The following is a 93,263-nucleotide window of genomic DNA, read 5'->3' as shown; positions in this document are numbered from 1 at the left end:
CCGCTTCCTTACCGGCCACGACGTCACCGGCCGCCTTCCCCCGGCTACCCTTCCCGGCCGCCCTCTTGCCGGCCGCTTCCTTACCGACCGCTTCCTTACCGGCCACGACGTCACCGGCCGCCTTCCCCCGGCTACCCTTCCCGGCCGCCCTCTTGCCGGCCGCTTCCTTACCGACCGCTTCCTTGCCGGCCACGACCTGGCTGGCCACCTTCCGGGCGCCCTCCTCAGCCGCCTCCAGTTCATGAGCGGCTTTCTTGCCGGCCGCCTTCGCACCGACCGCTCCCAGACGGGGAGCTTCCTGACCGGCCGTCCCTGAGCCAGCCACCTCCGTGCCGGCGCCTACCTGACCGGCCACCTTCTTGCCGGCCGACGCCTTGCCGGCCGCCTTCTTCCCGACCGCCTTGTCGCCAGCCGCTACGCGCTCGGTCACCCTCTTACTGGCCGACGCCTTGCCGGCCGATTCCTTCCCACCCGCCTTGTCGCCGCCCGCAACCCGGGCAGTCGTCCCTTTACCGGCCGACGCCTCGCGGGCCGATTCCTTCCCAGACTCAGCCGCCTTCGCACCAACCGTGACCTGGGCAGTCGCCCCCTTACCGGCGGACGCCGTCCCGGCAGATGCCCCCTGAGCCGCCGTCTTGCCGGGCGCGGCCTTCCCGCCCGATGTCTTTCCGCCCGCTACCTGGCTGATCGCCTTCTTCGCAGCCTTCTGCCGACCGGCTGCCTTCCCGCCAGCGGCCGCCCTGCCGGCTGCCACGCGCCCAGCCGCCCTCTTGGTCGCCGACTCCTCAGCCGCTTCTTCCTCGACGGTCGCTCTCACCGCCACCTTCCTGGCGGCGCCTTCCTTGGCCACAGCCTTCTTGGACGTACTCGCCCTGGCCGCGCCCTTCTCGGCCGCGCTCTTCAGGGCCGCCGCTACCTTCTTGGCTCCAGTGCCCTCGGCTGCCGCTTCCATGGCGACCGCCTTCTTTCCCGACGCCTCGTCCGCCGCCGATTCCTCGGCCGCCTTGCCCCCGGACACGGCCTTCTTGGACCGCGCCTTCTTGGCCCCCGCCGCTCTACCGGCAGCCGCCCCGACCACCGCCGCCCCAGTCACCGCCGCCCCGGTCACCGCCTCCTGAGCGGCCAGCCGCTCGGACCCCGCAGCCTTACCCACAGAGTCCCTGTTCGCCGCCGTCCCGGTCGCCGCCCGCTGAGCCGCCGGCCCTCTGCTCCCTGGCGCCGTCACTGCGGCTCTCTTGGCCTCCGCCTCTTGAGCCGCAGTCCCCGTAGGTGTCCCTGACTTCGCCCCCGCCGCCCCTTTAGCCACCACCTTCGCAACCGCCTTCTCAGCAGCCGCCCTGACCGCCCCCACCTTCTTGGTCGCCTTCGAGCCCCTCCCCTTCCCGCCCTTCCCCGCCGTCGGCCCACCGGCCCCCTCCGACGCACCCTTCTTCGAAGCACCCGCCTTCGAACCACTCCCGCTGTCAGCCGAGCCCGACTCCCCCGCCCCGCCCCGGGCGACCTCCCGCACCGTCCTCTTGACCGCCTTCCCGCCCCGCGCCCCCGCGGCCCCACCCCGCGCGCTCTTCTTCCCATCCACATCCTTGGCCGCACCGCCGGAGGCCATCACCCCGCCGGAAGCACCCACCCCACCGGCGACACCCGCACCGCCCGAAGCCATCACCCCGCCGGAGGCCATCGCATAGGTGGACCTGCCCGACGCCGACTGCTGTACGGCGGTCTTCTTCGCCACCATGCCGCGGCCCCTTCACATATTGTGATCTTGCTCGCGAATCGTGCTGGGACGATAAATCGACTTGAGTCCCGCGGCAACGGGGCACACCGCCCGATTCGCCCGCCTCGCGCATGCAGCGCGCCGGACCTGCATCCGTTGTGCCCAGCTCCCCGCCGGGTATGCAGACGAGCTGGACGTCCCAGAATCCGAACAGACGTACCGCGCCATTCGGGTCATCCGGGCCCGAACACGATCCCCGCCCCGGGGACCGGGAAATCCGGTCGGCCGGTGTCCCCGCGGCGCCGTACACTGGGCGGAGCGAAAAGCATGGATGGGGACGAGTAGCGGCGTACGCGGCCCAGAGCGACCCGGGGACGGTGGAAGCCCGGGGGCAGGCGCGACGTGAAGATCACCCCGGAGCCGTCGGAAGAAAGCCGCAGCCGAACAGCAGCGGCCAGTAGAACCGGCATCGCGACCCCAATGAGGGGGCTCACCGACGCACACCCCGCGCCGGAGAGCCAAGGAGGGTGGTACCGCGGGAGCGCGCCGAAACCGGCGTAAGGAAAGACATGGCTCTCGTCCCTCCGGACGGAAGGCAGCAAGTCCGCCGGAGGAAGCTCGCTGATGACAACGCCGACGTACCGCCAGGTACCCGCCCAGGTCGACCTGCCCGCCCTCGAGCACGCCGTGCTCGACTTCTGGCGCGAGCAGAAGATCTTCGCCAAGAGCCTGGACCAGTCCGAGGGCCGCCCCGAGTGGGTGTTCTACGAGGGCCCGCCCACCGCCAACGGCATGCCCGGCGCCCACCACATCGAGGCCCGCGTCTTCAAGGACGTCTTCCCCCGCTTCCGCACCATGCGCGGCTACCACGTGGCCCGCAAGGCCGGCTGGGACTGCCACGGCCTGCCGGTGGAGCTGGCGGTCGAGAAGGAGCTCGGCTTCAGCGGCAAGAAGGACATCGAGGCGTTCGGCATCGCCGAGTTCAACGCCAAGTGCCGCGACTCCGTGCTGCGCCACACCGACGCCTTCGCCGACCTGACGACCCGCATGGGCTACTGGGTCGACCTCGACGACGCGTACGTCACGATGGAGCCCGAGTACATCGAGTCCGTCTGGTGGTCCCTCAAGGAGATCTTCAACAAGGGCCTCCTCGTCCAGGACCACCGCGTCGCCCCCTGGTGCCCCCGCTGCGGCACCGGCCTGTCCGACCACGAGCTGGCGCAGGGCTACGAGACGGTTGTGGACCCGTCCGTGTACGTCCGCTTCCCGCTCGCCTCCGGCCCGCTCGCCGGCGAGGCCGCGCTCCTGGTATGGACGACCACGCCCTGGACTCTCGTCTCCAACACGGCCGTCGCCGCCCACCCCGAGGTGACCTACGTCGTCGCGACGAACGGCGAGGAGAAGCTCGTCGTCGCCGAGCCGCTGGTCGCCAAGGCCCTCGGCGAGGGCTGGGAGACCACTGGTCAGGCCTTCACGGGCGCGGAGATGGAGCGCTGGACCTATCAGCGCCCGTTCGAGCTGGTCGAGTTCCCGGAGACCGAGGGCGGCACCCACTACGTGGTGAACGCCGAGTACGTCACGACCGAGGACGGTACGGGCCTGGTCCACCAGTCCCCCGCCTTCGGTGAGGACGACCTCAAGGTCTGCCGGTCGTACGGCCTGCCCGTCGTGAACCCGGTCCGCCCGGACGGCACCTTCGAGGAGGACGTCCCCCTGGTCGGCGGCGTCTTCTTCAAGAAGGCGGACGAAAAGCTCACCGAGGACCTCCAGCAGCGCGGTCTGCTCTTCAAGCACATCCCGTACGAGCACAGCTACCCGCACTGCTGGCGCTGCCACACCGCGCTGCTCTACTACGCGCAGCCGTCCTGGTACATCCGCACGACCGCCATCAAGGACCGCCTCCTCGAGGAGAACGAGAAGACCAACTGGTTCCCGGACACGGTCAAGCACGGCCGGTACGGCGACTGGCTGAACAACAACATCGACTGGGCGCTGTCCCGCAACCGCTACTGGGGCACCCCGCTGCCGATCTGGCGCTGCGAGGACGACCACCTCACGGTCGTCGGCTCCCGCGCGGAGCTCAGCGAGCTCACGGGCACCGACCAGTCCGAGCTTGACCCGCACCGTCCGTTCATCGACGACGTGACCTTCGCCTGCCCGCAGTGCCGGCAGACGGCCACGCGCGTGCCGGAGGTCATCGACGCCTGGTACGACTCGGGTTCGATGCCGTTCGCGCAGTGGGGCTACCCGTACAAGAACAAGGAGCTGTTCGAGAGCCGGTATCCGGCGCAGTTCATCTCCGAGGCGATCGACCAGACCCGCGGCTGGTTCTACACGCTGATGGCGGTCGGCACCCTGGTCTTCGACAAGTCGTCGTACGAGAACGTCGTGTGCCTCGGCCACATCCTCGCCGAGGACGGCCGCAAGATGTCCAAGCACCTGGGCAACATCCTGCAGCCGATCCCGCTGATGGACCAGCACGGCGCGGACGCGGTGCGCTGGTTCATGGCGGCAGGCGGCTCCCCGTGGGCGGCACGCCGCGTGGGCCACGGCACGATCCAGGAGGTCGTCCGCAAGACGCTCCTGACGTACTGGAACACGGTCGCCTTCCAGGCCCTGTACGCCCGTACGTCCAACTGGGCGCCGTCCGCGGCCGACCCGGCCCCCGCCGACCGTCCGGTCCTGGACCGCTGGCTGCTGTCCGAACTGCACGCGCTGACCGACCAGGTGACCCAGTCCCTGGAGGCGTACGACACCCAGCGCGCCGGCAAGCTGCTCTCGGCGTTCGTCGACGACCTGTCGAACTGGTACGTCCGCCGCTCGCGTCGCCGCTTCTGGCAGGGCGACAAGGCGGCGCTGCGCACCCTGCACGAGGTCGTCGAGACGATCACCAAGCTGATGGCCCCGCTGACCCCGTTCATCACCGAGCGGGTCTGGCAGGACCTGATCGTGCCGGTGTACCCGGACGCGCCGGAGTCGGTGCATCTGGCGTCCTGGCCGGAGGCGGATCTGTCGGCGATCGACCCGGAGCTGTCGAAGCAGATGGTCCTGGTCCGCCGGCTGGTGGAGCTGGGCCGCGCCACGCGCGCGGAGTCGGGCGTGAAGACCCGCCAGCCGCTGTCGCGTGCGCTCATCGCCGCGACCGGCTTCGACGCGCTCGACCGCGAGCTGCACGCGCAGATCACGGAGGAGCTGAACGTCACATCCCTCGCGTCCCTCTCGGAGGTCGGCGGCTCCCTCGTCGACACGACCGCGAAGGCCAACTTCCGCGCCCTGGGCAAGCGTTTCGGCAAGCGCGTCCAGGACGTGGCCAAGGCCGTCGCGAACGCCGACGCGGCGGCGCTGTCGTTGGCCCTGCGCGAGGGCACGGCGTCGGTGGAGGTCGACGGCGAGACGGTCACGCTCGCACCCGACGAGGTGATCATCACGGAGACCCCGCGCGAGGGCTGGTCCGTGGCGTCCGACTCGGGCGCGACGGTGGCCCTGGACCTTGAGATCACTGAGGAGTTGCGCCGCGCGGGCCTGGCCCGTGACGCGATCCGCCTGATCCAGGAGGCCCGTAAGAACAGCGGCCTGGACGTGGCCGACCGCATCGCGCTCCGCTGGACGGCGACGGACGCGGCGACGATCGCGGCGCTCGGCGACCACGCCGAGCTCATCGCCGACGAGGTCCTGGCGACGGACTTCGCCCAGGGTGAGGCGGACGACACCTACGGGGAGCCGTTCACGGACGAGGGCCTGACCCTCACGTTCCGCCTGCGCAAGGCGTAGCGCTCCGCCGGAGAGCACGCCGAAGGCCCGGGCCGCCAAAGAATCTTGGCCGGCCCGGGCCTTCGGCGTTGTGTACGTCGGACACCCCGCCCAACCCCGAACAAACACCGCAGAGGCCGTAAACACGCGTAGCAAAAGGGCGGGGCCCCGGATCGGAATCCGGGGCCCCGCCCTGAACGCTGCCAGCGTCTACGGCGTACTACCAACCGTCAGTTGTCGTCCTCGTCGATGAGGAACCCGCGCATCGGCGACGGGGCCTGGCCCATCGGGCCGGGACCCTGCGGCCGGACCGGAGCCATCGGCTGGGTCATCGCCGGGGACATCTGCTGCTGACCGCCGTAGGACGGAGCAGCCGGGGATGGGGCGCCGCCCATCGTCTGGTTGCCGCCGTACGACGGGGCACTCGCGCCGGCCGGAGCCATGGAAGGCGCCGGGGACGGCGGGAGAGAAGCCGTGGCCGGAGTGCGCGGCGGGGCGAGCGAGTCGTCCGCCTGGGTCTCCAGCTGGCGCAGCTGGGACTCAAGGTAGGACTTCAGCCGCGTGCGGTACTCGCGCTCGAAGCCACGCAGGTCCTCGACCTTGCGCTCCAGCGTGGCGCGGGCGGACTCCAGGGAGCCCATCGCGACACGGTGCTTCTCCTGCGCGTCCCGCTCCAGGGCGTCAGCCTTGGCACGGGCGTCACGCTCGAGACCCTCGGCACGCGAACGCGCCTCGCCGACGATCTTGTTGGCCTCGGAACGGGCCTCGGCGATCGCCTGGTCGGCGGTCTGCTGGGCAAGCGACAGAACGCGCGCGGCGCTGTCGCCACCGGGGCCGCCCTGACCGGGACCGCCCATCGGGCCACCCATAGGACCGCCCATGGGGCCGCCCATCTGCTGCATGGGGGGCTGGCCCATCGGCCCCGGACCCTGGCCCATCGGACCGGGACCCTGAGGGCCACCCTGACCGCCGGGACCGGCGGGCAGCTGCGGGGCACCGCTCGGCAGCTGGGGCGGACCACCCATGGGGCCACCCATCTGCTGCTGCGGCGGGCCCGATATCCCAGCGGGGACGGGAGCCCCGGGACCGCGCATGCCCTGCTGGGGCATACCGCCCTGCGGCATGCCGCCCTGCTGCTGGTCCTGAGGGCCACCGGGACCCTCCGGGGGCTTGCGCATGTTCTGCTGGTTCTGGGCAGCAGCACGCGTGGCCGCGGCCAGCTTGGCGCGCAGGTCCTCGTTCTCGCGGAGCAGGCGGGTCAGTTCGGCTTCGACCTCATCGAGGAAGGCATCGACCTCGTCCTCGTCATAGCCTTCTCGGAGGCGGACGGTCGTGAACTGCTTGTTCCGCACGTCCTCGGGGGTCAACGGCATCTCTTCACCTCAACGTAGTCGTCGGCAGTCGGCAAGACCGTATCTCTCACATCGCTCACATCGCGCTCCGCACGAGCGTGATCAGGATGTAGACGATGATCATCAATACGAAGAAGGACAGGTCGAGCGCCACGCCCCCGAGACGCAGCGGCGGGATGACCCGCCGCAGAAGCTTGAGCGGTGGATCAGTGACAGTGTAGGTGGCCTCCAGAACGACCACCATCGCCTTGCCGGGTTGCCACGAGCGGGCGAACTGGAAGACATAGTCCATGACCAACCGGAAGATGAGCACGATGAGGAGAACCATCAGCGCGATGTAGAGAACCTGCAGAACCACGCTCATGACTGGTGCTTCCCTCTCCCCTGTTCCCTGATCCGTGCGTTTGTTTCCGGTGGTGCGTCTCAGCTCTGGTTGAAGAACCCGCCCTCTGCGATACGGGCCTTGTCCTCCGCCGTGACATCGACGTTAGCAGGCGACAACAGGAACACCTTCTGCGTCACCCGCTCGATGCTGCCGTGAAGACCAAACACCAAACCTGCCGCAAAGTCGACAAGTCGCTTCGCGTCTGTGTCATCCATCTCAGTCAGATTCATGATCACCGGGGTGCCTTCACGGAAGTGTTCCCCGATGGTACGGGCCTCGTTGTAGGTCCGCGGGTGAAGTGTGGTGATCCGGTACGGCTCTCGTTCAGACACGACCTTGGGCATGATCACCGGTGCGTTCTTCTCCAGGCTTGCGCGTTCTTGTGTGATAGACGCCACGGGCGCAATGCGCGCGGGACGGCCGGATTCCGCGGGGAGCGAAGTCGATCGGGCCACGGGTTCACGCGGCGCGGGCGGCTGCACGATTCGCACCTCTTCGTCCCTTTGGGGCGAATGTGCATTGTGGGACTGGTGGGACGGCTCGTGCCGTCGATGGTCCCGCTCGGGCTCCGGGTCCAGTTCGGGCTCGAAGTCGTCGTCGGGGTCGAACCCCCGGCCGTCGTACCCATCGTCCTCCACGAGGCCGAGGTAGACCGCCATCTTGCGCATCGCGCCGGCCATGCTCTGAGTCCTCCGCTCTGTGGTGGATCGGCTGACGACTGCCAAATGCCCGCGATCCACACGGTCGTTACGCCCGCCTTTCGGCGACATTGACCATATTTTCTGCTGTGGTCCGACTTCTTGGCGACGTTACCCGAGCCTGGGGCGGACTCCGAGTACCGAGGTGCCGACGCGCACATGTGTCGCTCCGGCCGCCACGGCGTCCTCGAGATCCGCACTCATCCCTGCCGACACCATGTTCGCAGTCGGATGGGCGCGGCGCAGGTCAGTCGACAAATCCATCAAGCGCTCGAACGCCGCCTGTTGGCGCCCCTCGTACTCCCCGCTGAGCGGCGCGACGGTCATGAGCCCGTCCATCCGCAGCCCCGGAGCGTTCGCGACGAGGTCGGCCAACTCTGCGACCCCGCCGGGCGCCACACCACCCCTCTCGCCTCGCGCGCTCTCTCCCGCATCCAGCGCCACCTGGATGAGGCAGCCCACCTCCCGCTCCTGCCGTACGGCCTCCTTCGACAGGGCCGTCACCAGCTTGGAACGATCGACGGACTGCACGAGATCCGCGTAACCGACCACGGATCGCACCTTGTTGGTCTGCAACTGACCGACAAAGTGCCACGCGAGGGGAAGATCCGAGCACGCGGCGGCCTTCGGGGCCGCGTCCTGATCGCGGTTCTCGGCGACATGACGCACGCCGAGCTCCGACAGCATCCGCACATCGCTCGCGGGGTAGGTCTTGGTGACCACGATCAGGGTCACCTCCTCGCGCCCGCGCCCGGCTGCCGCGCAGGCGGCGGCGATCCGCTCCTCCACCTTCGCGAGGTTCGCGGCCAGTTCGCCCTTACGGTCCGTCATGCTCTCTCAGTCCAACCAGACATATCCCGCGAGTCTCCCGGTGGTGCGGTCGCGGCGGTACGAGAAGTGGTCCTGCGACTCCAGCGTGCAGACCGGCGACTGCTCCCGGTCGCGCACCCCGAGTCGCGCGAGCTGGGCGTGCACTCCGGCGGCCACGTCGACCGCGGGTGTGCCCCAGCTCGTCTCCGCGTACGCCGTCGGCTCCCCGGCGGCCACCTCGGCGCGCATCGCCTCCGGCACCTCGTAGCACCGTCCGCAGACGGCCGGGCCGGTGCGGGCGACGATCCGGGACGGCTCGGCACCCAGGTCGGTCATCGCGCGTAGCGCGGCCGGGACGATCCCGGCGATCATGCCGGGCCGCCCCGCATGCGCCGCGGCGACGATCCCCGCGACCGGGTCGGCCAGCAGGACCGGCACGCAGTCGGCGGTGAGGACGGCGAGGGCGAGACCCCGCTGTGCCGTGACGACCCCGTCGACATCGGGCACCGGACGATCACGCCATGGTCCGTCGGCCACCGCCACGTCCGTGCCGTGCACCTGGTTCATCCAGACGACCCGGCCCGGATCGAGCCCGAGCGACTTGGCGGCGAGATCGCGGTTGGTCAGTACGGCGTCGGTGTCGTCCCCGACCGCCCCACCGAGGTTGAGCTCCTCATACGGAGCGGCGCTCACCCCGCCCCACCGGTCGGTGAAGGCGAAGTGCGCGCCGCTCACGATGTCGCGCTGTGCTATCACGTCAGAAGGATCACTTAAGGAAGTCCGGAACGTCCAGCTCCTCCGCCGCGCTGTCGGCGTAGGTCCGGGACGGCGGGACCGGCGGGGCGGCCGGCACGTCGGCCACCGGCTCCGGCTCGGGCTCGGCCTCCTCCTTCGGCGTGACGCTGCCGAGGGAGCCGAACGACGGGCGGCTCTCGGTCTGCCGTGCCGGAGCGGGCTCCTCGCGGCGGGCCGAGGACGAAGAGGAGGAGGTCGAGCCGAGGACGTTGTCCCGGCGGGCCGGCGGCTGGCCGCCGTCGAAGCCGGCCGCGATCACGGTGACCCGGACCTCGTCGCCGAGGGCGTCGTCGATGACCGCGCCGAAGATGATGTTGGCCTCGGGGTGGGCGGCCTCGCTGACGAGCTGGGCCGCTTCGTTGATCTCGAACAGGCCGAGGTCGGAGCCGCCGGAGATGGAGAGCAGCACGCCCCGGGCGCCGTCGATGGACGCCTCCAGGAGCGGCGAGGAGATCGCCATCTCGGCTGCGGCCACCGCGCGGTCGTCGCCACGGGCCGAGCCGATGCCCATGAGGGCCGAACCGGCCTCGGACATGACCGACTTGACGTCGGCGAAGTCGAGGTTGATGAGGCCGGGGGTGGTGATGAGGTCGGTGATGCCCTGGACACCGGAGAGGAGGACCTGGTCGGCCGACTTGAAGGCGTCGAGTACCGAGACCTGGCGGTCCGAGATGGACAGCAGCCGGTCGTTCGGGATGACGATGAGGGTGTCGACCTCTTCGCGGAGTTCGGCGATGCCGTCCTCGGCCTGGTTGGCGCGACGCCGTCCCTCGAAGGTGAACGGGCGCGTGACCACGCCGATGGTGAGGGCGCCCAGCGAGCGTGCGATGTTGGCCACGACGGGCGCGCCGCCGGTGCCGGTGCCGCCGCCTTCACCGGCCGTCACGAAGACCATGTCGGCCCCCTTGAGGACCTCCTCGATCTCCTCGCGGTGGTCCTCGGCGGCCTTGCGGCCGACGGCCGGGTTGGCTCCGGCGCCGAGTCCGCGGGTGAGTTCACGGCCGACGTCGAGCTTGACGTCGGCGTCGCTCATCAACAGAGCTTGCGCGTCGGTGTTGATAGCGATGAACTCGACGCCCTTGAGACCGACCTCGATCATCCGGTTGATGGCATTGACACCACCGCCGCCGACACCGATGACTTTGATGACTGCGAGGTAGTTCTGCGGTGCTGCCACGTCGAAGGCCTCTCGCCTCGAGTTACGGGTCGTCGGATCACGGGAAGCTCTCTGCTTCGTGAACCGCGACTGATGCCGAATGGGACGGTCCGTAGCGCCGACCCGAACCCTAACCCTGAAGTTTAGGGTTACCAGTGTGTCTGTTCCTTGAAGTCTTCTGAACAGGACACTAAGTCGACAAGTGGCGCACGTTCAACGAACACGCCGAACCTCCCGTTTTTCTTTTCACCCTATGTGATCAGCCATGTCGCTGCCCAACCAGGGTGCTGGCCTGCGCGAATGTGCGTCAACTCCCTGATGACGCAGGGGCGGTGGGAACGCTGACGTCGAAGTACCGCGCATCCGGCGAGGCTTTCATGAGAGCGGTGAGTGTGCGAGCCTTCGCGGCCCCCTTCTCGCCACTCCCCCATGCGACGGTCGTGCCGCCGCTCAACACGAGTGAGATGTCGTCGTAGGAACGGACCTTGACGACCTGGGTACCGCGCGCCACGGCGTCCGGCAGGGCGTCGGCCACGCGCACCGCCTCCCGCATCAGACGGGCCTCGCCGAAGCGGCGCAGACTCGCGGCGGCGGAGCTCGACCGGGACACCGTCAATTCCAGTGCGGGAACGCCTTTCGGAGCCACAGAAACCGTGGCGAATCGGACGCCTTCCTTGTCCACTTCGACGAACTTTCCGTCCTTTTGGACAATCAGAACCGGAGTACGCTCCGCCACTTTGAGGCTGATTCCGCGGGGCCAGGAGCGGTCCACCTCAACCACGTCAATTCGGGGCAATTTCCGGCGCAGCCGCGCCTCAATCGCATCGGTCTCGACGGAAATCAGCGGCGCCCCGACGGGGACGTCGGCGGCCTCAAGAACCTGTGCGGGCGTCAGCACCCGGGTCCCGGAGACGGATACGCGCTCCACGCGCAGCCATTTGGAGCCGTACAGCAGCCAGACGGAACCTGCGCCGAGGAGTACGAGCACGACGAGAAGAATGATCATCGTACGAAGTCTCCGCACCCTCAACCGCCGGGCGAGGGGCGGGTCGGACGACTCCTGCTGGCGTTCACCGCGCTCGGCGGTCGTCGGTCCGGCCACGCTCCCTGCCCTCCGTCATACGGTTACTGGCGGCGGTGCGAGGCGATCGCCTCGTACACCATGCCGACGAGCAGGTCGTCGGCGTCCCGGCGGCCGAACTCGCTTGCGGCGCGGGACATCTCGTACAGCCGGTGCGGGTCGGCGAGCACGGGCAGGACGTTCTGCTGCACCCACTCGGGCGTCAGTTCCGCGTCGTCGACCAGCAGTCCACCGCCGGCCTTGACCACCGGCTGGGCGTTCAGCCGCTGTTCGCCGTTGCCGATGGGCAGCGGGACATAGGCGGCCGGGAGTCCGACGGCGGAGAGTTCGGCGACGGTCATCGCACCCGCACGGCAGAGCATCAGGTCGGCCGCGGCGTACGCGAGGTCCATCCGGTCCAGGTAACTTACCGGGATGTAGGGCGGCATTCCCGGCATCTGGTGCACTTGCGGCAGTTCGTTCTTCGGGCCGACCGCGTGCAGGATCTGGATTCCGGCCTGCTGGAGCCAGGGCGCGACCTGCTGGACGACCTCGTTGAGGCGGCGGGCGCCCTGCGAGCCGCCGGAGACCAGCAGCGTCGGCAGGTTCGGGTCGAGCCCGAACGCGGCGCGGGCCTGCGGGCGCATCGCGGCGCGGTCGAGGGTGGCGATGGTCCGGCGCAGCGGGATGCCGATGTAGCGCGAGTTGCGCAGCTTGCTGTCCGGAGTGGAGACGGCGACCTGGGCGGCGTAGCGCGAGCCGATCTTGTTGGCGAGACCCGGGCGGGCGTTGGCCTCGTGGATGATGATCGGCACCCCGAGGCGCTTGGCGGCGAGGTAGCCGGGCAGGGCGACATAGCCGCCGAAGCCGACGACCGCGTCCGCCTTGGTGCGCTCCAGGATCTGCTCGGTCGCCTTGATCGTGCCGCGCAGCCGGCCCGGGACGGTGATCAGCTCGGGCGTGGGCTTGCGAGGCAGCGGCACGGCGGGGATCAGCGCGAGCTCGTAGCCCCGCTGTGGAACGAGTGTGGTCTCAAGCCCCCGCTCCGTGCCCAGGGCCGTGATCCCCACGGTCGGGTCCTGCCTGCGCAGGGCGTCCGCGAGGGCGAGCGCGGGCTCGATGTGGCCGGCGGTCCCCCCACCGGCGAGTACGACATGCACCGAAATTCACCGCTCTCCGGACGAGCGCGCCGCCGAGGCACGCCGTCTCATCGTGTTCCATCTCCGAGGCGCCCGGCCTGAGCCGGCGCCTCCCGCACGCTTTCTACCAAAGCGGGGTTGCCGCACGGAAAGCGCTGCCCGCGCAGCGGGCTCGTCGCGCGCGAACGCGATCAGCAGCCCGATGGCGAACATGGTCGGCAGCAGGGCGGACCCTCCGTACGAGAACAGCGGAAGGGGGACGCCGGCGATCGGCAGCAGGCCGAGCACCGCACCGATGTTGATCACGGCTTGCGCGGTGATCCAGGTCGTCACGCCTCCCGCGGCATACCTCACGAAGCGGTCCTCCGTGCGTCCGGCCACGCGGATACCCGCATAGCCTAGAGCCGCGAAGAGGGCGAGCACCGACAGCGTCCCCGCCAGGCCCAGTTCCTCACCGGTGACGGCGAAGATGAAGTCGGTGTGGGCTTCGGGGAGTTGGCCCCATTTCTCCACACTCGCACCGAGCCCGGAGCCGAAGATTCCGCCAGAGGCCAGCGCATAGATGCCGTGCACGGCCTGCCAGCAGTCGACGGCTCCGCTGCGCGGCTCGGTGGCGCCAAGACACTGCAGGCGGGCCATGCGGTTCGCGCTGGTCTTGATGAGGACCAGCCCGATCAGGCCGGCGACCGACAGGACCCCCACGAACAGCCGGGTCGGCGCCCCCGCCAGCCACAGCAGGCCGAACAGGATCGCCGACAGGATGATCGCCGTACCCATGTCGCCACCCAGCATGATCAGCCCGAGCAGCATGAAGGCGACCGGCACGAGCGGCACCAGCATGTGCTTCCACTGCGCCAGCAGCTTCCGGTCCTCCTTGCGGGCGATCAGGTCCGCGCCCCACAGCACCAGCGCGAGCTTGCCGAACTCGCTGGGCTGAATCTGGAAGGAGCCGCCAAGGGCGATCCAGTTCTGGTTGCCGTTGACCGCGACTCCTATCCCGGGGACCTGGACCAGCGCCATCATGAAGACGGCTCCGGCGAGGATCGGGTAGGCCAGCGCCCGGTGCAGCTTCACAGGCATGCGCGAGGCGGCGAACAGCAGCCCCGTGCCGATCACCGCGGCCAGCAGCTGCTTGCGGAAGAAGTACGACCCGGGCAGCGACATCTGCAGCGCGGTGATCTGCGAGGCCGAGTAGACCATCACCAGACCGAGCACGGTGATCAGCAGGCTGCCGCCGAGGATCAGGTAGTACGCGGTCAGCGGCCGGTCCCACGCCCTGTTCAGGCGGACGTAGAGCCGCCGTACGCCGTTGTCGCTCGGCGGCCGGGGAACGAGGGGGCGCCGGACGGCCCGCTGGACGGGAGGCCGTCCCGTACGGCTACCGGGCATCGGCGCTCACCGCCCCGCCGTGAGGGTACCTACCGTCCGGCCACATCCGAGTCACGCGTCCCTCCAAGGGTCCCGAAGCACCCGCAGTGGCCGAGACCCGCGTCAGGCGCCCGCGCCGAGTTCGCGAACCGCCTCCGCGAACGCGTCACCGCGCTGGTTGTAGTTGGCGAACATGTCCATCGAGGCACAAGCAGGTGCCAAGAGCACCGTGTCTCCGGCAACAGCGAGTCGCCGGGCTTCCTGGACTGCCGCGAGCATCGCCCCAGTGTCGGTCCGGTCGAGGTCGACGACGGGTACTTCCGGCGCGTGTCGCGCCAGGGCTTCCCGGATCAGGCCGCGATCGGCGCCGATGAGCACGACCCCGCGCAGCCGCTTTGCCGACTTGGCGACCAGCTCCTCGAAGACGGCGCCCTTGGCGAGCCCGCCCGCGATCCACACGATGGACTGGTACGCCGCCAACGAGGCCTCCGCCGCGTGGGTGTTGGTGGCCTTGGAGTCGTCGACGTACGCGACTCCTTCCACGTCCGCCACGTGCGCGATGCGGTGGGCGTCCGGGGTGAAGGCCCGAAGGCCGTCCCGTACGGCCTTGGGGGGCACCCCGTAGGCCCGGGCGAGGGCCGCCGCCGCAAGGGCGTTGGCGACGTTGTGCGGGGCCGGCGGGTTCACGTCGGAGACCTCGGCGAGCTCCTGGGCGTTCTTGTGCCGGTCCTCGACGAAGGCACGGTCGACCAGGATGCCCTCCACGATGCCGAGTTGGGAGGGGGCCGGGGTGCCCAGCGTGAAGCCGATGGCCCGGCAGCCCTCCTCGACGTCGGCCTCGCGGACCAGGTCCTCGGTGGCCTTGTCGGCGACGTTGTAGACACAGGCGACGCGATTGCCGTCGTAGACATGGCCCTTGTCGGCGGCGTACGCCTCCATGGAGCCGTGCCAGTCGAGGTGGTCGGGGGCGAGGTTCAGGACGGCAGCGGAGTGGGCGCGCAGGGAGGGCGCCCAGTGCAGCTGGTAGCTGGACAACTCCACCGCCAGGACGTCGTACTGCTCCTCGCCGAGCACCGCGTCGAGCAGCGAGACGCCGATGTTGCCGACGGCGGCCGTGCGCAGGCCCGCCGCCTGGAGGATGGAGGCGAGCATCTGGACGGTCGTGGTCTTGCCGTTGGTGCCGGTGACGGCGAGCCAGGGCGCGGCGTCCGGGCCCCGCAGCCGCCAGGCGAGCTCGACGTCGCCCCAGACCGGGACGCCCGCTTCCTGAGCCGCCGCGAACAGCGGCTTGTCCGGCTTCCAGCCGGGCGCGGTGACGATCAGCTCGGTGCCCTCGGGCAGGGTGTCTCCGTCACCGAGGCGTACGGCGATGCCGAGCGCCTCCAGGTCGGCGGCCTGGGCACGCGCGCGTGCGTCGTCGCCGTCGTTGACGACGGTGACCTTCGCGCCGAGGCCGTGCAGCACCTTGGCCGCCGGGACCCCGGAGACGCCGAGTCCCGCGACGGTGACGTTCTTCCCCTGCCAGTCGGTCACTTGTCCGCTGCCCATCCCGCATAGAAGAGGCCCAGTCCGACAATCACACAGATGCCCTGGATGATCCAGAAGCGGACCACCACAAGGACTTCGGACCAGCCCTTGAGTTCGAAGTGGTGCTGGAGTGGCGCCATCCGGAAGACGCGCTTGCCGGTGAGGCGGAAGGAGCCCACCTGGATGACCACCGACATGGTGATCAGCACGAACAGGCCGCCGAGGATGGCGAGCAGGAACTCGGTGCGCGAGCAGATGGCGAGACCCGCGAGCGCGCCGCCGAGGGCCAGCGAACCGGTGTCACCCATGAAGATCTTGGCGGGCGAGGTGTTCCACCACAGGAAGCCGAGGCAGGCGCCCATCAGCGCCGAGGAGACGACGGCGAGGTCGAGTGGATCTCGCACTTCGTAACAGGCACCCGGGTTGCTGAGGGTCTGCGCGTTGGCGCAGGACTCCTGGAACTGCCACACACCGATGAAGGTGTAGGCACCGAAGACCAGTACGGAGGCGCCGGTGGCGAGGCCGTCCAGACCGTCCGTCAGGTTCACGCCGTTGGACATGGCGAGGATCATGAACAGCGCCCAGACGACGAACAGCACCGGGCCGATGGACCAGCCGAAGTCCTGCACGAAGGAGAGCTTCGTGGACGCCGGGGTGTTGCCGCGGTTGTCCGCGAACTGGAGCGAGAGCACCGCGAAGGCGATACCGCCGAACAGCTGGCCGGCCATCTTGGCCTTGGCCCGCAGACCCAGCGAACGACGCTTGACGATCTTGATGTAGTCGTCCAGGAAGCCGACCAGACCCATGCCGGCCATCAGACCGATCACCAGGATTCCGGAGAACGTCGGCGGCTTGCCGGTGATCAGCTTGGACAGGAAGTACGCGGCGATCGTCGCCAGGATGAAGGCGATACCACCCATGGTCGGCGTACCGCGCTTGGCGTGGTGCTCACGCGGGCCGTCGTCCCGGATGTACTGGCCGTAGCCCTTGCGGGCCAGCAGCTTGATCAGCAGCGGAGTGCCGATCAGGGTCAGGAAGAGGCCAATGACTCCTGAGAACAGGATCTGATTCATCATCGGGCGGCAACCTCACCCTCGGTGCCGCCCGCGAGCAGCGCCTCGGCGATGCTCTCCAGACCGATCGAACGGGACGCCTTCACGAGCACGACGTCCCCCGGGCGCAACTCGCTGCGCAACAGGTCGACCGCCGCCTGTGCGTCGGACACGTGCACCGACTCCTCACCCCACGAACCCTCGTTATATGCGCCCAGTTGCAGCCAGGACGCTTCCCTGCCCCCGACCGCGACGAGCTTGCTGACGTTGAGCCGGACGGCGAGCCGTCCGACCGCGTCGTGCTCGGCGAGCGCCTCGTCCCCGAGCTCGGCCATCTTGCCGAGCACCGCCCAGGTCCGCCGCCCCTTGCCCATCGCCGCGAGCGCGCGCAGGGCGGCTCGCATGGACTCGGGGTTCGCGTTGTAGGCGTCGTTGACGACCGTCACGCCGTCCGGGCGCTCGGTGACCTCCATCCGCCAGCGGGAGAGGGAGCCCGCCTCGGAGAGCGCGGTGGCGATCTCTTCCGCGGACATGCCCAGCTCATGGGCGACGGCGGCCGCGGCGAGCGCGTTCGACACGTGGTGCTCACCGTACAGGCGCATGGTCACATCGCTGCACCCGGAGGGTGTGTGAAGCATGAAGGAGGGCTGTCCGCTGTCCGTGAGTCGCACGTTCTCGGCGCGTACGTCCGCTTCGCCGGACTCTCCGAAAAGGATCACCTTCGCCTTCGTACGGGATGCCATGGCCCGTACGAGGGGGTCGTCCGCGTTGAGGATGGCGGCGCCGCCCTCACTCGCGGCCGGGAGGTTCTCGACGATCTCGCCCTTGGCCTGCGCGATCTGCTCGCGGCCGCCGAACTCGCCGATGTGGGCGGTGCCGACGTTGAGCACGAGGCCGATCTTCGGGGGCGTCAGACCGGTGAGGTAGCGGATGTGGCCGATGCCGCGGGCGCCCATCTCCAGGACGAGAAACCTGGTCTCCTCGGTGGCGCTCAGCGCGGTCAGCGGCAGCCCGATCTCGTTGTTGAACGAGCCCGGCGTCCACACGGTCGGCGCCTTGCGCTGGAGAACCTGGGCGATCAGGTCCTTGGTGCTGGTCTTGCCGGCCGAGCCGGTCAGGGCCACGAGGGTCGCGCCGAGCCGTCGTACGACATGACGGGCGAGGGCGCCGATGGCCTTCTGGACGTCGTCCACGACGATCGCGGGCACCCCGACGGGACGTGAGGCGAGGACGGCGACGGCACCTGCCGCCACGACCGCCGACGCGTAGTCGTGGCCGTCCACGCGCTCGCCGACGAAGGCGGCGAAGAGGCTGCCGGGCTCCACTTCACGGGAGTCCCGGACGACGGATCCGGTGACCTGGACGGACGGATCCGGTATGTCGTACGTCTGCCCGCCGACGACTTCTGCGATCTCGGCGAGAGAGAGGGCGATCACAAGTTCATCCCTGGGTCTTCTGGATAGCTTCGCGAAGCACCTGGCGGTCGTCGAAGGGACGGACCACTCCGGCGATGTCCTGGCCCTGCTCATGGCCCTTGCCCGCGACCAGCACGGTGTCGCCCGGCTCGGCGCGCGCCACGGCCGCGGCGATCGCGGCGGCCCGGTCCTCGAAGACCTGGACCTCGCCACGCTCGTGTACCGGCACGGACGCCGCGCCCTGGAGCATGGTTGCGAGGATCGCCAGGGGGTCCTCGGAACGGGGGTTGTCGGAGGTCAGTACGGCGGTGTCGGCGAGCCGGGCGGCGGCGGCGCCCATCGGCTCGCGCTTGGTCGTGTCGCGGTCCCCGCCGCAGCCGAGCACGACGTGCAGGCTGCCCTCGGTGACCTTGCGCAGCGCCTTGAGCACCGATTCGACGGCGTCGGTCTTGTGGGCGTAGTCCACGACCGCGAGATACGGCTGCCCGGCGTCCACCCGCTCCAGCCGGCCCGGCACGCCCGGCACGGCGGCGATGCCGTCGGCGGCGGCCTGTACGTCGAGGCCGGCGGCGGCCAGGGCGGTGATGGCGGCGAGGGTGTTCGCCACGTTGAAGGGGCCGGCGATCGGCGATCTGGCGGCGATCCGCTCGCCCTGGGGGCCGATCACGGTGAACGTCGAGTCCATGGGGCCGATCGCCACGTCGTCGGCGCGCCAGTCGGCGTCCGGGTGGCCCTCGGCGGAGAAGGTGACGACCGGAACGGTGGCTTCCTTGATGAGCCTGCGGCCGTACTCGTCATCGAGGTTGACGACGCCGAGTTTGCTGCGTTTCGGGGTGAACAGCTGCGCCTTGGCCTGGAAGTAGTCCTCCATGTCGGAGTGGAACTCCATGTGCTCCGGGCTGAGGTTGGTGAACACGGCGATGTCGAAGACGCAGGCGTCGACCCGGCCGAGGACCAGCGCGTGGCTGGAGACCTCCATGGCGACCGCCTCGACGCCACGCTCGCGCATGACGGCGAACAGGGCCTGGAGGTCGGTGGCTTCGGGGGTGGTGCGCTCCGACTTGATGCGCTCGTCGCCGATGCGCATCTCGACCGTGCCGATGAGTCCGGTGGCACGGGTGGTCTTGAGGGCGCCTTCGACGAGATACGCCGTGGTGGTCTTGCCCGAGGTGCCGGTGATGCCGATCTGGAGGAGGTCGCGGCCGGGGTGGCCGTAGATCGTGGCCGCCAGTTCACCCATCTGCCCGCGCGGGTTCTCGACGACCAGGGCCGGCAGGCCCGTCGCGGCGACGCGCTCGGCCCCGGTCGGGTCGGTCAGCACGGCGACCGCGCCGAGGCTCGCGGCCTGCGTCACGAAGTCGGCGCCGTGCAGGCGGGCGCCCGGGAGGGCGGCGTACAGATCGCCGGGGCGCACGGCGCGCGAGTCATGGGTGATGCCCGTGACCTCGACGGCGTCCGCGCGGTCCGGCGCGGTGGCATCCAGCTGATCGGCAAGTTCCGCAAGGGGTGTGGCGGAGACCTGCGCCGGCCTGGGCGGCCCCGGATACGTCACGGGTTGCCCCTTCTGGGTGGTTTGGGACTGATCAGCGTGTGGCACGGCGGTGAGCGTACCGGGCGTACCCGCCTGGGAGCGAAGTGAGGGGCCGGGGGCGCCCTGGTTCCCTGAGTCGGGAGTGATCGTTGTCACGAGGTGGTTCCTGGCTGCTCGGTGCTGATCAGAGTGGTCGGGGTGGTGGTCAGGGCCGGTAGGAGACCGGGAGCTTCGCGGCCTTGGCCCCGGTCGGCGGGACCTGGAGGGTCTTCAGGGCGAACTCCATGACCTGCTTGTAGATGGGTCCGCAGATCTGACCGCCGAAGTAGTTGCCCTGGGTGGCGTTCTGGATGGCGCAGTAGACCGTGATCCGGGGCTTGTCGGCGGGCGCGAACCCGGCGAACGACGACGTGTAGCCGCGGTACTTGCCGGTGGCCGGATCCACTCGGTTCGCCGTACCCGTCTTGCCCGCGACCCGGTAGCCGGGGATACGCGCCTTGGTGCCGGTGCCCTCCCTGTCGTCCACGACCGACTCCAGCATCTGCGCGAGGGTCTTCGCCGTCTTCGCGCTGATGACCCTGGTCTTCTTGGGTGTCTTGGCGGACGTGAACTGCCCGTCGGGGCCCTTGGTGCCGCGCACGATGCTGGGTTCGACGCGTACGCCGCCGTTGGCGATGGTCGAGTAGACGGAGGCCGCCTGCATCGCGTTGATGGACACGCCCTGGCCGAAAGGAATCGTGTACTGCTGCGAGGTCGACCACTTGTCCGGGGCGGCGAGGATGCCCGGGGTCTCGCCGGGGAAGCCGAGCCCGGTGTAGCTGCCGAGGCCGAACTTGCGCAGGTAGTCGTAGAGGACCTTGTTGGACTGCGGCTGGGTCTTGCCGAGCTGGCCGGTGGCGAGGATGGTGCCGATGTTGCTGGACTTGGCGAGCACGCCGTTGAGCGTGAGGTACCAGGTGTCGTGGTCGATGTCGTCCTTGAAGAGCCGGTCGCCGCGGTGCAGCCGGTTGGGCACGATGACGTGCGTGCCGGGCGTGGCCACGCCCTCCTCCAGTACGGCGGCCATCGACATGACCTTCGCTGTGGAGCCGGGCTCGAAGGCGTCCTGGAGGGCCGCGTTGCCCATGTTCGCGCTGCTGGCCTCGGAGAGGTCGTTCGGGTCGAAGCCGGGCGAGTTGGCCATGGCGAGGATCTCGCCCGTGCGGGTGTCCTGGACGATCACATAACCACGGTCCGCCTTGGACTCCTGCACCTGCTTGGTGATCGCGTTCTGCGCGGCCCACTGGATGTCGCGGTCGATGGTGAGCTCGACGTCGCTGCCGGGCACGGCGGGCGTCTCGGTGGAGCCCACGGTGGGGACCTGCCTGCCGCCGGACTGGGCGTAGCGGATCTCGCCGTCCTTGCCGGACAGCTGCTTGTTCAGCTGCTGCTCGACACCGCCGCCGCCCTTGCCGTCGGAGTTGACCCAGCCCAGTATCCCGGCGGCGAGGTCGCCGTTCGGGTACACGCGCTTGCTGCTGGCGACCGACAGGACGCCCGCGAGGACGTTGACGGTGCTCTTGTCGCTCTCGGACTTGGTGGCCAGGGCGGTCTTCAGGTCCTTGATCTGCTTCCAGACCTGCGGGGTCTGACGGCTCGCCAGCAGGGTGTAGCGCAGGTTCTTGTTCGCGGGCCGCAGCTTGTGGACGATCTTCTCCGGCTCCTGGCCGAGGATCGGCGCGAGGAGCGCGGCCGCCTGCTCGGGGCCGTCGTCGATCTTCAGCTGCTCGGGGGCGAACAGGGTGGGGTCGGCCGTGATGTCGTACGCGTCCACGCTGGCCGCCAGGGCCACGCCGTTGCGGTCGGTGATACCGCCGCGCTCGGCGGCCAGGGTGTAGCCGACGTACCGGTTCTTCTCCGCCTTGGCGGCGTAGGTGCTCGCGTCGACGCCCTGCACCTGGAGGAGCCGTACGACGAAGGCGATCAGGACGAGGGTGAGGGCCAGGCCGACCATACGCAGCCGGGGGCGTGGGCTGCCGAGCCGGATGACGCCGGTGACCGGCGGACGGGGGCGTGCCGGGCGGCGGGCCGGGCGGGCGCCGGGGCCGGGGCGTCGCTGGGCGCCTGCGGAGCGCGCGGGCTTCGCGGGTCCGGGCACGCGGCGGCGCGGCGGTTCCCTGTCGGACACTTCCGTCACCTGCCGGGGGTCGAGTACGGGGTGGTGGACTGGGCGGACGGGGCGGGCTGCTGGGCGGAGGGCGCGTCCTGGGGTTCGGCGTACGAGGGCGCGGGCTGCGGCACGGCGGGGGTGGCCTCGGGTGCGGACGTCGTGGGCGTCGCACTGGCCGCCGCGGGCACCCCGGGCTCACTGACCAGGGCCTCGGGGGGAAGGACGAGGGTGTTGTACGCCGCGGTCCGACCGGCGGGCGCGGGGCTGGGGACGCCCTTGACGGTGCCGTCGGGATTGAGGAAAGCGGGGTCCCCGCCGGGGACCATGCCGAGTTCGCGGGCGCGGCGCTGGAGGGCCTCGGGAGCGGAGTAGGCGTCGATGTCCCGCTGGAGCGACTGCTCCTCGTCGGTGAGGGACTTCGTCTCCTTCTGCAGGTCGTCGAGTCTGAATGCGCCTTCGCTGAGGGCGGAGTTCAGCACGAGGAGCCCGATGAGGCCGCCGCCGAGAAGGAGGACGACCAGGAGGACGAAGGGGGCGCGGGCGGCATGCGCCACCCCCGTGGGGAAGAGCCGCGCGAGCCGGGCGGCCCGGCCCCTCAGCTCGGGTTTCCTACTCACTCACCCTCCCCCGAGTCCGGTTCTCCCGCTCGTGGGTTTGAATTCTGGACCCTGACATCCGTCCCCGCCCCCATCCCCGCGTTGCGCCCCTCATTCGATGGACTCCCTGATGCGTTCGGCGCCCCGCAGGCGCGCCGGTGCCGCGCGCCGGTTCTCGGCGACCTCTTCCTCGGTGGGAAGTTCGGCACCGCGCGTCAGCAGCTTGAGCCGGGGCTGGTACTGCTCGGGGACGACCGGCAGCCCGGGCGGAGCGGTGTTGGCGGCGCCGGCCGCGAACACCTGCTTGACCAGCCGGTCCTCCAGCGAGTGGTACGACAGCACGGCGATCCGCCCGCCGACGCCGAGGGCCGCCACGGCGGCCGGGATCGCCCGCTCCAGGACGGAGAGCTCGCCGTTGACCTCGATGCGCAGCGCCTGGAAGGTGCGCTTGGCCGGGTTGCCGCCGGTGCGCTTCGCGGCCTGTGGCAGCGCGTCCCGGATGAGCTCCACCAGCCGGGCGCTGTTCGTGAACGGCTCCTTGTCCCGCTCGCGCACCACGGCGGCCACGATCCGCTTGGCCTGCTTCTCCTCGCCGTACGCGCGCAGGATCCGTACGAGTTCGCCGGCCGGGTAGGTGTTGAGGACCTCGGCGGCGCTGATGCCGCTCGTCTGGTCCATGCGCATGTCGAGCGGGGCGTCCTGGGCGTAGGCGAAGCCGCGGTCGGCCTCGTCGAGCTGCATGGAGGAGACGCCGAGGTCGAACAGGACGCCCTGCACGCGCGCGATGCCGAGCCTGGCCAGGACGTCCGGCAGCTCGTCGTAGACGGCGTGCACGAGGTTGGCGCGCTCGCCGTACGGTGCGAGCCGCTCGCCGGACAGGCGCAGGGCCTCCTTGTCCCGGTCGAGGGCGACGAGCCGGGCCTCGGGGAACCGCTCGAGGAGAGCCTCGCTGTGGCCGCCGAGCCCGAGCGTGCAGTCGACGACCACGGCTCCCGGCCGCTGCAGCGCGGGGGCCAACAGGTCCAGGCACCGCTGGAGCATCACCGGGACATGTCGACTCTGGCTCAAAGGGGCCCTCTCAGATCCGGCGGGCGTGCACGCACCGCCGGGTCCCCGCCCTCCCCCGACAAACTGGGGGGACCCCCAGTGAAGGGGAGGCCTGCCGGCGCCGGAAGCGTCAGCCGACCGGGAGCGGGAGGAGGCCGAGCCGTACGTACGCGCCGCGCACGCGGGGAGATCTCCGGAAAGTCGCCGGGGTCTCCGGGGAATTCAGTCCAGCAGGGAGTCTCGCCTCCCGCTTCGCGTCACTTTAGTCCACCGTGTGTCGCGGTCAATCAACCGGCCTGCGCGTCGCCGCTTCGGGTTCCGCCGACGCCGCGCTGCGGTCGAATTCGCTCGTACGGGCGCACTCACGACACCCCTGTGGGTTAGCTCACAACAAGGCTCGATGGCGTTCTTTGTCCCCTCTCACAACGGGACCGTTCGCGTCGTGACCAGTACCGTCATGGGTATGACGACTTCTGCATCGGTTCCCACTGGCCCCCAGGGTGCGATAGCCGACCGCGGCACGGTCACCGACCGTCTCGTCGAGGCGAACGAACGCTATGCCGCCGCCTTCACCGACCCGGGCATGGACGCCCGGCCCGTGCTCCACGTCGCCATCGTCGCCTGCATGGACGCCCGTCTCGACCTGCACGCCGCGCTCGGCCTGGAGCTCGGCGACTGCCACACCATCCGCAACGCGGGGGGCGTCGTCACCGACGACGTGATCCGCTCGCTCACCATCAGCCAGCGCAAGCTCGGCACACGCAGCATCGTGCTGATCCACCACACGGGCTGCGGCCTGGAGTCCCTGACCGAGGACTTCCGCACCGAGCTGGAGCTGGAGGTCGGCCAGCGCCCCGCCTGGGCGGTGGAGTCCTTCCGCGACGTCGACCAGGACGTGCGGCAGTCCATGCAGCGCGTGCGCACCTCGCCGTTCCTGGTGCACACCGACGACGTGCGCGGCTTCGTGTTCGACGTGAAGACGGGTCTGCTGCGCGAGATCGACCCCGCGTAACCCTCCGCGGCACCTGTCGTTTCGCTGTCAATTCGGCCTCGGGAGCGCACAAAAGGCCCTAAGCCCTGACATATCGCGGACAGTTGTCCACAGTCGAGTGACACGAATCGGTAACGGCAGCAAGAATGCGAGGGTGGCAGTACGCGGAACGTTTCACGCGTGGTGTCCGTGTTCAAGGGGTGGGCCGGTCCGCATCGCGTCGGCCCGGAAAGAACGGGCCGAGGAGGGCCGGGTGACGACCTATGACGATCGAGCGAGCCTCACTGATCTGACCGCCACTGCGGAGCGTGTTCGCAGTTCGGTGGAGGGTGTGATCGAGGGCAAGCCCGAGGTCGTACGGCTTTCGCTGACCGTACTGCTCGCCGAGGGACATCTTCTGATCGAGGATGTCCCCGGCGTGGGCAAGACAATGCTGGCCAAGGCGCTGGCGCGATCCATCGACTGTTCGGTCCGGCGTATCCAGTTCACGCCCGACCTGCTGCCGTCCGACATCACCGGTGTGTCCATCTGGGACCAGCAGCGCAAGGACTTCGAGTTCAAGCCCGGCGCGATCTTCGCCCAGATCGTGATCGGCGACGAGATCAACCGTGCCTCGCCGAAGACCCAGTCCGCGCTGCTGGAGTCCATGGAGGAGCGCCAGGTCACCATCGACGGGCAGACCTACGAGCTGCCGAGCCCCTTCATGGTGGTGGCCACGCAGAACCCGGTCGAGATGGAGGGCACCTATCCGCTGCCCGAGGCCCAGCGCGACCGCTTCATGGCCCGCGTCTCCGTCGGCTACCCCAGCGTGGAGGCCGAGCTGCAGATGCTGGACGTGCACGGCGGTGTCTCGCCGCTGGAGGACCTCCAGCCGGTGGCGCACGCCCACGACATCGTGAAGCTGATCGACGCCGTCCGCGGCGTCCATGTGGCCGAGCCGGTCCGCCGGTACGCGGTGGAGCTGGTCGCCGCCACGCGCACGCACCCCGACCTCAGACTCGGCGCCTCGCCGCGCGCGACGCTGCATCTGCTGCGCGCGGCGAAGGCATCAGCAGCCCTGAGCGGCCGGGAGTACGCGCTGCCGGACGACGTGCAGGCCCTCGCCGTGGCCGTGCTGGCCCACCGCCTGCTGCCCACCGCGCAGGCCCAGCTGAACCGGCGTACGTCCGAGCAGGTCGTCCAGGAGATCATGCAGCGCACCCCGGTGCCTGCCGCGCCCCAGCAGCAGACCGGCTTCGGAGGCCTCGGCCGGGGCACTCCGACGTACGGCCAGCAGCCGCCACGGAGGCTCGGATGACCTCCGGTGGGACCGGCCAGGCGGAGGCGGACCGCGGTGAGAAGAGCGGGGTCCGCACCGCACTGGCCGGTCTGACCACGCGTGGCCGGTCCTTCCTGGCCGCCGGCATCGCGGCCGCGATCTGCTCCTACGTCCTCGGGCAGAGCGACCTGCTGCGCGTCGGGCTGCTGCTCGCGGTGCTCCCGCTGGTCTGCGCGACGGTGCTGTACCGCACGCGCTACCGGGTCGCGGGCAGCCGCAGGCTCTCCCCCGCGCGCGTGCCCGCCGGCAGCGAGGCCCGTGTCCATCTGCGGATGGACAACGTCTCCCGGCTGCCCACGGGCCTGCTGATGCTCCAGGACCGGGTGCCCTACGTCCTCGGACCCCGCCCCCGCTTCGTCCTGGACCGGGTGGAGGCGGGCGGCCGCCGCGAGGTGTCCTACCGCGTGCGCTCCGACCTGCGCGGCCGCTATCCGCTGGGCCCGCTGCAGCTGCGCCTGAGCGACCCGTTCGGCATGTGCGAGCTGACCCGCTCCTTCTCGACGCACGACACCCTGACGGTCATCCCGCGCGTGGAGCCGCTGCCGTCGGTGCGCTTCAGCGGGGAGGCGAAGGGCTACGGCGACGGGCGGCAGCGCTCGCTCGCGCTGGCCGGCGAGGACGACGTGATCCCGCGCGGGTACCGCTACGGCGACGATCTGCGCCGCGTCCACTGGCGCTCCACCGCCCGGTACGGCGAGCTGATGGTGCGTCGCGAGGAGCAGCCGCAGCGCGCCCGGTGCACGGTGCTGCTGGACACCCGGGGCCCGGCCTTCCAGGGCGCGGGCCCGGACTCGGCCTTCGAGTGGGCCGTGTCGGGCACGGCTTCCGTGCTGGTCCACATGCTCGAACGGGGCTTCTCGGTCCGGCTCCTGACGGACACCGGCAGCTCGGTGCCCGCCGAGGGCGCCGACGGGTTCGCGGGCGCGAGCCAGGAGTCGGCGGACGCGGCCGGGCTGATGATGGACACCCTCGCGGTGATCGACCACTCGGACGGTACGGGTCTGTCGCGGGCGTACGACGTCATGCGCGGCGGCAACGAAGGGCTGCTGGTCGCCTTCTTCGGCGACCTCGACGAGGAGCAGGCGGCGGTGGCCGCCAAGATGCGGCAACGCAGCGGGGGCGCGGTGGCCTTCGTGCTGGACAGCGGGTCCTGGGTGCGGGAACCCACCGATGTGCCCGGCGCGTTGGACAGGGGCGAGGAGCGGCTGCGGATGCTGCGGGAGGCGGGCTGGACGGCCCTGAGCGTGCCGCGGGGGGCTTCGCTGGACGAGCTGTGGCGCCAGGCGGACCGTGCGCGCACGGACGCCGCCGCGATCAGTGGCGCGTTTGGCGAGGGGGGACGGGTATGAGCGGGCGGACACGGATGGCGCTGAGCGCCGCGGCGGCCACACTGATGGCGTCCTGTGCCCTGCTGCCCCTGGTCTCCCCGGTCACCTGGCTGTTGCAGGCGGTCTTCCTGCTGGCGATCCAGACGGGCGTGGGCATGGCGACCCGGCGGGTGCCGCTGGCCCGGCCCCTGACGGTGGCGGCGCAGGCCCTCACCGCCCTGATGCTGCTGACCCTGACCTTCGCCAACCAGCAGGCGATCGTCGGGGTGCTCCCGGGGCCGGAGGCGTTCGCCCACTTCGGCGAGCTGCTGCAGACGGGCGCGGACGACGTCAGCCGGTACTCGATTCCGGCGCCGCTGTCGGACGGCATCCGGCTGATGCTCATCGGCGGTGTCCTGATCATCGGCCTGGCGGTGGACACCCTGGCGGTGACGTTCCGCAGCGCCGCCCCGGCCGGGCTGCCGCTGCTGGCGCTGTACTCCGTCGCCGCAGGGCTGTCCGAGGGCGGCGCGGACTGGCTGTGGTTCCTGGTCGCCGCCGTGGGCTATCTGATGCTGCTCCTGGCCGAGGGGCGCGACCGGCTCTCGCAGTGGGGCCGGGTCTTCGGCGGGGCACCGCGGACGCCGGGCGGGGAGCCGACCGGCGCGGTGGCGCCGGTCCGTACCGGCCGGCGCATCGGCGTGGTCGCGCTGGGCATCGCCCTGGCGGTGCCGCTGGCCCTGCCCGCGATGAACGGCGGTCTGCTGGACGCCGCAGGCACGGGAGTCGGCTCCGGCAGCGGGAGCGGCGGCACGATCTCCGCGGTGAACCCGCTGGTGTCGCTTCGCGACAGTCTGAACGTGGACGAGGACCGCGAGGTCCTGTCCCTGAAGACCGACACGGCCGACCTCTCGAACATGTACCTGCGGATCGTCTCCCTGGACGACTTCGACGGCACCACCTGGCAGCCGGCCAAGCGCAACATCCAGGCCGTGCCGAACGAGTTCCCCACGCCCTTCGGCCTCGGCCCGGACGTCCAGCGCTCACAGGTCGAGACGACCATCTCGGCCGCGGACTGGTACGCGCAGAACTGGCTGCCGATGCCGTACCCGCCCAGCGGCGTGGACATCGCGGGCAACTGGCGGTACGAACCGCTGGGCATGACGGTCGTGGGCGACCGCCGCCAGACCACACGCGGGGCGACGTACACCGTGCGCAGCCTCGACGTGCAGCCGACGGCGAAGCAGCTCGCGGACGCGCCGGAGCCGCCCGCGGCCCTGAAGCGTGAGTTCACCGAGCTGCCCGACACTCTGCCCGCGGTGGTCGCCCGGACCGCGCGCGAGGTCACCGAGGGAGCGGCCAACCCCTACGAGCAGGCCGTCAAGCTCCAGGAGTACTTCGCCGTCACGGGCGGCTTCCAGTACGACACGAACGTCAAGGTGGGCAGCGGCCGGCAGGCGATCGCCCGCTTCCTGAAGGACAAGCAGGGCTTCTGCGTCCACTTCTCCTTCGCGATGGCGGCGATGGCCCGCTCGCTGGACATACCGGCACGGGTGGCGGTGGGCTTCGCGCCCGGAACCCCGCAGGGCGACAACTCCGTCTCGGTGGGGCTGAAGGACGCGCACGCCTGGCCGGAGCTCTACTTCGAGGGCGTGGGCTGGACCCGCTTCGAGCCGACGCCGACCCGTGGTTCGGTGCCGTCGTACACCCAGTCGGACACGACCGGCTCGACACTGCCGGACGTGGCGCGCCCCTCGCAGTCGACCAGCACGGGGCCCTCGGCCTCCCCCTCGACGAGCGAGAGCTGCGCGGGGCGGAACCCGGATCTGTGCGCCAGCGAGTCCCCGGAGGCCGCGCTGGTCACGGACGACGACGGCCCGAAGTGGTACGTCATCCTGGCATGGGCCCTCGGAGGGGCCGCGGCGCTCCTGATCCCCTTGGCGCCGATGCTGTGGCGGCTGCGGACAAGAGCGGTCAGACTGGGAGGGCACGGTCGCACCGAGGCGGACGTGTCGCTCCACACCCTGGCGGTCTGGCAGGAACTCACGGACACCGCCTGGGACTTCGGCATTTCCCCGGACGATTCCCAGACCCCCCGGAAGACCGCCGCCCGCATTGTGCGCCTGGGCCATCTCGACCCACCGGCCGCGGCCTCCGTGCACCGGGTGGCCGACGCGGTGGAGCAGGTCCTGTACGCCCCCGCGCCACGCCCGCCGGCCGGCCTCGCGGAGGATGTCCGCGGCGTCCTGTCGGACCTCGAGTCCAAGTCCGCCTGGACGACGAGCCTGCGCGCCCGTCTGGCCCCACGCTCCAGCGCGCGGGTCGCCTGGGCCCTGTCGGACTGGTGGACCAACGTCAAACGGCGCGCCGCAGCGGTCCGCCCGACGTGGCGCAGGCCCTCAACGCCGGGTCAGCGGGGATGACTGGTCGGCCCACAGTCGGGTGAGGCGGGGCCGGGCCCCGGCTCACCCGGCCGGACGCAGGCGCACGTCACCGGGCGTAGGCATACGTCAGGGGGTGACCACCAACCGGTGGTCACCCCCTGCGTCTGTTCGGGAGCTGCTCGTCGAGCTAATGGCCGCCCTGTTCGTCGCGGCGGCGCTGCCAGCGCTGTTCGATACGGTCCATCATGGAGCGCTTCTGACGTGGCTGGCGGCGTGTCTGCTGGCCGCCCGCGGGCTGTTCGCCCGGCTTGGGGGCCTTGCGCCAGCCGGTGACGGCGAGTACCGCACAGCCCAGCATGACGAGGAAGCCCACCACGCTCAGCCACACCTGCTTGGCGACCATTCCAGCCATGAGGAGCGCGATACCTACGAGGAAGCCCGCGACCGCCTGGTAGACCCGTCGCCGGGTGTACGTACGCAGCCCGCTTCCCTCAAGCGCTGTCGCGAACTTGGGATCTTCGGCGTACAGCGCTCGCTCCATCTGCTCGAGCATTCGCTGCTCGTGCTCCGAGAGCGGCACGGAGTCCTCCTCATCGTGCAGTCGCCGGGGCGACCCGGGGGGTCCCTTCAGGATAGGCAGGGAATCGCCCCCGTGAAACCCGCCCCTCTACGCCAATTGGCCAACCGGGCTCCGTCATGGACGTCCCGACTCGCTGAGATCTGCATTCCCCAGCGGCCGACACGTCATGCCGGAACGGTCTCCCTCGATCATACGGCGCCGCGCGCCCGATCGGGGGGCCTGTGGCGTACTCCATGTGCAGCCAAGCCCCTGATCAACGGCGCGCGCCCGGGGTCCGCTCAGGGAAAGCGGCTCAGGCCTCGGTGGTCTCCCTCGTCTCGCCCAGCACGTGGAGCTGCGTGGCCACGGAGTGGAAGGCGGACAGCTCTGCCGCGGCCTCCTCCAGCTTCAGCAGCGCCTCCAGAGCGCCCGGCTCGGTGTCCACCAGCACGCCCGGGACCAAGTCGGCGAAAACCCGTACGCCGTGCACGGCACCCACCCGGAGGCCGGCACCCTCGACCAGCCCGGTGAGCTGCTCGGCGGTGAAACGGCGCGGCACGGGGTCACCCTGGCCCCAGCGGCCGTCCGGGTCCTCAAGGGCCTGCTTGGCCTCCTTGAAGTGACCGGCGAGGGCCCGCGCCAGCACGGCGCCGCCCAGACCGGCCGCGAGCAGGCTGAGGACACCCTCGGCGCGCAGGGCGGCCACGGCGTTGCGGACGCCCTCGGCGGGGTCGTCGACGTACTCCAGGACGCCGTGGCACAGCACGACGTCGTACCCGCCGCGCTCGACCACGTCGAAGAGGCCGTGGGCGTCGCCCTGGACGCCCTGCACCCGGTCGGCGACCTCGGCCTCGGCGACGCGCCGCTCCAGGGCGAAGAGCGCGTTCGGGCTGGGGTCGACGACGGTGACGCGGTGGCCGAGGCGGGCGAGGGGCACGGCGAAGTTGCCGCTGCCGCCCCCGGTGTCCAGGACGTCCAGTGACTGCCGCCCCGTGGCCTTGACCCGGCGGTCCAGGGCGTCCTGGAGAACCTCCCAGACTACGGCGGTACGGAGGGAGGCGCGGGGTTGAGAGGGGCCGGAGCGCAGCGACGTCCGTTGAGAGTGGTGGGGGGAGACGGGCGGGCGCATCGGGTCCGACACGGCGATTGACTCCTCGGCGCGGCGCCGCCGACTGCACGGCGGAGCGAACGGGCTGCCTCCCGACCGCCCGGGGTCACGGGAGGTGGAAGGCTTCAGGCGCCCTCCACCCTATTGCCTACGACGGCCCACCCGGCCATCGCGGTGCCGCGTGACGCCGACGCCGGAGCCCTGGCAAGGCGGCCGGTGCACCCCCCGATCCACGGAACCTCCCTCAGCCCGCGTCCGGCATGTCGTCCCGCGCGTGACGGGAGCCGTCAGCCTCCTCCCCGTCCGTCCCGTCCGTCCCGTCCATGTCCGGCCGCGGCTGGGGCAGGATCGGCTGGAGCACCAGCATTCGCTCGACGAGGCGCAGGAACATCGCCACGTCGCGTATCAGGTCGTCGGCGTCCCGGCGGCTGGCCGCGCCCTGGATGCCCGCCTCGGCCCGGGCGCGGCGCCGGGCACCGGAGGCGAACAGCGCGCTCCACTCGGTGAGTTCGGGTGCGATCTCGGGGAGCACTTCCCATGCGCTCCTGATGCGGGCCCGGCGCCTGGGACTTGGCTCCGGGCGTCCCCGCGCGGCGAGCACGGCTGCGGCGATGCGCAGGGCGGCGAGGTGGGCTGTGGCGTAGCGCTCGTTCGACGTTTCCAGGACGGCGGTTTCGTCCAGGGCGGCACGGGCCTGGGCGAGCAGGTCGAGGGCCGCGGGCGGGGCCGTGGTCCGGCGGAGGACGGGGTGCACGTCGCTCGCCGGGCCGGTCAGTGAGGGGGCAGGGCCGGTGGCGCGGCGCCGGCGGGCGGCGGCTGCGTGATAGCTGGCCATGACGAACCTCCTGTCGTCAGTGTGACGGCACGCCCTGATACGGGATGCCGTATGTGCCCATCGTGAGGTATGGCACTGACAATCCGTTCTGACCTGGGATTTTGCTTCGATCGAGAGTTCGGGCTAACTTTTGCACTGACCAGTCAGTTCAAATGAAGAGGGGGCAGGGATGGGGGGAACCGTGGCCACGGCCGGCGTCACGGCCCAAGGTCTCGGCCTCGAAGGGCCCCGCGGATGGGCGTTCCGCGGGGTCTCCTTCGAGGCGGAGGCCGGCTCGCTGATCACGATCGAGGGGCCGTCCGGCACGGGCCGTACGTGCCTGTTGCTCGCGCTCACCGGGCGGATGAAGCCCACCGAGGGTTCCGCCACCGTGGACGGGGCCGAAGTGCCCAAGCGGATGGCGGCGGTACGGCGCGTCAGCGCCCTGGCCCATGTCCCGGGTGTGACCGACCTGGACCCGGCCCTGACCGTCGCCGAGCACCTCCGCGAACGTGCGCTGCTGCAGCGGCGGTTCGGCGACTCGTTGCGCGGGCTGCTGCGGCACCGTGGCGAGCGCAGGACCGAGGAGCGGCAGCGGATCGACGCCGCGCTGACGGCGGCGGGGTTCGACCTGGACTCCCTGCCCAAGGGTTCGCGTACGGCCGTGCGGGATCTGGAGCGGCTGGAGGCGCTGCGGCTGTCCGTCGCGCTGGCCCTCATCGCGCGCCCGCGCGTGCTCGGTGTCGACGACACCGACCTCAAGCTCTCGGACGCCGAACGGGCCGAGGCCTGGGCGCTGTTGAAGTCGATCGCCGAGGCCGGGACCACGGTCGTGGCGGTGTGCAGCGAGGCCCCCGACGGGACGGTCAAGGTGTCGACCCAGGCGGCCGACGAGGCATCCGAGCCCGAGGAAACCGACGGAAAGGAGGCCGCCGATGCGCTCGCCGAGGCTGGCCGCGCTTGAGCTCCGGCGCTTCGGCCGGGGGAAGCTGCCGCGTGCCGCCCTGGTCGCGCTGCTGGTGCTGCCCCTGCTGTACGGCGCCCTGTACCTGTGGTCGTTCTGGGACCCGTACGGCCGTCTGGACCGCATCCCCGTGGCGCTCGTGAACGACGACAAGGGGGCGAGCGTCGAGGGCAAGAAGCTCGCCGCCGGCGACGACATCACCAAGGGGCTGCGCGAGAGCGACGTGTTCGACTGGCGGGAGGTAAGTGCCGCCGAGGCCCAGAAGGGCGTCGAGAACGGCACCTACTACCTGTCGCTGACCATGCCCGACGACTTCAGTGAGCGGATCGCCTCCAGTTCGGGCGACTCCCCGGAGACGGGCGCTCTTCAGGTGCGTACGAACGACGCGAACAACTACATCGTCGGGCAGATCTCGCGGACGGTCTTCAGCGAGGTGCGTGAGGCCGCGTCGACGAAGGCGTCGCGGTCGTTCCTTGACAAGATCTTTGTCTCGTTCTCCGACATCCACGGCAAGACGGTCAAGGCCGCGAACGGCGCCGACAAGCTCGAAGGCGGCATCGGTAAGGCGGAGAAGGGCTCCAAGGACCTCGCCGACGGGCTGAAGGACGCCAAGAAGGGCAGCGGCAAGCTGTCCACGGGCCTGAAGAAGCTCAACACGGGCGCGGGCGATCTGGAGGACGGCTCCAGGCGGGTCGCGGAGGGGACGCAGACGCTGGCCGACCGGGTCAACGGGGTCGACAAGAAGATCGGGCCGTTCCTGAAGGACAACGAGAAGACCATCGGGGACACCGCCCAGCTGGTCGCCGACACCTCGGGTGCGATCCGCAACAACCTCGACGACCTGGTGGAGCGCGCTCCAGGCGCCGCCAAGGGCGCCCATACGGCGTCCGACGCGCTGAACCTCATCCACCAGACGCGCTGTGAGGACCCGGTCCTGCCCGACCCGGCCTGCTCCGACCTGAAGAAGGCGAAGCAGTCGGCCGCGGACGTGGCGGTGATCGCCGACGACCTCAACACGCTGATCGCCGACCAGGACGGCGACCTGAAGAAGCTCGACAAGCACCTCGCCACCCTCCAGAAGCAGTCCCAGGCGCTCGCCGACCGCGCGCCCCGCCTCTCCGAGGACCTCGACGACGCCGTCGCGAGGATCAACAAGCTGAACCAGGGGGCCGGCAAGGTCGCCGCGGGCGCCAAGAAGCTGCACTCTGGCCTCGGCTCGGCCAAGTCCGGCGCGGCGGACCTGGACAGCGGCGTGGGCGAGCTCAAGTCCGGCGCGGTCGACCTCAACGGCGGCATCTACAAGCTCGTCGACGGCTCCGGGAAGCTCTCGGACGGGCTGCACGACGGTGCCGAGAAGATCCCCGACTACGACAAGACGGCCCGCGAACAGCGCACCGAGGTCATGTCCGACCCGGTCCAGCTCGTCTCCCGGGACATGCACAAGGCGCCCAACTACGGCACCGGATTCGCCCCGTACTTCATCCCGCTGTCCCTGTGGGTGGGCGCGATGGTGGCGTACATGGTGATCACGCCGATGAACCGGCGTGCGCTCGCCGCGGGCGCCTCGGCTTGGCGGATCGCGCTGGCCGGCTGGCTGCCCGTGGTGGCGATCGGGGCGCTGCAGACGATGGCCCTGATGTCGGTGCTGCACTGGGCCGTCGGGCTGCAGATGGTGCGGGCGGCCGGGACGGTGGGCTTCCTGTTCCTCGTGACGGCATGCTTCGCGGCGATCGTGCAGTGGCTGAACGCGCGCTTCGGCGCGGCGGGCCGGATTCTCGTCCTGGCCTTCCTCATGCTGCAGTTGACGTCCGCGGGCGGTACCTATCCCGTGCAGACCAGCCCGGGCTTCTTCAACGCGCTGCACCCCTTCTTGCCGATGAGCTATGTCGTGGAGGCGCTCAGGAGGCTCATCACGGGCGGCGGGCTTGAACCGGTGTGGCACGCGTGCGTGGTGCTCGTCGCCTTCACCGCGGGCGCCCTCGCGCTGACCGCCCTGTCGGCCCGTCGCCGGCAGGTGTGGACGCTCGACCGGCTGCACCCGGAGCTGACCCTGTGAGAGCGCGCGGCACAATCAGGCCCATGGAAAGCAGCAACGCCGCGTCGGGCGGCAGCACGCGCCGTGAGGCCACCCGGCAGAAGCTCTACGAGGCGGCCGTCACACTCATCGCCGAACAGGGCTTCTCCGCCACCACCGTTGACGAGATCGCCGAACGGGCCGGGGTGGCGAAAGGCACGGTCTACTACAACTTCGCCAGCAAGTCGGTCCTCTTCGAGGAGCTTCTGCGCCACGGAGTCGAACTCCTCACCGCGTCCCTGCGGGAGGCGGCGGAGAAGACCGCGCGGGACGGCGGCAGCAAGGTGGCCGCCCTGGACGCGATGATCCGCGCGGGGCTGGTCTTCATCGACCGCTACCCGTCCTTCACCCAGCTCTACGTCGCCGAGTTGTGGCGGACGAACCGGGCCTGGCAGTCCACGCTGATGGTGGTCCGGCAGCAGGCCGTGGCGGTCGTCGAGGGCGTGCTGCGCGAGGGCGTGGACAATGGCGAGTTCAGCGAGGAGATCGACGTCCAGCTGACTGCCGCCGCCCTGGTCGGCATGGTCCTGGTGGCGGCGCTGGACTGGAAGTCGTTCCAGCCGGAGCGCTCCCTGGACGACGTGCACTCGGCGCTGTCCCGGCTGTTGCAGGGCCGGGTGAGCGGGCGCCACTGACGCGACAGGCGTCGTACGCACACGAAAGCGCCGGTTCGACGGTGGCCGCGTCCCCCGCGGGCCACTGCCGAACCGGCGCCCTCTCGTGCTCCCCCGTTTCCCCCGTACTCCCCCGTGTCCCCCGCTGGACCCCCGTCCGGCCGTTCCCCCGGGTCCCCCGTCTCGCTCCCGCCGACGCCGGGCCGGCGGAAGGAGCGGATCCGGGGCCCGCTCCGATTCCGGCGCCCCGTGTCGCCGGTGCCGGAGCCGATCCCCTTCTCCGTGCCCCCACTCTCTCGTTCCGGCAGGCCGGGCCCCATCCGCGCGCGTACTCAACTCACCGACTAGGTACGCGTACTCAGAACTGCGCACTCATCCCCAAGCCCCGCCGTTGCCGACTGGTTACGATCGCGTCCGTGTCCATACTTCCCTTGATCTTCACCAGCGGCTGGGCCAGCGGCGTCAACTCCTACGCCGTGGTCCTGCTGCTCGGCGTGTTCGGCGCGACAGGGCTGAGCGACGAGGTGCCCGAGGCGCTGCAACGTCCCGACGTACTGATCGCGGCCGGCGTGCTGTTCCTCTGCGAGGCCGTCGCCGACAAGATCCCGTACGTGGACTCGGCCTGGGACTCGGTGCACACCGTGATCCGGCCGGTGGCGGGCGCGGTCGTGGCCGCGCTGCTCGCCGGGCAGAGCGGGTCGCTGCCCGAGCTGGCGGCCGGCGCGGTCGGCGGTTCCACGGCGCTGCTGAGCCACCTGGTCAAGGCGGGCACGCGGATGGCGGTCAACACCTCGCCGGAGCCGTTCAGCAACATCGTGGTGAGCATCGCCGAGGACCTCGGGGTCGGCGCCCTCATCACCCTCGCGATCTTCTACCCCGTCGCCGCGGCGGTCATCGCGGGCGTTCTGCTGCTCGCCGGGCTGCTGCTGCTCCTCTTCCTGGTCTCACGGATCCGTCGCTTCCTGCGCCGCAGGGCGGAGCGCCGGGAGGAGAAGCGGCTCACCCAGGCGGTGGGGCAACGGCCCGGCTGAGGCGTCCGCACAGGACCTCGGGTGTGCTTGCGCCCGAGGTCAGGGAGCCGTTGTCAGTGACGGCCGATAAAGTCCCACGCATGGCAAGGATTGCGGTGATCGGCGCCGGGATGGGCGCGATGGCGGCCGCTGCCCGGCTCGCCGTCGCGGGCCACCGGGTGGCGGTGTACGAGCGTACGGAGACGTACGGCGGAGCGGTGCGCCGCTTCGAGCGTGACGGCTTCGGGTTCGACACGGGCCCGGGGCTGCTCCCCCTCCCCGCCGTGTACCGCGATCTGTTCGTCAAGACCGGCAAGGAGCCCCTGGAGGCGTGCGTCGAGCTGGTCCAGGTCGACCCGTCCGCGCGGCATGTCTTCGCGGACGGCACCGAGGTCAATCTGCCGAACGCGTCGCGCGCGGGCATCGTGACAGCCCTCGACGAAGCGCTGGGCGCCGGTACGGGCGGCCGGTGGGGCGACTTCCTGGTCCGCGCCCGCGAGGCCTGGGACCGCACGCGCAGACCGCTGCTGGAGGAGCCCCTGTGGCCGAACTGGCAGGTGCTGGCCGAGCGCGAGCCCTACCCTGCGGTCCCCCACAAGCGGTTCCTGCGCACCCGCCGGGCCGGCACCCTCGCCGAGGTCGGCGCCTGGGAGCTGCGCGACCCCCGGCTCGTCGCCTTGCTGGAGAGCCACGCGCTCGCGTACGGCCTGGATCCGCGCGAGACCCCGGCGAGCGCGGCGGTGCTGCCGTACCTGGAGCACGCGTTCGGGATCTGGTATGTGCGCGGCGGCATACGGGAGTTGGCGCGGGCGGTGTACGAGCGGTGCGTGGCCCGGAAGGTCGAGTTCAGCTTCGGCGCGGAGGTCGCCGGGGTGCTGGAGAAGGACGGCCGGGCGGCGGGGCTGGAGTTGGCCGACGGTTCGGTGGTGGAGGCCGACTTCGTGGTCTCCGGGGTCACCCCCGGGGTGCTGGACCGCCTCGTCCGGGGCACGGCGCCACGCGGCGAGGATGAGGTCGCGCCCCAGCGCGGGGCGGCGAGCCGTCTGACGGTGCTGCTGGCGCTGCGCGGGGCCCGGCCGGAAGGAGTGGCGCACCGAACTGTGGTGCACGCAGAGGACCGTGAGGCCGAGTTGGACGCCTTGTTCGGGACGGCGGGGGGCATGGCCGCCCGGGCCACGGTCACCGTCCTGCGGCCCGACGACCCGGAGCTGGTTCCGGACCCCGGGCATGAGGCGATCACGCTCACTTCGACGGTGCCGGCACAGCCTGACTGGAGCGGGGCGGAATCGGAGGCCTTCGCCCGGCACTCCGAGGACCTGATCACGGTCGCGGAGCGTGCCGTCCCGGACCTGCGTGACCGGCTCCTCTGGCACGAGGTGCGTACGCCGGCCGCCATCGCGGCGGAGACCGGCGCGGAGGGCGGAGCGGTTCCGGCACCCTCGCTGGCCGCGGCGGAGGGGCGTCTGCTGCACGCGTCCAACAGCACGGCCGTGTCCGGCCTGTTCACGGTCGGCGGCTGGTCCCACCCGGGCGGCGGGCTCCCCCACGCCGGCATGTCGGGCGCGCTGGTGGCGGGACTGATCGTGGAGGGGCCCGAGTTCCGGGGCTCTCAGTGACCCGGGCGTGAGCCGCGCCGGGCGTGGCCGTCAGAAGCGGTACTGCTCGTCGTACCCCTGCCCGTGCCCCTGCTGCTGGCCCTCGCCCTGGTACGGGTACTGCTGCTCGGGCGGGAGTTCGCCGCCGTAGGCCTCGTCGGTGCGTTGCTGCGGGACCCAGACGCCGCCGGCCGGCGTCTCGCCGCCGTAGGTGCCGGTGGCGTACTGGTCCTGGGTGTAGCCCTGCTGGCCGTACTGCTGCTGGCCATAGGCGTCGTAGGAGGCGCCGCCGTAGGTCTGGGTGCCGATGTACGGGTCGGAGTACGCGGCGTACTGCTGCTGGCCGGTGGCGTCGTAGCCGTACTGCTGCTGGTCGTAGCCGGTGTAGCCGTCGTACGCGTAGGTCTGGTCGGCCGTCGCGTACTGGTCCTGGTGCTGGCCGGTGGCCGCGTAGTTCTGCTCGGCGGCGGCGTAGGCGGGGTCGCCGCCGTATATGCCGTAGGAGCCCGTGTCGTCCGGCAGGGGCTGCGGTTCATAGACGGAGGTCGTCTCCGCGGCGGTGGGCTGAGCTGTGCGTGACGGGGTGAACACGTCGTCGCGGTCGTAGTCGTCGCCGTAACCGACGCCGTCGTGGCCGTACTTGGCGTCATTGTCCGCGTAGCCGCCCTCGGCCGCCTCCAGGTCGGAGACCTCGAGGGTCGGTTCCTGGCGGTCGGGCTCACCGCGGCGGCGCTTGGCGGCGGCCAGCGGGCCCAGGGCCGGCGCGGAGACCGCCCAGCCGGCCGAGAAGCCGCGGCGGAACGACAGCGTGACGTAGGTCTGGCCGACCGCGAACGCTGCCGCGCCCAGACCGATGACGATGACGGAAGGAATCAGCACCCCGACCACGACGCCGAGGAACCCGACGAAGGCGAGCAGCCGCCAGCGCAGCCGCGCCTTGTACTGCAGAAGCACCTCGCCCAGCAGCCACAGCGCGACGACGCCGAATGCGATGTAGAGGACCGTCCAGCCCATGTACGCCCCTCTCCCAGTGGCCGCCTACGCAGTGTGACGTATATCAGGACGGCCGGTCTAGGCCTGCGGTGGGTGGTGCAGGCCCAGGCTTTCGTAGATTTCCAAGGTAGCTGTGGAGTTGTTGAGCGTGATGAAGTGCAGTCCGGGCACTCCCTCGGCCAGCAGCCGCGCGCAGAACTCCGTGGCGAACTCGATGCCAATGGAGCGTACAGCCGCGGGATCGTCCTTGGCTGTGAGGATCCGCTCTTTCAGGGCGGCCGGGAAGGCGGCGTTGGTGAGGGAGGGAATGCGTTCCAGCGTCTTTACGCTGGCGATCGGCATGATCTCCGGGATGATCGGGGTGTCGCAGCCCGCGGCCGCCACCCGGTCGCGCAAACGCAGGTAGTCCTCCGGATCGAAGAACATCTGCGTGATCGCGTAGTCCGCGCCCGCGCGGCACTTGTCGACGAAGTGACCGACGTCCGCCTCCCAGTCGGCGGAGCGCGGGTGCATCGCGGGGAAGGCCGCCACGCCCACGCAGAAGTCTCCGGAGGCCTTGATCAGTTCGACGAGTTCGGCGGCGTAGGCAAGGCCCTGCGGATGCCGCACCCAGTCGCCCAGCGGGTCACCGGGCGGGTCGCCGCGCAGGGCCAGCATGTTGCGGATCCCGGCGTCGGCGTACTGCCCGATGATGTTGCGCAGGTCCGCCACCGAGTGGTCGACGGCGGTGAGGTGGGCGATCGGGGTGAGCGTGGTGTCCGAGGCGATCGCCTCGGTCGCCTTGACCGTGCCCGCGCGGGTGGAACCGCCCGCGCCATAGGTCACGGAGACGAAGTCGGGTCCTACGGCCTCGACCCGGCGCAGCGCGTTCCACAGGTTCCGCTCGCCCTTCGGGGTCTTGGGCGCGTAGAACTCGAAGGAGTACGTCGTCTTTCCGGTCGCGAGCATCTCGCGCACGGTACGAGCGTGGTCCGATCTGATGGATGCGGTGCCGAGGGCCATACTCGCAGGTTAGTCAGGGGGCCCCGGTCCCCCAACCGGACGCAGGACATTTGCCCGATTTGCCGGGTTGTTGTCCACGCCTTGGACAAACGTCAGGAAATCCGGGGCCGGGTGCCCACCAGGGCGGGCGGGGCACTACCCCTGCCGCAGCCGCTTGGCGAACTCCGCCGCCGCCGCGCCCGGGTCGTCCGCCTCCGTGATCGCCCGTACGACGACGACACGGCGGGCGCCCGCCTCCAGCACCTGGTCGAGGTTGGCGAGGTCGATGCCGCCGATGGCGAACCAGGGGCGGTCGGTGCCGAGGGCGGCTGTGTGCCGGACCAGGTCGAGACCGGGGGCGTGGCGGCCGGGCTTGGTGGGGGTCGGCCAGCAGGGGCCGGTGCAGAAGTAGTCGACGTCCTCCTGGACGGCGGCCGCGGAGGCCTCGGACTCGGAGTGCGTGGAGCGGCCGATGAGGACGTCGCCGCCGAGGATCGCGCGGGCCGCGGGTACGGGGAGGTCGCCCTGGCCCAGGTGCAGGACGTCGGCGCCGGCGGCATGGGCCACGTCGGCACGGTCGTTGACCGCGAGGAGCTTGCCGTGCCGGGCGCAGGCGTCGGCGAAGACCTTCAGGTGCTCGAGTTCCTCGGCCGCCTCCATGCCCTTGTCCCGCAACTGCACGATGTCGACGCCCCCCGCCAGCACGGCGTCCAGGAACTCCGCGAGGTCGCCCTGCTGCTTGCGGGCGCCGGTGCAGAGGTAGAGCCGGGCATCGGCGAGCTGGGCGCGGGCGGTGCCTGCGGTGACGGTGTCGGACATACGGTGCCCCCTGTGGTCGGGTTGCCGGACGGGTGACGTCGGGCGGGTGCCGGACGGTGGCACGGTAGCCGGAGCGGGGCGCGACGTCGCGGAGCGGTGGGGTGTGGTGGGCCGGGGCGGGGTGGCAGCGGACCCGGCCGCCGGTGCGGGCGAGCCCTGCTTCGTGCCCCGGGACGCCTTACTTCGCGCCCGGGGACGCCCTGCTTCGAGCCCGGGGACGGCGCCCCTCCGGCGGCGGCCTCGACCTCGATCCGGCACCGGCCGACGGGGCACGCCCGGCCGACCCATGCCGGCCGGACGGCCGAAGCCTCCTCGCTTACGGAGACGCCGTCGCGCCGGTGGCCCATGAGCCCGGCCCCGGCCCCGAGCGGGAACGGTAGCGGCAGGTTCTCCCCACCGCTCCCCGCCACTTCCCACCGTGCGGTCACTCCACCGTGCGCCACGCGCGTCCCGCTCCCGGCTCCCGGCTCCGGGCCGCAACGGGACGCGGCCGTGGCCCTTGGGGCGGCCCCGGCCCGGGCGCCGGACGGTGTTCGGATCGGTGGGTTCGGACTCAGACGGCGAGCGCCTGGGCTCGGCGCTTCACCTCCGTGCCGCGATTCTCACTGAGGGCTTGCGCGGGGGTGCCGGGCAGGCTGTCGTCGGGGGTGAAGAGCCACTCCAGCATCTCTTCGTCCGTGAAGCCGTCGTCCCGCAGGAGCGTCAGGGTCCCGGACAGACCCTTGACGACCTTGTCCCCGTCGATGAAGGCGGCGGGGACGTGCAGTGCGCGGTTCTCACCACGGCGTACGGCGATGAGCTGGCCGTCCTTGACCAGCTGCCGGACGCGGGTCACCTCGACGCCGAACATTTCGGCGATGTCGGGGAGGGTGAGCCAGGCGGGGACGAGAGCATCGGTTTTTGCGTCAATCTCGGTCACGGAACAAGCCTGCCATCTGCCACTGACAGTCGGAAGCCAGGCCGGTCCGCCCGGAGGACCTGTTGGGGTGACGTGCTACGCCACCGCGGCTTTCATCGGCCGTCCCGGATCCTTCAGCAGCTCCGCGTTCACCGGCGTGCCCGCCTCGATCAGCCGTCGGCCCTGCGCCAGATCCCTCGGCCGGCCCACCGCCAGCAGGGCGACGAGCCGGTCCCCCCGCAGCCAGCAGACGGTCCAGGCGGGGCCCGACGGATCGCCGCGCCACAGAAGCGTGTCGGCGGCGGCGTGATGGCCGGCGTACTGGACGAAGCGGCCGAACTGCTCGGACCAGAAGTACGGCACGGGGTCGTAGATCGCGGAGCTCTCGCCGAGGATGTTCGCGGCGACCGTGCGCGGGCCCTGGAGGGCGTTGTCCCAGTGGTGGACCAGGAGGCGCGCGCCGTACCGCCCCGACGGGAAGGAGGCGCAGTCGCCGACCGCGTAGACGTCCGGCACGGACGTGCGCAGGCGCTCGTCGGCCACGACGTCGCCCTGTGCTCCGAGCTCGATGCCCGAGCCCGCCAGCCAGGCCGTGGCGGGCCGCGCCCCGATGCCGACCACGACCGCGTCGGCGGGCACCCACGAGCCGTCGTCGAGGATCACCTCGCCGGGCTCGACGCGCTCCACGCGCGCGTGCGTACGCAGCACCGTCCCGCTGTCCTCGTACCAGGCGGTCATCGGCGCCGCCACCTCCGCGGGCAGGGCACCCGCGAGCGGCCGCTCGGCCGCCTCCACGACCGTCACCGCGCAGCCCGCCTCGCGCGCGGCCGTGGCGAACTCCGCGCCGATCCAGCCCGCGCCGACGACCACGATGTCGTGCTGCCGGGCCAGCACCGGCCGCAGCCGCTCGGCGTCGTCCAGGGTGCGCAGCAGATGCACGCCGGGCACACCCTCCGCGCCCGGCAGCCGGATCGGTTCGGCGCCGGTGGCGAGGACGAGGACGTCGTACGGGACGGGCCCGGCCTCGGTGTCCAGCTGGTGCTCGGCGGGGCGCACGCCCAGCACCTCGCGCCCCAGCTGGAGTTCGACCCCGAGCGCCTCGAAGTCGACGTCGAAGGCGGAGCCCTCGGCCTTGCCGAGCAGCACGGCCTTGGACAGGGGCGGCCTGTCGTACGGCTGGTGGGGCTCGGCGCCGATCAGTGTGACGGTGCCGGTGAAACCCTGTTCCCGCAGGGCGACCGCCGTTTGTACGCCGGCCATGCCCGCGCCGGCCACGACCACACGGCGTGCCGCTGACGTGCCCCGTTGCTGCGTCTGCTCGCTCACCTGATCACCATAGACAACTGACTATTCGTCAGTCAGGGGGCGTGCTCAGTGACCTGCTGCACAACCTCGACCGGAAGCTGCTCCACCACGCTGGTCCCGCTGCCCGTCTGCGACTCCCATTCCCAGGTCTCCTCCAGCCGCACCCGCCCGTCGGGCAGCTCGACCACCATCGACACACAGTGCCCCGACGACGTCGTGCCGTCCCGCTTGAGCTGCACGTACCGGAAGTCCAGCCGGTCGTCTTCCCTGGTGCCCACGAGATGGCCGCGTACGACGTCGCCGCCCGCGTACTCGGCCCAGATCTCGCCGTCCTTCTCGTGGTACGCGAACCGGGTGCGTGTACCCACCTGACCTGGGGCCTGGTCCGCGACCGGGGCGAGGACGAGACCGTCGAGCGAGCGGGGCACGGGCGCGGGCTCCCTTACTGAGACTTCGGGCGGCGGGCTAGGGTGGCCAACGTAGAGCACTCGCGGGAGCCCGGACGCACCGGGCTGAGAGGGAGGCTGGCGGCCTCCGACCGTACGAACCTGATCCGGGTCATGCCGGCGAAGGGAGGGGCTGGACGCCCATGTCGCGTACGCGAACCTCAGACGTCCTCGTCATCGGGGGCGGCATCATCGGCCTGGTCACGGCGTGGCGGGCCGCGCAGCGCGGGTTCACGACGGTTGTCGTGGACCCCGAGCCGGGTGGCGGAGCCGCCCAGGTGGCGGCCGGGATGCTGGCCGCCGTCACGGAACTGCACTACGGCGAGCAGACCCTGCTCGGCCTGAACCTGGCCTCGGCCCGCCGCTATCCGGACTTCGCGGCCGAGCTGACCGACCTGACCGGCCATGACCTCGGCTACCGCCGGTGCGGCACGCTCGCCGTCGCGCTGGACGCGGACGACCGTGCCCATCTGCGCGACCTGCACGCCCTGCAACGCCAGTCCGGCCTGGACTCCGAGTGGCTGTCCGGGCGGGAGTGCAGGCGCCTGGAGCCGATGCTCGCGCCGGGCGTGCGCGGCGGGCTGCGGGTGGACGGCGACCACCAGATCGACCCGCGGCGGCTGTCCGGGGCGCTGGTGGCCGCGTGCGAGCGGGCCGGGGTGGTCTTCCACCGGGCCTGGGCCGAGCGCTTCGACGTCGTCCGGGACCGGGCCGCCGGAGTCACCACGGCGGACGGCACCGAGCTGCGCGCGGGCCACGTCGTCCTCGCGGCCGGGAGCCTCAGCGGGCGTCTGCCCGGGGTCCCGGACGACGTACTGCCGCCCGTGCGCCCCGTGAAGGGACAAGTGCTGCGGCTGACGGTGCCGCAGCGGTACGCGCCGTTCCTGAGCCGGACCGTGCGGGCCGTGGTGCGGGGCAGCCAGGTGTATCTGGTGCCGCGCGAGAGCGGGGAGCTGGTCGTGGGGGCGACGAGCGAGGAGCTGGGCTGGGACACCACGGTGACCGCGGGCGGCGTGTACGAGCTGCTGCGCGACGCGCACGAGCTGGTGCCGGGCATCACCGAACTGCCGCTCACCGAGACGCGGGCCGGCCTGCGCCCGGGCTCCCCCGACAACGCGCCGCTGCTCGGCCCGACCGAGCTGGACGGGCTGTCGCTGGCCACCGGGCACTACCGCAACGGCGTGCTGCTCACGCCGGTCACCGGCGACGTCATGGCGCATGTCCTGGCCACCGGTGAGCTCCCGGACGAGGCCCGCGCCTTCACCCCCAGGCGCTTCACCGCCGCCGCACTCACGGAGCAGCCCGCATGAGCGTCCCGGTCACCATCTCGGTCAACGGCGAGCGTCGGCAGATCGAGCCGGGCACGGCTCTCGACACGCTCGTGAAGTCCCTCACCGCGGCGCCCTCCGGAGTGGCCGCCGCCCTCAACGAAACCGTCGTCCCGCGCACGCAGTGGCCATCGACGTCCCTCTCCGAGGGGGACCGTGTCGAGGTCCTGACCGCCGTCCAAGGAGGCTGAACCATGGCCGACGATCCCTTTGTCATCGGGGGCAACTCCTTCTCGTCCCGTCTGATCATGGGCACGGGCGGAGCGCCCAGCCTGGACGTGCTGGAACGGGCGCTGGTGGCGTCCGGGACGGAGCTGACGACGGTCGCGATGCGGCGGGTGAACGCGTCGGTGCACGGCTCGGTGCTCTCGGTGCTGGAGAAGCTCGGGATCCGGGTGCTGCCGAACACGGCGGGATGCTTCACGGCGGGAGAGGCCGTGCTGACGGCCCGCCTCGCGCGCGAGGCACTCGGTACGGATCTGATCAAGCTGGAGGTCATCGCGGACGAGCGGACGCTGCTGCCGGACCCGATCGAGCTCCTTGACGCTGCCGAGACGCTGGTGGACGACGGGTTCACCGTGCTGCCGTACACCAATGACGATCCCGTGCTGGCGCGGAAGCTGGAGGACGTCGGCTGTGCGGCGATCATGCCGTTGGGGTCGCCGATCGGTTCGGGCCTCGGCATCCGCAATCCGCACAACTTCCAGCTGATCACGGAGCACGCGCGCGTGCCGGTGATTCTGGACGCGGGAGCCGGTACGGCGTCGGACGCGGCGCTCGCGATGGAACTGGGGTGCGCGGGTGTGATGCTCGCCTCAGCGGTGACGCGGGCCCAGGAGCCGGTGCTGATGGCCGATGCGATGCGGCATGCGGTGGAGGCGGGGAGGCTGGCCCACCGGGCGGGGAGGATTCCGATGCGGCACTTCGCGGAGGCGTCGTCGCCGGTCGAGGGCCTGGCGAGGCTGGACCCGGAGCGGCCCGCGTTCTGAAAGCGTTCCGAAAGCAGTTCTGAACGCACGTTCGATGGAAAGTCTTCGGCCAGTGAGGCGTCCGTCACAGGTCAGCTTCAGTCCCGCCCCGATCCCGGCCGAACCGGGAGGCGTGTCGGTGTCGGCTCGTACACTCACCTGCGTGGATACGACCCTTCAAGACCCTCTGGTCGGGCAGGTGCTCGACGGCCGGTATCGCGTGGACGCGAGGATCGCGGTCGGCGGGATGGCCACGGTCTACCGGGCCGTGGACACCCGCCTCGACCGCGTGCTCGCGCTCAAGGTGATGCATCCCGCCCTGGCGGTCGACGGGGTGTTCGTCGACCGGTTCATCCGGGAGGCGAAGTCCGTCGCCCGGTTGGCCCACCCGAACGTGGTGCAGGTCTTCGACCAGGGCACCGACGGGTCGTACGTCTATCTCGCCATGGAGTACGTCGCGGGCTGCACCCTGCGCGACGTGCTGCGCGAGCGCGGGGCACTGCAGCCGCGCGCCGCCCTCGACATCCTTGAGCCGGTGCTGGCCGCGCTCGGCGCCGCGCACCGCGCCGGGTTCGTGCACCGGGACATGAAGCCGGAGAACGTCCTCATAGGGGACGACGGCCGGGTCAAGGTCGCCGACTTCGGGCTCGTGCGGTCCGTGGACACCGTGACCAGCACCACCGGTGCCGTGCTGGGCACCGTCTCCTATCTCGCGCCCGAGCAGATAGAGCAGCCGGGCGCCGCCGACGCCCGTGTCGACGTGTACGCGTGCGGCGTCGTGCTCTACGAGATGCTCACCGGTGACAAGCCGCACGACGGGGACTCCCCCGCCGTGGTGCTCTACAAGCACCTGCACGAGGACGTCCCGCCGCCCTCGGCGATAGCGCCGGGGCTGGCGTACGAGCTCGACGAGTTGGTCGCGTCGGCCACCGCGCGCAATCCGGACATCCGTCCGTTCGACGCCGTGGCGCTGCTCGCGCTGGCCCGGGACACGCGCGCCGCGCTGAGCGCGGAGCAACTGGACGCGGTGCCGCCGCAGGCGCTCACGGCGGAGCACAGCAACGCCGACGACCGTACGAGCGTGATCCCGCGCGCGCTGAACATCCAGCGGCCGCTGCCCGTGAACGAGGACGAGCCGGAGCACGAGGCCGTCTTCAACAGGACGAGCCGGCTGGAGTCGCCGCCCCCGCCGCCCCGGCGCCGGTCACGGACGTCGCGCGCTCCGCGCGGGCCGCTCGTCGTCGTCGCCGCCGTACTGCTGGCCCTGGGCCTCGGTGTCGGCATCTGGTACATCAACTCCGGCCAGTTCACCGAGGTCCCGCCGCTGCTGTCCAAGACCGAGGCGCAGGCCCGGGACCGGCTGGAGGACTCCGGGCTCGACCTCGGCAAGGTCGAGCGCGCGTTCAGCGACACCGTCAAGCGCGGCACCGTCATCAGCACGGACCCGGACACGGGCGCCCGCATCCGGCACAACGACTCCGTGAGTCTGGTCATCTCGCTGGGACCGCAGACCGTGAAGGTGCCCGACCTCCAGGGCTACCCGCTGGACAAGGCGAAGAGCGAGCTGAAGGAGAGCGGCCTGGAGCCGGGCAGGGTGATCCGGGAGTTCAACGACGACGTCACCAGCGGCTCCGTGATCTCCTCGACCCCCGAGACCGGCACCAAGGTCCGCTCCGGCGCCGCGATCGAGCTCACCGTCAGCAAGGGCAGCCCGGTGGACGTCCCCGACGTCACCGGCTCGACCCCGGCCGACGCGCGGGCCGAGCTGGAGGAGGCCGGCCTGAAGGTGAGGATCGCCCCCGCGCGGGTCAACTCCGAGTTCGCCGCGGGCCAGGTCGCCCAGCAGTCGCCGACGGAGGGCAAGCAGGCCGCCGAGGGCGACACCGTGACGCTGACGCTGTCCAAGGGCCCCGAGATGATCGAGGTCCCGGACGTGGTCGGTGACAGCGTCGACGACGCCACGACCGCGCTGGAGTCGGCCGGCTTCCAGGTCGACGAGGACCGCGGCCTGCTCGGACTGTTCGGCGACACGGTCAAGAAGCAGTCCGTGAAGGGCGGGAAGACGGCACCGAAGGGGTCGACGATCACGATCACCATCCGGTGACGGGGCACTCTCCACATCCGGCTCGTCACCGGCCGGTCATCGGGCGGGCAGGGCCGCATGACACCCTGAACGGGTGAGAAGTCAGCAGTCCGGCACCGCCCCGTCGGGCCCCTCCCGCAACCCCGTCGGCGGCCACGTCCCCGTGGCCGGCGGGCTCAGTTCCGTCGGGCTCACCTACGCCCACGACCTCAAGGCCGAGACGGTCCAGGTCTTCGTCGCCAACCCGCGCGGCTGGGCCACGCCGGCGGGGAACCCGCGGCAGGACGAGGAGTTCCGCGCGGTGTGCGAGGCCGAGTCGATCCCGGCGTATGTGCATGCGCCGTATCTGATCAACTTCGGCTCTCACACCGAGGCGACGGTCGAGAAGTCGGTCGAGTCGCTGCGGCACTCGCTGCGGCGCGGGCGGGAGATCGGGGCGCTGGGCGTGGTCGTGCACACGGGCAGCGCGACCGGCGGCCGGGAGCGGACCGTGGCACTCAAGCAGGTACGCGAGCACATGCTGCCGCTCCTCGACGAGCTGACCCACGACGACGACCCTTTCCTGCTGCTGGAGTCCACCGCCGGGCAGGGTTCCTCACTCTGCTCGCGGACCTGGGACTTCGGGCCGTACTTCGAGGCGCTGGACGCCCATCCGAAGCTGGGCGTGTGCCTGGACACCTGCCACATCTTCGCCGCCGGCCATGACCTGACCGGCCCGTCCGGCATGCACCAGACGCTCGACCTGCTGGTGGACACCGTCGGCGAGGGCCGCCTGAAGCTGATCCACGCCAATGACTCCAAGGACGTCGTCGGCGCCCACAAGGACCGGCACGAGAACATCGGCGCAGGTCACATCGGCGAGGACCCGTTCCGGGCACTGATGACGCACCCGGCCACCGAGGGCGTACCGCTGATCATCGAGACACCGGGCGGGAAGGAAGGGCACGCGGCGGACGTGGAGCGGCTGAAGAAGCTTCGCGACGCGTAACCCGGCCCGGCAGGAGCAGGAGCAGGAGCAGGACACGAAAGGACAGGACAGGACAGGGTTGGGAATACCCCTGGGGGGTATATGGTTCCTGCTCGGTACGGGAACCGTGACCTGGCATCGGGGGCACTCATGCAGCACGAGGCGCACGCGGCACACGCTCACCACGAGGTGGCCGCCACCAGCACGTGGGCGATGGCGATTCGGGCCACCCTGCACTGCCTCACAGGCTGCGCCATCGGCGAAGTGCTGGGCATGGTGATCGGCACGGCGCTCGGCTGGAGCACCGTACCGACGCTGATCCTGGCGATCGCCCTCGCCTTCTTCTTCGGCTACGCACTCACCCTGCGCGGGGTGCTGAAGGCGGGCGTCGACCTGCGTGCCGCGCTCAAGGTGGCGCTGGCCGCGGACACCCTGTCCATCGCCGTGATGGAACTGGTCGACAACGGTGTGATCGTGCTGTGGCCCGGCGCCATGGACGCCGAGCTCGCCGACCCGCTGTTCTGGTGGGTGCTGGCGATCGCGCTGACCGTCGCCTTCGTTCTGACGACTCCGGTCAACAAGTGGATGATCGGGCGCGGCAAGGGGCATGCGGTGGTGCACCAGTACCACCACTGAAGGCCTCGGTACGACCGCCGAAGGTCACAGCTCAGGCCCGTCCCCGGGCTCCTCCTGGTACGAGTACCGCTGTTCCTTCCACGGGTCCCCGAGGTTGTGGTACCCGCGCTCCTCCCAGAACCCGCGCCGGTCGGCGGTCATGTACTCCACGCCCCGGACCCACTTCGGCCCCTTCCAGGCGTACAGATGGGGGACGACCAGACGGAGGGGGAATCCGTGCTCCGCCGTGAGCAGTTCGCCATCCTTGTGGGTCGCGAAGATCGCGAGATCGGAGGCGAAGTCGGCAAGGCGCAGGTTGGAGCTGAAGCCGTACTCGGCCCACACCATCACATGCGTGACGGCCGGGGCGGGCGGGGCGATGTCGAGGATCGTACGGGCCGGGATGCCGCCCCACTCCGCGCCGAGCATGCTGAACTTCGTGACGCAGTGCAGATCGGCGACGACGGTCTTGTACGGCAGAGCCGTGAACTCCTCGTGGGTCCAGCAGTGCTTCTCGCCGTCGGCGGTGGCCCCGAACACCCTGAACTCCCAGCGTTCGGGACGGAACTTGGGGACCGGGCCGTAGTGCGTGACCGGCCAGCCGCGCTGCACTCGCTGTCCCGGCGGAAGCTCGGCGTGTGCTGCTGCTCCACCTTCGCGCTCTGCCGGCTGACCCATGTCTCCATCCTGACAGACCGGGGGCAGTGCACCTGACCACACCCCTCCGCAATCCACCGCAAACTGGACTAAGCATGCACTTACTTACTAAGTGAAGACTTACTGGACGATCTTCTTCAGCGGTGGAATCATGCGGCGCAACCCGCCAGTTACCACGCGTGGAAGGAGCCTCTGCGATGCAGGGCGACCCCGAGGTCCTCGAATTCCTCAACGAGCAGCTGACCGGCGAGCTCACGGCGATCAACCAGTACTGGCTGCACTACCGGATCCAGGACAACAAAGGCTGGACCAAGCTCGCCAAGTACACGCGTGAAGAGTCCATCGATGAGATGAAGCACGCGGACAAGCTCACCGAGCGCATCCTCATGCTGGACGGCCTGCCCAATTACCAGCGGCTGTTCCACGTGCGGGTCGGCCAGACGGTCACCGAGATGTTCCAGGCCGACCGTCAGGTCGAGGTCGAGGCGATCGACCGCCTCAAGCGCGGCATCGAGGTGATGCGCACCAAGGGCGACATCACATCCGCGAACATCTTCGAGTCGATCCTCGAGGACGAGGAGCACCACATCGACTACCTGGACACCCAGCTGGAACTCATCGAGAAGCTCGGTGAGGCCCTCTACCTCGCGCAGCAGATCGAGCAGCCGAGCTAGGCCGCGTCCTCAAGATCGGCGAGCAAGGGCTCACCCTGGTCGGCCAGCTCCCGGCGCGGGCAGGCACCCCTGCCCAGGAGCGCTTGGATACGGCGCACACACGAGCCGCAGTCCGTGCCGGCCTTGCAGGCCGAAGCTATCTGGCGGGGAGTGCAGGCACCGCCCTCCGCGTGCTTCTTGACCTGCTGCTCGGTGATGCCGAAGCAGCTGCAGACGTACACGCGGTTCACCTCCCGGCGGGATCGATGCGCCATCCCCTTGATCGGTGAGGCTAACCTAACCTTACCCGTCACACAGGAACCGTAAAAGTGGGGTGGGGCGCGGATCGTATGTGATCCGCGCCCCACCTCTTTGCGTGTAACAACCGAACCGGCTACTGGTCCCTGTACATCTCCGCGACGAGGAACGCCAGGTCAAGCGACTGGCTGCGGTTGAGCCGCGGGTCGCAGGCCGTCTCGTATCGCTGGTGCAGATCGTCGACGAAGATCTCGTCGCCGCCGCCCACGCACTCGGTGACATCGTCGCCGGTGAGCTCCACGTGGATGCCGCCCGGGTGGGTGCCGAGGGCCTTGTGGACCTCGAAGAAGCCCTTGACCTCGTCGAGCACGTCGTCGAAGCGGCGGGTCTTGTGACCGGAGGCCGCCTCGAAGGTGTTGCCGTGCATCGGGTCGGTCACCCAGGCCACGGTGGCGCCCGAGGCGGTGACCTTCTCGACCAGCTCGGGGAGCTTGTCGCGGACCTTGTCGGCGCCCATCCGGACGATGAAGGTCAGCCGGCCCGGCTCGCGCTCGGGGTCCAGGCGCTCGATGTACTGCAGCGCCTCCTCGGCCGTCGTGGTCGGGCCGAGCTTGATGCCGATCGGGTTGCGGATCTTGGAGGCGAACTCCACGTGCGCGTGATCCAGCTGCCGGGTGCGCTCACCGATCCACACCATGTGGGCGGAGACGTCGTACAGCTGCCCGGTGCGCGAGTCGACCCTGGTCAGCGCGGATTCGTAGTCGAGCAGCAGCGCCTCGTGCGAGGAGTAGAACTCGACCGTCTTGAACTCCTCCGGGTCGGCCCCGCAGGCGTGCATGAAGTTCAGCGCCTGGTCGATCTCGCGGGCGAGCTGCTCGTAGCGCTGGCCGGACGGGGACGACTTCACGAAGTCCTGGTTCCAGGCGTGCACCTGGCGCAGGTCGGCGTAACCGCCGGTGGTGAAGGCGCGCACCAGGTTGAGCGTGGAGGCGGACGCGTTGTACATCCGCTTCAGGCGCTCGGGGTCCGGGATGCGGGCGGCCTCGTTGAAGTCGAAGCCGTTGACCGAGTCGCCGCGGTACGTCGGCAGGGTCACACCGTCGCGGGTCTCGGTGCCCTTGGAGCGCGGCTTGGAGTACTGGCCGGCGATACGGCCGACCTTCACCACGGGGACGGACGCGGCGTACGTCAGCACGGCGCCCATCTGGAGCAGCGTCTTGAGCTTGTTGCGGATCTGGTCTGCGGACACCGCGTCGAAGGCCTCGGCGCAGTCGCCGCCCTGGAGGAGGAACGCCTCTCCCTTGGCGACGGCCGCCATCCGGGCGCGCAGCTGATCGCACTCGCCCGCAAAGACGAGCGGCGGATACGACTCGAGGTCCGCAACGACTGCGCGCAGAGCCTCGGTGTCGGGGTACTCGGGCTGCTGCGCCGCGGGCAGGTTTCGCCAGGTGTTGCCAGCGCTCGCGCTGGTCTTAGCGTTCACGGTCACGACCTCAACATTACGGGGTCGGGTAGGGCGTCCTGCCCCATGCCCAGCAATTGAGACACGGGGTACACGACTCGGACACCCGGCATGGGATAAGGTGCCTCGCATGTTCGCGCACTCGACCCAGAACTGGTGGTGGACCGCTCATCCGGCGGCCCACTGACTGCGCGTACGCAGACTTCGCGAAGGCCGCCCGAGGGGCGGCCTTCGGCGTTTTCCGGGTCGTTCCTCTCCACCGAATCCACTGATCAACTGATCCACGGAGAAGGAGCACGGACCCATGAACCTGCTCGGCTTGCCGGACGACCCCCGCCCGTTCGCCCTGCTGCGCCGCCGCACCCCGGGTCACGATCACGAGACCGTCGAGGTCATGATCGGCCCGGTCAGCACCTACGACAGACTGGCCGACCTCCCCGCCGAGGGCCTGGCGCTGGTCCCCTTCCGGCAGATCCGCGAGCGCGGCTTCGACGTCCGTGACGACGGCACGCCGCTGTCGGTGCTGATCCCCGAGGAGACGTACGAGATCCCGCTCACCGACGCCCTGGCGCAGCTCCCCGCGCACGACGTGCGGGTCGAGGGCGGCGGTTTCGACGTCGGCGACGAGGAGTACGGCGAGATCGTCGGGCGGGTGCTGCGCGAGGAGATCGGGCAGGGCGAGGGCGCGAACTTCGTGATCCGGCGGACGTACGAGGGTGAGATCCCGGGGTTCGGACGCGCCGACGCGCTCGCGCTGTTCCGGCGGCTGCTGGAGGGCGAGCGGGGCGCGTACTGGACGTTCGTCGTGCACACCGGAAGTCAAAAGGGGCCCGTAGGGCCTTCCTCGGAAGGGCGGGGGCGGGAGACGGGTGGGCGCACGCTGGTGGGGGCGAGCCCCGAGGTGCACGTCCGGATGTCCGGCGGGACCGTGATCATGAACCCGATCAGCGGGACGTACCGCTACCCCGCCGAGGGGCCGACGCCCGGGCATCTGCTGGACTTCCTCGCCGACGGCAAGGAGATCGAGGAGCTGTCGATGGTCGTCGACGAGGAGCTCAAGATGATGTGCACCGTCGGTGACATGGGCGGCGTGGTCGTCGGGCCCCGCCTGAAGGAGATGGCGCACCTCGCGCACACCGAGTACGAGCTGCGCGGGAAGTCCTCCCTGGATGTGCGGGAGGTCCTCAAGGAGACCATGTTCGCGGCCACCGTCACCGGCTCGCCCGTGCAGAACGCCTGCCGGGTCATCGAGCGGCACGAGGTCGGCGGGCGCGGCTACTACGCCGGCGCGCTGGCCCTCCTCGGCCAGGACTCCGGCGGAGCCCAGACCCTCGACTCCCCCATCCTGATCCGCACCGCCGACATCGACGCGGCCGGACGGCTGCGGGTGCCGGTCGGCGCCACGCTGGTGCGGGGGTCGGACCCGGTGAGCGAGGTCGCGGAGACCCACGCCAAGGCGGCGGGCGTACTGGCGGCTCTGGGCGTACGGCCGGGAAGGCCGCGCGGGGAGTCCGTACGACCCCGCCTGGCCGACGATCTACGCGTGCGTGCCGCGCTCGACGGGCGCCGGGCGTCGCTCGCGCCCTTCTGGCTGCGGATGCAGGAGCCGTCCGCCGAGCTGAGCGGTCACGCCCTGGTCGTCGACGGGGAGGACACCTTCACGGCGATGCTCGCGCATGTGCTGCGGTCGAGCGGCCTGGAGGTGACCGTGCGGCGCTACGACGGGCCCGGTCTGCGGGAGGGGGTACTCGCGCACGAGGGACCGGTCGTGCTCGGCCCCGGGCCCGGCGACCCCTCGGATCTCGCCGACCCGAAGATGCGGTTCCTGCGGGAGCTGACCGCCGAGGTCATCCGGAATCACCGGCACGGTGTGCTCGGCGTCTGTCTCGGGCACGAGCTGATCGCGGCCGAGCTGGGGCTGGAGATCGTACGCAAGGAAGTGCCGTACCAGGGCGCGCAGACGACGATCGAGCTGTTCGGGCGGCCGGAGACGGTCGGTTTCTACAACAGCTTCGTGGCGCGCTGCGACGACGAGGCCCTCCAGGAGCTCACCGCGCACGGCGTCGAGGTCAGCCGGGCCGGCAACGGGGAGGTGCATGCGGTGCGCGGGCCCGGCTTCGCGGGCGTGCAGTTCCACCCGGAGTCGGTCCTGACGCTGAACGGCGCCGCCGTCGTGCGGGAGCTGGTGGGTCAGCTGCGCGGGACCAGCACGTTCTCGGAGCGTCGGCCCGCCGTGTAGTCGAGGACGTTGTTCAGCGTGGTCTCGACGATCTGGCCGACGGCGTCCTGGGTGTAGTACGCCTGATGGGAGGTGACCAGGACGTTCGGGAAGGTGACGAGGCGGGCCAGGGTGTCGTCCTCGATCGCCTGGAGGGACTTGTCGAGGAAGAACAGCCCGGCCTCGGCCTCGTACACGTCGAGGCCGACGCCCGTGAAGCGGCCCTCGCGCAGTTCGGCGACGAGGGCCGCGGTGTCGATGAGGCCGCCACGGCTGGAGTTGACGAGGACGGCGTCGTCCTTCATCGCCTTCAGGGCGTCCGCGTCGATCAGGTGCAAGGTCTCCGGCATCAGCGGGACGTGCAGGCTGACCAGGTCGGACTCGGCCAGGAGCTGGTCCTTGGAGACGTAGCGCATGCCGAGCTGCATGCAGGCGGGGTTCTCGGCGACGTCCCAGCCGAGGAGGTTCATGCCGAAGCCGTGGGCGATCCGCGTGAACGCCTCGCCGATCTTTCCGGTACCGAGGACGCCGGCGGTGCGGCCGTGCATGTCGCGGCCCATCAGACCGTCGAGGCGGAAGTCGAAGTCACGCGTGCGCGTGGAGGCACGGACGATGCGGCGGTTGACCGCCAGGGCGAGGGTCCAGGCGAACTCGGCCACGGCGTGGGGCGAGTAGTACGAGACCCGCGCGACCGTCATGCCGAGGCGCTCGGCGACCTTGAGGTCGATGTTGTTGAAGCCGGTGGAGCGCTGGGCGACCATCCGGGTCCCGCCGGCCGCGAGGGTCTCCAGGACGCGGTCGCCGAGGTCGCAGTTGACGCTGGTGCAGACGACCTCGTGACCGGTGGCGATGGGTGCGGTGTCCCCGTTGAGGAAGACGTCCAGGCAGCGGACCTCGTGGTGACCCCGGAAAGCCTGCTCGATCAGGGGCTTCTCGTCGGCCTGGACACCGAAGGCCATGATCTCCAAGACGGCTCCCTTTCGTGGGGTTGTGGGCCGAATATACGGCCCGCAACCCCACCCGAAGGCCGGTCAGCCGAAGAAGACGCCGACCTCTTCGTACAGCTTCGGATCGACCGTCTTCAGCTTGGCCGTGGCGTCCGCGATCGGGACGCGGACGATGTCGGTGCCGCGCAGGGCGACCATCTTGCCGAAGTCGCCGTCACGGACCGCCTCGATGGCGTGCAGTCCGAAGCGGGTGGCGAGCCAGCGGTCGAAGGCGCTGGGGGTGCCGCCGCGCTGGATGTGCCCGAGGACGGTCGTACGGGCCTCCTTGCCCGTCCGCCGCTCGATCTCCTTGGCCAGCCACTCGCCGACGCCGGACAGCCGGACGTGCCCGAAGGAGTCCAGCGACTGGTCTTTCAGCACCATGTCGCCGTCCTTGGGCATGGCGCCCTCGGCGACGACCACGATCGGGGCGTACGACGCCTTGAAGCGCGAGGTGATCCAGGCGCAGACCTTGTCGACGTCGAAGCGCTGCTCGGGGATGAGGATGACGTTGGCCCCGCCGGCCAGCCCCGAGTGGATGGCGATCCAGCCGGCGTGACGGCCCATCACCTCGCAGACGAGGACGCGCATATGGGACTCAGCGGTGGTGTGCAGCCGGTCGATCGCTTCCGTGGCGATGCCGACCGCGGTGTCGAAGCCGAAGGTGTAGTCGGTGGCGGACAGGTCGTTGTCGATCGTCTTCGGTACGCCGACGCAGGGCACGCCGTACTCGTCGGACAGCTGTGTGGCGACGCCCAGGGTGTCCTCGCCGCCGATGACGATGAGCGCCTCGACCTCCTGCTTGGCGAGGTTCTCCTTGATACGGCGGATGCCGTCCTCCTGCTTCAGCGGGTTGGTGCGCGAGGAGCCGAGGATGGTGCCGCCGCGGGGCAGGATGCCGCGCACGGCGGGGATGTCGAGACGGATGGTGTCGTTCTCGAGCGGACCTCGCCAGCCGTCCCGGAAGCCGACGAAGTCGTAGCCGTACTCCTGTACGCCCTTGCGGACGACGGCCCGGATGACGGCGTTGAGACCGGGGCAGTCGCCGCCTCCGGTCAGTACTCCGACCCGCATGGAAATGTCCCTTCGCCGCGGTTGCCTGATGAGGCCACGCTAATGGTGATACAGGTCACACAGGGATGGGCGGGAAGGGCAATTCCGGTGAAGTGTCAGGCGGTTGGTTTACGCACCGGTTCGTTCATCGGGTCAGCGGATCGCGATCACTCGTCGTCCAGGCCGCGCTCGATGGCGTATCGGACCAGCTCCACCCGGTTGTGCAACTGGAGCTTGCCGAGGGTGTTCTGGACGTGATTCTGGACCGTGCGGTGGGAGATGACGAGGCGTTCGGCGATCTGCTTGTAGCTCAGACCCTTGGCGACGAGCCGCAGCACCTCGGTCTCGCGCTCGGTGAGCTGCGGGGCCCCCGGCTGGTCGGTGTCCTGCGCGGCCGGCGCCGGCTCCGAGGCCAGGCGGCGGTACTCGCCGAGGACCAGCCCGGCCAGGCCCGGCGTGAACACCGGGTCGCCGACGGCGGTTCGGCGCACCGCGTCCAGCAGCTCCTCCGTGGAGGCGGACTTCAGCAGGTACCCGGTCGCGCCGGACTTCACGGCCTCCAGGACGTCGGCGTGCTCGCCGCTCGCGGACAGGACGAGGACGCGCAGGGCCGGGTTGTGGCCGACGAGTTCCTTGCAGACCTGGACGCCGGGCTTGGCGGGCAGGTTGAGGTCGAGCACCAGGACATCGGGGGCGGCGGCCTTGGCACGGCGTACCGCCTGGTCGCCGTCGCCGGCCGTGGCGACCACGTCGAGGCCGGACTCGGCCAGGTCGCGGGCGACCGCGTCGCGCCACATGGGGTGGTCGTCGACCACCATGACCCTGATCGTGCCCTGCCGTTCGTCCGGTCCGCTCGCGGTGTCCGTCATCGCTGCTCCGCCTTCCCCCGTGAAGCGCTGCTGTCCTTCGGCACTTTCAGTTCCACTTCGGTGCCCTGCCCCGGCACCGAGATCAGCTCGGCGGTGCCGCCGAGGTCCCGCAGCCTGCCGCGGATCGACAGGGCGACCCCGAGCCGCCCCTCACCCTCGGCCTGGGCGAGCCGGCCCTCGGGGATGCCGGGTCCGTCGTCGCGTACGGTGACGATCACCTCGTCGGGTTCGTCCTCGACGAGGATCCACGCACGGGCGTGCTCCCCCGCGTGCCGGCGGACGTTGTCCAGGGCGGCGCCGACGGCCGCGGCCAACTCCCGCGCCGCGGCCGGGGTCAGGGTGACGGGCGCGCCCGGCTCGGCGAGGCTGACCATGGCGCCGGCGTACGGGGCGAGCAGCACACGCAGATCGACCGGACCGGTGGGACCGGTGGAGTCGTCGGGCTCCTCGACGGCCCGTACGACCGCGCCCTCGGCGGCGTCCTCCGACACCCTCGACACGGGCACCAGGCCGCCCGAGACCAGCGTCCGCAGCGCGACCTCCTGCTCGCCCGCCATCCGGCCCAGCTCGGCCGCCTCGCCGCCGATGACGGCACCGCGCCGCTGCACCATCGCCAGCACCTGGAGCACGCTGTCGTGGATGTCCCGGGCGAGCCGCTCCCGCTCCCGCGTCGCCGCCTCGATCTCCAGGGCCCGGGCGAGGGTGCGCTCGGAGGCCCGGGCGACCTCGACGACGTAGCCGATGGCGATGGACGCGATCCAGACGAGCAGCACCATGTGGACGGTGTCGCGGGTCGGTACGCCGGAGCGGTGGACCAGGTTGGCGGCGGCGACCAGCGTGGAGGCGAAGGCGGCCCAGCGCCAGCCGCCCTTGATGGCGAACGCCAGCACGGCGCCCGCCGTCCATATCGACGGCAGCGTCGGGGCCCCGGCGTCGATCCGCTCGGGCGACTCGGCGAGCCGCGTGAGCAGGATGCCGGCCAGGGCGATGGTGAGGTCGACGGCGAGGAAGCGCTTGGTGCAGCTCGCGGCGTTCGCCACGCGGGGCAGGGTGGCCAGCGTCCAGACGGTCAGGACGGCGAAGTATCCGATGGCCACCCAGGGACGGGCGATCTCGTCGTACGCGCTGACGAAGAGCCCGATCGCGTACACCAGGGTCAGCACCCGGTATCCGGTGAGCGCACGCCACAGCGGCTGCTCGACCGACATCCTCATGACCCGCTCGCGCTTGGCCATGCCCCCCACCCCTCGGCTCAGTGTGCGGCCGACTCTATTCGGACAGTTCCTTCTTCTTCCGCGCCTGTTCCTTCTCGGCCTTCGCGGCCTCTGCGATCTGCCGCTTGGCGGCGGTCGCGTACATGTCGACGTACTCCTGGCCGGAGAGCTTCATGATCTCGTACATGACCTCGTCGGTCAGCGCGCGGAGCACGAAGCGGTCGTGCTCCATGCCCTGGTACCGGCCGAAGTCCAGCGGCCTGCCGATCCGGATGCCGGGCCGCATGAGCTTGGGCATGACCTTGCCGGGCGGCTGGATCTTCTCGGTGTCGATCATGGCGACCGGGATGACCGGCGCTCCGCTGGCGAGCGCCACGCGCGCGAGGCCGCCGGGCTTACCCCGGTAGAGCCGTCCGTCGGGCGAGCGCGTGCCCTCGGGATAGATACCGAACAGCTCACCGCGCTCAAGGACGTCCGTGCCGCTCTTGATGGCCGCCTCGCCCGCCCCGCGCCCGCCGGAGCGGTCCACGGGCAGCTGGCCGACGCCCTTGAAGAACGCGGCCGTCAGCCGGCCCTTGACGCCCGGAGTGGTGAAGTACTCGGCCTTCGCGATGAAGGTCACCTTGCGGTCGAGGACCGCGGGCAGGAAGAACGAGTCCGAGAAGGAGAGGTGATTGCTCGCGAGGATCGCAGGGCCCTCGGCGGGAATGTTCTCCAGGCCTTCCACCCAGGGCCTGAAGGCGACCTTCAGCGGTCCCCCGATGGTCACCTTCATCGCGCCGTACAACAACCGAGTGCCTCCTGTGTCTGTCGCTCAGACCTTAACCCGGGGCACTCCCAATGACTCCGACGACCCTGGTCGGTGTCAGTGCGGTCGCGTACGGTGAAGGACACCTGGATGTATCGACTTGCGGCTCCGCCGCGTGGGTCGTTGTGGTTCCTCTCGTCCATGTCGTCCTTCTCACGAACAGGAGACCGTAAGGTGCCGGTCCTTCCTGGAGCAGAGCCGTACCGCCGTGCCGGCGGTGAGGTCGGGGTTCTGCTCTGCCACGGCTTCACCGGTTCCCCCCAGTCGCTGCGCCCCTGGGCGGAGTCTCTCGCCGGGCAGGGGCTCACCGTCTCGCTGCCGCTGCTGCCGGGGCACGGCACGCGCTGGGAGGACATGCAGCTCACCGGCTGGCAGGACTGGTATGCCGAGGTGGACCGCGAGCTGCGCAGCCTGCGCGAGCACTGCTCCCGGGTCTTCGTGGCCGGCCTGTCCATGGGCGGCGCCCTGGCCCTGCGGCTCGCCGCGAAGCACGGGGAGGACGTCGCCGGGGTGCTGGTCGTCAACCCGGCGAACAGGATCCACGGGCTGTTCGCGTACACGCTTCCGGTGTCCCGCCACTTCGTCCGTACGGTGCCGGGGATCGTCAGCGACATCGCCAGGGAGGGCGGCGTCGAGATCGGGTACGACCGGGTTCCGCTGCACGCGGCCCACTCGCTGCGGACCTTCTTCCGCCTGGTCGACGGCGAGCTGCCGCAGGTCACCCAGCCGCTGCTGCTTCTGCGCAGCGCCCAGGACCACACCGTGCCGTCCGCGGACTCGGCCCGGATCCTGAGCAGGGTGTCGTCGACGGACGTAACGGAGGTCGTGCTGGAACAGAGTTATCACGTGGCGACGTTGGACCATGACGCGAACCGGATCTTCGAGGAGAGCCTCGGCTTCATCGGCCGGCTCGCAACCGGCGTCGGCAAGGGAAGGACGACCGCACGTGGCTGAGCACGACTCCGACCGCGAAAGGCGCGAGGACCGCGACGATCGCGAGCCGGAAGAGCAGCACGTCCCGTTCGACGAGGACGCAGCCTGGGCCGCGATCGTCGCCGGGTACGGCGACGAGCCGCCGGACCCGCCCGGCTCGAAGCCCTACAAGTCCGTGGAGGACCTGGCCCTGCTGGAGTCCGACACCAACGACGAGACGGACGGCAGGAGGGACGAGGAGCCGAAGGCCGGGCAGGGCGACAAGGGCGCGAAGGTCAAGCAGACCGACGAACCCAAGGAGGACGAGCCCGCCAAGTCCCTCGGCAGCTCGATCTCCTTCGCCCCCGGCGTCGGCCCACGCGACTACAGCGTGCCCGAGCCGGCCGAGGACGACTTCGACGCCGACGACGAGGGCCACTTCGTCCCGCCGGAGCCGCCGCCCCTGCCCGCCGCCGACGCGACCGCGAAGTTCGCCTGGCTCGCCGTGATCGGCGGGCCGGTCCTGCTGCTGCTCGCCGTCGTACTCAACTGGGACATGACGTGGTGGCTGGCCACCCTGGGCATCGGCGGGTTCCTGGGCGGGTTCGCCACGCTGGTGATGCGGATGAATACGGACGACGAGGACGACGACGATCCGGGGCGGGGCGCGGTCGTCTGACCTACTGAGCTGCCGGGACTCTGAGGGCGGCCAGGACCGGAAGGTGGTCCGTGGCCGCCCTCAGGTCTGTCCGCGTGATCCCGGGATGGCCGACGGGAACCCCGCATCCGACCACCTCGATGCCCTTGGTCGCGAAGATCGCGTCGATACGTTGATGCGGGTCGACCGGCGTGGAGGTGTACTCGTCGCCCCAGGGGCTGGTGGCCCAGCAGTCCTGGAGGCCTTCGGCCAGCCGGTGGAAGGTGCGGCCGCCGGGGCGTTCGTTCAGGTCGCCGCCCGCGACGGCATGCTCGACGCCCATGCCGGCGACGCGGTCGAGGAGCATGCCGCCCTGTTCGTAGCGCTCGTCCTTCTGCAGGGAGAGGTGACAGCAGAGCACGCCGAGACGGGCGCCCCCGAAGCGGACCACCGCCGTGGCGAAGCCGCGTCTGTGGAGTCCGGGGGTGAGCGGGAGGAGTACGTCCTCGGTGCGTTCGATCGTCGCCCGGAGCGAGCAGAGGATCGCCGGGCCCGCGGCCGTGGCGCCGCCCGTGAGGGTCACGAGGTTCGCCGCGCGGGCCAGGCGGGAGAGTTTCTTGCGCCAGCGGAAGAAACGGGGGGCTTCCTGGATGAGGACCAGGTCGGGGGCGCAGGCGGTGATGACGCGGGCGAGGGCGTCCGTGTCGTCGCGCATCGAGCGGATGTTGTAGCTGAGTACGCGGATGAGGGCGGAACCGTCGGGCTCTGTGTGGGAGTTGGGCAGCAGCTCCATGTGGATCAATTTACGCCCAATGGCTCGGGGCGCGAGGTTCATGGCGACAGCCGGTCGTACGTGGCTGGTCGCGCAGTTCCCCGCGCCCCTGAAGAGTCGGACCCACCGGCCCTTACATGATCGGGTCGGGCTCCCGGGCCAGGTCCGCCGCGCCCACCAGGCCCGCCTTGTTGCCGAGCTGGGCGGCGATGACGTCCGCCACCGGGCGCCAGTTGCCGCCCACGAGCCAGCGTTTGTAGGACTTGCGGATGGGGTCGAGGACCAGCTCGCCCTCGTCCGAGAGGCCGCCGCCGACGATGAAGGCGGACGGGTCGAAGAGGGAGGCCAGGTCGGCGAGGCCGGCGCCGGCCCAGCGGGCGAGCTCGCGGTAGGAGTCGACGGCGACCGGGTCACCCTGGCGGGCGGCCATGGAGATGTGCTTGCCCTCGATGCCCTCGGGGCTGCCGTCCCCCATGCCGAGCAGGACCTCGGCGCTCTCGGGAGTGGCGTTGGCGCGCTGCTTGGCGTATCGGACGAGGGCGCGGCCGGAGGCGTACTGCTCCCAGCAGCCCTGGCTGCCGCAGCCGCAGAGCAGGCCGTCCGGCACCATGCGGATGTGGCCGAACTCGGCGGCCACGCCGTAATGGCCGCGGCGCAGCTTGTTGCCGATGATGATGCCGCCGCCGAGGCCGGTGCCCAGCGTGATGCAGATGACGTTGCGGTGGCCCTTGCCGGCGCCGAACTTGTACTCGCCCCACGCGGCCGCGTTGGCGTCGTTCTCGACTACGACCGGGAGGCCGACGCGGGCCTCGACCTTCTCCTTGAGCGGCTCGTTGCGCCAGTCGATGTTGGGGGCGAAGTAGACCTCGGAACGCTGACGATTGACGTAACCGGCCGCACCGATACCCACGCCGACGATCTCGTGCCCGGCGCGCGCGCCCTCCACCGCGGAGGCGATGGCGTCCACGATGCCCTCGGGCGTGCCCGGGGTCGGCACCTTGTGGGTCGAGAGGATGTTGCCTTCCTCGTCGACCACGCCGGCCGCGATCTTCGTGCCGCCGATGTCGACGCCGATGGTGAGTCCCATGAATCCCTCAGTTTCGGTCGAGCCCCGCTACGGCCAACCGTACCCGAGCCCCTGTCGTCGCAGTCCCCGTCGTCCGCCCGGCGGACGGGGCCGGCCGAGCCCCCGGAACACAGGGCTCGGCTCATCCGTCGACCGGGGAATCAGTCCAGGTCGATGCGCTCGCCGGGACCGGCCTCGTCGCCTCGGTCGGGACGCTCGTCCAGGTCGTGCCCGCCCGTCTCCCGGGTGGTCCAGCGCTGTTCCTGGGCCTGGACCGCGGAGCGGTAGGCGGCGAGGAGTTCGCCGCCGGCCGCGGCCAGGTGGTCGAAGACGTCGGGGTTGCGCTCGATGACGGGCTCGACGGCGGCCTTTGCCTGCTCCACGACCTGCTTGACCACCTGCTGGGCGGCGGGTCCGGCGACCGCGCCGAGCAGCGGGGACTGGATGGTCGAGAGCTTGTCCGCGACGGCGTCGACGAGCTTGCGCAGTTCCTCGGCGGCAGAGCCCGGGGGCGTGCCGTACTCGGCGCGGCGGCGGGCCTTCTCCTCCGCGAGGTCCTCGGCGCACGCCGTGGCCCAGGCGTCGGCGTCGGTCGCCCGTACCTCGTCGATCGCCTCGTGCTTGTCGGCGTCGGACGTGGGGAGCTCTTCGCTCATGACGGACTCCTGACTACGGTTCGTCTCTACGACGTTACCCGAACGGGCGTACCTGCTTCACCGGGTCCTCGGCCACAGTCCCGGATCCGGCGCGAACCGGATCCGCAGCTCGCCGTCGCGCAGCCCGGCCCCGTCCACACCGCACCGGCGCAGGGCGGACGGCAGGGGCACGATACGCCGGAACTGTCCCGCGGTGAGGACGATTTCGTCGCCGCGCCGGACGAGGTCGAGTTCGTCGCGTACGGCGCCGGGCAGGGGGATGTGCCAGACGAGGACGCCGTCCTCGGCCAGCCGGTCGACGACGGGCCACTCCACGGTGGACGACGTCGTGTTGACGGCGGGCACGGCGAGCGCGGCGAGGTCGTCGGCGCCCCGGGGGTCCCGTCCGAGGTGGCCGACGCCATGGACGTCATGATCCTGCTGCCACTCCTCCAGGACCTTGCGCTGCTGGGTGACGGGTCCGTCGAGCCAGCTGCCCGCCGTGGCCTCCGCCTCCGGCAGGACGCGGTTGGCGATCAGCAGGTCGGGGCGCAGGCCGCGCAGGGCGAGGGCGAGGGTGGCGGCGCGCACGGCGTCGGCGCCGGCCGGGCCGGGTTCGGCCACCAGCCGTACGACGGTGTCGCGGTCGTCGACCACGGCCTCCACGGCGGCGAGCTCGACGTCCCAGCGGGCCGCGGTCTCGTACAGCCACTCCGCGGGCATCGGAACTCCGGCCAGCCGCCCCAGGACGGGCCGCAGCGCGCGGGCGGCCTGCCGTTCGGAGGGGATCAGCCGGCGCAGGTAGCGGCGCAGCTCCTCGGGGAGCGAGAGCAGGGCGAGGGCCTGCGGGGTGGCGGGCAGATCCACGACGAGCAGGTCGTGCCGCTCGGCGAGGGCGGCGTCCCGCAGCGCCCGCAGCAGCGCGAGCTCCTCGGCACCGGGGAGGGGAGTGACCTCTTCCGGGTCCAGCCGGGAGGCGCCGAGGAGGTCGAGGGCGGCGGAGGCGCGTTCCTGGAAGCCGGCGAGGTCGTCCCGGAAACTCAGCGCCGCGTCGGGGCGCCAGGCGGTGAGGGTCTCGCTGACCTGCGTCGGCGTCGCGCCGGTCGGCACGCCGAGAGCGGCACCGAGGGTGTCGGTGCGGTCGCCGCCGAGCAGGAGGGTGCGGGTGCCCTCACGGGCGGCGGCGAGCGCGGTGGCGGCGGCGACGGTGGTACGACCGCTGCCGCCAGGGCCCGTGATCAGGATGGTGCGCATGGGGGTGAACCGTAACGGACGTCGGGATCAAGGCCGCTCGGAACGCAGCCCCGGCCTGACGACACCGACTACCCATGTGACGCCGGTCCAGGCGTTCCAGCCCGTCCGGCGTTCGAGTACGGGGGAAGGGGCGGTCGGGCGGGCCCCTACTTGCCCGACTCCACCCGCTTCTTCAGCCCCGCCAACGCCCGGTCGATGATGACCTTCTCGGCCTTCCGCTTGATCATCCCCAGCATCGGGATCTTGACGTCCACCGTCAGCTGGTAGGTGACCTCGGTCGATCCCGCGCCCGCCGGCTTCAGAATGTACGAGCCGTCCAGCGACCGCAGCATCTGGGACTTCACCAGCGTCCAGGACACCTCGTTCGCACCGGTCCAGGTGTACCCCAGCACCTGGTCGTCCTTGATCGCCCCGGCGTCCATGACGAGCCGGACCTGCTCGGCTCGGCCCTGGTCGTCGGTCTTGAGGACCTCCGCCTCCTTCACCTCACCGGTCCAGTCCGGGTAGCGGGCGAAGTCGGCGATCACCCCCATGACATCGGCCGGTGCCGCCTCGATCATGATGCTCGAGCTGGTGTGTTCCGCCATCGCCGTGGCTCCTCCAGATGCGGGCCGGTAAGAAGTCGTGGTGCGCACGAGTGCGCAGCGTGAAGGCTACCGCGCGCCCGACCAGCCGACTTCACCCCACTTGCGATCCCGGCCGGATCCCGGCGGCCCGCTCACCATTCCAGCGCCCACGGCTTCCCCGACCCGGCGAAGTGCCCCACGTTCACGCACTCCGTCGCCCCGATCCGCATCCGCCGCACCAGAGGCTGATGGACGTGCCCGAAGAGGGAGTAACGGGGACGCGTACGGCGAATCGCCTCCAGCAGCGCCCTGCTCCCCCGCTCGAAGCGGCGCGCCACGGTGTCGTACACCAACTCGGGGACCTCCGGCGGAATGTGCGTGCACAGCACGTCCACCTCCCCCACGGCCTCGACCTTCGCGGCGTATTCCTCGTCGCTGATCTCGTAGGGCGTCCGCATCGGCGTCCGCAGGCCGCCGCCCACGAACCCGAAGGTCCAGCCCCCGATCTCCACCCGCTCCCCGTCCAGCACCGTCGTACCCGGCCCGGCGTACTCCGGCCACAGGGGCGGCATGTCGACATTGCCGTATGTGGCGTACGTCGGCGTCGGGAACGCCGCGAACATCTCGGCGTACTGCTTGCGCACCGCCTTCTCGATCACGGCACCCCGGTCCGAGCCGATCCCGGCCCACAGCCGCGCCCCGAACTCGCGGGCCTCCTCGAAGCGCCGGGCGGTGCGCAGCTCCACGATGCGGTCGGCGTTCCGCGCGCCGAACAGGTCGGGGAAGATGCCGCGCGAGTGGTCGGCGTAGTCGAGGAACAACACCAGGTCGCCGAGGCAGATCAGGGCGTCCGCGCCCTCGCCGGCTTTGGCCAGGCCACGGGCGTTGCCGTGCACGTCGCTGACCACGTGAACGCGGGTCCGGCGGTTTCCGGTCGGTGTCGGTGCCATGGCGATCAAGGGTAGGCGTGTGCGGCAAACGTGAACAGTGGCGGCGGGGCCCATGGTTACTGGCCAGTCGTCAGACGGCTCGACTACTGTGCGCGCAGAAGCACCCATCCGTGAAGCACCAACCGTGTGACGCAGCGAACATCTCGTCGGGACCCCCTGTCGAAGAAGCCATACCGGCGGGTAACGTCCGGTCGGTCCAGTCGTGCTCAGGATTTCAACTTGTGAATCCCTGAGCACCTGCCCGAGCCTTGGACCGCACCGTCGCATCACACAACGTCGTGGCGCCGGCGCCCTATGAGGAGCAGCAGTCTTGCGCGAGTTCAGCCTTCCGGCTTTGTACGAGGTCCCTGCGGACGGCAATCTGACCGACATCGTCCGCAGAAACGCCGCGCAGCACCCGGACGTCGCCGTCATCGCCCGCAAGGTGGGCGGTGCCTGGCAGGACGTGTCGGCCACCACGTTCCTCGCCGAGGTGCGCACGGCCGCGAAGGGGCTCATCGCCGCCGGCGTCCAGCCGGGCGACCGCGTGGGCCTGATGTCCCGTACCCGCTACGAGTGGACCCTGCTCGACTTCGCCATCTGGTCGGCGGGCGCGGTCACCGTGCCGGTGTACGAGACCAGCTCGCCGGAGCAGATCCAGTGGATCCTCTCCGACTCGGGCGCCACCGCCTGCGTCGTCGAGCTGGACAGCCACAGCGCCGCGGTCGAGTCGGTGCGCGATCACCTGCCCGCCCTCAAGCACGTCTGGCAGATCGAGGCCGGTGGCGTCGAGGAGCTGGGCCGGCTCGGGCAGGACATCAGCGACGCGACGGTCGAGGAGCGCAGCTCGCTGGCGAAGGCCGACGACCCGGCGACGATCGTGTACACGTCCGGTACGACGGGCCGCCCCAAGGGCTGTGTCCTCACCCACCGCAGCTTCTTCGCCGAGTGCGGCAACATCGTCGAGCGCCTGCGGCCCCTGTTCCGCACCGGCGAGTGCTCGGTCCTGCTCTTCCTCCCGCTCGCGCACGTCTTCGGCCGTCTGGTGCAGGTCGCGCCGATGATGGCGCCGATCAAGCTGGGCACCGTCCCGGACATCAAGAACCTCACCGACGAGCTGGCCTCGTTCCGGCCGACGCTGATCCTGGGCGTCCCGCGCGTCTTCGAGAAGGTCTACAACTCGGCGCGCGCCAAGGCCCAGGCGGACGGCAAGGGCAAGATCTTCGACAAGGCGGCGGACACGGCGATCGCCTACAGCAAGGCGCTGGACACCCCGTCCGGCCCGGCCGTGGGCCTGAAGATCAAGCACAAGGTCTTCGACAAGCTCGTCTACAGCAAGCTGCGCGCGGTACTCGGCGGCCGGGGCGAGTACGCCATCTCCGGCGGCGCCCCGCTGGGCGAGCGGCTCGGGCACTTCTTCCGCGGCATCGGCTTCACGGTCCTGGAGGGCTACGGCCTGACCGAGTCCTGCGCCGCCACCGCCTTCAACCCGTGGGACCGGCAGAAGATCGGCACGGTCGGCCAGCCGCTGCCGGGCTCGGTCGTGCGGATCGCGGACGACGGGGAGGTGCTGCTGCACGGCGAGCACCTGTTCAAGGAGTACTGGAACAACCCGGGCGCGACCGAGGAGGCGCTGGCCGACGGCTGGTTCCACACCGGTGACATCGGCACCCTCGACGAGGACGGCTACCTCAGGATCACCGGCCGCAAGAAGGAGATCATCGTCACGGCGGGCGGCAAGAACGTCGCGCCGGCAGTGATCGAGGACCGGATCCGGGCGCACGCGCTGGTCGCGGAGTGCATGGTGGTCGGCGACGGGCGGCCGTTCGTGGGCGCGCTGGTCACCATCGACGAGGAGTTCCTGGACCGCTGGTGCGCGGACCACGGCAAGCCGGCGGGTTCCACCCCGACGTCGCTGCACGAGGACCCCGACCTGCTGGCAGCGATCCAGTCGGCGATCGACGACGGCAACGCCGCGGTGTCGAAGGCGGAATCGGTGCGGAAGTTCCGCATTCTGCCCGCCCAGTTCACGGAGGACTCGGGCCATCTGACGCCGTCGCTGAAGCTGAAGCGCAACGTCGTGGCGAAGGACTACGCGGACGAGATCGAGGCGATCTACCGGAAGTAGTCTCCCGGCGCCGTCCGGGCTGCCGGGTACTCGTTGTCGGCCTACAGCAGCGTTTGCAGCTTCTCCGCCAGCAGGTCCCAGCGCCATTTCTCCTCGACCCACGCCCTGCCCCGCTCGCCCATCCTTCGGCGCAGCTCGGGATCGCCGAGGAGTGTGGTGATGCGGTCGGCGGCCTCTTCCGGGGAGCCGCCTCGCACGACCCAGCCCGTCTCGCCGTCCAGTACGGCATCCGGCGCCCCGCCCGAGTCGCCCGCGACCACCGGCAGGCCCGTGGCCGAGGCCTCCAGGTAGACGATGCCGAGGCCCTCCACGTCCAGGCCGCCCCGGCGGGTGCGGCACGGCATGGCGAAGACGTCGCCGGCGCCGTAGTGGGCGGGCAGCTCGGACCAGGGGACGGGCCCGGTGAAGTGGACCGAGTCGGCGACGCCCGTGTCGTGGGCCAGCTTGCGGAGGTCCTTGTCGTACGGGCCGCCCCCGACGATCAGCAGCACGGCGTCCGGCTCGGCGGCCAGGATGCGGGGCATGGCCAGGATCAGGGTGTCCTGCCCCTTGCGGCGCACCAGCCGGGACACGCACACGACGACCGGCCGGTCCGTCAGCCCCAGCCGCGCACGGACCTCGTCGCCGCCCGACCCGGGATGGAAGGTCTTCTCGTCGACCCCCGGCGGCAGCTGCACCATCCGCGAGGTCGCGTCCGGCGTCAGCGCGGTGGCGATCCGCGAGCGTGTGTACTCGCCCAGGTAGGTGATCGTGTCCGTCGACTCCCCGATCCGGCGCAGCAGCTGCCGGGCCGCGGGCAGTTGGGCCCAGCCCGCCTCGTGGCCGTGGGTCGTGGCCACGAGCCGTTCGGCCCCGGCCCTGCGCAGCGCCGGTGCCATCAGGCCGAGCGGGGCCGCCGCCCCGAACCACACCGACGTGCAGCCGTGCTCACGCAGCAGCCCGACCGCGCGCCGGGTCGCCGCGGGCGTCGGCAGCAGCATCGTCGTGCGGTCCCGTACGACCGTGAAGGGCTGGTCGGCGTCGAAGGCGGCGGTGGCCTCGATGCCCTCGCGGCTGCGCTTCCAGGTGGAGGCGTAGACGACCAGCCGCTCCGGGTCGAGCCGTAGCGCCATGTTGTGCAGGAACGCCTGGATGCCGCCGGGGCGGGGCGGGAAGTCGTTGGTCACGATCAGGGTCTTGTGCACGCCGCCGACCTTACCGAAGCCGCTGTTCACAGCCGGGGCCCGGCCAGGTGTGTGGCCTGCACACAGGTGGACAGGACATCATGTTTCACTGAGGCGGGAAGCGAACGGCAGGGGATCCGGTGGAGACGACGGGCACGCGGCGGTCCTTGGCGTGGCTGCTGGGGATCTGGGGCCTGACCAGGGTGGTCCTGCTGCTCTTCGTGTTCAAGGTGTACGTCTTTCCCGGCCCGGACGTCACCAGCGACGTGTCGGTGATCTACCAGGGCTGGTACGAGGTGCTGCGCACCGGAACGTTCCCGCTGGACGACGTCACCTGGCAGTACCCGCCCGCAGCCGCGCTGCCGATCCTCTCCCCCGCCCTGGTGTTCTGGCTGGACTACACGTCGGCGTTCTTCGTCCTCGCGTTCACCGCCGACCTGGTCGTCCTGTCGCTCCTGCTCTACGCGGGCGTGCGGCCCGGCCGGACGCTGGGCGGCGCGTGGGTGTGGGTGGCGGGCGTGCCGCTGCTCGGGCCGACGGTGTACGCCCGCTACGACGTGATGGTCACCGCCGTAGCCGTGGCCGCGCTGCTGGCGGGCGCCCGGCATCCCCGGCTGATGGGCGCGCTGACGGCCTTCGGGGCGATGCTGAAGGTCTGGCCGGTGCTGTTGCTGCTCGCGGCCCGCAGGCGCGGCACCTGGCTGTCCGCCGCGCTGACCGCCGGCGCCATAGGGGTCCTGTTCGCCGTCGCGATGCCCGGCGCGTTCGCCTTCCTGACCTTCCAGCGCGACCGCGGCACGGAGGTGGAGTCGCTGGGCGCGCTGGTCTTCCATGTGGCCCGGCAGTACGGCTGGGACGGCCAGGTGCTGCTGAACTACGGCTCGGTGGAATTCCTCGGTCCGTACGTCGACGTCGTCAGCACGGCCGCCCTCGTCCTGAGCGGGCTCGCCTTCGGCTGGCTGCTGCTGTGGCGGCTGAGGGCGCGGCGGTTCCTGTCGCACACGCTCGCGGACGCGGCGTTCGTGGCGGTGCTGATGTTCGTGACGACCAGCCGGGTGATCAGTCCGCAGTACCTGGTGTGGCTGGTCGGCCTCGCGGCGGTGTGCCTGTGCTTCCGCGGCAGCCGGATGACGCTGCCCGTCGGTCTGGTCCTCGCGGCGTGCTTCGTGACGGTGCTGGAGTTCCCGGTGTGGTTCGCGCACGTCGTCGCCAGCGACGCCCTCGGCGTCACCCTTCTGTTCCTCCGCAACGGCCTGCTGGTCCTCGCCACGCTCCTCGCGGCCCGCGAGCTCTGGCGCTCGACGGTCACCCCTCCCGCCCCGGCGCCCGTACCGGCTCAGGCGGCCCGCGCCAAGGAAACGTCCCTGCCGTCCTGACGCCGGGCCTTCATCCGAAGCAGTACCAGGACCGCCGCGCACTGCACCGCCATGGCCGATCCCAGCGCCAGGCACACGCCCGGCAGACCGAGGCCGGACAGCCCGTACGCGAGCGGCAGCTGTACGGCCGTACCGAGCATGGTCACCCGCAGCAGCAGAGGCGCTCCCCCACTTCCCTCGAAGACCCCGCCGAGAGCGATGAAGCAGGCCATCAGGAGCAGGTAGGGCCCGATGCAGCGCAGGAAGAGCACACCGGCGTGGGCGACACCCGGACCGGCACCGAAGGCGGCCATGATCCAGGGCGCGGTCACGCCCAGCAGTACGGCCGCCGCGAGCGCGAAGGTCCCCGCGAGCCGCACCGCCTGCCGTCCGATCGCCGACCGCGCGTCCTCACCGCCGCCGAGCAGATGCGCGGTGTGGATGGCGGCGGCCTGGCGTACTGCGTAGAAGCCCATGGTGGCGACGTAGAGGACCTTGTACGCGATCGAGTACGCGGCCACCGCCGTCACGCCCAGCCGTGCCACGATCGCGACCAGCGCCAGCGTGCCCGCCTGCCGCACGGTGAAGTCGGCCGACATCGGCAGCCCGGTCCGCAGTGTCCGCCGCAGCGCGGCCCCGACCGGCTCGGCGGGCGGTGCCTCGGCAGCCGCGCGCAGCAGCGGGTTCCTCCGCAGCGCGGCCAGCCCCACCGCGAGGGCCACGCTCCGGCACAGCACCGTCGAGGCTGCGGCGCCCGGGACACCGTAGGCCTGGATGAGGAACGGGTCGCAGACCAGGATCAGCCCACCCGTGAGCAGCGCGAGCCGCATGGGCGTCCTGGTGTCGCCGGCCCCCTTGAGGATGCCGTCGACCAGGGTCTGCGCGAAGAACACGGCGACACCGGGCAGCGAGATCGCGAAGTACCGCACGGCGAGGGGCAGCGCGGCCCCGTCACCGAGCACCAGCCGCGCCAGCGGCTCCCGCCCCAGAAATCCACCCGCCACGACCACCGGCGTGACCAGCGCCCACACCGCCCATCCCCCGCGCACCGCCGCCCGCACCGCCCCCGGCTCCCGCGCGCCTCTGGCGTGCGCGACCAGCACGGTCGTGCCGGAGCCGAAGACGAGGGCGACGCCGAGCAGGACGTTCTCGGAGTTGGTCGCGACGGCCACGGCGGCCACGGCCGGGCCGCCGAGCCGGGAGACCCAGACGGTGTTGATGATTCCGGCGGCCACGGAGGCGAGAAGCGAGAAGTAGACGGGGTGGGCGAGCGAGATGAGCTGCTTGCGGTGCGCGTTCACTGTCCAAGCCCCCTCAACGCCATGAGCTACCTCTAACCGAGGTAGCTCGATAAGAGGTACCATGGTGCCATCACGCCCGCAAGGAGGACCATGCTGGAGCTGTCGATCCTCGGCTTCCTGGCCGAAGTGCCGCTGCACGGCTACGAGTTGAAGGAGCGGATCAAGGCGCTGAGCGGCCATGTCCGCCCCGTCAGCGACGGTGCGCTCTACCCGGCGATCACACGGCTGATCAAGGCCGGGAAGCTCGACGAGCACACGGAGCCGGGTGCGAGCGCCGCCCCGCGCCGGGTCCTCTCCCTCACCGGCGCCGGCCGCGAGGACCTGCTGGAGCGCCTGCGCCACCCCAAGCAGGTGGAGATCACGGACCAGGTCCGCTTCAACACGCTCCTGGCCTTCCTACGGCACCTGCCGGACCGCCGGGAGCAGGCCGGAGTGCTGCGTCGCCGCCTGGAGTTCCTCACCGCACCCACGAGCTTCTTCTACGACGACGGGCAGCCCGTCCGGGCGGAGGAGGCGCAGGACCCATTCCGGCAGGGCATGCTGCGGGTCGCCCGGGCGACGGGTGAGGCGGAGCGTGCGTGGCTGACGGAGGCGATCGCGCTGCTGGATCAGCCGAGCTGAGCCCGCAGATAGTCCCGCCACTCCCCCGTGAACTCCTCCAGCGACGTCCCGAGTACGTCCTTCAGCGCGCTCTCCACCGCGCCGGCCCGCTTCTCGTGGGCCCCCACGGCCCGGTAGAACTCGGCGAGCCTGACCTCGCCCCAGCGGTCCGCGATCAGCCGGCAGGCCAGCCAGCCGCTCTCGTAGGCCCGCGCCAGCCTCCCCGCGTCGCCGGTGAAGCCGAAGTCCGCGTCCGCCGGTAGTTCCTGGGGCGCCCGCCCCTCGGTCACCGCCTGCCACAACTCCGGCGCCGCCTGGGACGGGGAGCGGCCGCTGCCGAGGTAGCCGATCCAGTCGGCGTAGCCCTCGGACAGCCACAGCGGCGTGGCCTCGGTGGTCTGGGCGCGGGTGGCGACGTGGGTGGTCTCGTGGGTGAGAACGACCTGCTTGCCGGTGCTGCCGAGGACGCCGTACGCGTCGGGATTGACGATGATCCGGTCCGCGGGCGCGCTCGCCGGGGCGCCGGTCTCCCCGGTGGTGACCGCGGCGATCCCGCGGTAGGAGGACTCGGGCGAGCCGAGCAGACCCGCCATGTCGGCCAGCGACATCGGTACGAGGATCACCACGCGCCGGGGCCAGTCCGTGCCCCACGCCTGGGAGACGGCCGGCACGGCGTGGTCGGCCAGCTCGGCGTACGACCGCAGTGCGGCTTCGGACTGCCCGACGCCCAGGACGAGGCTGTCGTCACCGCGCACGGCGCCCACCTCGCCCTGGTCCCAGAGCTGTTCGGCGGAGCCCTTCGCGGGCCGCTCGGCCTCGACGTACCAGTGGCCCTCCACGTCCAGGCGCAGGCTCAGGGTGCGGCCGACGCTGACGGGAGCCCGGTCGTGGCCCTGGACGCGGTAGCGCAGCTCGGCGTCGGCGAGGGCGGTGTCGCCGGTGCGCCGCAGGGCGGTCAGGCGGTACGACCAGTCGGCCAGGGGCACCGCGCCCAGGTTGCCGAACCAGTCCCGGGCGCCCGAGCGCAGGAACGCCGTCTCGTCGCGGTCGAGTATCGCGGCCGCCCGGTGGTCGAGAACCTGCTGCACCTCGGCCTTGGCGCTGTCGGTGGCGGGCCGCCCGCCGCAGCCCACCAGCGAGACGAGCAGCAGACAGAGCGCGACGACGACGCGCGTTCCCCGCGCCCCCGACGCCCGCCTTCGACCAGCCATTTCCCGATCGTACGGCGGCGACGGCACGAGGGTCAGACCTGCGCCGCAGCGGCCTCGGCCCCGCGTCAGACCCGGGTGACCGTCGCCCCGGGCATCATGCCCACCGGGTCGTAGCGCACGGGGGCACCGGGGTAAGGCGCGTGGATCACCTGGCCGTCGCCCACGTACATCCCGACGTGGCTGGCGTCGCCCCGGTAGGTGACCACGTCGCCGGGCTGGGCCTCGGAGAGCGGGACCTGTCGGCCGGCGTACCGCTGCCCCTGCGAGGTCCGCGGCATGGCGACGCCGGCCTGGGCGTACGACCACTGGATCAGGCCCGAACAGTCGAAGCCGGAGGGACCGTTGGCGCCCCAGACGTACGGCCTGCCCAGCGCCGAGTGGGCGGCGGCGACGGCGGCTGCGGCGCGGCCCGAGGGGGCCACGAGGCTCCCGAAGTCGGGCATGCCGGCGCGCCCGGAGCGGGAGGCACGGTCGTAGGCGGCCCGGTCGGCCGCGGTGAGGGAGTTCAGCAGCCTGCGGGCCTGGGTGAGTTTGCGCTCGACGGTCCGCTTGTGGACGGCGACGGCCTTGCGGCTCTTCTCCAGGTCGAGGAGTTTCCCGGTCGCCTCGGAGCGGTCCTGGGCCAGTCGGCGCATCGCGTCCTGCAGCTCCTTGAGCTCGCCTGCCTGGTGGGCGCTGAGCCGGGCGATGCGGGCGGCCCTGTCGAGGTAGTCGGCCGGGTCGTTGGAGAGCAGCAGCGCGAGCGACGGATCGAGGCCGCCGGACCGGTACTGGGCACCTGCCAGCGAACCGAGCGCGTCCCGCTTGGAGTTGATGTCCTCCTGCTGCCGGGCGATCCGGTCCTGCGCGTCGGTCACCTGCTTGCGGAGCTTGTCGGCACGCTCGTCGGCCCTGTTGTACGCCTCGGTGGCCTTCTCGGCCTCCTCGTAGAGGCGGTCCACCTTGGCCCGGGTGTCGTCTTGTGGCGCGGCCGAGGCCGGTACGACCCCCAGGGCCGTGGCGGCGGCTGACATGACGCAGAGCGCTGCTCCGGCGCCCCGGTCGAACCCGGTCGATGCAAGGCGGCGATGGGACCCCACGGGAGCCGCTCTCCTTCCGCTGGCGGACAAGGACCTTCCCCGGCGAGCGGGGAAACGCGGCAGACAGTAGCTCCGTGCCGGGGTGTCGACCAACGACTGAAGCGGGCACACAAAGTGACGCCCCGCCTCTGACGCAGGTCATGGGCGGGGCGCGGGGTCAGCAAGTGTTGTCGTGATTCGCCCGTTCGGGCGGCACGTGGTGTTGATCTTGCGGGTGTTCGGCCGGGGTCAGATCCGGACGCCGAACTGGTACGGCATGTTGTTGATCGACTCGTAGCGGACGACCGTGCCGCTGCGCGGGGCGTGCAGGACCTGGCCGTTGCCCGCGTAGAAGCCGACGTGGTGCAGATCGCCGTAGAAGATGACCAGGTCGCCGACCTTGAGCTCGGACTGGCTGTAGATGCGCGTGCCGTAACTGGCCTGGGCCTGTGAGGTGCGCGGGATGGAGACGCCGGCCTGGGCGTAGGCCCAGGAGGTGAGGCCCGAGCAGTCATAGGAGGCGGTGCCGGTGGCGCCGTAGACGTACGGCTTGCCGATCTGGCTCTGGGCGGCCTGGAAGGCGGCCATGGCCCGGCCGGAGGCGGAACCGGTGTTGCCGAGGTCCACGCGGTCCGCGGCGGAGCGGCTGGCGCGCTGCTCCTCGGCGGCGAGGGCGGCCTTCTCCGCGGCCGTCAGCGTGTTGAGCAGCTTCTGCGCCTCGCCGAGCTTGCCCTGGACCTGCTTCTTCTTCTTGCCCAGTTCGGTGCGGGTGGAGGCGAGGTCCTTGAGCTTGTCGGACGCCTCGGTGCGCTGCTGGGTGAGCTCGCGCTGCTTGTCCTGGATCTTCTTCAGCGAGTCGACCTGCTGGGCGCTCAGCTGGTCCATGGTGGACGCCTTGTCCAGGTAGTCGTCCGGGTCGGACGACAGGAACAGCTGGACGGAGGAGTCGATGCTGCCGGTGCGGTACTGGGCGGCGGCCGCGAGGCCCATGCTGTCGCGCAGCTCGTTGAGCTCTTCCTGGCCGCGGGCGACGTTGTCCTGGATCGTGGAGATCTCCTTCTGGAGCTTCTCCTGCTTCTCCTTGGCGCCGTTGTACTTCTCGGTGGCCTGCTCGGCCTCCTCGTAGAGCTTGTCGACCTTGGCCTTGACCTCGTCCTTGCTCGGCTTCTCGCTGGGGGCCGCGTTGGCGGCCTGCGCACTGATGGCCACGGCAGCAGCGGCAGCGGTGGTCAGCACGGTCACTCGTGCTCGGCTCGGCTGCTTGGGTCGACGGTGGGACGCCACGGAGGTGAAACCCTTCTTGTGAGTGATCACCCGCTCGGAGGTTCGAGGCCAGACCCTAGTGACCCAGTTGTGATCAGATCAAATCCTCACACGAAAATTCTCGTCACACCAATCATTCTTTACCCACAACTCACATCTCGTGACGCAGGATTGACGCTGGGTCGCGCAGGATTGACGCCAATTCGGGCATTGCGCCCGTACGTTGGCGTTATCAGGACAGCCGCTTGAGAAGCACCGCAGAAGCCACCGGCCGTGCCCCGGCCCGGGCGACCCCGTCCGCCACCTCACGGTCGGTCGAGGCGACGATGACCGGACGGCCCGGCGGCTCGGCGCGCACCAGTTGCCGGATCAACTCGTCGGCGGTGACGCCCGGTTTGGAGAACAGCACCCGCACCCCGCGCGGCGGCGCGAGAAACACCGGCGCGGCCAGTTCGGCCCCGTCGAAGACACAGGTCACCTCGGCGCCGGTCTGCGCGGCGAGCTGCGAGAGCTGGCCGAGCAGCCTGAGCCGCTGCTTCTCCAGGGGCATCTGGGGATAGCCCGTCTTGGTGACGTTGTAGCCGTCGACCACCAAGTGCGCCTGAGGCAGGGCGAGGAGCTGGTCGAGGATCGCGGGGTCGTTCTCGGACAGCGCCCGGGCGGCGATGTCCTTCGGGGTCATTCGTCCCGGTTCGACCGCGTCCACGGTCTCGGCGGGCCGTACGGAGACCGGCGGCAACGCCAGCTCCCGGCGGAGCCCTTGGGCGGAGTCCAGCAGGGTATCCAGAAGCAGGCGTACGCGCATGTCCTCGACGCTGCGCCCCTCGCGTGCGGCCCTGCGCGTGGCCTCCAGGGCGGCCTCGGCCTCCCCGAGCCGCGCCTTGAGGCGCCGGGTCTCACTCTCGGCCGCGGAGACCTGGGCGTGCCCCTCGGCCCGTACGGTCTCGATCTCGCCGTGCACCTTGCGCAGGGCGGCCTCGCCGCGCTTGACGTCGCTGAGGGCCGAGCGCAGCTTTCGGTGAAGCGATTCGGCTTCCTTCTTCGCCGCGTCCAGCTCGGTGCGCAGCCGCTCGGTCTCGTGCCGGGTGTGCTCACGGGCGTGGGCGAGCTCCTCGCGCAGCCGCTCCAGCTCGGCGCGGTTCTCCTCGTCGACGCGCTCGGCGTCGGCGCGCTGGGCCTCCTCGCCGGCCGCGGTGACCAGCTTGACCCAGCCGGTGGGGCGCAGAACATAGGCCGCGGCCGCCACGTCGAGGGGGTCCGCGGCCGGGGGCGCCGAGCCGGCGTCGAGGGCGCCGGCGAGTTCCGGCTGGCCCTCTCTGAACTTCTCCCCGATGCGCTGCCGGAACAGCGGATCGGCCTCCAGCGCCGCCGCCATCGCGTTGCCGGCGAACTTGGCCCGGCGGTTCGGCGCGAATCTGGCGTACTGCCGCAGCTGTGCGGGCAGTTCACCGACGGTCAGGCCGCCGAACCCGTCGGACACGATCTGTACGACCTTGCGCCGTACACCGTCGGGCAGCGGACGGTCGAGCACCTCAGCGGCGCCGTCGTCCGGCCCCCCGCCTTGTGTCTCCACCATCCGTCACACCCCAATGCCTGTGCGGGGGCCGCTCCCGTCAGGAGTCGGCGCCCGGCCTGTCCACGAGTTCCACCTTGTCCACGGCGTTGCACCAGCGGCAGCGCACCGACTCGATGGTCTCACTGAGCACCTCGCGCTCCTCGACCTTCGGCTCACCGGCCAGATCGAGGTGGACGTACTCCACGACCTTGGACGAGCGCGTCACGTCGAAGCGCGTGAGGTTGCCGCAGAGGGTGCAGCGCCACCGCGTCGTGGTGGTCGGCAGGGGAACCGTCATCGTGACTGTGCTCTTTCCTTCTAGACCTTCTATTGTCCGCGACGCGCCGGGCCCCGGTGCGTGTGGCTCGTAACCCTACGGCCTGGCGGGTACCCACCGCCCGTCCGTCCGGGGCGGCGAGGCGGTCTGTGCGTGTGCGTCCTGTTACGTCATGCTCTGTGTCCATGATCGGCAACTGGAGCGTGGCGCATTTCGGGACTCGGCTCGGCAGGGCGGGCCGACCGGTCCGGTCCGTCCTGCGGTCCTCGGCGCCGGTGACGTACGGGCTGATCATCCTGTGCTGCCTGGTCTTCCTGACCGGCCCGGCGGCGGGACTCAATCCGGCGTACGGCTCCGGCGAGGGGCTGCTCGCCGCTCAGCGGGCCTATTTCCACCGCTGGGGTGTCGTGCCCGCGGAGCTGTTCGAGGGGGCGCCCCGGGCCGTCCTCACCCCCGCGACGGCGCTGTTCGTGCACGGCAGCTGGGTGCACCTGCTCGGCAACATGCTCTTCCTCTACGTCTTCGGCGTGATGACCGAGGAACGGATGGGCCGTCTCCAGTTCACGCTCTTCTATCTGGGCTGCGGCTACCTCGCCCTGCTGGGCTACGCGGCCGCCAACGACGACTCCACCCAGTCCCTGGTCGGCGCGTCCGGGGCGATCTCTGCGGTCCTCGGCGCGTTCCTGTTCCTCTTCCCCGGGGCGCGGGTGACAAGCCTGCTGCCGTTCCTGCTCTTCCTGCCGCTGCGCTTCCCGGCCTGGGTCGTGCTGCCCTTCTGGGTGGCGCTGCAGTGGGTGGCGGCGGGGCGCGCGGACCAGGGGCCGGGGGTGGCGTATCTGGCGCACCTGGTCGGGTTCGGGCTGGGCTTCGGCTTCTCGTGGGCCCGATTCAGGCCTGCGACTGCTGTGTCTTCCCGGGGGCCAACCCCCGGACCCCCGGCAGAACAACCAGGCCAACTGGACCACGAGTAGGGTGAGAGCCCCAGCAATGGCCTCCGAGGGAGAGAACCAACCGTGATCACCGCGATCGTCCTCATCAAGACCAGCGTGGACCGGATTCCCGAGATCGCGGAGCGGATCGCTTCGCTGGAGAGCGTCACCGAGGTCTTCTCGGTCACCGGTACGTACGACCTGATCGCCATGGTGCGGGTGAAGGAGCACGAGGATCTCGCCGAGGTCATTCCGGGCCGGATCAGCAAGATCCCCGGGGTGGAGGGCACGGACACGCACGTGGCGTTCCGTACGTACTCGCAGCACGACATCGAGGCCGCGTTCGCCATCGGGCTGGACAGCTGAGAGCGGCCACGACCCGATCATGAAGAGTTCTTCATGCTGGGCTCATCCGCGGGGCGGGGCATAGGCCGCAGGATCGGCCGCATGGTCTTCTCGCACCGGATCGCGGCGCTGGCCGCCGTCGTGGCGATCCCCCTCGGCATCGCCGCGACCAGCTTCGCCCTCACCGACAACCCGGAGTCCCCCAAGGTCCCGGCCAAGGTGGAGCTGGACAGCGGCTCCCCCACCCCGACCCCGTCGCGGCCCTCACCGCCCCCTAGTGACGAGGTCGTCTCGCGGCCCCCGGTGACAGACGGCCCCACGAGCGACGACGATGCCGACGACGGCCCCGACCGGGACACCGGAGACGACGACCGCAGCGAACTCGGGGACGACGGCTAGGGGAACTTTCAGGGAGTCGGCGAGTTCAGGGGAGTCGGCGGGTGACGACAGTGCGGCTGGGGTTCTCCCCTCCGGGTGCGTGTGTGCCTGCGAGCGGGCACACGGCGTCCGGCGCACGGACTTGGCGTGCGCGGTCCCGTCCGGGTCGGCGCGCCGCCTGCTCACCGCCTGGCCCGACGCCGTCGCCATGACCCGGACGACACCCCCCGACCCCGTGCGCCGCCGGATCTCCGCGCGGGTCCGCATCCTGCTCTGGCTGCTGCTCGTCATGGCCGTCGGGCTGGTGTCCGTCGCGACGACCACGCGGTCGATCCTGTTGCGGGACGTCGATCACCGGGTGAACGGGCTGCTCGCACAGGAGGCGGGCGAGTTCGCGAACTTCCAGGAGCGGGGCGTCGACCCCGAGACCGGGCGGCCGTTCACCGACCCGTCCCGGCTGCTGCGCGAGTTTCTGGTACGCCAGTACGCCGATCCGGACGAGGAGCTGATCGGCCTGGTGGGCGGGGCGGGCCGGACCCCGGCACAGTTCATCCAGCCGCGTGACATCCCCGCCGCCGTTCCCCTGCACGAGGACGCCGACGCCCGCCGCCGTATCTTCGACTCGCCCGACGCCACCGGCACCGTGCACCGGGCGTCCGGCGAGATCCGCTGGGCCAAGGTCACGGTCGCCCGCGCCGGCGGCGAGGCGGAGGCGGCCTTCGTCGTCGCCTTCCACCCGGGGCGCGAACAGGCCGCCGTGAACACGGAGTTCCGTATCCTGCTCGCCATCTCCGGGGTCGCCCTGCTCATGATGACCGGCATCGGCTGGGCGGTCTCCGGGCGGATCCTCAAGCCGGTGCGGCTGGTGCGCACCGCGGCGGCGCAGCTCACCGAGCAGGACCTCACCCGCCGTATTCCGGTGCACGGGCGCGACGACATCGCCGCGCTCGCGGAGACCTTCAACGCGATGCTCGACCGGCTGGAGCGCGCCTTCGCCGCCCAGCGCGAGTTCGTCGACGACGCGGGCCACGAGCTGCGCACGCCGATCACCATCGTGCGCGGCCATCTGGAGCTGATGGGCGACGACCCGGCCGAGCGCGAGGAGACGATACGCCTGGTCACGGACGAGCTGGACCGGATGAGCCGCATCGTGGAGGACCTGCTGCTGCTCGCCAAGGCCGAGCGCCCCGACTTCGTCACCGCCGAGCCGGTCCAGCTCGCCGAGCTCACCGCCGACGTCTACGTCAAGGCCCGCACCCTCGGCGAACGGGACTGGCAGCTCGCCGAGGTGGCCGACGTCGAGGCCGAGCTGGACCCGCAGCGGATCACCCAGGCGATGGTCCAGCTCGCCCAGAACGCCGTGCAGCACACCACGCCCGGGCAGACCGTCCGGATCGGCTCGCGCGCGGACGGGCCGGGCGTAGAGCTGTACGTCGCCGACTCCGGCTGCGGTGTCCAGCCGCAGGACGGCGAGGTGATCTTCGAACGGTTCCGGCGCGGCACGTCCCGGCGCGGCGCCCGCGGCTCCGGAGCCGGCCTCGGCCTGTCGATCGTCCGGGCGATCGCCGAGGCACACGGCGGCCGGGTCCGGCTGCGCGACACCGACGGCGGCGGCGCCACCTTCGTACTGGCACTGGGAGAGGCACACACGTGAACCGCATTCTCATCGTCGAGGACGAGGAAAGGATCGCCTCCTTCGTGCAGAAGGGCCTGCGCTCCAACGGCTTCACCACGACCGTCGTCGGCGACGGCGACGCCGCCCACGAGTACGCGCTGACCGGCAGTTTCGATCTGGTGGTCCTGGACATCGGCCTGCCCGGCCGGGACGGCTTCACGGTGCTGCGCGAACTGCGCGAGGCCCGGGTGACGGTCCCGGTGATCGTGCTGACCGCGCGGGACTCCGTGCGGGACACGGTGGCCGGTCTGGAGGGCGGCGCCGACGACTGGATGACCAAGCCGTTCCGCTTCGAGGAACTGCTCGCCCGGGTGCGTCTACGGCTGCGTACGGCGGCCCGGGCACCCGAGGTGACGGTGCTGCGGTCCGGTTCGCTGACCCTCGACCTGCGCACCCGCCGGGCGCGGGCCGACGAGCGGACCGTGGACCTGACGGCCCGTGAGTTCGTGCTCCTGGAGCTGTTCCTGAGGCATCCCGGCCAGGTACTGTCCCGCGAGCAGATCCTGTCGCACGTGTGGGGCTACGACTTCGACCCCGGGTCGAACATCGTGGATGTGTACGTGCGGGCACTGCGCAAGAAGCTCGGGGCCGAACGGTTCGAGACGGTGCGCGGCGTGGGATATCGCCTCTTCGCCTGAAGTCCCCTTCGGCCCGCGTGAAGTCTCCTTCATGTACGGCTCATCGACGGCTCACGGCCCAGGTGAACCCTGGATGACGTGACCCTGAACCTCCGACTGGGCGTCGGCCTCTGCGTCGCGCTCTCCCTGTGCGCGCTGCTCGCCGTCCCCGGCAACTTCGCCGGACTCGGCGCCGACGCCCGCCTCACCCTTGCCGTCTTCGCCCTGGCGACCTGCGCCTGGATCGCCACCCCGGTCGACGACACGTACATCGCGCTGGGCGCCGGACTCGCGCTCACGGTGACCGGGGTGATCAGCAGCGACACGCTCTTCGGCACCCTCGGCGACTCGACGGTGTGGCTGCTGATCTGCGCCTTCGTGCTGGCGGCCGCGGTGACCCGGACGGGGCTCGCGGGACGGGCGGCGGCGTTCCTGGTCGGCGGGGCGCGTACCGTGCGGCAGCTCGTGCACCTGACCACGGCCGCCCTGGTCGTCACGGCGTTCGCGGTACCGGCCACGTCCGGCCGGGCCGCCCTCGCACTGCCGGTGTTCCTCGCGCTCGCCAGAGCCCTGGCCGACCGGCACCGGCTGGTCGTGATGCTGGCGCTGCTGTTTCCGACCGTGATCCTGCTGTCGGCGGTGGCGACCCTGATCGGGGCGGGCGCGCACCTGATCACCGTCTCGGTGCTGTGGCAGGCCACCGGCGAGCGGATCGGCTTCACCGAGTGGCTGCTGCTCGGCCTGCCACTGGCCGTGGCGTCGTCCCACCTGGCCGCCGAGGCCGTACTCCTGACGACGACTCGGCGCGCGGACCGCAAGGCCCCCGTGCGCATCACTCCCGAGCAGATCCAGGAGCACAGCGACGATCCGGTCACCGGCCCCTGGTCGCAGGCCGAGACGCGGTGCGCGCTGCTGCTCGGCACGGTCGTGGTGCTGTGGTGCAGCGAGCCGCTGCACCGGGTGCCGCCCGCGGTCGTCGCGCTGATCGGCGCGGTGGTGGCGGCCTCGCCCGCCCTCGGCACGGTGCATCTGAAGGACGCGCTGAAGACGGTTCCCTGGTCACTGCTGCTGTTCATGGCGGCGACGATGGCGATGGGAGTCGCGCTGGCCGACTCGGGAGCCGCGAAGTGGCTGGTGGACGGGCTTCCCGGTGGAGTCGGTCCGGTGTCGTTCCTGATCGTCGTGATCGCGATCAGTACGACGGCCCACCTGGTTCTGCAGTCCCGCTCGGCCCGTTCGTCGGTGCTGGTGCCGCTGGTCGTCGCGGCGGCGGTGGGGGCCGGGGTGAATCCGGTCGCCGCGGCGCTCGCGTCCACGGCGGCGGCGGGCTTCTGCCACACGCTCCCGGCCTCCGCGAAACCGGTCACGCTCTTCTCCGACCTGCCCGGGACGCCCACCTACACCCCGCGCGACCTGCTGCGCCTGTCCGCCGTACTGGCCCCGCTGACGGCCGCCCTCGTCCTGCTGTTCGCCGTCGCGGTGTGGCCGCTGCTCGGCGTTCCCCTGTGAGTCGCCGCGTCATGCCGTCGCGGGCGTTGCCCTCGGGGCGTTGCCGCAGTGCCGCGGCCTCATCCGACCTGCTTAGGAGACCTCTGATGCTGACCCGAGTCGTCGTAGCCCCCAGTGGCTTCAAGGAGTCCCTGTCCGCCCAGGCCGCCGCCGATGCCATCGCGGACGGTGTCCGACGGGTCCTGCCGGATGTCGTGATCGACCTGATCCCGCTGGTGGACGGCGGCGAGGGCACCGCCACCGCGCTGGCCGCCGCGACCGGCGGACGGCTGGTCGCCCTGCCGGCCACGGGCCCGGTCGGCGAACCGCTCGGCACGCACTTCGCCCTGCTCGGCTCCCGGGACACGGCGGTCGTGGAGATGGCCGCGGTGGCCGGGCTGTCCCTCGTCCCGCGCGCCCTGCGCGACCCAGGCGCCACGACGACCTACGGCGTCGGCGAGCTGATCCGCGCCGCGCTCGACACCGGCGTACGGCGCATCCTGGTCGGCTGCGGCGACTCGGGTACGTCCGACGGGGGCGCCGGCGCGCTCCAGGCCCTCGGCGCCCGGCTGCTGGACGCCGACGGCTTCGAACTCCCTCGCGGCGGAGGGGAGTTGACGCGGCTGGCCCGGATCGAACCGTCCGGCCTGGACCCGCGCCTGCGGGACGTCGAGCTGCTGGTCGCCTGCAACCCGTACAACGTGCTGTGCGGCGAGCGCGGCGTGGCCCGCGTCTTCGGCCCGCAGAAGGGGGCGACGCCCGCGCAGGTCGAGCATCTGTCGGCCGGACTGGAGAACTGGGCGGACGTACTCACCCGCGACCTGGGGGCCGTGGGCACCGACCTGCACCACGGCCCCGGCACCGGAGCGTCCGGCGGTCTGGGCGCGGGCCTCGCAGCCCTCGGCGCCCGGCTGCTCCCCCGCTTCGACGTGCTCCTCGACCACCTCGACCTCGACGCCCGCCTCGCCCGCGCCGACCTGGTCGTGACCGCGGAGGGCGCCCTGGACCACCAGACCCCTCGTGGCAAGGTCCCGGCCGAGGTGGCCCGCCGGGCCAAGCTGTACGGCCGCCCGGTGCTGGCACTGGCGGGCACCCTCGGCGAGGGTGCGCACGAGGTGCCGGGCGTGGACGCGTTCAGCGGCATCCTGCCGGCCCCGATGGCCCTGGCGGAGGCCCTGGTGCGGGCCTCCGAACTCCTCACGGACGCCACCGAACGCGCCCTGCGGATGATCCTGCTGGGCGCCCGGCTACCGGCTCACGCGGAGGTGTCCGGGACGCAACGGCCGTCCTCGGTGCGGTAGTTCCACCGGGCACCGTCCGTCACGAGCTCCCGCACGGCGTTCACGAACCGCTCGACGTGCTCGTCCGGCGTTCCGGCCCCGAAGCTCACCCGGATCGCGTTCAGGGACTTCTCGCCGGGCGCCGCCTCCGGGGCCCCGCACTCGCCCTGCGTCTGCGGGTCGCTGCCCAGCAGGGTGCGGACCAGAGGGTGGGCGCAGAACAGCCCGTCCCGCACCCCGATGCCGTACTCGGCGGAGAGCGCCGCGGCGAAGTGGGAGCTGTTCCAGCCCTCGACGACGAAGGAGATGACGCCGACGCGCGGGGCGTCGTCACCGAAGAGGGAGAGGATCCGGACCTCGGGGACGGAGGCGAGGCCCGCGCGGACCTTCTCGATCAGGTACTGCTCACGGGCGACGAGCGAGTCGAAGCCCGCCTCGGTCAGCGCCTTGCAGGCGGAGGCGATGGAGTAGGCCCCGATGACGTTCGGGGAGCCGGCCTCGTGGCGGGCGGCGTTCTCGTGCCACTCCACGTCGACGCCCCCGTCCGCACGCCGCGACACCTTCCGCGAGGCACCGCCGCCCGCGAGGTACGGCTCCGCCGCGCGCAGCCAGTCGGAGCGGCCGGCCAGGACACCGGAGCCGAACGGGGCGTACAGCTTGTGGCCGGAGAAGGCCACCCAGTCGACATCCAGGTCCCGCACGCTCACCGGGTGGTGCGGGGCCAGCTGGGCGGCGTCGAGCACGATGCGGGCGCCGTGCGCGTGGGCGGCGGCCGCGAGCTCCCGTACGGGCCACAGCTCACCCGTGACGTTCGAGGCGCCGGTGACGCAGACCAGGGCCGGGCCGTAGGGGTCGCGGTCGGCGAGGGCGCGCTCCAGGGTCTCGACGGCCTGGCGGGGGGTGCGGGGCGCGTTGAGGTAGGTGACGCGGGCGTCGCGCCACGGCAGCAGGGAGGCGTGGTGCTCGGTCTCGAACACGAAGACCTGGCAGTCGGCCGGCAGGGCGGCGGCGAGGAGGTTCAGCGAGTCGGTGGTGGACCGGGTGAAGACCAGCTGGTCGTCGGGGCGGCAGTCGAGGAACTCGGTGACCGTCCGGCGGGCGTTCTCGAACAGGTCGGTGGAGAGCTGGGAGAGGTAGCCGGCCCCGCGGTGGACGCTGCCGTAGTACGGCGCGTAGGCGGCGACGTCGTCCCAGACGCGCTGGAGGGCGGGGGCGCTGGCGGCGTAGTCGAGCGCGGCGTATGTGACCTCGCCACCAGTGACGAGCGGGACGGTGACATCACGGCCCAGAACGGGCAGAGAGGCACAAACAGACTGGTCGGCGGCAGCGATGGAGACAGACATGGCGAACTCCCGTGAGGGGCATGCCGACTGAGGGGCATGCGAGAAAGAGAAAAGGGTCTGCGGAGGCGGGGCTCTGCGGCCCTATCGCATTCGCTTGCTCACGGAAGGCTCCCTCGAACGACCAGGACCCCTGGTTTCGAGAGGGGCCCGCGCTTGCCGCAGACCTCGCTGCCTACGGCCTGGTCTTCACCCGGGGCACCCCGCCACGGACGGAGGGTTGCCGGACAGTCGGCCGGGGCCTCATGACTGTCACTCATGACCTGGTCCAACATCCTGCCACACGATCTTCAGCTCGCAAGGCGCAGTCCGGATCCTGGACTGCGCCTCGCGTCACATCGCGTGGAAATCAGGTGTTGCTGGCCGCCACCCAGCGATCCAGCGTCCGCTTCGCCGCGCCCGAGTCGATCGACTCCGCCGCCTTCGCCATCCCGGCGCGGATCTGCTCGGTGAGCGGGGCGTCGGTCGGGTTCATCGCCACCAGGGCGGCGGCCGCGTTGAGCAGTACTGCGTCCCGCACGGGACCCGTCTCCCCGTTCAGCATGCGCAGCGCCACATCGGCGTTGTACGAGGCGTCCGCGCCCCGCAGCGCCTCCACCGGAACCAGCTCGATGCCGACGTCACGAGGGTCGAAGGCCTCCTCGGTCACCTTGCCGTCGCGCACGACCCAGACCCGGGAGGTGGCCGTGGTGGTGAGCTCGTCGAGACCGTCGTCGCCGCGGAACACCAGCGAGGAGTTGCCGCGCTCGGCGAAGACGCCCGCGACGATCGGTGCCATGCGCGGGTCCGCCACGCCGACCGCCTGGGCCTTCACCTTCGCCGGGTTCGTCAGCGGACCGAGCACGTTGAAGGTCGTGCGGATGCCCAACTGGCCACGGGCCGCCGCCACATGCCGCAGCGCGGGATGGAACTTCACGGCGAAGCAGAAGGTGATCCCGGCCTGCTCGGCGACCTCGGCCACCCGCCCGACCGGCAGTTCCAGATTGACGCCGAGCTTCTCCAGCACGTCCGAGGCACCCGACGCCGACGACGCCGCTCGGTTGCCGTGCTTGACGACCTTCGCGCCTGTGCCGGCGATGACGATCGCCGACATCGTGGAGATGTTGACGGTCTTCGCGCCGTCGCCGCCCGTGCCGACGATGTCGACGGTCTGGCCCGGCACCTCGATCACGTTCGCGTGCGCGTACATCGTCCGCACGAGCCCGGTGATCTCCTCCACCGTCTCGCCCTTGGCGCGCAGAGCCACGACGAACCCGGCGATCTGCGCGTCCGTCGCCTCGCCGCGCATGATCAGGTCCATCGCCCACGCGGTGTCGTCGGCAGCCAGGTCCTGACCGTTCAGCAGGCCGTTCAGCAGCAGGGGCCAGGAGCGGGCCGCCGCGGTGTCGCCTCCGGCGGGGGTCACAGCGCTCATAAGCCGCTCCAGGGTCAGGTGTCCCGCACTGCGGGACATGAGTCTCAACGAGGTCCACCCTATCCAGCCCGGGGCACGGCGAAGGGCCCCGTCCGTACAACGGACGGGGCCCTCAACCGTGGCGTAGCAGTCGCAGCGTCAGTGGTGGCCGTGGCCGCTCGTGATCTCCTTGTACTCCTCGACGGTCGGCTTGGGGATCTGGCCGTCCTCGCCGAAGTACGACTTGCTGAGCTTGGCGCGCAGCTTCTCGGAGCCCTTCACCTTGCGCTCGACGCCGTTCTCGTCGACCGTCGGGCCGATCTCGAGCGGCTGGTACTGCTCGTGCGCGGTGAGGGTGTGCAGCGCGTCCTGGCTGAGCGGCTCGTGCACCTCGATGAACTCACCGTGCGGCAGGCGCTTGATGATGCCCGACTCGCGGCCGTGCAGCACCTTGTCCTTGTCCCGGCGCTGCAGGCCGAGGCAGATCCGCTTGGTGACGATGAACGCGAGGACCGGTCCGACGAAGAAGCCGATCCGGACGAACCAGGTGACCGCGTTGATCGACAGGTGGAAGTGGGTGGCCCACAGGTCGTTGCCACCGCCGACCAGGCCGATCATGTACACCGTGACCCAGGCGACGCCGAACGCGGTACGCGTCGGGGCGTTGCGCGGACGGTCCAGGATGTGGTGCTCGCGCTTGTCGCCGGTGACCCAGGACTCGATGAACGGGTAGAGCGCGATCGCCATCAGCACCAGGCCGAAGAGGACCAGCGGGATGAACACACCCAGCACGAGGGTGTGACCCCAGAAGTTGACCTCCCAGCCCGGCATGTACCGGACCAGACCCTCGGCGAAGCCCATGTACCAGTCGGGCTGGGCGCCGGTGGACACCATGTCCGGACGGTACGGACCGATGGCCCAGATCGGGTTGATCTGCGCGACCGCCGCGATGACCGCGATGACACCGAAGACCAGGAAGAAGAAGCCTCCGGCCTTGGCCATGTAGACCGGCAGCAGCGGCATGCCGACGACGTTCTTGTTGTTCTTTCCGGGGCCCGCGAACTGCGTGTGCTTGTGGTAGAAGACCAGGATCAGGTGGCCGACCACCAGGCCGAGCATGATGCCCGGCAGCAGCAGGATGTGGATCGAGTAGAAGCGGGCCACGAAGTCGGTGCCCGGGAACTCGCCGCCGAAGAGGAAGAACGAGATGTACGTGCCGACGATCGGCATGGACAGGATCGCGCCCTCGGTGAAGCGCACACCGGTGCCGGAGAGCAGGTCGTCGGGGAGCGAGTAGCCGGTGAAACCGGTGAACATGCCCAGGACGAACAGCAGGAAGCCGAACAGCCAGTTGATCTCACGCGGCTTGCGGTACGCGCCCGTGAAGAACACGCGCATCATGTGGACGAACATGCCGGCGAGGAAGATCAGCGCGGCCCAGTGGTGGATCTGCCGGATGAGCAGACCACCGCGCACGTCGAAGGAGATCTCCAGCGTGGAGCTGAACGCCTGGCTCATCAGCTGTCCCTGGAGCGGGACGTAGCTGCCGTGGTACTCGACCTCGGCCATCGAGGGCTGGAAGAACAGCGTCAGATACACACCCGTGAGGATGATGATGATGAAGCTGTAGAGGCAGACCTCACCCAACATGAACGACCAGTGGTCGGGGAAGATCTTGCGCATGTTGGCCTTGGCGAGGGAGTAGATCCCCAGCCGGCCGTCGGCCCAGTCGGCGACGCGCTCGCCGGCCGGTGCCTTCCCGCGCGAGCGGGACTCGGTGGTCTCTGTCGTGCTCATCCGCGCTCCCAGAATGCAGGGCCGACGGGCTCTTCGAAGTCGCCGAGCGCCTCGAGGTAGCCCTCGTCGTTCACGCCGATGCGCAGCTGCGGCAGGGCGTGACCGGCGGGGCCGAAGATCACCCGGGCACCGTCGGAGAGGTCGAAGGTGGACTGGTGGCAGGGGCAGAGCACGTGGTGCGTCTGCTGCTCGTACAGGGAGATCGGGCAACCGACGTGGGTGCAGATCTTCGAGTACGCGACGATGCCCTCGTGCGACCACTCGAGCTCGCGCTTGTCCTTGATGTCGGCCGGCTGGATCCGGACGATCATCAGGGCGGCCTTGGCGATCTCGTTCTGGAAGTCGTGGTCGTGCTCCTCCAGGCCCTCCGGCTTGGCGAAGGTGAGGGAGCCGACCGCGACGTCCGAGGGACGCAGCGGCTCGTCGGTGTTCATGTTGACGAGCAGCTTGCCCTTGGACCACAGGGTGTGGCGCAGCTTGGTCCCGGGCAGGGGGCCGAGGTCACGCAGCAGCACGACGCCGGAGAGCGGGAACAGGGCCAGCGCTCCGAACATCGTGTTGCGGATCAGCTTGCGGCGACCCAGCGCGGACTCCTTGGCGCCCTGCTTGAAGTCGGCCATGACCTTGGCCTTGACCTCGGGCTCCGCGGCGATCGGGTGGCGCTCGTCGGCGACCTCCACGTCGGACATCAGGGTGCGGGCCCAGTGGACCGCGCCCGCGCCGATGCAGAACAGCGCCGCACCGAGGGTCAGACCCAGCGCGAAGTTCAGCGCGTTGAGGTGACCGATCGGGAAGACGAAGATCGACTTGTCGTGCGGGATCGCGACGTACGACGCGATGAAGCCGACGGTGGCGAGCATCGACGCCGTGAACAGCATGGCCACCATGCGCTCGGACCGCCGGGCGGCCCGCTCGTCGATGTCCTGGATCCGGTGCTCGTGGGGCGGCAGGCCGGGGTCGGCGAAGGGGTTCTTCTCGTCCGCGACCGCGACGTGGGCGTCCTGCTCAGCGGGCAGGTTCTCTTCTGGAATGTCTTGGCTACTCATGACTTCTTGGCCTTTGCGGTCCGAGCGGCGACCCAGACGGCGACCGCGATCAGTGCACCGAGCCCGAAGATCCAGGCGAAGAGGCCCTCACTGACCGGCCCGAGGCCGCCCAGCTCCAGACCACCCGGGTTGACCGTCTCGTCGCTGTTGACCGCGTGCAGGTACGCGATGATGTCCTTCTTGTTCTGCTCCGACAGCGTGGTGTCGGGGAACGACGGCATGTTCTGCGGGCCGGTCAGCATGGCCTCGTAGATGTGCTTCGGGTCGACACCCTCAAGGCTGGGTGCGTACTTGCCCTTCGTCAGCGCGCCGCCCTTGCCGGTGAAATTGTGGCACTGGGCGCAGTTGTTGCGGAAGAGCTCGCCGCCCTTGCCGATGTCCGCGCCCTCGGAGCCGTACTGCTCCTCGGTCGGGACGGCCGGACCGGCGCCCAGCGAGGCGATGTACGCCGCGAGCTGGTCGATCTGGGCCTGCGGGTAGAAGTTCTTCTTCTTCGGGACCTGGGCGCCCTGCGAGGTGGCGGCCGGCATACGGCCCGTCGAAACCTGGAAATCGACGGAGGCGGCGCCGACACCCACCAGGCTCGGACCGTCGGAGGTGCCCTGACCGCCGGTTCCGTGGCAGCTGGCGCAGCCGACGGCGTAGAGCTTCTTGCCCTCTTCGATGGTGAGGGACTGGGCGGTTTCCTCGGCCTGTGCCTTGCCCGCGGGCGCGAACACGGCGTACACCCCTCCCGTGCACGCCAGCGCGAGGAGTAGGACGACGACCGCCGCCAGCGGATGGCGTCGTCGTGCGGAGAGCTTTTTCACGGATTACCCCGGTGTCAGGATCTTCTGCGTCGATGCTTCTGTCAGGTGCGTTCGTGGAACGCGCGCGGGATCGGACCCGGCTACTTGATCATGTAGATCGTGGCGAAAAGGCCGATCCAGACGACATCGACGAAGTGCCAGTAGTAGGACACGACGATCGCGGCGGTCGCCTGCTCGTGCGTGAACCTCTTGGCCGCGTAGGTGCGGCCGAGGACCAGCAGGAAGGCGATCAGACCGCCCGTCACGTGCAGGCCGTGGAAACCGGTGGTCAGGTAGAAGACCGAGCCGTACGGGTCGGACGAGAGCGAGAGGCCCTCGTGCTTGACCAGCTCGGTGTACTCGTACACCTGACCGCCGATGAAGATCGCACCCATGATGAAGGTGACGATGAACCAGCCCCGGAGCTTCTTCACGTCACCGCGCTCGGCGGCGAAGACGCCGAGCTGGCAGGTGAGGGAGGAAAGCACCAGGATCGTGGTGTTCGTCGCCGAGAACGGGAAGTTCAGGGCGTCGGCCTTCTCATGCCAGAAGTCCGGACCGGTCACCGATCGCAGGGTGAAGTACATCGCGAAGAGGGCCGCGAAGAACATCAGCTCGGAACTCAACCAGATGATGGTTCCGACGCTGGTGAGGTTCGGTCGGTTGACCGACGGGTGCGCGTGACCCTTGTCTACTGTCGTTGCTGTCGCCACGACCGACATTATGTCGGTCGCTTATCCCGCCCTCACTCCGGGGGGTGCCGTTCGGAGTGTCTTCCCCGTTCGTACCGGTGTTGACGTGGTGTTCAAGGGAGTAGCATCCGGCCCAACGGGCCTGTCCTTACGACGCTGACGTCACGGAGGAACAATGCAGCCGACCGCCACGGTGCTGGTCTACAGCGACGACTCCAACACCCGCGAACAGGTGAGGCTGGCCACCGGGCGCCGGCCTGCTCCGGACGTGCCGGTGGTGCAGTTCCTGGAGTGCGCGACGCCGGAGGCGGTGGTGCGTGAGCTGGACAAGGGCGGCATCGACGTCTGCGTGCTGGACGGTGAGGCCGTGCCCATGGGGGGCATGGGGGTCTGCCGGCAGATCAAGGACGAGGTGTTCAACTGCCCGCCGGTGCTGCTGCTGATCGGGCGCCCGCAGGATGCGTGGCTGGCCACCTGGAGTCGGGCCGAGGCGGCTGTGACGCTGCCTGTGGAGCCGGTGGAGTTCGCGGGGGCGCTGGCCTCTCTGTTGCGCACGCAGAGGCTTCAGAGCGCGTAGGGAGCCCGCCGGGCCTGGCGATTCAGACGCTCTGCGGCCTCAGCCTTGCCCGTTCCGACGGGCTGGGGCCGTCCGGGGTGCCGCCCACCAGCGCGCTGCCGTTGCGCCAGTTCTGCCACTCCAGGTTCCAGTCGCCGAAGCCGTTGCCGAACGGTTCCATGGTGTTGCCGTACGAGTTGATGACCTTGACGATGTCGCCCTCGCGGACGTTGTCGAAGAACCACTCGGCGTTGGCGGTGCTCATGCCGGTGCAGCCGTGGCTGACGTTGGCGGAGCCCTGGGAGCCGACCGACCAGGGGGCGGCGTGGACGTATTCGCCGCTCCAGGTCACCCGGGTGGCGTAGTAGACCGGTAGGTCGTAGGACTCCGCGGA

86 protein-coding genes and 2 riboswitches (1 of these 88 running past the window's edge) are annotated in these 93,263 nt (G+C 70.7%); of the genes, 32 read left to right on the top strand and 54 right to left on the bottom strand.

Annotated features, from left to right (window positions below):
* On the bottom strand, window positions 1-1,735 hold a 1,735-nt coding region (locus ACZ7L5_RS08080; RefSeq protein ID WP_471515309.1), incomplete at its 3' end, for a hypothetical protein.
* A 603-nt stretch (window positions 1,736-2,338) separates the two neighbouring features.
* Between ACZ7L5_RS08080 and ileS the strand changes: the two genes are divergently transcribed.
* Entirely contained in the window at window positions 2,339-5,485 is a 3,147-nt protein-coding gene (gene ileS / locus ACZ7L5_RS08075) for an isoleucine--tRNA ligase (RefSeq protein ID WP_471515308.1), read from the top strand.
* A gap of 209 nt (window positions 5,486-5,694) precedes the next feature.
* On the opposite strand, the gene ACZ7L5_RS08070 is transcribed toward ileS, so the two are convergent.
* The 16 genes from ACZ7L5_RS08070 to rsmH form a co-directional block, all read right to left on the bottom strand.
* Window positions 5,695-6,837 carry a DivIVA domain-containing protein gene (locus ACZ7L5_RS08070; RefSeq protein WP_363039255.1) on the bottom strand — a complete coding sequence of 381 codons (1,143 nt, stop codon included), beginning with the start codon at window positions 6,835-6,837 and terminating at the stop codon, window positions 5,695-5,697.
* A gap of 55 nt (window positions 6,838-6,892) precedes the next feature.
* Window positions 6,893-7,180 carry a YggT family protein gene (locus ACZ7L5_RS08065; protein WP_328428366.1) on the bottom strand — a complete coding sequence of 96 codons (288 nt, stop codon included), beginning with the start codon at window positions 7,178-7,180 and terminating at the stop codon, window positions 6,893-6,895.
* 59 nt (window positions 7,181-7,239) lie between these two features.
* Window positions 7,240-7,881 carry a cell division protein SepF gene (locus ACZ7L5_RS08060; RefSeq protein WP_471515307.1) on the bottom strand — a complete coding sequence of 214 codons (642 nt, stop codon included), beginning with the start codon at window positions 7,879-7,881 and terminating at the stop codon, window positions 7,240-7,242.
* A 129-nt stretch (window positions 7,882-8,010) separates the two neighbouring features.
* Window positions 8,011-8,730 carry a YggS family pyridoxal phosphate-dependent enzyme gene (locus ACZ7L5_RS08055; RefSeq protein ID WP_365065160.1) on the bottom strand — a complete coding sequence of 240 codons (720 nt, stop codon included), beginning with the start codon at window positions 8,728-8,730 and terminating at the stop codon, window positions 8,011-8,013.
* A gap of 6 nt (window positions 8,731-8,736) precedes the next feature.
* Entirely contained in the window at window positions 8,737-9,465 is a 729-nt protein-coding gene (gene pgeF / locus ACZ7L5_RS08050) for a peptidoglycan editing factor PgeF (RefSeq protein ID WP_471515305.1), read from the bottom strand.
* Window positions 9,466-9,475: 10 nt separating this feature from the next.
* Window positions 9,476-10,681, bottom strand: a complete 1,206-nt coding sequence (gene ftsZ, locus ACZ7L5_RS08045; protein WP_471515303.1) for a cell division protein FtsZ — start codon at window positions 10,679-10,681, stop codon at window positions 9,476-9,478.
* Between the two features lie 286 nt (window positions 10,682-10,967).
* Entirely contained in the window at window positions 10,968-11,762 is a 795-nt protein-coding gene (locus ACZ7L5_RS08040) for a cell division protein FtsQ/DivIB (RefSeq protein WP_467482933.1), read from the bottom strand.
* 23 nt (window positions 11,763-11,785) lie between these two features.
* The gene (murG, locus tag ACZ7L5_RS08035) at window positions 11,786-12,880 is read right to left on the bottom strand and encodes an undecaprenyldiphospho-muramoylpentapeptide beta-N-acetylglucosaminyltransferase (protein ID WP_328882241.1); all 1,095 of its coding nucleotides are present in this window, start codon (window positions 12,878-12,880) and stop codon (window positions 11,786-11,788) included.
* 6 nt (window positions 12,881-12,886) lie between these two features.
* Window positions 12,887-14,248, bottom strand: coding sequence for a putative lipid II flippase FtsW (ftsW, locus tag ACZ7L5_RS08030; protein WP_362378216.1), 1,362 nt, complete (start codon window positions 14,246-14,248; stop codon window positions 12,887-12,889).
* Between the two features lie 102 nt (window positions 14,249-14,350).
* A complete protein-coding gene (murD, locus tag ACZ7L5_RS08025) occupies window positions 14,351-15,775 on the bottom strand; it encodes a UDP-N-acetylmuramoyl-L-alanine--D-glutamate ligase (RefSeq protein ID WP_471515300.1) in 1,425 nt (474 codons plus the stop codon).
* On the bottom strand, window positions 15,757-16,830 hold the full coding sequence (gene mraY, locus ACZ7L5_RS08020; RefSeq protein WP_328882238.1) for a phospho-N-acetylmuramoyl-pentapeptide-transferase: 1,074 nt from the start codon (window positions 16,828-16,830) through the stop codon (window positions 15,757-15,759). The genes murD and mraY overlap by 19 nt, the downstream gene beginning before the upstream one ends.
* Window positions 16,827-18,242 carry a UDP-N-acetylmuramoyl-tripeptide--D-alanyl-D-alanine ligase gene (locus tag ACZ7L5_RS08015; protein WP_328882237.1) on the bottom strand — a complete coding sequence of 472 codons (1,416 nt, stop codon included), beginning with the start codon at window positions 18,240-18,242 and terminating at the stop codon, window positions 16,827-16,829. Before ACZ7L5_RS08015 ends, mraY begins: the two co-directional genes overlap by 4 nt.
* Before the next feature lie 4 nt (window positions 18,243-18,246).
* On the bottom strand, window positions 18,247-19,773 hold the full coding sequence (locus ACZ7L5_RS08010) for a UDP-N-acetylmuramoyl-L-alanyl-D-glutamate--2,6-diaminopimelate ligase (RefSeq protein ID WP_328882236.1): 1,527 nt from the start codon (window positions 19,771-19,773) through the stop codon (window positions 18,247-18,249).
* A 184-nt stretch (window positions 19,774-19,957) separates the two neighbouring features.
* Window positions 19,958-21,919 (bottom strand): peptidoglycan D,D-transpeptidase FtsI family protein, encoded by a 1,962-nt coding sequence (locus ACZ7L5_RS08005; RefSeq protein ID WP_384192641.1) that lies wholly within the window; start codon window positions 21,917-21,919, stop codon window positions 19,958-19,960.
* A gap of 5 nt (window positions 21,920-21,924) precedes the next feature.
* Window positions 21,925-22,518 carry a cell division protein FtsL gene (gene ftsL, locus ACZ7L5_RS08000; RefSeq protein ID WP_471515296.1) on the bottom strand — a complete coding sequence of 198 codons (594 nt, stop codon included), beginning with the start codon at window positions 22,516-22,518 and terminating at the stop codon, window positions 21,925-21,927.
* Between the two features lie 90 nt (window positions 22,519-22,608).
* Window positions 22,609-23,565: a 16S rRNA (cytosine(1402)-N(4))-methyltransferase RsmH gene (rsmH, locus tag ACZ7L5_RS07995; RefSeq protein WP_471515294.1), complete on the bottom strand. Its 957-nt coding sequence runs from the start codon at window positions 23,563-23,565 to the stop codon at window positions 22,609-22,611.
* A 379-nt stretch (window positions 23,566-23,944) separates the two neighbouring features.
* Here rsmH and ACZ7L5_RS07990 point away from each other — a divergent pair, with 379 nt between their 5' ends.
* From ACZ7L5_RS07990 to ACZ7L5_RS07975, 4 genes are all read left to right on the top strand, one after another.
* Complete coding sequence (locus ACZ7L5_RS07990; RefSeq protein ID WP_467482923.1) at window positions 23,945-24,556, top strand: beta-class carbonic anhydrase; 612 nt, start codon at window positions 23,945-23,947, stop codon at window positions 24,554-24,556.
* Window positions 24,557-24,788: 232 nt separating this feature from the next.
* A complete protein-coding gene (locus tag ACZ7L5_RS07985) occupies window positions 24,789-25,832 on the top strand; it encodes an AAA family ATPase (RefSeq protein ID WP_328882231.1) in 1,044 nt (347 codons plus the stop codon).
* Window positions 25,829-27,202, top strand: coding sequence for a DUF58 domain-containing protein (locus ACZ7L5_RS07980; RefSeq protein ID WP_471515291.1), 1,374 nt, complete (start codon window positions 25,829-25,831; stop codon window positions 27,200-27,202). The genes ACZ7L5_RS07985 and ACZ7L5_RS07980 overlap by 4 nt, the downstream gene beginning before the upstream one ends.
* Window positions 27,199-29,583, top strand: coding sequence for a transglutaminase TgpA family protein (locus ACZ7L5_RS07975; RefSeq protein ID WP_471515289.1), 2,385 nt, complete (start codon window positions 27,199-27,201; stop codon window positions 29,581-29,583). Before ACZ7L5_RS07980 ends, ACZ7L5_RS07975 begins: the two co-directional genes overlap by 4 nt.
* A gap of 148 nt (window positions 29,584-29,731) precedes the next feature.
* Here the strand turns inward: ACZ7L5_RS07975 and ACZ7L5_RS07970 are convergent, their stop codons facing one another.
* The 3 genes from ACZ7L5_RS07970 to ACZ7L5_RS07960 all read right to left on the bottom strand — a co-directional run bounded on the left by ACZ7L5_RS07970 (window position 29,732) and on the right by ACZ7L5_RS07960 (window position 32,046).
* On the bottom strand, window positions 29,732-30,124 hold the full coding sequence (locus ACZ7L5_RS07970) for a DUF3040 domain-containing protein (protein WP_328882228.1): 393 nt from the start codon (window positions 30,122-30,124) through the stop codon (window positions 29,732-29,734).
* Window positions 30,125-30,416: 292 nt separating this feature from the next.
* Entirely contained in the window at window positions 30,417-31,244 is an 828-nt protein-coding gene (locus ACZ7L5_RS07965) for a class I SAM-dependent methyltransferase (protein ID WP_471515287.1), read from the bottom strand.
* A 211-nt stretch (window positions 31,245-31,455) separates the two neighbouring features.
* The gene (locus tag ACZ7L5_RS07960) at window positions 31,456-32,046 is read right to left on the bottom strand and encodes an SAV_6107 family HEPN domain-containing protein (RefSeq protein WP_471515285.1); all 591 of its coding nucleotides are present in this window, start codon (window positions 32,044-32,046) and stop codon (window positions 31,456-31,458) included.
* A 169-nt stretch (window positions 32,047-32,215) separates the two neighbouring features.
* On the opposite strand from ACZ7L5_RS07960, the gene ACZ7L5_RS07955 reads away from it, so the two are divergent.
* The 5 genes from ACZ7L5_RS07955 to ACZ7L5_RS07935 all read left to right on the top strand — a co-directional run bounded on the left by ACZ7L5_RS07955 (window position 32,216) and on the right by ACZ7L5_RS07935 (window position 38,303).
* Entirely contained in the window at window positions 32,216-32,989 is a 774-nt protein-coding gene (locus ACZ7L5_RS07955) for an ATP-binding cassette domain-containing protein (protein ID WP_471515283.1), read from the top strand.
* Window positions 32,961-35,045 carry a YhgE/Pip family protein gene (locus ACZ7L5_RS07950; RefSeq protein WP_471515281.1) on the top strand — a complete coding sequence of 695 codons (2,085 nt, stop codon included), beginning with the start codon at window positions 32,961-32,963 and terminating at the stop codon, window positions 35,043-35,045. Before ACZ7L5_RS07955 ends, ACZ7L5_RS07950 begins: the two co-directional genes overlap by 29 nt.
* A gap of 23 nt (window positions 35,046-35,068) precedes the next feature.
* On the top strand, window positions 35,069-35,698 hold the full coding sequence (locus ACZ7L5_RS07945) for a TetR/AcrR family transcriptional regulator (RefSeq protein WP_471515279.1): 630 nt from the start codon (window positions 35,069-35,071) through the stop codon (window positions 35,696-35,698).
* A 395-nt stretch (window positions 35,699-36,093) separates the two neighbouring features.
* Window positions 36,094-36,708, top strand: a complete 615-nt coding sequence (locus tag ACZ7L5_RS07940; RefSeq protein WP_391403037.1) for a DUF4126 domain-containing protein — start codon at window positions 36,094-36,096, stop codon at window positions 36,706-36,708.
* An 80-nt stretch (window positions 36,709-36,788) separates the two neighbouring features.
* A complete protein-coding gene (locus ACZ7L5_RS07935) occupies window positions 36,789-38,303 on the top strand; it encodes a phytoene desaturase family protein (RefSeq protein ID WP_471515277.1) in 1,515 nt (504 codons plus the stop codon).
* A gap of 30 nt (window positions 38,304-38,333) precedes the next feature.
* Here ACZ7L5_RS07935 and ACZ7L5_RS07930 read toward each other — a convergent pair whose 3' ends face one another.
* The 6 genes from ACZ7L5_RS07930 to ACZ7L5_RS07905 form a co-directional block, all read right to left on the bottom strand.
* On the bottom strand, window positions 38,334-39,296 hold the full coding sequence (locus tag ACZ7L5_RS07930) for an SCO2102 family sporulation regulator (protein ID WP_471515276.1): 963 nt from the start codon (window positions 39,294-39,296) through the stop codon (window positions 38,334-38,336).
* Window positions 39,297-39,353: 57 nt separating this feature from the next.
* Window positions 39,354-40,277 carry a methylenetetrahydrofolate reductase [NAD(P)H] gene (gene metF, locus ACZ7L5_RS07925; protein ID WP_471515274.1) on the bottom strand — a complete coding sequence of 308 codons (924 nt, stop codon included), beginning with the start codon at window positions 40,275-40,277 and terminating at the stop codon, window positions 39,354-39,356.
* A gap of 135 nt (window positions 40,278-40,412) precedes the next feature.
* A complete protein-coding gene (gene thiE, locus ACZ7L5_RS07920) occupies window positions 40,413-41,075 on the bottom strand; it encodes a thiamine phosphate synthase (protein WP_384192779.1) in 663 nt (220 codons plus the stop codon).
* Window positions 41,076-41,628: 553 nt separating this feature from the next.
* Window positions 41,629-41,994 (bottom strand): Rv2175c family DNA-binding protein, encoded by a 366-nt coding sequence (locus tag ACZ7L5_RS07915; protein ID WP_328882217.1) that lies wholly within the window; start codon window positions 41,992-41,994, stop codon window positions 41,629-41,631.
* Between the two features lie 75 nt (window positions 41,995-42,069).
* The gene (locus ACZ7L5_RS07910) at window positions 42,070-43,299 is read right to left on the bottom strand and encodes an NAD(P)/FAD-dependent oxidoreductase (RefSeq protein WP_471515271.1); all 1,230 of its coding nucleotides are present in this window, start codon (window positions 43,297-43,299) and stop codon (window positions 42,070-42,072) included.
* A gap of 32 nt (window positions 43,300-43,331) precedes the next feature.
* Complete coding sequence (locus ACZ7L5_RS07905; protein ID WP_471515270.1) at window positions 43,332-43,706, bottom strand: avidin-fold protein; 375 nt, start codon at window positions 43,704-43,706, stop codon at window positions 43,332-43,334.
* A 52-nt stretch (window positions 43,707-43,758) separates the two neighbouring features.
* Window positions 43,759-43,870, top strand: a riboswitch (TPP riboswitch).
* On the opposite strand from ACZ7L5_RS07905, the gene thiO reads away from it, so the two are divergent.
* From thiO to ACZ7L5_RS07875, 6 genes are all read left to right on the top strand, one after another.
* Complete coding sequence (thiO, locus tag ACZ7L5_RS07900) at window positions 43,868-45,034, top strand: glycine oxidase ThiO (protein WP_471515268.1); 1,167 nt, start codon at window positions 43,868-43,870, stop codon at window positions 45,032-45,034. (Overlaps the previous riboswitch by 3 nt.)
* Window positions 45,031-45,243, top strand: a complete 213-nt coding sequence (thiS, locus tag ACZ7L5_RS07895; protein ID WP_328882213.1) for a sulfur carrier protein ThiS — start codon at window positions 45,031-45,033, stop codon at window positions 45,241-45,243. The genes thiO and thiS overlap by 4 nt, the downstream gene beginning before the upstream one ends.
* A 3-nt stretch (window positions 45,244-45,246) precedes the next feature.
* Window positions 45,247-46,041, top strand: a complete 795-nt coding sequence (locus ACZ7L5_RS07890; RefSeq protein WP_328882212.1) for a thiazole synthase — start codon at window positions 45,247-45,249, stop codon at window positions 46,039-46,041.
* A gap of 142 nt (window positions 46,042-46,183) precedes the next feature.
* Window positions 46,184-48,124 (top strand): Stk1 family PASTA domain-containing Ser/Thr kinase, encoded by a 1,941-nt coding sequence (gene pknB, locus ACZ7L5_RS07885; protein WP_471515266.1) that lies wholly within the window; start codon window positions 46,184-46,186, stop codon window positions 48,122-48,124.
* Between the two features lie 73 nt (window positions 48,125-48,197).
* Window positions 48,198-49,091 carry a deoxyribonuclease IV gene (locus tag ACZ7L5_RS07880; protein ID WP_471515264.1) on the top strand — a complete coding sequence of 298 codons (894 nt, stop codon included), beginning with the start codon at window positions 48,198-48,200 and terminating at the stop codon, window positions 49,089-49,091.
* 129 nt (window positions 49,092-49,220) lie between these two features.
* Window positions 49,221-49,706: a DUF4396 domain-containing protein gene (locus ACZ7L5_RS07875; protein ID WP_471515262.1), complete on the top strand. Its 486-nt coding sequence runs from the start codon at window positions 49,221-49,223 to the stop codon at window positions 49,704-49,706.
* Between the two features lie 24 nt (window positions 49,707-49,730).
* Here the strand turns inward: ACZ7L5_RS07875 and ACZ7L5_RS07870 are convergent, their stop codons facing one another.
* Window positions 49,731-50,363, bottom strand: coding sequence for a sulfite oxidase-like oxidoreductase (locus tag ACZ7L5_RS07870; protein WP_328882208.1), 633 nt, complete (start codon window positions 50,361-50,363; stop codon window positions 49,731-49,733).
* Window positions 50,364-50,539: 176 nt separating this feature from the next.
* Here ACZ7L5_RS07870 and bfr point away from each other — a divergent pair, with 176 nt between their 5' ends.
* The gene (gene bfr / locus ACZ7L5_RS07865) at window positions 50,540-51,016 is read left to right on the top strand and encodes a bacterioferritin (protein ID WP_328882207.1); all 477 of its coding nucleotides are present in this window, start codon (window positions 50,540-50,542) and stop codon (window positions 51,014-51,016) included.
* On the opposite strand, the gene ACZ7L5_RS07860 is transcribed toward bfr, so the two are convergent.
* Window positions 51,013-51,246 carry a (2Fe-2S)-binding protein gene (locus ACZ7L5_RS07860; RefSeq protein ID WP_328884504.1) on the bottom strand — a complete coding sequence of 78 codons (234 nt, stop codon included), beginning with the start codon at window positions 51,244-51,246 and terminating at the stop codon, window positions 51,013-51,015. The genes bfr and ACZ7L5_RS07860 overlap by 4 nt on opposite strands.
* Window positions 51,247-51,389: 143 nt before the next feature.
* Window positions 51,390-52,742, bottom strand: coding sequence for a class II 3-deoxy-7-phosphoheptulonate synthase (locus tag ACZ7L5_RS07855; RefSeq protein ID WP_328882206.1), 1,353 nt, complete (start codon window positions 52,740-52,742; stop codon window positions 51,390-51,392).
* A gap of 103 nt (window positions 52,743-52,845) precedes the next feature.
* Here ACZ7L5_RS07855 and ACZ7L5_RS07850 point away from each other — a divergent pair, with 103 nt between their 5' ends.
* Both ACZ7L5_RS07850 and ACZ7L5_RS07845 read left to right on the top strand, forming a co-directional pair.
* Window positions 52,846-52,902, top strand: coding sequence for a trp operon leader peptide (locus ACZ7L5_RS07850; protein WP_071528813.1), 57 nt, complete (start codon window positions 52,846-52,848; stop codon window positions 52,900-52,902).
* A gap of 117 nt (window positions 52,903-53,019) precedes the next feature.
* Window positions 53,020-54,954, top strand: a complete 1,935-nt coding sequence (locus ACZ7L5_RS07845; RefSeq protein WP_471515260.1) for an anthranilate synthase family protein — start codon at window positions 53,020-53,022, stop codon at window positions 54,952-54,954.
* Here the strand turns inward: ACZ7L5_RS07845 and ACZ7L5_RS07840 are convergent.
* The 5 genes from ACZ7L5_RS07840 to ACZ7L5_RS07820 all read right to left on the bottom strand — a co-directional run bounded on the left by ACZ7L5_RS07840 (window position 54,906) and on the right by ACZ7L5_RS07820 (window position 59,842).
* Complete coding sequence (locus ACZ7L5_RS07840; protein ID WP_471515258.1) at window positions 54,906-55,901, bottom strand: 2-hydroxyacid dehydrogenase; 996 nt, start codon at window positions 55,899-55,901, stop codon at window positions 54,906-54,908. The two genes, ACZ7L5_RS07845 and ACZ7L5_RS07840, sit on opposite strands and share 49 nt — an antisense overlap.
* Before the next feature lie 63 nt (window positions 55,902-55,964).
* Window positions 55,965-56,993, bottom strand: a complete 1,029-nt coding sequence (locus ACZ7L5_RS07835; protein ID WP_369270498.1) for a 6-phosphofructokinase — start codon at window positions 56,991-56,993, stop codon at window positions 55,965-55,967.
* A gap of 146 nt (window positions 56,994-57,139) precedes the next feature.
* The gene (locus ACZ7L5_RS07830) at window positions 57,140-57,841 is read right to left on the bottom strand and encodes a response regulator transcription factor (RefSeq protein ID WP_365064767.1); all 702 of its coding nucleotides are present in this window, start codon (window positions 57,839-57,841) and stop codon (window positions 57,140-57,142) included.
* Window positions 57,838-59,076: a MacS family sensor histidine kinase gene (macS, locus tag ACZ7L5_RS07825; RefSeq protein ID WP_471515255.1), complete on the bottom strand. Its 1,239-nt coding sequence runs from the start codon at window positions 59,074-59,076 to the stop codon at window positions 57,838-57,840. Before macS ends, ACZ7L5_RS07830 begins: the two co-directional genes overlap by 4 nt.
* 34 nt (window positions 59,077-59,110) lie before the next feature.
* The gene (locus ACZ7L5_RS07820) at window positions 59,111-59,842 is read right to left on the bottom strand and encodes a lysophospholipid acyltransferase family protein (RefSeq protein WP_328884503.1); all 732 of its coding nucleotides are present in this window, start codon (window positions 59,840-59,842) and stop codon (window positions 59,111-59,113) included.
* Between the two features lie 195 nt (window positions 59,843-60,037).
* On the opposite strand from ACZ7L5_RS07820, the gene ACZ7L5_RS07815 reads away from it, so the two are divergent.
* Both ACZ7L5_RS07815 and ACZ7L5_RS07810 read left to right on the top strand, forming a co-directional pair.
* Window positions 60,038-60,817, top strand: coding sequence for an alpha/beta hydrolase (locus ACZ7L5_RS07815; RefSeq protein ID WP_471515253.1), 780 nt, complete (start codon window positions 60,038-60,040; stop codon window positions 60,815-60,817).
* Window positions 60,810-61,454, top strand: coding sequence for a hypothetical protein (locus ACZ7L5_RS07810; protein WP_471515251.1), 645 nt, complete (start codon window positions 60,810-60,812; stop codon window positions 61,452-61,454). Before ACZ7L5_RS07815 ends, ACZ7L5_RS07810 begins: the two co-directional genes overlap by 8 nt.
* Before the next feature lies 1 nt (window position 61,455).
* Here ACZ7L5_RS07810 and ACZ7L5_RS07805 read toward each other — a convergent pair whose 3' ends face one another.
* The 6 genes from ACZ7L5_RS07805 to ACZ7L5_RS07780 all read right to left on the bottom strand — a co-directional run bounded on the left by ACZ7L5_RS07805 (window position 61,456) and on the right by ACZ7L5_RS07780 (window position 66,655).
* Window positions 61,456-62,205 (bottom strand): endonuclease/exonuclease/phosphatase family protein, encoded by a 750-nt coding sequence (locus ACZ7L5_RS07805; RefSeq protein ID WP_471515249.1) that lies wholly within the window; start codon window positions 62,203-62,205, stop codon window positions 61,456-61,458.
* A gap of 112 nt (window positions 62,206-62,317) precedes the next feature.
* Entirely contained in the window at window positions 62,318-63,271 is a 954-nt protein-coding gene (locus tag ACZ7L5_RS07800) for an ROK family glucokinase (RefSeq protein ID WP_328882197.1), read from the bottom strand.
* A gap of 140 nt (window positions 63,272-63,411) precedes the next feature.
* On the bottom strand, window positions 63,412-63,906 hold the full coding sequence (locus tag ACZ7L5_RS07795; protein ID WP_328882196.1) for a DUF5304 domain-containing protein: 495 nt from the start codon (window positions 63,904-63,906) through the stop codon (window positions 63,412-63,414).
* 57 nt (window positions 63,907-63,963) lie between these two features.
* Window positions 63,964-65,139 (bottom strand): ArsA family ATPase, encoded by a 1,176-nt coding sequence (locus tag ACZ7L5_RS07790; protein ID WP_471515247.1) that lies wholly within the window; start codon window positions 65,137-65,139, stop codon window positions 63,964-63,966.
* Between the two features lie 146 nt (window positions 65,140-65,285).
* Entirely contained in the window at window positions 65,286-65,726 is a 441-nt protein-coding gene (locus ACZ7L5_RS07785) for an SRPBCC family protein (RefSeq protein ID WP_328882194.1), read from the bottom strand.
* Between the two features lie 131 nt (window positions 65,727-65,857).
* Window positions 65,858-66,655 (bottom strand): metallophosphoesterase family protein, encoded by a 798-nt coding sequence (locus ACZ7L5_RS07780; RefSeq protein ID WP_471515245.1) that lies wholly within the window; start codon window positions 66,653-66,655, stop codon window positions 65,858-65,860.
* Between the two features lie 310 nt (window positions 66,656-66,965).
* Here ACZ7L5_RS07780 and ACZ7L5_RS07775 point away from each other — a divergent pair, with 310 nt between their 5' ends.
* Window positions 66,966-68,762 carry an AMP-dependent synthetase/ligase gene (locus tag ACZ7L5_RS07775; protein WP_471515243.1) on the top strand — a complete coding sequence of 599 codons (1,797 nt, stop codon included), beginning with the start codon at window positions 66,966-66,968 and terminating at the stop codon, window positions 68,760-68,762.
* 41 nt (window positions 68,763-68,803) lie between these two features.
* Here ACZ7L5_RS07775 and ACZ7L5_RS07770 read toward each other — a convergent pair whose 3' ends face one another.
* A complete protein-coding gene (locus ACZ7L5_RS07770) occupies window positions 68,804-69,946 on the bottom strand; it encodes a glycosyltransferase family 4 protein (RefSeq protein ID WP_471515241.1) in 1,143 nt (380 codons plus the stop codon).
* Window positions 69,947-70,065: 119 nt separating this feature from the next.
* Here ACZ7L5_RS07770 and ACZ7L5_RS07765 point away from each other — a divergent pair, with 119 nt between their 5' ends.
* Entirely contained in the window at window positions 70,066-71,301 is a 1,236-nt protein-coding gene (locus ACZ7L5_RS07765) for a glycosyltransferase 87 family protein (protein WP_471515239.1), read from the top strand.
* On the opposite strand, the gene ACZ7L5_RS07760 is transcribed toward ACZ7L5_RS07765, so the two are convergent.
* On the bottom strand, window positions 71,262-72,581 hold the full coding sequence (locus ACZ7L5_RS07760; protein ID WP_471515237.1) for an MATE family efflux transporter: 1,320 nt from the start codon (window positions 72,579-72,581) through the stop codon (window positions 71,262-71,264). The two genes, ACZ7L5_RS07765 and ACZ7L5_RS07760, sit on opposite strands and share 40 nt — an antisense overlap.
* Before the next feature lie 90 nt (window positions 72,582-72,671).
* On the opposite strand from ACZ7L5_RS07760, the gene ACZ7L5_RS07755 reads away from it, so the two are divergent.
* A complete protein-coding gene (locus ACZ7L5_RS07755; protein WP_471515235.1) occupies window positions 72,672-73,202 on the top strand; it encodes a PadR family transcriptional regulator in 531 nt (176 codons plus the stop codon).
* Here the strand turns inward: ACZ7L5_RS07755 and ACZ7L5_RS07750 are convergent.
* From ACZ7L5_RS07750 to ACZ7L5_RS07730, 5 genes are all read right to left on the bottom strand, one after another.
* Window positions 73,190-74,392, bottom strand: a complete 1,203-nt coding sequence (locus ACZ7L5_RS07750) for a hypothetical protein (protein ID WP_471515233.1) — start codon at window positions 74,390-74,392, stop codon at window positions 73,190-73,192. The genes ACZ7L5_RS07755 and ACZ7L5_RS07750 overlap by 13 nt on opposite strands.
* A 65-nt stretch (window positions 74,393-74,457) precedes the next feature.
* On the bottom strand, window positions 74,458-75,471 hold the full coding sequence (locus ACZ7L5_RS07745; protein WP_471515231.1) for a C40 family peptidase: 1,014 nt from the start codon (window positions 75,469-75,471) through the stop codon (window positions 74,458-74,460).
* Between the two features lie 228 nt (window positions 75,472-75,699).
* Window positions 75,700-76,734: a C40 family peptidase gene (locus ACZ7L5_RS07740; RefSeq protein WP_471515857.1), complete on the bottom strand. Its 1,035-nt coding sequence runs from the start codon at window positions 76,732-76,734 to the stop codon at window positions 75,700-75,702.
* Between the two features lie 211 nt (window positions 76,735-76,945).
* Complete coding sequence (locus tag ACZ7L5_RS07735; RefSeq protein WP_471515229.1) at window positions 76,946-78,289, bottom strand: NYN domain-containing protein; 1,344 nt, start codon at window positions 78,287-78,289, stop codon at window positions 76,946-76,948.
* A 37-nt stretch (window positions 78,290-78,326) separates the two neighbouring features.
* Entirely contained in the window at window positions 78,327-78,566 is a 240-nt protein-coding gene (locus ACZ7L5_RS07730) for a hypothetical protein (RefSeq protein ID WP_328882184.1), read from the bottom strand.
* Window positions 78,567-78,730: 164 nt separating this feature from the next.
* On the opposite strand from ACZ7L5_RS07730, the gene ACZ7L5_RS07725 reads away from it, so the two are divergent.
* From ACZ7L5_RS07725 to ACZ7L5_RS07695, 7 genes are all read left to right on the top strand, one after another.
* Window positions 78,731-79,516 carry a rhomboid family intramembrane serine protease gene (locus tag ACZ7L5_RS07725; protein ID WP_471515227.1) on the top strand — a complete coding sequence of 262 codons (786 nt, stop codon included), beginning with the start codon at window positions 78,731-78,733 and terminating at the stop codon, window positions 79,514-79,516.
* A gap of 42 nt (window positions 79,517-79,558) precedes the next feature.
* Window positions 79,559-79,840: an Lrp/AsnC family transcriptional regulator gene (locus ACZ7L5_RS07720; RefSeq protein ID WP_328428302.1), complete on the top strand. Its 282-nt coding sequence runs from the start codon at window positions 79,559-79,561 to the stop codon at window positions 79,838-79,840.
* 81 nt (window positions 79,841-79,921) lie between these two features.
* Window positions 79,922-80,218: a small secreted hydrophilic protein gene (locus tag ACZ7L5_RS07715; protein ID WP_471515855.1), complete on the top strand. Its 297-nt coding sequence runs from the start codon at window positions 79,922-79,924 to the stop codon at window positions 80,216-80,218.
* A gap of 187 nt (window positions 80,219-80,405) precedes the next feature.
* Window positions 80,406-81,851, top strand: a complete 1,446-nt coding sequence (locus ACZ7L5_RS07710) for a sensor histidine kinase (RefSeq protein WP_471515225.1) — start codon at window positions 80,406-80,408, stop codon at window positions 81,849-81,851.
* Window positions 81,848-82,510, top strand: coding sequence for a response regulator transcription factor (locus ACZ7L5_RS07705; protein WP_328882181.1), 663 nt, complete (start codon window positions 81,848-81,850; stop codon window positions 82,508-82,510). Before ACZ7L5_RS07710 ends, ACZ7L5_RS07705 begins: the two co-directional genes overlap by 4 nt.
* An 84-nt stretch (window positions 82,511-82,594) precedes the next feature.
* Window positions 82,595-83,998: an SLC13 family permease gene (locus ACZ7L5_RS07700; RefSeq protein WP_471515853.1), complete on the top strand. Its 1,404-nt coding sequence runs from the start codon at window positions 82,595-82,597 to the stop codon at window positions 83,996-83,998.
* A gap of 86 nt (window positions 83,999-84,084) precedes the next feature.
* Window positions 84,085-85,278 (top strand): glycerate kinase, encoded by a 1,194-nt coding sequence (locus ACZ7L5_RS07695; RefSeq protein ID WP_471515223.1) that lies wholly within the window; start codon window positions 84,085-84,087, stop codon window positions 85,276-85,278.
* Here the strand turns inward: ACZ7L5_RS07695 and ACZ7L5_RS07690 are convergent.
* From ACZ7L5_RS07690 to ctaE, 6 genes are all read right to left on the bottom strand, one after another.
* Window positions 85,233-86,600, bottom strand: coding sequence for an aminotransferase class V-fold PLP-dependent enzyme (locus tag ACZ7L5_RS07690; RefSeq protein WP_471515221.1), 1,368 nt, complete (start codon window positions 86,598-86,600; stop codon window positions 85,233-85,235). The two genes, ACZ7L5_RS07695 and ACZ7L5_RS07690, sit on opposite strands and share 46 nt — an antisense overlap.
* A 144-nt stretch (window positions 86,601-86,744) precedes the next feature.
* Window positions 86,745-86,861, bottom strand: a riboswitch (SAM riboswitch).
* Window positions 86,862-86,946: 85 nt separating this feature from the next.
* Window positions 86,947-88,011 (bottom strand): anthranilate phosphoribosyltransferase, encoded by a 1,065-nt coding sequence (gene trpD / locus ACZ7L5_RS07685; RefSeq protein WP_471515219.1) that lies wholly within the window; start codon window positions 88,009-88,011, stop codon window positions 86,947-86,949.
* A gap of 138 nt (window positions 88,012-88,149) precedes the next feature.
* A complete protein-coding gene (qcrB, locus tag ACZ7L5_RS07680) occupies window positions 88,150-89,787 on the bottom strand; it encodes a cytochrome bc1 complex cytochrome b subunit (RefSeq protein WP_328882176.1) in 1,638 nt (545 codons plus the stop codon).
* Window positions 89,784-90,833: a cytochrome bc1 complex Rieske iron-sulfur subunit gene (qcrA, locus tag ACZ7L5_RS07675; protein WP_471515217.1), complete on the bottom strand. Its 1,050-nt coding sequence runs from the start codon at window positions 90,831-90,833 to the stop codon at window positions 89,784-89,786. The genes qcrB and qcrA overlap by 4 nt, the downstream gene beginning before the upstream one ends.
* Complete coding sequence (gene qcrC / locus ACZ7L5_RS07670; protein WP_471515215.1) at window positions 90,830-91,642, bottom strand: cytochrome bc1 complex diheme cytochrome c subunit; 813 nt, start codon at window positions 91,640-91,642, stop codon at window positions 90,830-90,832. The genes qcrA and qcrC overlap by 4 nt, the downstream gene beginning before the upstream one ends.
* Before the next feature lie 80 nt (window positions 91,643-91,722).
* A complete protein-coding gene (gene ctaE / locus ACZ7L5_RS07665; protein WP_019756799.1) occupies window positions 91,723-92,343 on the bottom strand; it encodes an aa3-type cytochrome oxidase subunit III in 621 nt (206 codons plus the stop codon).
* A gap of 145 nt (window positions 92,344-92,488) precedes the next feature.
* Here ctaE and ACZ7L5_RS07660 point away from each other — a divergent pair, with 145 nt between their 5' ends.
* On the top strand, window positions 92,489-92,890 hold the full coding sequence (locus tag ACZ7L5_RS07660) for a response regulator (protein WP_328428292.1): 402 nt from the start codon (window positions 92,489-92,491) through the stop codon (window positions 92,888-92,890).
* A gap of 22 nt (window positions 92,891-92,912) precedes the next feature.
* On the opposite strand, the gene ACZ7L5_RS07655 is transcribed toward ACZ7L5_RS07660, so the two are convergent.
* Window positions 92,913-93,263, bottom strand: partial view of a L,D-transpeptidase gene (locus tag ACZ7L5_RS07655; protein ID WP_471515213.1) — the end only. It continues 912 nt past the right edge of the window; the window shows 351 of its 1,263 coding nt (coding positions 913-1,263); the start codon falls outside the window, past its right edge — the gene reads right to left on this strand; its stop codon occupies window positions 92,913-92,915.

The sequence above is a fragment of the Streptomyces sp. NPDC107528 genome (genome assembly GCF_055639295.1).
The sequence above is the reverse complement of the archived record's forward strand: the minus strand, read 5'-3'. Positions and strand labels throughout refer to the sequence as shown.

What these genes read in the sequence shown, in the direction of transcription:
- ileS (WP_471515308.1), top strand. Translation starts at nt 2,339, where the DNA reads ATGACAACGCCGACGTACCGCCAGGTACCCGCCCAGGTCGACCTGCCC.
- ACZ7L5_RS08070 (WP_363039255.1), bottom strand. Translation starts at nt 6,837, where the DNA reads ATGCCGTTGACCCCCGAGGACGTGCGGAACAAGCAGTTCACGACCGTC.
- ACZ7L5_RS08065 (WP_328428366.1), bottom strand. Translation starts at nt 7,180, where the DNA reads ATGAGCGTGGTTCTGCAGGTTCTCTACATCGCGCTGATGGTTCTCCTC.
- ACZ7L5_RS08060 (WP_471515307.1), bottom strand. Translation starts at nt 7,881, where the DNA reads ATGGCCGGCGCGATGCGCAAGATGGCGGTCTACCTCGGCCTCGTGGAG.
- ACZ7L5_RS08055 (WP_365065160.1), bottom strand. Translation starts at nt 8,730, where the DNA reads ATGACGGACCGTAAGGGCGAACTGGCCGCGAACCTCGCGAAGGTGGAG.
- ftsW (WP_362378216.1), bottom strand. Translation starts at nt 14,248, where the DNA reads ATGCCCGGTAGCCGTACGGGACGGCCTCCCGTCCAGCGGGCCGTCCGG.
- murD (WP_471515300.1), bottom strand. Translation starts at nt 15,775, where the DNA reads ATGGGCAGCGGACAAGTGACCGACTGGCAGGGGAAGAACGTCACCGTC.
- mraY (WP_328882238.1), bottom strand. Translation starts at nt 16,830, where the DNA reads ATGATGAATCAGATCCTGTTCTCAGGAGTCATTGGCCTCTTCCTGACC.
- ACZ7L5_RS07990 (WP_467482923.1), top strand. Translation starts at nt 23,945, where the DNA reads ATGGCGTTCTTTGTCCCCTCTCACAACGGGACCGTTCGCGTCGTGACC.
- ACZ7L5_RS07980 (WP_471515291.1), top strand. Translation starts at nt 25,829, where the DNA reads ATGACCTCCGGTGGGACCGGCCAGGCGGAGGCGGACCGCGGTGAGAAG.
- ACZ7L5_RS07975 (WP_471515289.1), top strand. Translation starts at nt 27,199, where the DNA reads ATGAGCGGGCGGACACGGATGGCGCTGAGCGCCGCGGCGGCCACACTG.
- ACZ7L5_RS07960 (WP_471515285.1), bottom strand. Translation starts at nt 32,046, where the DNA reads ATGGCCAGCTATCACGCAGCCGCCGCCCGCCGGCGCCGCGCCACCGGC.
- ACZ7L5_RS07955 (WP_471515283.1), top strand. Translation starts at nt 32,216, where the DNA reads ATGGGGGGAACCGTGGCCACGGCCGGCGTCACGGCCCAAGGTCTCGGC.
- ACZ7L5_RS07950 (WP_471515281.1), top strand. Translation starts at nt 32,961, where the DNA reads ATGCGCTCGCCGAGGCTGGCCGCGCTTGAGCTCCGGCGCTTCGGCCGG.
- ACZ7L5_RS07945 (WP_471515279.1), top strand. Translation starts at nt 35,069, where the DNA reads ATGGAAAGCAGCAACGCCGCGTCGGGCGGCAGCACGCGCCGTGAGGCC.
- ACZ7L5_RS07935 (WP_471515277.1), top strand. Translation starts at nt 36,789, where the DNA reads ATGGCAAGGATTGCGGTGATCGGCGCCGGGATGGGCGCGATGGCGGCC.
- ACZ7L5_RS07930 (WP_471515276.1), bottom strand. Translation starts at nt 39,296, where the DNA reads ATGGGCTGGACGGTCCTCTACATCGCATTCGGCGTCGTCGCGCTGTGG.
- metF (WP_471515274.1), bottom strand. Translation starts at nt 40,277, where the DNA reads ATGGCCCTCGGCACCGCATCCATCAGATCGGACCACGCTCGTACCGTG.
- thiE (WP_384192779.1), bottom strand. Translation starts at nt 41,075, where the DNA reads ATGTCCGACACCGTCACCGCAGGCACCGCCCGCGCCCAGCTCGCCGAT.
- thiO (WP_471515268.1), top strand. Translation starts at nt 43,868, where the DNA reads ATGTCGCGTACGCGAACCTCAGACGTCCTCGTCATCGGGGGCGGCATC.
- thiS (WP_328882213.1), top strand. Translation starts at nt 45,031, where the DNA reads ATGAGCGTCCCGGTCACCATCTCGGTCAACGGCGAGCGTCGGCAGATC.
- ACZ7L5_RS07890 (WP_328882212.1), top strand. Translation starts at nt 45,247, where the DNA reads ATGGCCGACGATCCCTTTGTCATCGGGGGCAACTCCTTCTCGTCCCGT.
- ACZ7L5_RS07875 (WP_471515262.1), top strand. Translation starts at nt 49,221, where the DNA reads ATGCAGCACGAGGCGCACGCGGCACACGCTCACCACGAGGTGGCCGCC.
- ACZ7L5_RS07870 (WP_328882208.1), bottom strand. Translation starts at nt 50,363, where the DNA reads ATGGGTCAGCCGGCAGAGCGCGAAGGTGGAGCAGCAGCACACGCCGAG.
- bfr (WP_328882207.1), top strand. Translation starts at nt 50,540, where the DNA reads ATGCAGGGCGACCCCGAGGTCCTCGAATTCCTCAACGAGCAGCTGACC.
- ACZ7L5_RS07845 (WP_471515260.1), top strand. Translation starts at nt 53,020, where the DNA reads ATGAACCTGCTCGGCTTGCCGGACGACCCCCGCCCGTTCGCCCTGCTG.
- ACZ7L5_RS07835 (WP_369270498.1), bottom strand. Translation starts at nt 56,993, where the DNA reads ATGCGGGTCGGAGTACTGACCGGAGGCGGCGACTGCCCCGGTCTCAAC.
- ACZ7L5_RS07830 (WP_365064767.1), bottom strand. Translation starts at nt 57,841, where the DNA reads ATGACGGACACCGCGAGCGGACCGGACGAACGGCAGGGCACGATCAGG.
- macS (WP_471515255.1), bottom strand. Translation starts at nt 59,076, where the DNA reads ATGGCCAAGCGCGAGCGGGTCATGAGGATGTCGGTCGAGCAGCCGCTG.
- ACZ7L5_RS07805 (WP_471515249.1), bottom strand. Translation starts at nt 62,205, where the DNA reads ATGGAGCTGCTGCCCAACTCCCACACAGAGCCCGACGGTTCCGCCCTC.
- ACZ7L5_RS07800 (WP_328882197.1), bottom strand. Translation starts at nt 63,271, where the DNA reads ATGGGACTCACCATCGGCGTCGACATCGGCGGCACGAAGATCGCGGCC.
- ACZ7L5_RS07795 (WP_328882196.1), bottom strand. Translation starts at nt 63,906, where the DNA reads ATGAGCGAAGAGCTCCCCACGTCCGACGCCGACAAGCACGAGGCGATC.
- ACZ7L5_RS07790 (WP_471515247.1), bottom strand. Translation starts at nt 65,139, where the DNA reads ATGCGCACCATCCTGATCACGGGCCCTGGCGGCAGCGGTCGTACCACC.
- ACZ7L5_RS07785 (WP_328882194.1), bottom strand. Translation starts at nt 65,726, where the DNA reads ATGGCGGAACACACCAGCTCGAGCATCATGATCGAGGCGGCACCGGCC.
- ACZ7L5_RS07780 (WP_471515245.1), bottom strand. Translation starts at nt 66,655, where the DNA reads ATGGCACCGACACCGACCGGAAACCGCCGGACCCGCGTTCACGTGGTC.
- ACZ7L5_RS07755 (WP_471515235.1), top strand. Translation starts at nt 72,672, where the DNA reads ATGCTGGAGCTGTCGATCCTCGGCTTCCTGGCCGAAGTGCCGCTGCAC.
- ACZ7L5_RS07750 (WP_471515233.1), bottom strand. Translation starts at nt 74,392, where the DNA reads ATGGCTGGTCGAAGGCGGGCGTCGGGGGCGCGGGGAACGCGCGTCGTC.
- ACZ7L5_RS07735 (WP_471515229.1), bottom strand. Translation starts at nt 78,289, where the DNA reads ATGGTGGAGACACAAGGCGGGGGGCCGGACGACGGCGCCGCTGAGGTG.
- ACZ7L5_RS07730 (WP_328882184.1), bottom strand. Translation starts at nt 78,566, where the DNA reads ATGACGGTTCCCCTGCCGACCACCACGACGCGGTGGCGCTGCACCCTC.
- ACZ7L5_RS07725 (WP_471515227.1), top strand. Translation starts at nt 78,731, where the DNA reads ATGATCGGCAACTGGAGCGTGGCGCATTTCGGGACTCGGCTCGGCAGG.
- ACZ7L5_RS07715 (WP_471515855.1), top strand. Translation starts at nt 79,922, where the DNA reads ATGGTCTTCTCGCACCGGATCGCGGCGCTGGCCGCCGTCGTGGCGATC.
- ACZ7L5_RS07710 (WP_471515225.1), top strand. Translation starts at nt 80,406, where the DNA reads ATGACCCGGACGACACCCCCCGACCCCGTGCGCCGCCGGATCTCCGCG.
- ACZ7L5_RS07695 (WP_471515223.1), top strand. Translation starts at nt 84,085, where the DNA reads ATGCTGACCCGAGTCGTCGTAGCCCCCAGTGGCTTCAAGGAGTCCCTG.
- ACZ7L5_RS07690 (WP_471515221.1), bottom strand. Translation starts at nt 86,600, where the DNA reads ATGTCTGTCTCCATCGCTGCCGCCGACCAGTCTGTTTGTGCCTCTCTG.
- trpD (WP_471515219.1), bottom strand. Translation starts at nt 88,011, where the DNA reads ATGAGCGCTGTGACCCCCGCCGGAGGCGACACCGCGGCGGCCCGCTCC.
- qcrB (WP_328882176.1), bottom strand. Translation starts at nt 89,787, where the DNA reads ATGAGCACGACAGAGACCACCGAGTCCCGCTCGCGCGGGAAGGCACCG.
- qcrA (WP_471515217.1), bottom strand. Translation starts at nt 90,833, where the DNA reads ATGAGTAGCCAAGACATTCCAGAAGAGAACCTGCCCGCTGAGCAGGAC.
- ctaE (WP_019756799.1), bottom strand. Translation starts at nt 92,343, where the DNA reads ATGTCGGTCGTGGCGACAGCAACGACAGTAGACAAGGGTCACGCGCAC.
- ACZ7L5_RS07660 (WP_328428292.1), top strand. Translation starts at nt 92,489, where the DNA reads ATGCAGCCGACCGCCACGGTGCTGGTCTACAGCGACGACTCCAACACC.